This is a genomic window from Oceanobacillus arenosus (assembly GCF_003369575.1).
Lineage (GTDB): Bacteria > Bacillota > Bacilli > Bacillales > Amphibacillaceae > Oceanobacillus > Oceanobacillus arenosus.
This window is the reverse complement of the sequence record NZ_PIOC01000017.1, coordinates 173,014-287,884: the sequence shown is the minus strand read 5'-3', so window position 1 is coordinate 287,884 and position 114,871 is coordinate 173,014. Positions and strand designations below refer to the sequence as shown.

128 protein-coding genes, 1 tRNA gene, 1 pseudogene and 1 other annotated feature (2 of these 131 running past the window's edge) are annotated in these 114,871 nt (G+C 36.7%); of the genes and pseudogenes, 52 read left to right on the top strand and 78 right to left on the bottom strand.

What is annotated here, in order from left to right; all coding sequences use genetic code 11:
* Both CWR48_RS12140 and CWR48_RS12135 read right to left on the bottom strand, forming a co-directional pair.
* On the bottom strand, window positions 1–465 hold the 5' portion of the coding sequence (locus CWR48_RS12140; RefSeq protein ID WP_115773495.1) for a pseudouridine synthase. The gene continues 249 nt to the left of window position 1, outside the view; 465 of the gene's 714 nt are visible here — the first part of the coding sequence; it begins with the start codon at window positions 463–465; its stop codon lies off the left edge, out of view.
* 441 nt (window positions 466–906) lie between these two features.
* Window positions 907–2,553: a putative polysaccharide biosynthesis protein gene (locus CWR48_RS12135; RefSeq protein ID WP_115773494.1), complete on the bottom strand. Its 1,647-nt coding sequence runs from the start codon at window positions 2,551–2,553 to the stop codon at window positions 907–909.
* A 278-nt stretch (window positions 2,554–2,831) separates the two neighbouring features.
* On the opposite strand from CWR48_RS12135, the gene CWR48_RS12130 reads away from it, so the two are divergent.
* Complete coding sequence (locus CWR48_RS12130) at window positions 2,832–4,100, top strand: BaiN/RdsA family NAD(P)/FAD-dependent oxidoreductase (RefSeq protein WP_115773493.1); 1,269 nt, start codon at window positions 2,832–2,834, stop codon at window positions 4,098–4,100.
* Window positions 4,101–4,184: 84 nt separating this feature from the next.
* Window positions 4,185–4,385, top strand: coding sequence for a hypothetical protein (locus CWR48_RS12125; RefSeq protein ID WP_115773492.1), 201 nt, complete (start codon window positions 4,185–4,187; stop codon window positions 4,383–4,385).
* A 111-nt stretch (window positions 4,386–4,496) separates the two neighbouring features.
* On the opposite strand, the gene CWR48_RS12120 is transcribed toward CWR48_RS12125, so the two are convergent.
* Both CWR48_RS12120 and CWR48_RS12115 read right to left on the bottom strand, forming a co-directional pair.
* A complete protein-coding gene (locus CWR48_RS12120; RefSeq protein WP_484213797.1) occupies window positions 4,497–5,642 on the bottom strand; it encodes a glycosyltransferase family 4 protein in 1,146 nt (381 codons plus the stop codon).
* Between the two features lie 93 nt (window positions 5,643–5,735).
* Complete coding sequence (locus CWR48_RS12115; protein ID WP_115773491.1) at window positions 5,736–6,263, bottom strand: phosphatase PAP2 family protein; 528 nt, start codon at window positions 6,261–6,263, stop codon at window positions 5,736–5,738.
* Between the two features lie 323 nt (window positions 6,264–6,586).
* On the opposite strand from CWR48_RS12115, the gene qoxA reads away from it, so the two are divergent.
* The 4 genes from qoxA to qoxD are packed head-to-tail and all read left to right on the top strand — an operon-like array spanning window position 6,587 to window position 10,378.
* Window positions 6,587–7,504: a cytochrome aa3 quinol oxidase subunit II gene (gene qoxA / locus CWR48_RS12110; RefSeq protein ID WP_115773490.1), complete on the top strand. Its 918-nt coding sequence runs from the start codon at window positions 6,587–6,589 to the stop codon at window positions 7,502–7,504.
* A gap of 45 nt (window positions 7,505–7,549) precedes the next feature.
* Complete coding sequence (gene qoxB / locus CWR48_RS12105; RefSeq protein WP_115773489.1) at window positions 7,550–9,496, top strand: cytochrome aa3 quinol oxidase subunit I; 1,947 nt, start codon at window positions 7,550–7,552, stop codon at window positions 9,494–9,496.
* Window positions 9,496–10,092: a cytochrome aa3 quinol oxidase subunit III gene (gene qoxC / locus CWR48_RS12100; protein ID WP_115773488.1), complete on the top strand. Its 597-nt coding sequence runs from the start codon at window positions 9,496–9,498 to the stop codon at window positions 10,090–10,092. The genes qoxB and qoxC overlap by 1 nt, the downstream gene beginning before the upstream one ends.
* Window position 10,093: 1 nt before the next feature.
* Window positions 10,094–10,378, top strand: a complete 285-nt coding sequence (gene qoxD, locus CWR48_RS12095) for a cytochrome aa3 quinol oxidase subunit IV (protein ID WP_115773487.1) — start codon at window positions 10,094–10,096, stop codon at window positions 10,376–10,378.
* 79 nt (window positions 10,379–10,457) lie between these two features.
* Here qoxD and CWR48_RS12090 read toward each other — a convergent pair whose 3' ends face one another.
* Window positions 10,458–10,685 (bottom strand): hypothetical protein, encoded by a 228-nt coding sequence (locus tag CWR48_RS12090; protein ID WP_115773691.1) that lies wholly within the window; start codon window positions 10,683–10,685, stop codon window positions 10,458–10,460.
* A 345-nt stretch (window positions 10,686–11,030) separates the two neighbouring features.
* Between CWR48_RS12090 and CWR48_RS12085 the strand changes: the two genes are divergently transcribed.
* Window positions 11,031–11,564 (top strand): NfeD family membrane protein, encoded by a 534-nt coding sequence (locus CWR48_RS12085; RefSeq protein WP_115773486.1) that lies wholly within the window; start codon window positions 11,031–11,033, stop codon window positions 11,562–11,564.
* 51 nt (window positions 11,565–11,615) lie between these two features.
* Window positions 11,616–13,154, top strand: a complete 1,539-nt coding sequence (locus CWR48_RS12080) for a flotillin lipid rafts scaffold protein FloT (RefSeq protein WP_115773485.1) — start codon at window positions 11,616–11,618, stop codon at window positions 13,152–13,154.
* Window positions 13,155–13,263: 109 nt separating this feature from the next.
* Here CWR48_RS12080 and CWR48_RS12075 read toward each other — a convergent pair whose 3' ends face one another.
* Together CWR48_RS12075 and CWR48_RS12070 are read right to left on the bottom strand one after the other, a co-directional pair.
* A complete protein-coding gene (locus CWR48_RS12075; protein WP_342772459.1) occupies window positions 13,264–13,941 on the bottom strand; it encodes a DUF421 domain-containing protein in 678 nt (225 codons plus the stop codon).
* 115 nt (window positions 13,942–14,056) lie between these two features.
* On the bottom strand, window positions 14,057–14,917 hold the full coding sequence (locus CWR48_RS12070; RefSeq protein WP_115773483.1) for a DUF421 domain-containing protein: 861 nt from the start codon (window positions 14,915–14,917) through the stop codon (window positions 14,057–14,059).
* A gap of 97 nt (window positions 14,918–15,014) precedes the next feature.
* Here CWR48_RS12070 and CWR48_RS12065 point away from each other — a divergent pair, with 97 nt between their 5' ends.
* Complete coding sequence (locus CWR48_RS12065) at window positions 15,015–15,359, top strand: DUF4363 family protein (protein WP_115773482.1); 345 nt, start codon at window positions 15,015–15,017, stop codon at window positions 15,357–15,359.
* Between the two features lie 76 nt (window positions 15,360–15,435).
* Here the strand turns inward: CWR48_RS12065 and CWR48_RS12060 are convergent, their stop codons facing one another.
* From CWR48_RS12060 to tnpB, 5 genes are all read right to left on the bottom strand, one after another.
* On the bottom strand, window positions 15,436–16,056 hold the full coding sequence (locus CWR48_RS12060; protein WP_115773481.1) for a hypothetical protein: 621 nt from the start codon (window positions 16,054–16,056) through the stop codon (window positions 15,436–15,438).
* Between the two features lie 122 nt (window positions 16,057–16,178).
* A complete protein-coding gene (locus tag CWR48_RS12055) occupies window positions 16,179–16,745 on the bottom strand; it encodes a helix-turn-helix domain-containing protein (RefSeq protein WP_115773690.1) in 567 nt (188 codons plus the stop codon).
* A 180-nt stretch (window positions 16,746–16,925) separates the two neighbouring features.
* Entirely contained in the window at window positions 16,926–17,831 is a 906-nt protein-coding gene (locus CWR48_RS12050) for a hydroxymethylglutaryl-CoA lyase (RefSeq protein WP_115773480.1), read from the bottom strand.
* Window positions 17,832–18,234: 403 nt separating this feature from the next.
* Entirely contained in the window at window positions 18,235–18,750 is a 516-nt protein-coding gene (locus CWR48_RS12045; protein WP_115773479.1) for a YbaK/EbsC family protein, read from the bottom strand.
* A gap of 124 nt (window positions 18,751–18,874) precedes the next feature.
* Window positions 18,875–20,029 carry an IS200/IS605 family element RNA-guided endonuclease TnpB gene (tnpB, locus tag CWR48_RS12040; RefSeq protein ID WP_115773478.1) on the bottom strand — a complete coding sequence of 385 codons (1,155 nt, stop codon included), beginning with the start codon at window positions 20,027–20,029 and terminating at the stop codon, window positions 18,875–18,877.
* A 308-nt stretch (window positions 20,030–20,337) separates the two neighbouring features.
* Here tnpB and CWR48_RS12035 point away from each other — a divergent pair, with 308 nt between their 5' ends.
* The gene (locus tag CWR48_RS12035) at window positions 20,338–20,562 is read left to right on the top strand and encodes a hypothetical protein (protein ID WP_115773477.1); all 225 of its coding nucleotides are present in this window, start codon (window positions 20,338–20,340) and stop codon (window positions 20,560–20,562) included.
* Window positions 20,563–20,634: 72 nt separating this feature from the next.
* Here CWR48_RS12035 and CWR48_RS12030 read toward each other — a convergent pair whose 3' ends face one another.
* From CWR48_RS12030 to CWR48_RS20425, 3 genes are all read right to left on the bottom strand, one after another.
* Window positions 20,635–21,261 carry a metal-dependent hydrolase gene (locus CWR48_RS12030; protein ID WP_115773476.1) on the bottom strand — a complete coding sequence of 209 codons (627 nt, stop codon included), beginning with the start codon at window positions 21,259–21,261 and terminating at the stop codon, window positions 20,635–20,637.
* Window positions 21,262–21,390: 129 nt separating this feature from the next.
* A complete protein-coding gene (locus CWR48_RS12025; RefSeq protein WP_281270278.1) occupies window positions 21,391–21,669 on the bottom strand; it encodes a DnaA N-terminal domain-containing protein in 279 nt (92 codons plus the stop codon).
* A gap of 59 nt (window positions 21,670–21,728) precedes the next feature.
* A complete protein-coding gene (locus tag CWR48_RS20425; protein ID WP_170140743.1) occupies window positions 21,729–21,875 on the bottom strand; it encodes a hypothetical protein in 147 nt (48 codons plus the stop codon).
* Between the two features lie 311 nt (window positions 21,876–22,186).
* Between CWR48_RS20425 and CWR48_RS12020 the strand changes: the two genes are divergently transcribed.
* On the top strand, window positions 22,187–22,762 hold the full coding sequence (locus CWR48_RS12020) for a Maf family protein (protein ID WP_115773475.1): 576 nt from the start codon (window positions 22,187–22,189) through the stop codon (window positions 22,760–22,762).
* Between the two features lie 659 nt (window positions 22,763–23,421).
* Here the strand turns inward: CWR48_RS12020 and CWR48_RS12015 are convergent.
* Window positions 23,422–23,493, bottom strand: a tRNA-Val gene (locus tag CWR48_RS12015).
* Between the two features lie 249 nt (window positions 23,494–23,742).
* On the opposite strand from CWR48_RS12015, the gene CWR48_RS12010 reads away from it, so the two are divergent.
* From CWR48_RS12010 to CWR48_RS11985, 6 genes are all read left to right on the top strand, one after another.
* Window positions 23,743–25,473: an ABC transporter ATP-binding protein gene (locus tag CWR48_RS12010; RefSeq protein WP_115773474.1), complete on the top strand. Its 1,731-nt coding sequence runs from the start codon at window positions 23,743–23,745 to the stop codon at window positions 25,471–25,473.
* On the top strand, window positions 25,463–27,298 hold the full coding sequence (locus CWR48_RS12005) for an ABC transporter ATP-binding protein (protein WP_115773473.1): 1,836 nt from the start codon (window positions 25,463–25,465) through the stop codon (window positions 27,296–27,298). Before CWR48_RS12010 ends, CWR48_RS12005 begins: the two co-directional genes overlap by 11 nt.
* 55 nt (window positions 27,299–27,353) lie before the next feature.
* Window positions 27,354–28,079 carry an alpha/beta hydrolase gene (locus CWR48_RS12000; RefSeq protein ID WP_115773472.1) on the top strand — a complete coding sequence of 242 codons (726 nt, stop codon included), beginning with the start codon at window positions 27,354–27,356 and terminating at the stop codon, window positions 28,077–28,079.
* A gap of 121 nt (window positions 28,080–28,200) precedes the next feature.
* Window positions 28,201–28,719, top strand: a complete 519-nt coding sequence (locus CWR48_RS11995) for a YjcG family protein (protein ID WP_115773471.1) — start codon at window positions 28,201–28,203, stop codon at window positions 28,717–28,719.
* Complete coding sequence (locus tag CWR48_RS11990; RefSeq protein ID WP_115773470.1) at window positions 28,716–29,138, top strand: GNAT family N-acetyltransferase; 423 nt, start codon at window positions 28,716–28,718, stop codon at window positions 29,136–29,138. The genes CWR48_RS11995 and CWR48_RS11990 overlap by 4 nt, the downstream gene beginning before the upstream one ends.
* Window positions 29,139–29,341: 203 nt before the next feature.
* A complete protein-coding gene (locus tag CWR48_RS11985; RefSeq protein ID WP_115773469.1) occupies window positions 29,342–30,049 on the top strand; it encodes a DUF421 domain-containing protein in 708 nt (235 codons plus the stop codon).
* A 33-nt stretch (window positions 30,050–30,082) separates the two neighbouring features.
* On the opposite strand, the gene CWR48_RS11980 is transcribed toward CWR48_RS11985, so the two are convergent.
* The 3 genes from CWR48_RS11980 to CWR48_RS11970 all read right to left on the bottom strand — a co-directional run bounded on the left by CWR48_RS11980 (window position 30,083) and on the right by CWR48_RS11970 (window position 31,047).
* Window positions 30,083–30,322 carry a hypothetical protein gene (locus CWR48_RS11980; protein ID WP_115773468.1) on the bottom strand — a complete coding sequence of 80 codons (240 nt, stop codon included), beginning with the start codon at window positions 30,320–30,322 and terminating at the stop codon, window positions 30,083–30,085.
* A 113-nt stretch (window positions 30,323–30,435) separates the two neighbouring features.
* The gene (locus tag CWR48_RS11975) at window positions 30,436–30,639 is read right to left on the bottom strand and encodes a hypothetical protein (RefSeq protein WP_115773467.1); all 204 of its coding nucleotides are present in this window, start codon (window positions 30,637–30,639) and stop codon (window positions 30,436–30,438) included.
* Between the two features lie 177 nt (window positions 30,640–30,816).
* Window positions 30,817–31,047 (bottom strand): hypothetical protein, encoded by a 231-nt coding sequence (locus CWR48_RS11970; protein ID WP_115773466.1) that lies wholly within the window; start codon window positions 31,045–31,047, stop codon window positions 30,817–30,819.
* A gap of 196 nt (window positions 31,048–31,243) precedes the next feature.
* Between CWR48_RS11970 and CWR48_RS11965 the strand changes: the two genes are divergently transcribed.
* Window positions 31,244–31,711 carry a CotY/CotZ family spore coat protein gene (locus tag CWR48_RS11965; protein ID WP_115773465.1) on the top strand — a complete coding sequence of 156 codons (468 nt, stop codon included), beginning with the start codon at window positions 31,244–31,246 and terminating at the stop codon, window positions 31,709–31,711.
* A 178-nt stretch (window positions 31,712–31,889) separates the two neighbouring features.
* On the opposite strand, the gene CWR48_RS11960 is transcribed toward CWR48_RS11965, so the two are convergent.
* A complete protein-coding gene (locus tag CWR48_RS11960; RefSeq protein ID WP_115773464.1) occupies window positions 31,890–32,420 on the bottom strand; it encodes a CotO family spore coat protein in 531 nt (176 codons plus the stop codon).
* Window positions 32,421–32,496: 76 nt separating this feature from the next.
* Entirely contained in the window at window positions 32,497–33,882 is a 1,386-nt protein-coding gene (mgtE, locus tag CWR48_RS11955; RefSeq protein ID WP_115773463.1) for a magnesium transporter, read from the bottom strand.
* Window positions 33,883–34,235: 353 nt separating this feature from the next.
* Here mgtE and prpE point away from each other — a divergent pair, with 353 nt between their 5' ends.
* Complete coding sequence (prpE, locus tag CWR48_RS11950) at window positions 34,236–34,976, top strand: bis(5'-nucleosyl)-tetraphosphatase PrpE (protein WP_115773462.1); 741 nt, start codon at window positions 34,236–34,238, stop codon at window positions 34,974–34,976.
* Here prpE and CWR48_RS11945 read toward each other — a convergent pair.
* The 3 genes from CWR48_RS11945 to yjbM are packed head-to-tail and all read right to left on the bottom strand — an operon-like array spanning window position 34,969 to window position 37,324.
* A complete protein-coding gene (locus CWR48_RS11945) occupies window positions 34,969–35,859 on the bottom strand; it encodes an RluA family pseudouridine synthase (protein ID WP_115773461.1) in 891 nt (296 codons plus the stop codon). The genes prpE and CWR48_RS11945 overlap by 8 nt on opposite strands.
* 12 nt (window positions 35,860–35,871) lie before the next feature.
* Window positions 35,872–36,684, bottom strand: coding sequence for an NAD kinase (locus CWR48_RS11940; protein ID WP_115773460.1), 813 nt, complete (start codon window positions 36,682–36,684; stop codon window positions 35,872–35,874).
* A 31-nt stretch (window positions 36,685–36,715) separates the two neighbouring features.
* Window positions 36,716–37,324 (bottom strand): GTP diphosphokinase, encoded by a 609-nt coding sequence (gene yjbM, locus CWR48_RS11935; RefSeq protein WP_115773459.1) that lies wholly within the window; start codon window positions 37,322–37,324, stop codon window positions 36,716–36,718.
* A 147-nt stretch (window positions 37,325–37,471) separates the two neighbouring features.
* Here yjbM and CWR48_RS11930 point away from each other — a divergent pair, with 147 nt between their 5' ends.
* The 3 genes from CWR48_RS11930 to CWR48_RS11920 all read left to right on the top strand — a co-directional run bounded on the left by CWR48_RS11930 (window position 37,472) and on the right by CWR48_RS11920 (window position 39,428).
* A complete protein-coding gene (locus CWR48_RS11930; protein WP_115773458.1) occupies window positions 37,472–38,044 on the top strand; it encodes a CYTH domain-containing protein in 573 nt (190 codons plus the stop codon).
* A gap of 85 nt (window positions 38,045–38,129) precedes the next feature.
* On the top strand, window positions 38,130–38,516 hold the full coding sequence (locus CWR48_RS11925) for a globin domain-containing protein (protein WP_115773457.1): 387 nt from the start codon (window positions 38,130–38,132) through the stop codon (window positions 38,514–38,516).
* Between the two features lie 18 nt (window positions 38,517–38,534).
* Window positions 38,535–39,428 (top strand): ClpXP adapter SpxH family protein, encoded by an 894-nt coding sequence (locus CWR48_RS11920; protein ID WP_115773456.1) that lies wholly within the window; start codon window positions 38,535–38,537, stop codon window positions 39,426–39,428.
* Between the two features lie 867 nt (window positions 39,429–40,295).
* Here CWR48_RS11920 and pepF read toward each other — a convergent pair.
* The 6 genes from pepF to CWR48_RS11890 all read right to left on the bottom strand — a co-directional run bounded on the left by pepF (window position 40,296) and on the right by CWR48_RS11890 (window position 47,177).
* Complete coding sequence (pepF, locus tag CWR48_RS11915) at window positions 40,296–42,107, bottom strand: oligoendopeptidase F (RefSeq protein ID WP_115773455.1); 1,812 nt, start codon at window positions 42,105–42,107, stop codon at window positions 40,296–40,298.
* Window positions 42,108–42,257: 150 nt separating this feature from the next.
* Window positions 42,258–43,436: a competence protein CoiA gene (locus tag CWR48_RS11910; protein ID WP_115773454.1), complete on the bottom strand. Its 1,179-nt coding sequence runs from the start codon at window positions 43,434–43,436 to the stop codon at window positions 42,258–42,260.
* Between the two features lie 93 nt (window positions 43,437–43,529).
* Window positions 43,530–44,204: an adaptor protein MecA gene (gene mecA / locus CWR48_RS11905; protein WP_115773453.1), complete on the bottom strand. Its 675-nt coding sequence runs from the start codon at window positions 44,202–44,204 to the stop codon at window positions 43,530–43,532.
* A gap of 440 nt (window positions 44,205–44,644) precedes the next feature.
* Entirely contained in the window at window positions 44,645–45,040 is a 396-nt protein-coding gene (spxA, locus tag CWR48_RS11900; RefSeq protein ID WP_115773452.1) for a transcriptional regulator SpxA, read from the bottom strand.
* Window positions 45,041–45,346: 306 nt separating this feature from the next.
* Window positions 45,347–45,922, bottom strand: coding sequence for a GNAT family N-acetyltransferase (locus CWR48_RS11895; RefSeq protein ID WP_342772458.1), 576 nt, complete (start codon window positions 45,920–45,922; stop codon window positions 45,347–45,349).
* A 43-nt stretch (window positions 45,923–45,965) separates the two neighbouring features.
* Complete coding sequence (locus CWR48_RS11890; RefSeq protein ID WP_115773450.1) at window positions 45,966–47,177, bottom strand: putative glycoside hydrolase; 1,212 nt, start codon at window positions 47,175–47,177, stop codon at window positions 45,966–45,968.
* Between the two features lie 467 nt (window positions 47,178–47,644).
* On the opposite strand from CWR48_RS11890, the gene CWR48_RS11885 reads away from it, so the two are divergent.
* From CWR48_RS11885 to trpS, 5 genes are all read left to right on the top strand, one after another.
* Entirely contained in the window at window positions 47,645–47,902 is a 258-nt protein-coding gene (locus CWR48_RS11885; protein WP_115773449.1) for a DUF3243 domain-containing protein, read from the top strand.
* A 251-nt stretch (window positions 47,903–48,153) separates the two neighbouring features.
* On the top strand, window positions 48,154–48,462 hold the full coding sequence (locus tag CWR48_RS11880; protein ID WP_115773448.1) for a DUF378 domain-containing protein: 309 nt from the start codon (window positions 48,154–48,156) through the stop codon (window positions 48,460–48,462).
* Window positions 48,463–48,781: 319 nt separating this feature from the next.
* Window positions 48,782–49,204, top strand: coding sequence for a pyridoxamine 5'-phosphate oxidase family protein (locus CWR48_RS11875; RefSeq protein ID WP_115773447.1), 423 nt, complete (start codon window positions 48,782–48,784; stop codon window positions 49,202–49,204).
* 110 nt (window positions 49,205–49,314) lie between these two features.
* Complete coding sequence (locus CWR48_RS11870) at window positions 49,315–50,265, top strand: AEC family transporter (RefSeq protein ID WP_115773446.1); 951 nt, start codon at window positions 49,315–49,317, stop codon at window positions 50,263–50,265.
* A gap of 288 nt (window positions 50,266–50,553) precedes the next feature.
* Window positions 50,554–50,731: a binding site (T-box leader), on the top strand.
* 57 nt (window positions 50,732–50,788) lie between these two features.
* Complete coding sequence (gene trpS / locus CWR48_RS11865; protein ID WP_115773445.1) at window positions 50,789–51,775, top strand: tryptophan--tRNA ligase; 987 nt, start codon at window positions 50,789–50,791, stop codon at window positions 51,773–51,775.
* A 206-nt stretch (window positions 51,776–51,981) separates the two neighbouring features.
* On the opposite strand, the gene CWR48_RS11860 is transcribed toward trpS, so the two are convergent.
* From CWR48_RS11860 to CWR48_RS11840, 5 genes are all read right to left on the bottom strand, one after another.
* Window positions 51,982–52,743, bottom strand: coding sequence for a YjbA family protein (locus tag CWR48_RS11860; RefSeq protein WP_115773444.1), 762 nt, complete (start codon window positions 52,741–52,743; stop codon window positions 51,982–51,984).
* A gap of 258 nt (window positions 52,744–53,001) precedes the next feature.
* Window positions 53,002–53,208 (bottom strand): YuzI family membrane protein, encoded by a 207-nt coding sequence (locus CWR48_RS11855; RefSeq protein WP_115773689.1) that lies wholly within the window; start codon window positions 53,206–53,208, stop codon window positions 53,002–53,004.
* A 497-nt stretch (window positions 53,209–53,705) separates the two neighbouring features.
* On the bottom strand, window positions 53,706–54,947 hold the full coding sequence (fabF, locus tag CWR48_RS11850) for a beta-ketoacyl-ACP synthase II (protein ID WP_115773443.1): 1,242 nt from the start codon (window positions 54,945–54,947) through the stop codon (window positions 53,706–53,708).
* Window positions 54,948–54,976: 29 nt separating this feature from the next.
* Entirely contained in the window at window positions 54,977–55,915 is a 939-nt protein-coding gene (locus CWR48_RS11845; protein ID WP_115773442.1) for a beta-ketoacyl-ACP synthase III, read from the bottom strand.
* Between the two features lie 217 nt (window positions 55,916–56,132).
* Complete coding sequence (locus CWR48_RS11840; RefSeq protein WP_115773441.1) at window positions 56,133–56,744, bottom strand: hypothetical protein; 612 nt, start codon at window positions 56,742–56,744, stop codon at window positions 56,133–56,135.
* Window positions 56,745–56,844: 100 nt separating this feature from the next.
* Between CWR48_RS11840 and CWR48_RS11835 the strand changes: the two genes are divergently transcribed.
* Window positions 56,845–57,018 carry a DUF2929 family protein gene (locus CWR48_RS11835; RefSeq protein WP_115773440.1) on the top strand — a complete coding sequence of 58 codons (174 nt, stop codon included), beginning with the start codon at window positions 56,845–56,847 and terminating at the stop codon, window positions 57,016–57,018.
* A gap of 55 nt (window positions 57,019–57,073) precedes the next feature.
* On the opposite strand, the gene CWR48_RS11830 is transcribed toward CWR48_RS11835, so the two are convergent.
* The 6 genes from CWR48_RS11830 to CWR48_RS11805 form a co-directional block, all read right to left on the bottom strand.
* Window positions 57,074–57,391, bottom strand: a complete 318-nt coding sequence (locus tag CWR48_RS11830; RefSeq protein WP_115773439.1) for a hypothetical protein — start codon at window positions 57,389–57,391, stop codon at window positions 57,074–57,076.
* Window positions 57,392–57,512: 121 nt separating this feature from the next.
* Window positions 57,513–57,824, bottom strand: coding sequence for a metal-sulfur cluster assembly factor (locus tag CWR48_RS11825; protein ID WP_115773438.1), 312 nt, complete (start codon window positions 57,822–57,824; stop codon window positions 57,513–57,515).
* Between the two features lie 79 nt (window positions 57,825–57,903).
* Window positions 57,904–58,665, bottom strand: a complete 762-nt coding sequence (gene yjfP, locus CWR48_RS11820; RefSeq protein WP_115773437.1) for an esterase — start codon at window positions 58,663–58,665, stop codon at window positions 57,904–57,906.
* A gap of 221 nt (window positions 58,666–58,886) precedes the next feature.
* A complete protein-coding gene (gene copZ, locus CWR48_RS11815) occupies window positions 58,887–59,099 on the bottom strand; it encodes a copper chaperone CopZ (protein WP_115773436.1) in 213 nt (70 codons plus the stop codon).
* Window positions 59,100–59,130: 31 nt separating this feature from the next.
* The gene (locus tag CWR48_RS11810; RefSeq protein ID WP_115773435.1) at window positions 59,131–61,515 is read right to left on the bottom strand and encodes a heavy metal translocating P-type ATPase; all 2,385 of its coding nucleotides are present in this window, start codon (window positions 61,513–61,515) and stop codon (window positions 59,131–59,133) included.
* 14 nt (window positions 61,516–61,529) lie between these two features.
* Window positions 61,530–61,832, bottom strand: a complete 303-nt coding sequence (locus CWR48_RS11805; protein WP_115773434.1) for a metal-sensing transcriptional repressor — start codon at window positions 61,830–61,832, stop codon at window positions 61,530–61,532.
* A 211-nt stretch (window positions 61,833–62,043) separates the two neighbouring features.
* Here CWR48_RS11805 and CWR48_RS11800 point away from each other — a divergent pair, with 211 nt between their 5' ends.
* The 3 genes from CWR48_RS11800 (at window position 62,044) to CWR48_RS11795 (ending at window position 63,576) form a co-directional block, all read left to right on the top strand.
* Window positions 62,044–62,874, top strand: coding sequence for a Cof-type HAD-IIB family hydrolase (locus CWR48_RS11800; RefSeq protein WP_115773433.1), 831 nt, complete (start codon window positions 62,044–62,046; stop codon window positions 62,872–62,874).
* Window positions 62,875–63,053: 179 nt separating this feature from the next.
* Complete coding sequence (locus tag CWR48_RS21005) at window positions 63,054–63,176, top strand: hypothetical protein (protein WP_281270276.1); 123 nt, start codon at window positions 63,054–63,056, stop codon at window positions 63,174–63,176.
* A gap of 136 nt (window positions 63,177–63,312) precedes the next feature.
* Window positions 63,313–63,576 carry a NifU N-terminal domain-containing protein gene (locus tag CWR48_RS11795; protein ID WP_115773432.1) on the top strand — a complete coding sequence of 88 codons (264 nt, stop codon included), beginning with the start codon at window positions 63,313–63,315 and terminating at the stop codon, window positions 63,574–63,576.
* A gap of 68 nt (window positions 63,577–63,644) precedes the next feature.
* On the opposite strand, the gene CWR48_RS11790 is transcribed toward CWR48_RS11795, so the two are convergent.
* Window positions 63,645–64,487, bottom strand: coding sequence for a YitT family protein (locus CWR48_RS11790; protein WP_115773431.1), 843 nt, complete (start codon window positions 64,485–64,487; stop codon window positions 63,645–63,647).
* Between the two features lie 104 nt (window positions 64,488–64,591).
* Between CWR48_RS11790 and CWR48_RS11785 the strand changes: the two genes are divergently transcribed.
* The 3 genes from CWR48_RS11785 (at window position 64,592) to CWR48_RS11775 (ending at window position 66,714) form a co-directional block, all read left to right on the top strand.
* The gene (locus tag CWR48_RS11785; protein ID WP_115773688.1) at window positions 64,592–65,458 is read left to right on the top strand and encodes a DegV family protein; all 867 of its coding nucleotides are present in this window, start codon (window positions 64,592–64,594) and stop codon (window positions 65,456–65,458) included.
* Window positions 65,459–65,563: 105 nt separating this feature from the next.
* Window positions 65,564–65,767, top strand: a complete 204-nt coding sequence (yppF, locus tag CWR48_RS11780) for a YppF family protein (protein WP_115773430.1) — start codon at window positions 65,564–65,566, stop codon at window positions 65,765–65,767.
* A 74-nt stretch (window positions 65,768–65,841) separates the two neighbouring features.
* The gene (locus tag CWR48_RS11775; protein ID WP_115773429.1) at window positions 65,842–66,714 is read left to right on the top strand and encodes an SDR family oxidoreductase; all 873 of its coding nucleotides are present in this window, start codon (window positions 65,842–65,844) and stop codon (window positions 66,712–66,714) included.
* A gap of 144 nt (window positions 66,715–66,858) precedes the next feature.
* Here CWR48_RS11775 and CWR48_RS11770 read toward each other — a convergent pair whose 3' ends face one another.
* Together CWR48_RS11770 and CWR48_RS11765 are read right to left on the bottom strand one after the other, a co-directional pair.
* On the bottom strand, window positions 66,859–68,343 hold the full coding sequence (locus CWR48_RS11770) for an alpha-amylase family glycosyl hydrolase (RefSeq protein WP_115773428.1): 1,485 nt from the start codon (window positions 68,341–68,343) through the stop codon (window positions 66,859–66,861).
* Between the two features lie 245 nt (window positions 68,344–68,588).
* Complete coding sequence (locus CWR48_RS11765) at window positions 68,589–68,957, bottom strand: YisL family protein (RefSeq protein ID WP_115773427.1); 369 nt, start codon at window positions 68,955–68,957, stop codon at window positions 68,589–68,591.
* Window positions 68,958–69,196: 239 nt separating this feature from the next.
* Between CWR48_RS11765 and CWR48_RS11760 the strand changes: the two genes are divergently transcribed.
* Entirely contained in the window at window positions 69,197–70,393 is a 1,197-nt protein-coding gene (locus CWR48_RS11760) for an ornithine--oxo-acid transaminase (RefSeq protein ID WP_115773426.1), read from the top strand.
* Window positions 70,394–70,532: 139 nt separating this feature from the next.
* Here the strand turns inward: CWR48_RS11760 and CWR48_RS11755 are convergent, their stop codons facing one another.
* Entirely contained in the window at window positions 70,533–71,747 is a 1,215-nt protein-coding gene (locus CWR48_RS11755) for a DUF418 domain-containing protein (protein ID WP_115773425.1), read from the bottom strand.
* A gap of 214 nt (window positions 71,748–71,961) precedes the next feature.
* Between CWR48_RS11755 and CWR48_RS11750 the strand changes: the two genes are divergently transcribed.
* From CWR48_RS11750 to CWR48_RS11715, 8 genes are all read left to right on the top strand, one after another.
* The gene (locus CWR48_RS11750; protein WP_115773424.1) at window positions 71,962–72,174 is read left to right on the top strand and encodes a spore germination protein; all 213 of its coding nucleotides are present in this window, start codon (window positions 71,962–71,964) and stop codon (window positions 72,172–72,174) included.
* A gap of 17 nt (window positions 72,175–72,191) precedes the next feature.
* Window positions 72,192–72,407, top strand: a complete 216-nt coding sequence (locus CWR48_RS11745) for a spore germination protein GerPB (RefSeq protein ID WP_115773423.1) — start codon at window positions 72,192–72,194, stop codon at window positions 72,405–72,407.
* 117 nt (window positions 72,408–72,524) lie between these two features.
* The gene (gerPC, locus tag CWR48_RS11740; RefSeq protein WP_115773422.1) at window positions 72,525–73,106 is read left to right on the top strand and encodes a spore germination protein GerPC; all 582 of its coding nucleotides are present in this window, start codon (window positions 72,525–72,527) and stop codon (window positions 73,104–73,106) included.
* Complete coding sequence (locus CWR48_RS11735) at window positions 73,106–73,279, top strand: spore gernimation protein GerPD (RefSeq protein WP_115773421.1); 174 nt, start codon at window positions 73,106–73,108, stop codon at window positions 73,277–73,279. Before gerPC ends, CWR48_RS11735 begins: the two co-directional genes overlap by 1 nt.
* A 22-nt stretch (window positions 73,280–73,301) precedes the next feature.
* Window positions 73,302–73,676, top strand: a complete 375-nt coding sequence (locus CWR48_RS11730) for a spore germination protein GerPE (RefSeq protein ID WP_115773420.1) — start codon at window positions 73,302–73,304, stop codon at window positions 73,674–73,676.
* Window positions 73,677–73,736: 60 nt separating this feature from the next.
* Window positions 73,737–73,955: a spore germination protein gene (locus CWR48_RS11725; protein ID WP_115773419.1), complete on the top strand. Its 219-nt coding sequence runs from the start codon at window positions 73,737–73,739 to the stop codon at window positions 73,953–73,955.
* Between the two features lie 503 nt (window positions 73,956–74,458).
* On the top strand, window positions 74,459–74,944 hold the full coding sequence (locus CWR48_RS11720; RefSeq protein ID WP_115773418.1) for a DUF2975 domain-containing protein: 486 nt from the start codon (window positions 74,459–74,461) through the stop codon (window positions 74,942–74,944).
* A gap of 10 nt (window positions 74,945–74,954) precedes the next feature.
* A complete protein-coding gene (locus tag CWR48_RS11715; RefSeq protein ID WP_115773417.1) occupies window positions 74,955–75,173 on the top strand; it encodes a helix-turn-helix domain-containing protein in 219 nt (72 codons plus the stop codon).
* A gap of 203 nt (window positions 75,174–75,376) precedes the next feature.
* On the opposite strand, the gene addA is transcribed toward CWR48_RS11715, so the two are convergent.
* The 4 genes from addA to CWR48_RS11695 all read right to left on the bottom strand — a co-directional run bounded on the left by addA (window position 75,377) and on the right by CWR48_RS11695 (window position 84,019).
* Entirely contained in the window at window positions 75,377–79,117 is a 3,741-nt protein-coding gene (addA, locus tag CWR48_RS11710) for a helicase-exonuclease AddAB subunit AddA (protein ID WP_115773416.1), read from the bottom strand.
* Window positions 79,110–82,604, bottom strand: coding sequence for a helicase-exonuclease AddAB subunit AddB (addB, locus tag CWR48_RS11705; RefSeq protein ID WP_115773415.1), 3,495 nt, complete (start codon window positions 82,602–82,604; stop codon window positions 79,110–79,112). Before addB ends, addA begins: the two co-directional genes overlap by 8 nt.
* Before the next feature lie 123 nt (window positions 82,605–82,727).
* Window positions 82,728–83,279, bottom strand: a complete 552-nt coding sequence (lepB, locus tag CWR48_RS11700; RefSeq protein WP_115773414.1) for a signal peptidase I — start codon at window positions 83,277–83,279, stop codon at window positions 82,728–82,730.
* Between the two features lie 65 nt (window positions 83,280–83,344).
* Window positions 83,345–84,019 carry a TVP38/TMEM64 family protein gene (locus CWR48_RS11695; RefSeq protein WP_115773413.1) on the bottom strand — a complete coding sequence of 225 codons (675 nt, stop codon included), beginning with the start codon at window positions 84,017–84,019 and terminating at the stop codon, window positions 83,345–83,347.
* 224 nt (window positions 84,020–84,243) lie between these two features.
* On the opposite strand from CWR48_RS11695, the gene CWR48_RS11690 reads away from it, so the two are divergent.
* A complete protein-coding gene (locus CWR48_RS11690; protein WP_115773412.1) occupies window positions 84,244–84,633 on the top strand; it encodes a YhjD family protein in 390 nt (129 codons plus the stop codon).
* On the opposite strand, the gene CWR48_RS11685 is transcribed toward CWR48_RS11690, so the two are convergent.
* The 3 genes from CWR48_RS11685 to CWR48_RS11675 form a co-directional block, all read right to left on the bottom strand.
* Entirely contained in the window at window positions 84,581–85,102 is a 522-nt protein-coding gene (locus tag CWR48_RS11685) for a competence protein ComK (protein WP_115773687.1), read from the bottom strand. The genes CWR48_RS11690 and CWR48_RS11685 overlap by 53 nt on opposite strands.
* A 642-nt stretch (window positions 85,103–85,744) precedes the next feature.
* On the bottom strand, window positions 85,745–86,740 hold the full coding sequence (gene lplA, locus CWR48_RS11680; RefSeq protein ID WP_115773411.1) for a lipoate--protein ligase: 996 nt from the start codon (window positions 86,738–86,740) through the stop codon (window positions 85,745–85,747).
* Window positions 86,741–86,834: 94 nt separating this feature from the next.
* Window positions 86,835–87,569 (bottom strand): MBL fold metallo-hydrolase, encoded by a 735-nt coding sequence (locus CWR48_RS11675; protein ID WP_115773410.1) that lies wholly within the window; start codon window positions 87,567–87,569, stop codon window positions 86,835–86,837.
* 369 nt (window positions 87,570–87,938) lie between these two features.
* Between CWR48_RS11675 and yhfH the strand changes: the two genes are divergently transcribed.
* A complete protein-coding gene (yhfH, locus tag CWR48_RS11670) occupies window positions 87,939–88,067 on the top strand; it encodes a protein YhfH (protein ID WP_114916036.1) in 129 nt (42 codons plus the stop codon).
* Window positions 88,068–88,152: 85 nt separating this feature from the next.
* On the opposite strand, the gene hemY is transcribed toward yhfH, so the two are convergent.
* From hemY to CWR48_RS11650, 4 genes are all read right to left on the bottom strand, one after another.
* Window positions 88,153–89,553: a protoporphyrinogen oxidase gene (gene hemY / locus CWR48_RS11665; protein ID WP_115773409.1), complete on the bottom strand. Its 1,401-nt coding sequence runs from the start codon at window positions 89,551–89,553 to the stop codon at window positions 88,153–88,155.
* Entirely contained in the window at window positions 89,550–90,485 is a 936-nt protein-coding gene (gene hemH / locus CWR48_RS11660) for a ferrochelatase (protein ID WP_115773408.1), read from the bottom strand. Before hemH ends, hemY begins: the two co-directional genes overlap by 4 nt.
* Before the next feature lie 103 nt (window positions 90,486–90,588).
* Complete coding sequence (gene hemE / locus CWR48_RS11655) at window positions 90,589–91,623, bottom strand: uroporphyrinogen decarboxylase (RefSeq protein ID WP_115773407.1); 1,035 nt, start codon at window positions 91,621–91,623, stop codon at window positions 90,589–90,591.
* A gap of 194 nt (window positions 91,624–91,817) precedes the next feature.
* Window positions 91,818–93,992, bottom strand: coding sequence for a transglycosylase domain-containing protein (locus CWR48_RS11650; RefSeq protein ID WP_115773406.1), 2,175 nt, complete (start codon window positions 93,990–93,992; stop codon window positions 91,818–91,820).
* A 160-nt stretch (window positions 93,993–94,152) separates the two neighbouring features.
* Here CWR48_RS11650 and CWR48_RS11645 point away from each other — a divergent pair, with 160 nt between their 5' ends.
* A complete protein-coding gene (locus CWR48_RS11645; RefSeq protein ID WP_115773405.1) occupies window positions 94,153–94,656 on the top strand; it encodes an antibiotic biosynthesis monooxygenase family protein in 504 nt (167 codons plus the stop codon).
* Window positions 94,657–94,672: 16 nt separating this feature from the next.
* Here the strand turns inward: CWR48_RS11645 and CWR48_RS11640 are convergent, their stop codons facing one another.
* From CWR48_RS11640 to CWR48_RS11595, 10 genes and pseudogenes are all read right to left on the bottom strand, one after another.
* Entirely contained in the window at window positions 94,673–94,927 is a 255-nt protein-coding gene (locus CWR48_RS11640; RefSeq protein WP_115773404.1) for a zinc ribbon domain-containing protein, read from the bottom strand.
* A 102-nt stretch (window positions 94,928–95,029) separates the two neighbouring features.
* Window positions 95,030–95,935 carry an aminoglycoside phosphotransferase family protein gene (locus CWR48_RS11635; RefSeq protein WP_115773403.1) on the bottom strand — a complete coding sequence of 302 codons (906 nt, stop codon included), beginning with the start codon at window positions 95,933–95,935 and terminating at the stop codon, window positions 95,030–95,032.
* Window positions 95,936–95,979: 44 nt separating this feature from the next.
* On the bottom strand, window positions 95,980–96,510 hold the full coding sequence (locus CWR48_RS11630; RefSeq protein ID WP_115773402.1) for a cysteine hydrolase family protein: 531 nt from the start codon (window positions 96,508–96,510) through the stop codon (window positions 95,980–95,982).
* Window positions 96,511–96,645: 135 nt separating this feature from the next.
* Entirely contained in the window at window positions 96,646–97,128 is a 483-nt protein-coding gene (locus CWR48_RS11625) for a GNAT family N-acetyltransferase (protein WP_115773401.1), read from the bottom strand.
* 132 nt (window positions 97,129–97,260) lie between these two features.
* Entirely contained in the window at window positions 97,261–97,821 is a 561-nt protein-coding gene (locus tag CWR48_RS11620; protein WP_115773400.1) for a histidine phosphatase family protein, read from the bottom strand.
* A gap of 80 nt (window positions 97,822–97,901) precedes the next feature.
* Window positions 97,902–98,053: pseudogene (locus CWR48_RS21205) on the bottom strand (HIT family protein); the annotation flags it as partial.
* A 51-nt stretch (window positions 98,054–98,104) separates the two neighbouring features.
* Complete coding sequence (locus CWR48_RS11610) at window positions 98,105–98,668, bottom strand: GDSL-type esterase/lipase family protein (RefSeq protein WP_115773399.1); 564 nt, start codon at window positions 98,666–98,668, stop codon at window positions 98,105–98,107.
* 321 nt (window positions 98,669–98,989) lie between these two features.
* The gene (locus CWR48_RS11605) at window positions 98,990–99,280 is read right to left on the bottom strand and encodes a retropepsin-like aspartic protease (protein ID WP_115773398.1); all 291 of its coding nucleotides are present in this window, start codon (window positions 99,278–99,280) and stop codon (window positions 98,990–98,992) included.
* A 654-nt stretch (window positions 99,281–99,934) separates the two neighbouring features.
* Window positions 99,935–100,651: a dihydropteridine reductase gene (locus CWR48_RS11600; protein ID WP_115773397.1), complete on the bottom strand. Its 717-nt coding sequence runs from the start codon at window positions 100,649–100,651 to the stop codon at window positions 99,935–99,937.
* Window positions 100,652–100,981: 330 nt separating this feature from the next.
* Window positions 100,982–101,710 carry a hypothetical protein gene (locus CWR48_RS11595; RefSeq protein WP_115773396.1) on the bottom strand — a complete coding sequence of 243 codons (729 nt, stop codon included), beginning with the start codon at window positions 101,708–101,710 and terminating at the stop codon, window positions 100,982–100,984.
* Window positions 101,711–101,971: 261 nt separating this feature from the next.
* Here CWR48_RS11595 and CWR48_RS11590 point away from each other — a divergent pair, with 261 nt between their 5' ends.
* Both CWR48_RS11590 and CWR48_RS11585 read left to right on the top strand, forming a co-directional pair.
* Window positions 101,972–103,015: an ArsR/SmtB family transcription factor gene (locus CWR48_RS11590; protein WP_115773395.1), complete on the top strand. Its 1,044-nt coding sequence runs from the start codon at window positions 101,972–101,974 to the stop codon at window positions 103,013–103,015.
* Window positions 103,016–103,037: 22 nt separating this feature from the next.
* A complete protein-coding gene (locus CWR48_RS11585; RefSeq protein WP_115773394.1) occupies window positions 103,038–104,270 on the top strand; it encodes an MFS transporter in 1,233 nt (410 codons plus the stop codon).
* Window positions 104,271–104,844: 574 nt separating this feature from the next.
* Here the strand turns inward: CWR48_RS11585 and CWR48_RS11575 are convergent.
* The 7 genes from CWR48_RS11575 to CWR48_RS11545 all read right to left on the bottom strand — a co-directional run bounded on the left by CWR48_RS11575 (window position 104,845) and on the right by CWR48_RS11545 (window position 108,638).
* The gene (locus tag CWR48_RS11575; protein ID WP_115773393.1) at window positions 104,845–105,390 is read right to left on the bottom strand and encodes a hypothetical protein; all 546 of its coding nucleotides are present in this window, start codon (window positions 105,388–105,390) and stop codon (window positions 104,845–104,847) included.
* 75 nt (window positions 105,391–105,465) lie between these two features.
* Window positions 105,466–105,825, bottom strand: coding sequence for a hypothetical protein (locus CWR48_RS11570; RefSeq protein ID WP_115773392.1), 360 nt, complete (start codon window positions 105,823–105,825; stop codon window positions 105,466–105,468).
* 61 nt (window positions 105,826–105,886) lie between these two features.
* Window positions 105,887–106,288, bottom strand: coding sequence for a DUF2268 domain-containing putative Zn-dependent protease (locus CWR48_RS11565; protein WP_115773391.1), 402 nt, complete (start codon window positions 106,286–106,288; stop codon window positions 105,887–105,889).
* 6 nt (window positions 106,289–106,294) lie between these two features.
* The gene (locus CWR48_RS11560) at window positions 106,295–106,801 is read right to left on the bottom strand and encodes a hypothetical protein (protein WP_115773390.1); all 507 of its coding nucleotides are present in this window, start codon (window positions 106,799–106,801) and stop codon (window positions 106,295–106,297) included.
* A gap of 84 nt (window positions 106,802–106,885) precedes the next feature.
* On the bottom strand, window positions 106,886–107,317 hold the full coding sequence (locus CWR48_RS11555) for a VOC family protein (protein WP_115773389.1): 432 nt from the start codon (window positions 107,315–107,317) through the stop codon (window positions 106,886–106,888).
* A gap of 139 nt (window positions 107,318–107,456) precedes the next feature.
* On the bottom strand, window positions 107,457–107,771 hold the full coding sequence (locus CWR48_RS11550; protein WP_115773388.1) for a hypothetical protein: 315 nt from the start codon (window positions 107,769–107,771) through the stop codon (window positions 107,457–107,459).
* Window positions 107,772–107,861: 90 nt separating this feature from the next.
* A complete protein-coding gene (locus CWR48_RS11545) occupies window positions 107,862–108,638 on the bottom strand; it encodes a class I SAM-dependent methyltransferase (RefSeq protein ID WP_115773387.1) in 777 nt (258 codons plus the stop codon).
* Window positions 108,639–108,882: 244 nt separating this feature from the next.
* Here CWR48_RS11545 and CWR48_RS11540 point away from each other — a divergent pair, with 244 nt between their 5' ends.
* The 3 genes from CWR48_RS11540 (at window position 108,883) to CWR48_RS11530 (ending at window position 110,616) form a co-directional block, all read left to right on the top strand.
* Window positions 108,883–109,167, top strand: a complete 285-nt coding sequence (locus tag CWR48_RS11540; protein ID WP_245976790.1) for a stage II sporulation protein P — start codon at window positions 108,883–108,885, stop codon at window positions 109,165–109,167.
* A 303-nt stretch (window positions 109,168–109,470) separates the two neighbouring features.
* Window positions 109,471–109,866 (top strand): hypothetical protein, encoded by a 396-nt coding sequence (locus tag CWR48_RS11535; protein WP_115773385.1) that lies wholly within the window; start codon window positions 109,471–109,473, stop codon window positions 109,864–109,866.
* A complete protein-coding gene (locus tag CWR48_RS11530) occupies window positions 109,867–110,616 on the top strand; it encodes a hypothetical protein (protein WP_115773384.1) in 750 nt (249 codons plus the stop codon). It abuts the gene before it with no gap.
* Window positions 110,617–110,829: 213 nt separating this feature from the next.
* On the opposite strand, the gene CWR48_RS11525 is transcribed toward CWR48_RS11530, so the two are convergent.
* From CWR48_RS11525 to liaF, 5 genes are all read right to left on the bottom strand, one after another.
* Window positions 110,830–111,306 carry a thioredoxin family protein gene (locus CWR48_RS11525; protein ID WP_115773383.1) on the bottom strand — a complete coding sequence of 159 codons (477 nt, stop codon included), beginning with the start codon at window positions 111,304–111,306 and terminating at the stop codon, window positions 110,830–110,832.
* Entirely contained in the window at window positions 111,306–111,755 is a 450-nt protein-coding gene (locus CWR48_RS11520; protein WP_115773382.1) for a disulfide oxidoreductase, read from the bottom strand. Before CWR48_RS11520 ends, CWR48_RS11525 begins: the two co-directional genes overlap by 1 nt.
* A 133-nt stretch (window positions 111,756–111,888) precedes the next feature.
* Complete coding sequence (locus tag CWR48_RS11515; RefSeq protein WP_115773381.1) at window positions 111,889–112,515, bottom strand: response regulator; 627 nt, start codon at window positions 112,513–112,515, stop codon at window positions 111,889–111,891.
* 12 nt (window positions 112,516–112,527) lie between these two features.
* Entirely contained in the window at window positions 112,528–113,568 is a 1,041-nt protein-coding gene (locus tag CWR48_RS11510; RefSeq protein WP_115773380.1) for a sensor histidine kinase, read from the bottom strand.
* A gap of 15 nt (window positions 113,569–113,583) precedes the next feature.
* Complete coding sequence (gene liaF, locus CWR48_RS11505; protein ID WP_245976789.1) at window positions 113,584–114,345, bottom strand: cell wall-active antibiotics response protein LiaF; 762 nt, start codon at window positions 114,343–114,345, stop codon at window positions 113,584–113,586.
* A gap of 215 nt (window positions 114,346–114,560) precedes the next feature.
* On the opposite strand from liaF, the gene CWR48_RS11500 reads away from it, so the two are divergent.
* A protein-coding gene (locus CWR48_RS11500) for a ferritin-like domain-containing protein (protein ID WP_115773378.1) crosses the window boundary here: on the top strand, window positions 114,561–114,871 show its 5' portion. The gene runs 124 nt beyond the window's last position; the window shows 311 of its 435 coding nt (coding positions 1–311); it begins with the start codon at window positions 114,561–114,563; the stop codon falls past the right edge of the window.

Sequence of the window (114,871 nt, the reverse complement as noted above, 5' to 3'; positions counted from 1 at the left end):
AAGTATGACGCCATTCCGAAATTCCACGACATCTTCTTCTGTTACCTTGCCTTGGATTTTTGCAAAATAGGTTTTACCTACATTTTTATTTGGGGAGACCAATTGATGTGCAAGTTCACCATCATTGGTAATTAACAATAATCCTTCTGTATCTTTATCCAATCTGCCAACTGGAAATGGGTTAAAGTGCTTTATTTCATCCGCCAATAGGTCGATTACCGTTCTATCTCTTGTATCTTTCGTTGCCGAGATAACGCCTTGTGGTTTATTCATCATTAAATAAATATATTTTTTGTATGTTACTGTGTTTTCATTCACCTTTACAATATCAATTTCTGGTTCGACGTGGAGACTGCCATCCTTAGCAATGGCATCATTTACAGTGACAAGCTTTTTCTTCATTAATGCTTTTACATCTTTTCGACTTCCATAGCCCATATTGGCTAATAATTTATCAAGGCGCATCAATAATCCCCCCTTCTATTGATTGGCTCATTTGTATAATGTGATTCTATATAGATAAACTGTGCACTTGTTTAGTGCTTAGGGTTCTCAGGCTATTCGCTCCAGAAATACCATTCGCGCACCTTAGGAGAGCTGGTGAGCCTACTTGTGCTGTCGCACTTCGTAGTCTCATCTAAGCTCTTCTTCCCGCAGGGGTCTTCGGGTATTTCTTCTTCTGGAGTTTTAAAAAGTCACATATAAAAGAGTCACTTACCACTGAGAAACGACGTTAATTAATGTGAAAGAATGGAAACTCACGTAAGCAACTACCGTCTAGATTTTATACCAACTTTACTTCTAATCCACACTTTATATCAACTGAGAATTATCTTACATCATTTGAATTAACAAAAGTTTTTGGCTGTGATCAGTAACTATAGTCCAAATTTATTAGAAAACAGCTTATTTAGACCTATTTCGTAATTTATTCATCCTTGCTTTTATTGTACCAATAAGCGGAACACGGCCACCAAATACTCTTTCTAGTAAAGTTGAGGAATAGGCAAGCCATAAATAAGCTCCACCACCAAATCCAACTCCAAGAATTAGGACAATGATTGTTCCTAAGCGCGATTCTTCGTAAGGGATAAACATACCGAATACTACTTTCACAAGCCAGATAACGAGACACATAATAGCGGAGAATATCCCTATAAGCATCGTTCGCCTTCTAATTTTTCGGTATGAAAAATCAACCGCTACTTTAATACGCCATAAATTCAATACTACTGCAATCCCAACTGCTAATGCTGTTCCAATGATGGACCCCTTCGCACCAAACATATGGATAAACTGTATATTTAACAACACTTTTGCAAGTAGTCCACCTAATAAACTTAACACCGTATAATTTTGTTCGTCTATACCTTGTAAAATCGATGCTGTTACGGTAAATAATGCAAAAAGTAAGCCCACAGGTGCATACCATGCCATTAATGTACCAGTTATCTCAATATTTTCTAAACCGTATAATGCCCCGTAAGCTTCATTTGCTAATGCTGCAAGTCCAACAACAGCTGGTATAACAAGTACGAGAACAATTTGCAATGCCTGATTAATTTGCTGGTGCACCATAACCATGTTTTTCTGTGCAAAAGTTTTCGTCATCGCTGGTAAAATAGCTAAAGAAAGTCCCGTTGCAATTGTTCCAGGCAGAATTACCAATTTATGACCATACGTATTAATTGAGCCAAGTGCAATTTCCCAGATATCCTCAAAGCCTGCAGCAATCATTGCACGTTGAAATGTAAAGGAATCGACCAATTGATACAAGGATGTGGCTAAAGCTACGATAATAAAGGGACCAGCATAACTAAATAGTTCCTTAAATAAATCCTTTGTCGCGCGATTACTTGAGAATCTTTGTTGTTGTAATTGACGATCAAGGTACGGTTTACGATACCGCCAATATAGAATCAGTATAAAGGCTGAACCAATTGCGCCAATAAATGCGCCGAACGTTGCGAACCCCACCGCTGTAGCAATCGTACCACCCAAGACTTTAATCACAATATATACAGAAATTAAGACAAACAATATTCGAGCAAGCTGCTCAACAACTTGCGAAATAGCTGTTGGGCCCATTGATTCATAACCTTGAAAAAAGCCGCGAACAATACTCATTGCAGGAATAACAATTAAAGCAAAGCTCACCATTCGAATTACCATCGTTACATCCGCAACAGTAATCGTACTATTCGAATTATCTTCTATAAAGCTATGTGCTAAGATTTCCGCACCAAAAAACAAAATTAAAAAAGATACTACTCCTGTAAATAACATTAGGTTCGTTCCATATTTGAACATCCGTCTTCCTGTTTCATAGTCACCTAATGCATTATATTTCGCCACTATTTTCGACATTGCCAGTGGTAAACCTACTGTTGATATACTTAACATGATTGTATACGGTACATATGCAAAGGAGTATAATGCCCCACCTTCTGCACCAACCAGTGCATTAAACGGGATAAGATAGATCATTCCTAGAAATTTCGATAAAAATGTTGCGCCGGTAAGCAACATTGAACTTCTTACAACATTCGACATTTTTTCACCTTTATTTCATTCACATTATTAGATTCAAACGTTATTTTACCATAGAAAGGATAAAGATAGATAATGATTGTGCACGATATTTATTAAATACATTTGCTAATGGCGAGGTTGGTCTTAATTGTTAATGATCGTGAAATTAGATCAATGGATGGGCACATTCAGTGATTGAGCAATTCTTTCATTTAATGTAAGATAGAACAAAAGCGCTAGAACTGGACGTGGCCTTTTCAGGAAGAAATTTAGGTGTAGTAAGGAAGGAATGAATCGAATTGATATATGACGTAATCGTAATTGGTGGTGGACCTTCTGGGTTAATGGCTGCAATTGCAGCTGCAGAGCACGGTGCAAAAACCCTTCTTCTAGAAAAGGGAAACAAATTAGGAAAGAAATTAGCAATCTCTGGTGGAGGCAGATGTAATGTAACCAATCGCTTGCCACAAGAAGAAGTTATCAAGCATATCCCAGGTAATGGGAAATTTTTATATAGTGCTTTCTCCGTATTTAATAACTATGATATCATTGATTTTTTTGAAAATATGGGTGTTGGATTAAAGGAAGAAGATCACGGTCGGATGTTTCCTGTTTCCAATTCCGCAAAAACAGTAGTAAATGCACTAATAAATAAATTAGATGAATTACATGTCAATGTAAAGCAAAACACTCCGGTGGAGGCAATCCATTACAGTGAACAAGAGCATACGATTATATTAAAGGACGGAGAACATGTCAAAACAAAGGCGCTCGTTATTGCTGTGGGCGGAAAAGCTGTTCCATATACTGGATCAACTGGGGATGGTTATGCATGGGCAAGGAAAGCTGGTCATAACATTACAACGCTTTATCCGACGGAGGTAGCATTAACTTCGGATGAAATCTTTATCAAGGACAAGAGTTTGCAAGGTCTATCATTGCGTGATGCAGCTGTAACGGTATTAAACAAAAGAAATAAACCGATTATTACGCATCAAATGGATATGATTTTTACACATTTTGGTGTATCAGGCCCTGCTGTACTGCGTTGCTCACAATTTGTTGTAAAAGAACTCATGAAGGGACAACCCAAGATACCAATGGTTATTGATGCAATCCCAGCTGTGAAGGAACATACGTTAATACGAGACATCCTTAAAGCCATTGAAGAAAACCCGAAGAAAGCATTTAAGAATATCGTGAAAGGAATTGTCCCAGAACGATTCCTTACCTATATATTGGAACAGAATCATGTGGGCGATGAACAAAAATGCGCGAATATTTCAAAGGAAACAATTCGGTCCATTGTTCATACAATCAAGAATTTCACGTTCTATGTAAATGGATCCTTGCCAATGGAAAAAGCATTTGTAACAGGTGGTGGTGTTTCGATTAAAGAAATTGTCCCAAACACAATGCAATCAAAAATCATGCACGGCTTATATTTCTGTGGAGAAATATTAGACATTCACGGTTATACAGGTGGATATAATATTACGTCCGCACTTGTCACAGGAAGACTCGCCGGGATGAATGCTGCAAAGGAATCTTTGGTAATCACTTCCTAATTGGAAAATGATACCTAGCATAGAACATTCATATTCAGCCATTCTAAGTATGTCTGGAAGCAACTTTGAAGGAGTGGATAAAGGATGGATAAAAATGGAATGTGGCTACCATTAATTGCTTCAGTTGGCGTTGGAGCAGCAACCTTTTATACGATGACAAAGAATGACCAGGGGTTAGGACAAGCCGTTCAGAGCATGCTACCATTCATGTCGAATATGGGTGGTAACTCGCATAAGAGTAACAATAATAAATCTGGAAATTTAGGCACCTACGGGATGAGCTAACAGACAATGAAAAGCGCACCTTAATTGGTGCGCTTTTCATATTTTACCGAAAGGATTATAAAGATCAGATAGTCGGCAATCAACACGAAATTGATTGGAAAGTTAAGGTAGTTACGCCAACACTTTATAAACTTCCTCTACAAGAGCATCTTCATATTCTGTAAGTAGTCTGCTAAAAATCAAATCCCATGATTGACTTTGCGCGTATTTGACACCCTCCAGACTCATTGATCGTCTTTTTTCTTCCGATGATAGTAAACCTGTGATGGCATCAACAAACGCTTCTACATTTTTTTCCGGACATAGCTTTCCAGTTACATCATTCTCAATAATTGTCCGAACCCCTCCAGCATTTGCACCTATTACAGGTGTACCTGAAGCCATCGATTCTAATACTACATTCCCGAAGGTTTCTGTTACCGATGGAAAAACAAACAGGTCCGCAGCTGCATATGCCGCTGCTAACTCCTCTTTTTCCAAAAATCCAGCGAAAGACAGGTTATGAATCGTCGAATCCTCCAATTCTTTCTTGACCGGACCATCACCAACAATTAGCCAATGTACATTTTCTCGGACCTCATCAGGTAACTGTTTGTTGATTTCAGGCAACAGCATAACATCCTTTTCTGGAGATATTCGCCCAACATAAAGTAATAGATACTTCTCCGTAATATTAAATTTTTCTCGAATTATCTTAGTATCATAATTTGGGTTAAAAATGGAACAATCCACTCCCCGAGGCCAGATAGATAGGTTTGTAAATCCTTGCCGTTGCAATTGCTCTTTTGTATCAATCGAAGGGACAAATATTTTGCGGAGTGGCCGATGAAACCAATGCATATATTTCCAGAGTACTTTCGATAGAAATTGTAAATCATAATACTCCAAATACTTATCAAAATCGGTATGATACGAGCCGACAATTGGAATATCAAGTTTTTTTGCATAATGCAATCCACAAAGTCCAAGGTTAAATGGAGTTGCTACATGAATCATATCCGGTTGAAATTCTAATAATTCTTCTCTAATTTGGAGCATATTCGGTATCGCAAAGCTACATTCTTTATATAAGAATAATGGTAAACTCACAAAACGATAGACATCTTGTGAAAATAAATCTTTTTTTACCGCGCTTCTAGGTGCGAACACTCGATATTCAACATGATTATCTTCAAGATAAGATGTAAGCCGTTCAAGTGTTTTCGCCACCCCATTCACATCCGGTGCGTACGTATCGGTAAAAATAGCGATTTTCAATGCAATTCCCCCCATAAATGTAGGTAAACAACTCTGCCTTTCAAAAGATAAGTTGAATAACAGCAAACGAGCCCACCCTCTCTATTTAGAAGTCTAAAAAACGAACTGAAGAGAAATCATACCTGTACAACATCCTAATAGACATCCTGCCATAACATCAGTTGGATAGTGTAGACCTAAATAGATTCGCGACAAGCCGACAATACATCCGATTGGTAATAAAATAATTGCGAGTAACGGATAAAATAAAATAAACGGAGTTAGAATCGAAAATATCGCGGTGGTATGTCCTGATGGAAAAGAATGATCTTGTAATGGATTTTCACCTACATTAACCTGATTGAGTGCTAAATACGGTCGTTTTCTAGGAAATAACTTCTTTACAAGTGCAACAGGAATATGACTTATCGTTAGTGCGACCGCACTTGAAATTGCCGTTAACCTTAATGAACCACTTGTGAAAAGGATTGTTAACAAAACACTAGCAATCGAAAACCTCGCACCGCCTAAATGCGTAACAAATCTAAAAAAGGCATTTACATACTTTCTCTCAAAATATTGATTAATAAAAAGGATTACTTGGCATTCCAAATCGTAAACTTGATGCAATATTTTCGCCATTTTTCCATTCCTTCCCTAGTTCAATATCCCTTTCTTTAATTATATCTTGCAAATATGTAATTAATTATAGATTATTGTAAATTTAGTATTAAGAAGTGGCTCCCAATTATCCAACCAATCATTCAGAAAAATGAAATTACATGCAAAATAGTAAAAATTCCAGAAGCATACACAAATCGTACAAATTTAGATGAATTTTTTGTGAAATATTTAACAAAGTATTGTATTTTTCAGTACAAACTAATACTATATTGAGGTGGATTTAAAGCGAAATAGCTTAACACCAGATAACAGTTATTAATGAAGAAAGGGGTTCTTGTTAAATGAAAATCAAATTGGCCTTATTATTTGGATTACTTACTATCGCCACGATTTTAGCTGGCTGTGAGCCATTACTTGTATTCGATACAAAAGGTCCTCAAGCAGCAACCATATCGAATGTAATTTGGATATCGATTATCACAATGGCAGTTGTAGTTATTGTTGTTGTCGCACTCCTAATTAACATGTTAGTAAAATATCGCGCATCAAAACAACCGGAAGATTACGAGCCACCTCATATCGAAGGAAATCCTATCGTGGAAGCTATTATTGTTGGGGTTCCGGTACTTATTGTTGCATTCCTATCCGTTATTTCCGTTATGTCAACTTATTCCGTTGAAGCGGTACCTGAAGGATACGAGGATCAAGAACCATTAGTAATCTATGCTTCTTCCTCTGATTGGAAATGGCACTTTAGTTATCCAGAACAAGATATTGAAACAGTGAACTATGTATTTATTCCAACACATCGACCAGTAGAGTTTAGACTTTATTCTCATACTACAATCTCAAGCTTCTGGATTCCACAGCTTGCGGGTCAAAAATACGCAATGGCGGATATGGTGAACAAATTAAATGTTGTTGCTGACGTTCCTGCTGAAATGATTGGACGAAATTCAAACTTTAATGGAGAAGGCTTTGCTGAAAATACGTTTAACGTTACTTCTCTTGATCCCGATGAGTTTGACTCATGGATAGAAGATATTCATGCCACTGCTGAACCGTTAACAGAAGAAGAGTTTACTAAATTACTAGAACCAGGCCATCTTGGACAGATGACATTCACTGGTACTCATTTAGATTTCTTACCAGCTCCTGAAGGGGAACATGGTGGACATAATCATGGTTCATCAGAAACTGATCAAGACAGCGCAGGACATGAAGAAACGAACACAGAATCAGAACATGATCACCACTAATATTACTTTTTAGACAACAAGTTTCTCGAAAGGAGATAAATAAACATGGAATTTTTTGAAAGATTCGCCGTTCCCCATCCAAGTCCATTGATATACGCATCGATGGTTGCCATTGGGCTTACCGTTCTTGCTATCATCTTTGGTATTACGTATTTTAAAAAATGGGGCTACTTATGGAAAGAATGGTTAACGACAGTTGATCATAAACGAATCGGAATTATGTATATGATTTCTGCTTTACTTATGCTATTCCGTGGTGGTGCAGATGCAGTTATGATGCGTCTACAAACCTCTGTACCTGATAACACATTTTTAGAAGCACAACATTATAATGAAGTATTTACAACTCACGGGGTTGTCATGATCATCTTTATGGCAATGGCATTCATTATCGGTTTAATGAACTTTGTTGTTCCATTACAAATCGGTGCAAGAGATGTGGCCTTCCCTAGACTGAATGCACTAAGTTTTTGGTTATATTTTGCAGGTGCCATGCTATTTAACATTTCATTTGTTATTGGTGGATCACCTGATGCTGGTTGGACAAACTACTATCCACTAGCAAGTAACGATTTTAGTACCTCTGTCGGTGTTAACTATTATAACTGGGCACTACAGATTTCTGGTCTTGGTACATTAATGACTGGTATTAACTTTATTGTGACGATTATTAAGATGAGAGCTCCAGGCATGAAGCTAATGAAAATGCCAATGTTTACATGGTCTGCTCTTATTACAAATGCAATTATCGTTTTCGCATTCCCTGTTTTAACAATCGCTTTAATAATGGGAACTTTAGATCGTCAATTTGGTACTTCCCTATTTACATCAACAAGCGGTGGTATGGATATGCAATGGGCTAACCTATTCTGGATTTGGGGACATCCAGAGGTTTATATCTTAATCCTTCCTGCATTCGGTGTTTATAGCCAGATTATTTCAACCTTCTCAGGACGTAATCTATATGGTTATAAATCAATGGTTGGATCGATGGTTATCATCTCACTAATGTCCTTCCTAGTATGGGCGCATCACTTCTTTACAATGGGACATGACGCATTTACAAATAGTATTTTCTCCATTACGACAATGGCGATTGCTGTACCAACGGGGATTAAAATCTTTAACTGGCTGCTGACCATGTGGAAGGGTAAAATCAGGTTTACGGTACCAATGTTATACTCTGTAGCATTTATTCCACTATTTACAATCGGTGGGGTTACAGGGGTTATGCTTGGGGTTGCTAGTGCTGACTTCCAATACCATAATACAATGTTCCTGGTTGCTCACTTCCATAATGTTATTATTCCGGGTGTCGTGTTTGCGATGCTTGCTGGTATGACTTATTGGTGGCCGAAAATGTTTGGTTTCATGTTAAATGAAAAAATCGGTAAATGGGCGTTCTGGTTTGTTAGTATTGGATTCTGTTTCTCATTCTTCCCGATGTATATTACAGGATTAGACGGGCAAGCACGCCGTATGTACACTTATTCTGAATCAACTGGTTTTGGTCCATTAAATATGCTTTCATTCTTTGGAGCAGGTGTAATGGCGATCGGATTTATTATTATTGTATATAACGTGCTTTACAGTATTAAAAATTCACCAAGAAATATTGGTGATGATCCATGGGATGCACGTTCACTTGAATGGGCAACACAAACACCAGTACAAGAATACAACTTTGCAATTACACCAGAAGTAGAATCTTCCGATGCATATTGGGATCATAAGAAAAAAGGATATCAATTGTTCAAAGGCAATATCGAAAAAATTCACATGCCAAACAATAGCGGCTTACCGATAATTATGGCAGGAATTATGTTAGTCTTTGCATTCTCGTTCGTGTTCTATATTTGGGCTGGTGTTATCGTTGCAGCAATTGCTTTCTTAGCTTGTCTAATATATCGTTCATTTGAAAAAGATGACGGACATTATATTCCTGTAAGTGAGATTAAAGAAACGGAAAATAAAAATGGAGGTGCAAACTAATGAAAATCGATAACACGCAACCTCTTGAATATAGTACAGATCAAAATCAAATGAATATTCTAGGTTTCTGGATTTTCCTTGGTGCGGAAATTATGCTTTTCGCAACCCTCTTCGCTACCTACTTCATCTATGCAGATCGTACAGGTAGCGGTCCAACAGGTAGTGATATCTTTGAAATCACACCTGTATTAATTGAAACATTCTTACTCTTAACAAGTAGTTTTACAATTGGTCTTGCAATTAATGCAATGCGTTTAGGGCGTAAAAATGCGACGCTTACGTTCCTAGCAATTACCCTTTTGTTAGGTGCAGGATTTATTGGTTTTGAAATTTTTGAGTTTGTTCATTATTATCATGTAGGTGCTGGGTTACAAACAAGTGCGTTCACTGGTATGTTACTCACAACTCTTGGAACACATGGTGCACACGTTACATTTGGCTTCTTCTGGGGACTTTTCATACTCATTCAAATTAAGAGGGATGGATTTAATCCGAGAACAGCTAATAAATCATTCATTTTCTCATTGTATTGGCATTTCCTAGATGTAATGTGGATCTTCATCTTCAGTTTCATCTACTTGAAAGGAATGATGTAAAATGAAGGAACTATTTCCCGCAAAACAAGTGAATGGATTTGTCTTCTCATTAGTACTTACAGTAATCGCAATTAGTGTTTACTTTGTCGACATGTCATATGAGATAGGCTTAACTATTCTTCTTGTAACAGCATTCATTCAAGCAGGCGTACAGTTAATCATCTTTATGCATGCTGGTGAAAGTAAAGATAAAGGTAGCATTTATACAAGCTTATTCTACGCTATATTTATTGCATTAGTTACTATCTTTGGTAGCTTGCTCGCAATGGTATGGGGTTATATGTAAGAGCCCAAGGAATCTGCTGAAGGAACATAGAAGAGGACGTCATATTGACGTCCTCTTTTTATTATTATATTTATTAGCTTTAAGACAATTTTCTTTGTTTGTTTTTCTCGATCATCTCTTCAGTGGCAACAAGGAATACGCCCATGATAAAGATAAACGCGGCCCCCATAACTGCACCGGCTCCAACACCAGCAACGTTTCGGTAACCGTTTTCAAAATATCCGTATATAAAGAGCGCAGTTCCTATGATGATCAATATTCCACAAATAAGTGAAGTGATTTTTAATATTTGTTTATGTGCATTCATATTTAACAGCTCCTTTACTTTATTATCATCCCTGTTCACAGTTTTGTCAATTAAATTATGAACATATTTCGAACATTTTAAACCCCCTATTGACAACTGAATCACCCATTTTAGTTAAGAGTACATTTTTATTCGTGCATTTTAAATTTACTGTCTTTTTTAGCTGCTAAAGACAATTTCAATTTTATGTTGATACATTCGATTATTTCGAATATAGTTAACTTGGATGGGTACATTATGCTGGGATTATTTCCCTTCAAATATTTTTGATTTTTTTGAAACCAATTCATATATCAATCCGTATACATACTATCAGCAAAAATACATATCAAAGGAGTGAATTCCATGGTCCTTTTTGGTACTCCAATCGAAACGATCTATCTTACAACGCTTATTATTGCTGGCGTCTTAACCCTTCTCTTCCTTTTATTCGGGGATATATTTGAAGGTATTGGCGATGTTTTTGGATTTATAAACCCGATCCTCATTTTAGCATTTCTCACATTCGGATCTGCTTCAGGGTTCATTTTTGAAAGTTTGACGATGTTAGACAGCATATTAATCTTAATTATTTCCATTTTAATCGGACTTTTATTAGTCAGCCTGGTAAATGTCTTCCTTCTCATTCCAATGTCTACTGCTGAGGAATCACTTGGGTATACAGAAGAATCCCTAAAAGGTCGAGTCGGAAAAGTAATTATTTCTATTCCCGAGGATGGGTTTGGTGAGGTTCTCATTGAAAGTAAAGTTGGGAAAATTTCAAAACCAGCAGCAGGCTATGAAAATCAAGCAATTCAAGAAGGAAAACAAGTTCTAATTCTTAATGTAGACAAAGGCGTATTATTCGTCGAAGCATATGAAGTGAAAGATTTTGGTTAATCATACCTACTCTAGGTATTTTTATTAATATTATTCTAAGGAGGAAAATATATGTTTGCAGGTATTCCAACAATTATTTGGATTGTTATTGCAATTGTCGTCTTTGTATTAATAGCACTTATCGCTGTATTTGTGACAAAATATCGTACTGCCGGACCAGATGAAGCATTAATCGTAACCGGTAGCTATCTCGGCGGGAAAAATGTACATGTCGATGAGTCAGGGAATAAAATTAAAATTATCCGAGGTGGTGGTACGTTCGTCCTACCTGTATTTCAGCAAGCAGAACCACTAAGCTTACTGTCTAGTAAGCTCGAAGTATCCACTCCAGAAGTTTATACGGAACAAGGTGTGCCCGTTATGGCTGATGGAACAGCAATCATCAAAATAGGTGGATCAATTAGTGAAATCGCAACAGCTGCAGAACAATTCCTTGGCAAATCGAGAGAGGATCGAGAAAATGAAGCAAAAGAAGTGCTAGAAGGTCATCTTCGTTCCATTCTAGGTTCGATGACCGTTGAAGAGATTTATAAGAATCGCGATAAATTCTCTCAAGAAGTGCAACGCGTTGCTTCTCAAGATTTAGCAAAAATGGGATTAGTTATCGTATCCTTTACGATTAAAGAAGTAAGAGATAAAAATGGTTATCTGGATTCATTAGGTAAACCACGAATTGCGCAAGTAAAACGGGATGCAGATATTGCCACAGCTGAAGCAGATAAAGAAACACGAATTAAACGTGCAGAAGCTGCAAAAGAAGCACAAAAGGCTGAACTGGAACGTTCTACTGAAATTGCCGAAGCGGAAAAAGAGAACCAATTGAAGACAGCAGAGTTCCGTCGCGAGCAAGATATCGCAAAAGCCCGTGCCGACCAAGCATATGATTTTGAAACAGCACGTGCAAAACAGCAAGTTACGGAGCAACAGATGCAAATCAAGATCATTGAGCGCCAAAAACAAATTGAACTAGAAGAAAAGGAAATTCTTCGTCGAGAGAAGCAATATGACTCTGAAGTGAAGAAAAAAGCAGATGCTGATCGATATTCTGTGGAACAAGCAGCGATCGCAGATAAGGCAAAACAAATTGCTGCGGCAGATGCTAATCAATATCGCATTGAATCTCAGGCGAAAGCAGAAGCGGAACGTGTTCGGGTTGACGGTCTGGCTAAGGCAGATGCTGAACGTGCTCAAGGGGAAGCGGAAGCAGAAATTATCCGTCTGAAAGGGATTGCCGAAGCAGAAGCGAAGCAAAAAATCGCAGAAGCTTTCGAACAGTTCGGGCAAGCAGCTGTGCTTGATATGGTAATGAAGATGCTTCCTGAATATGCAAAAGAAGTGGCAAGTCCACTTGCTAATATTGATAAGATTACAGTTGTTGATACAGGCGGCAGCGGTGTAGATGGCGGCGCGAACAAAGTTACTGGTTATGCGACAAATCTGATGTCAACATTACAGGAATCACTAAAAGCATCCTCCGGTATCGATGTGAAGGAATTGCTTGAGAATTTAACAGGAAAGAATAACGTCGCAAACGATCTTGATCTTGGCAGAATTCGTTATGAGGCAGAAAAAGCTGAAACGAATAATTAATCTAGAAACTGAATAGCCCATTAAACCTAAGCGATGACGAATAAAAGGTCCTCTGCTTAGGTTTTTTGTTTTAAGATAACTTAGTGTAAGCTGTTTTCCCTATAATAGTTCACTCTTTTTGGGTATCATCACGCTTATCGATATAAAGTGAACCATCTTGTTGCAATTCTACATAAAAAACATTTTCACGGTTAAGGTTCAATATTTTTAGTTGATTACCTAGCCATGCTTCCGTAATACCTACTTCTCTTAGATTCTTTTCTACAACTTTCCCATCAACAATAAGCTCCATTGGCATATACTTAGGCTTAACAGTAAATCCATGCTGTTCTTTGTTTGTAAGTGGCTGAAATTCATGCTTTAACATTATACTTAATTTACCATTTGGTTCAAATACTGCATGGTAAATCTCATTTATTGAAAATATATTCTTCTCTCTAAATAACATGCTTAAATCATCCATGTTTAAATGTAACTTCCTTAGCTCCCTTTCAAGAATTTTTCCTTCTTTAATAATAATAACTGGTTCCCCATCCGTAATGACTCTTACTTTAGAAAATTTTAACCCCAAATAATTAATTAGGATGGTTAGTAGTGACCACCAAATAATACTTACGAGACCATTTAGCATTGAAGTATGAGACTTTCCGGCAATTTCACCCGCAATAGAACCAATGGTTATCCCAGTTATGTAGTGGAAGAAAGTTAATTGACTCAATTGTTTTCTTCCCAGTATTCTTGCCATCAGTAGGAGAACAAAGAAAACAGTGGTTGACCGAAAAAGCATTTCGATTAAGTCAAAGTTAGGTATCATAATTTTTCCTTATGCATCAATATTTTTAGTATAAACTTGTACTAACTACTTGCATTAGGCAATACACACATCTCGAATAAAGAAACAATCATTTTAAATATGGCAAGATTTTGTCAAGTACATCTTGTAGCCTTGCTGCTTGGGCCGAATACATTTCCTTGGCTTCTAAATTATCGGTTTCCAATGAGAATATTTCAAAATCCGCTTGTAATTTTTTTAACTCAGCCGCTAGCAATGGTTTCTGCTCTACAGGAGTAAGCTTGGCTTTTTCAACGTAGAAATCAACATAGATTCCCCCTTTTGAATCAATTTGTGCGAGAAAGACATTTTCAAAATCAATTGCACCCTGCTTTTGTATTTCTCCCAATAACCATTCTTGCGAATAGCCAAGTATAGCAAGGTTTTCAGCTAATACCTTCCCATCGGCAATTAGAATCGTTGGACTATGCTCCTGCTCAAGGGCCATCCCTAATATACGTGGTGTAATTGGTTGCTCATCCGTTTTTTTCATTACACTTAGTTGGCCATTTGTTTCTAATACCGCAAGTTCGACATCTGCAACCTTAAACGATCCTTTATCCCTTAATAGCATCAACAATTCATCAATAGATAGTTGATTTTTTTTCATACTTTCCTCTAATACTTCACCATTTTTAATAATAATCGCTGGTTTCCCATCGGTAACCTTTGCAAATTTTCTAGATTTCAGCCCAAAATATGCCAACACAATTGGAAAGAGCCCCCATATAATCAATGATATTAATCCATTCATGATCTTAATGTTTTGGTCGACAGACATACTTGCAGCAATGGAACCAATTGTGATCCCCACACAATAATCAAAAAATGTTAACTGTGCAATTTGTTTTTTCCCCATCGCTCGAGCCATAATAAACAATATGATAAAAGAGCCTATCGAACGGATTAATATTAAAGCAAATTCTGGCACCGTTATTCCTCCTATTAATTCATCTTTGTTATGAAAGCTTTTCTTATTATTGGACAATCTAAGCATAAACATTCAATATTTAGGAGGTTTCATAACGTTGATAAAGAAATTGCTTATTAGCTTGTTCTTGGTAGCCATTCTTTCAGGGTGTACCAATCCTGTCGGTGGAGATTACTTTTTCGAACAGATTGACATAATAGAGCAGGCAATGAATGAACGACAAATAGATTGGCAACAAATAGAAGTCCAATCAAAGGAATTGAAAAAACTATATAAAGAAAACAAATGGAGAACACAATTAATTGGCGATGAAAGAGAATATGAAGGATTAAGTGAAAGTATTGCCATCTTAATTGCGGCTGTCGATGAAAAGGACGCAACACAAGCTAAAGTAGAATTGGCTACTATTAAATCAATTATTGAAGATATTTATTCTTTATGAATTATTTTCCTTTTGCTGCAGCATTCAAAGTAGTCGCTGCAGCTATTTTCCCATGTTCATATTCTATTAGAAATATTCAGTAAAACAGTTCCCTGTCCCCTCCTTCTTCCTTAATTACATCCTCAGTTATTTTTAATTCAGCTACATTATGTTCACTGAGAATGGTACGCAATTTCCCCATCATCTCTTCCGAAGTAATGACACAACGGAAGGTTTCGAATCTTGTCTTGATTATGATTTCATGTTGGTTATTTACTTCCGTTGAATAGCCATAGAATCGATGATTTACCTCAATTAGCACAAATTCAAATGATTTCATTTTTCTCCAAGCGATAAATCGAGCACCACATATGATGCCTTCATCTGTAATCGCAAACATATTAAGGAGTTTGGAAAACTGTAACATTGGCAGCATGAGTAATAGGTACAATGTCCAGTAAAATTCCAAATAAAACTGCCCGAGACTAAACATCGTAATTACGTATACAAGAATAACAACATAGGTGATGATTCCACCTTTTTGTTCTGAATAAGTAGGTGCTTTGATAATTTTCTGGGGGAATTTCCGAATAACCGCTAATTCATTATCTGAAGCTGGTAACACAATCTTCTGCTTCATCTTAACCAAAATATGAATAAAACGATACACACTGAATAATATAATTGCCGCAAAGGATATTTCAAAGAACAATTCCAAGTCATCCCCACCTTTTGCTAATCTTCTTGCTTTTATTATCTGATTAATCAATATTAAAAGCAAGAGGTTCTTACCAGTTTTGAAATCTCACGATGTATTAGTATCACTTAATTCCGCCCTTACTACGATCGTTCAATAAAAAGCGTGAATACCTTCGCTTCCTCATCATCTACCGGGATGAAAAGATGTGGCTTTGATCCTTGAAAATAAGCGCTATCCCCTTTTTCCATAAAATGTTTATCCCCATTATAAGACAAGAAAATCGAACCCTCTAAAATATAAATAAATTCATCTTGGGAATGTGTATATGATTCTTTGCGTTGATTGATGTTTTTTGGGGTAACATGGACGATTGTTGGTTCAATTCCACTAACCTGGGAGCGATTTGCAAGTAGTTCATAGGAATACCCCATGTTCACATCCCCCACTTTTGACTCGCGATTTGATTTTTTTTGAAGCACAAAATCTTCTTCCGTTTTATCATCTAAAATCCACGCAAGCGGAACATTCAATACTTCACTTATTTTTGAAAGTGTAGCAACAGCTGAAGCAGTTTGCCCATTTTCAATTTTTGAAAGCATGCTCTTTGAAATATCACATTGATCAGCAACCTGTTGCTGTGTCATTTTCTTCCGTAATCGTATTTCCTTTAATTTGGAGCCCATAGTATGAAGATTGATGACTCTCATTCCTTTCAAAATATACCAACTTTACATTGATTTTATCATAGAATAGCTATTAAAATGCGTCAAGAATATAATAGTGGTCTGTGTAGTCTATCTGAACACAATAAATAGAAATACCGGAATTTTAAGTGCTTAAACATACTTAAAATTACGGCACTTTATTCATATCCCCATTAATTATTATCATATTGCACTTTTAATATATGCTAATGATCTACTTGGTAATGCTTTTCCCAATTTTTCCTGAATATACAATGATGCTTCTTGGATCTTTTGTTCATCAATACCCGTATGAATACCTAGTCCGTGGAGAAGATACAGTACATCATTTGTCGCAACATTTCCCGCAGCACCTTGGGCATAAGGACACCCACCAAGTCCACCAATCGAACTGTCGAAGCGATTGATGCCATATTGCATCGCGGTCATAATATTAGCGATTGCCATCCCCCTTGTATCATGAAAATGCATGATGATTTTCTCTTTTTGATAATGACGGAGAACTCCTTCTAGGAGCTGCTCGACCTGTGATGGAACTGCAGAGCCAATCGTATCACCTAGTGAAATATCATCTACACCGAACTCCAATAGCTTCTCACATACTCGGAGTACCTCACTTGGTGCAATTTTCCCTTCATGCGGGCAATCAAAAACGGTGGAGACATAGCCTGTTACAAGTTTTCCTGCCTGTTTTGCTTCTTCGATTACTTGTTTTAAAATAGGATAGGTCTCAGCAATTGATTTATTAATATTATTCAAATTATGTGTTTCACTTGCGGACATAAATACGGAAGCTCGATCAATACCAACTTCCAGTGCAAAGTCCAAGCCTTTTAAATTTGGTACGAGGGCTGAATAAGAAACGTTCGGATTTCGCTTAATTTGCTTTCCAACTATACGAGCATCCGCAAGCGCCGGAATCCATTTGGGATTAACGAACGAGGAATACTCTATTTCCTTTACCCCTGATTCGGACAACATATTAATCCAAGCAATTTTATCGACAGTTTCTATCCATGATTTTTCATTCTGTAAGCCATCACGAGGTCCAACTTCTTTAATCTGCACGTACTTTGGCAAATTCGACATACATTCCCCTCCATGCTTTATTGTTTTATCAATTAAAACAGGTAACTTTAATATAGATTATGAGCAAACGCACGCTCCCGTGCGAGCAATCTATTCAGCGGAAATATCATATGAATGCGGTTTCATTACACATTAAAATTTCTATCAAATTGGCGTTATTACTTCAGTTTATTCAATTAGGTTTATTATGATTCAACATTGTTGAATCAAGTGTATAACAAATATTCTAACAATGTCAACAGCATTGCATATGAGTTGGTAATTCGGTAAGCAATTTCGATTTGATATCGGTCTTCTTTAAGATAAATATTTTTTTCTAGTTGACAGCCTTATTTGCATCTATGCAGTGATAAAATGTTTCCTTCAAACAAAAAAACGCTTGAAATCAAGCGTTTTCTACTATTCATGCCCTATCGGCGGCTTCCACAGTTTCCTTACTTCCTACTGGCTCCCATCCTTTGCAAACATCTACCCAATCCATTGCCTGCGAAAATTGGTATAATTCATCAATTGACAATTGAATTGCTGAATTCGTACTGCCACATGCTGGATATAGGGTTGTAAAACGTTTCATGGAGACGTCCAAGTAAACAGCTAAATCATTTGCAAGGCCAAACGGGCATACTCCACCAATCGCATGACCTGTTTGTTTTAACACTTCTTCAGGAGATAACATCCTTGCTTTAATAGCAAATGTATGTAGGAATTTCTTATTATCAATTTTCGCGTCCCCCGCTGTGACAATCAATATTGCCTTATCCACTTCTCCTCTAAATGATAATGTTTTAGCAATTCGAGCAGGAATGATCCCTATAGTTTCCGCTGCTTGATCAACTGTAGCACTCGACGTCTCAAATTCCATGATATCTGCTTCTCGATTCCATTTTTTAAAATGAGCCCTTACACTTTTAATTGACATGTTTATTCATCCTTTACGGTTTAGTAATAAATGAATAATAACATATTTCAATTGGACGACCCCCACTTTCACTTCGTTTGGAAGTGGGGGATTCCTACGAACACCAAAGTATCCTCCAGTTATCTTAGTAGGCTAGCCCCGTAGTTCCTACGGTTAGAAGTCTAATTGCTTCTTTCTTAAGATTTTGTCCTGCGTTAATGTCTCTATCGTGATGTATGCCACAAGCTGGGCAATCCCATTCACGGAGACTTAGATTCTTAACGTCTTTATTTCGATAGCCGCAATTCGAACATAATTGAGAGCTAGCGAAGGTTTTTGACACAACAACGACTTCTTTCCCATACCATTCCGCTTTGTACGCAAACATTGTTCGAAATTGTGACCAGGATGCTTCACTGATGGCTTTTGCTAGTTTGTGATTTTTCAGCATATTGGACACCTGCAAATCTTCTATTCCGATTACATCGTGGTTTTTGATGATCGCTGTAGAAAGCTTTTGCAAATAGTCTTGTCTTGCGTTCACGATTTTTTCATGTATGCGGGCTACTTTACGTTTTTGTTTTTGAACATTCTTCGCTTCATCCAGTTTACATTTTCGTTTTAAAGCTGCCTGTTGCCTTCTGGAAAGAACACGCTGTGCAACAGCTAATTTCTTTTCCAATGTCCGAAACCATCTAGGATTGCCAAATACTTCACCAGTTGAAAGAATGGCAAAGTCCTTTATTCCAACATCCACACCAACAGTTGAACCTGTTTTCGGTAGCTTCTGTACCTCTGCTTCTGCAAGAATAGAAATGAAATATTTTCCACTGGGATTCCGTCTGATTGTCGCATTCAATATACGTCCTTCTACTTCACGGCTTTTTGCAAACTTGACTAATCCAAGTCTTGGCAGCCTGATTTTGTTTCCTCTAATCGCAATATTACCGTTCGTATGCTTGGTTGTGTATGATTGTACGTTATTCTTTTTTGACTTAAATCGTGGCGCTTTGTTTTGTTTCTTGAAGAATCGAATATATGAATCAGCAAGGTTTTTGAGGGAGGATTGAATCGCAATGCTGTCTACTTCTTTTAACCAAACCAATTCTTTCTTTAGTTGTGTTAATTGAGAAGAACAGGTGTTATAAGTTAACCCATTACCTGTCTCAACATACGCATTTTTCCATTTTACTAAAAAATGATTGAATACAAAACGGGAACAACCAATTGTTTTTGCAATCAAAATAGCTTGTTCTTTGTTTGGGTAGATACGAAACTTGTAAGCTTTGTTCACAAGCACCTCATTCACCTCGCATTATACAAACGTTTGTTCTCATTATACCATAAGGCGCAAACTTTTTGCTACCACCAACCGACATTCATCCCCCACCTACTCATTCACATTCCTTGAGGAGGGAGTCTTCTGTCGGGTAATGATAAAAGGACAGAACAAGCTGATTTATAACGGACACCTTCATTATTTTATTTGGATATCTATACTTACATAAAGGTTAGCTATGCAATATGAAATAATTGGAACGAGTATTAACTAATAAAAATTTAAAATCAGCAAATAATATAGTTACTATGTGAGAAAAGGGGGAAACCATGGTGACACAACAACAAATTGATGTAAATCAACTGTCACAAGCAAAGGCAAATGTAACATTAACACAGGATTTATTGACGCAAGCGATTGAGAAATCGACTTCTGATCAAATACTTGCCCAAGAAGCAATCAAGCAAGCATCAAATGAAATCTCGCAAGCATTAACAGCGGTTAGCCAAGTAGAGCGCGCAATCCAGACACAACAACAACCAGCCTCAGAGTAACACTTTCACTAAGAAATTCGTTTTAGAGAAAAACCTCCGAGTTACTTTAATTGTGAAGTAACTCAGAGGTTTTTATATTTCTTTTGATGATAGTGGCAAGAATAGCTTTATGCCCCGCTTATTGAACGGTAGAAATTTACTATCGGCAACCAAATGGCTTATGTATCCGGAAAGGCAAGTATAGTAAATACCTTCTATTCCAAGCGAACCCTCTAAATTGGAAGCAATAATCCCAAAGAAAATTACACCAAGTATCGAGTGGGTATAGCTTCGATGCGCTACAAACGATGCGATTAGGATATATATCCCAAGCAGTACCAACCACAATTCCTGATGTGAGATACCACCTACTAACACACCAACTCCAGTGATTGTGAGCATATGCTTTTGCTTAATAAACGACGATCCTATTATCATTGCCAATCCAATTGCAATACCAAGCAGACGCTTATTTGCTACACCTTCAAAAATGCTGTATACAATCATCAACATTCCTATTAACAGTGCTGCAGCCTGAATTACTTTATGGGATAGTGTGATTTTATTCCGTAGCTTACCATCGATATCAAGGTCAGGAATCAATCCAGAAATTCCTCCTACTCCAACTAATAACATTGTAATAGCTGGTGAAGACTGATAATGATTTGCGACAATAAATCCCGCAGCCGCACCAATTGCAACGTGTGCTGTTCCATTCATAATAAAATACCACCTTCGAACTATATTTTGTGGTATTTTCGTAAAACACCAGGCTTTATTTTACTACAAAATACGTATGCTGTGGGGAATAGATGTGAGTTGATTATTATTTGTCTATTTTATTAACTTTTATACTTTATCATTGAGCCCTTTTTTCCTTAATATATCAAATAATCTCTCGCGTTCCTTAGGTGATAAATTATTGATATCGTTCAATATATCAGCTACTCTATCGAATGGTAAAGAGATTTTCCCTTTCTTCCCCACACAAGTTAACTTTATTTCAGGTACTTCTTTTGTAAGCTCCGAAAACGTTTCTTTAATCAAAGTCGTATAGTTCATTTCTAGCCAATCTCTCACAAATTCATTTTCCACAATGATTAGCAAGGTATCTCCATCTTTTACCATCTTAGTTAGTTTGAATCAAGTGTCAAAGCTTGATTTAGATATACGCTCGCTTATTTTCTCTAACACAGCATTCCATAATTCCCGATCGTTTTCCATAATACTCCCCCCTCTTTCAACATGAATATCCACTCGTTAACCTGTGTATCCATCGTCACTTTACCTAATATTTTACTTTTCAAGAGAGGATTTTCATTGAGCCCCATCACATTTGACCCTCCTCATCTTAGGTTAATTATGAATAAATTTCAAAAAAAGCATATGTTGGAGCAGATTACTTTTTTCATATTATTAAAAACTTAGAGTTAACCAAGCCTTTACGTGACAGCCTTAGTTGAACCTATGTAGTAAATCTTACCAACTAAAAAAAGTGTGCGATACAGTCAATGGTGTTGGATTGGTAAATCTTTCAATAATAGTCCATTATCAAAAACACAGTTTAAATCATATCTATGATACGTGTATACTAAAGGCTACTACTAAAAATACACAAATACAACACCGACTGGAGGAATAACGTATGTCAAAGGAACTTATCCTAGCGTCATCGTCACCGAGAAGGCAAGAACTTTTAAAGCAAGTAAAAATTCCCTTCACACTACGAAAACAAGGCATAGATGAATCACAGATCAACACGTCTGATCCAGAAGAAAAAGTGAAGAAATTAGCTAAGCTAAAAGGACGTTATACTCCCATCCTACATAAAGATGAAATTATTCTATCTGCAGACACCATTGTTTCTTACAATCATAAAATATTTGAAAAGCCAAGGAACAAAGATGATGCATTCCAAATGATTTCTGCATTAAGCGGGGACAAACATGAGGTATTTACTGGCGTCATGATAAGGTCCTCTGACGATGAAATTATATTTATAGAACGAACAACGGTTGAATTTTGGCCGTTATCCACAGAGGAAATCTATTGGTATACATCTACAAATGAGCCATATGATAAGGCAGGCGCCTACGGAATTCAAAGTCTGGGAGCAATGCTTGTTAAGCAAATTATTGGAGACTACTACAATGCCGTTGGGTTACCAATTTCCCGTGTAGTTAGGGAGCTTAAACAATTTGGAGTGTATCCGAAAGAATAATTATAGAAAAGGGATTTTATGTTTAGGGATGCAAGCTAAGAACGAGCATCCCTCCAAAATTTTACACCTGCGAGCTTTCAAATACTTCATTTACTTCATTAGCAAAGTATTCAAAGCTAGAAAGCACAACAACATTATATTTATATACCGATAAAGTGAAACTGTAATCTGTAGGGATCTTACTGCCAGTTCATGTGGGATAAAAATCTTCTTATCATCTAAAATGATAATTAATAGCTTTATTATTGACTTCTCTTAAAATTATTACAAATAGCTAAAATTGAAAAGTAAGCGTATAAATAGACCGAAAAGCATTATTTTGTTCTAGGGGATAATTGTAATTTGACTTGATCGTGGTGATCGGAAATAAGATTTTTGGGAAATTGTCATCATTTTTCCATTAAAACCCAAATTATAAATCCGATTTGTATTTCATGCCTATACATTTCCAAGTGTCTTCACATAACAAACACATTCATGCATCCGACTGAATTTATTTTTAATCGTTTCTTTATCATCACTTACATGTTTTCAAATGGCGTAAATAACCTTTTATGCAGCACGAAGCAAAGATGGGCAAATTCTCATACGTTATCACAATAGAATGAAGACAACAAAAAAAGACACACACCATAATTATGGAATGTGCCTGAAACTGATGATCTGAGAGGGATTCGAACCCCCGACCCCTTCCCTGTCAAGGAAGTATTCTCCCGCTGAACTATCAGATCGTAATATGTAATTTCCCCCGGTTCTTTACTAAAATACGAAAACATATGTAACAAGAAGTAACTATTACTATAATAGCTTCCACCCATTCTGTCAACAACAAAATACCGATGATTTATTAATTCCTCAACCCAAATGTTGCTCCAACCATTCCCACAATTTACTTCGTCCCTCGAAATACAAACTAGCGAAAATCCCTCCAACCCATTATAATAGTAACAAAATTGCATTATTTGTGATGGAGGGTCAATGTGAGAAATGTTCTATCGTTTTTAAAGCCATATAAATTCCCCGCGGTTTTCGCTTTTTCCTTAATGCTTACCGAGTTAGCCATTGAACTACTTCTCCCATTTTTCCTTGGAAAGATGATCAATGATGGGGTACTTAATCAAGATATAAATAATATTACAATGTGGGGCAGCATTATGCTTGGCCTGGCAATCCTCTCGCTCGCCATTGGCATAACGAATTCATTCTACTCATCCCATGTAAGTTTTGCATTTGGGTATGATCTAAGACAGAAATTATTTGAAAAAATCCAATCCTTTTCTTATAAAAATATGAATCAATACCCAACATCCGCACTTGTCACACGTTTTACGAACGATGTGCGCCAAATTCAAAATACGGTATTTATGTCGCTTAGAATCATGGCTAAGGCACCATTAACCGTTATCGGCGGCGTAACGATGGCATTTATTGTAAACGCTAGACTAGCACTCATATTTCTTGTAACAGTACCTCTTCTAATCCTTTTCCTATTATGGATTATGAAGTATGCAAGTAAAATGTTTATGAAGGTGCAGCAAAATGTTGATAATGTCAATCGCGTGATGCAAGAAAATCTGGTTGGCATGCGATTAATCAAAGCATTTATGCGACGGGATTACGAGGAATCACGATTTGATGAAGTAAATGAAAGCTTAGCAAATACAACAAAAACAACATTTCGAATGATCGAAGCCTCTATGCCGGTGCTGCTTTTTGTTATGAATGTAAGCCTAATCATTATTCTATGGTTTGGAAATATACAGATTGGTACAGGGCAAACGGATGTTGGTCAGGTTGTAACCATCGTTAATTATGCATTACGTGTGACAATGTCAATATCCATGTTTTCCTTTATTATTATGACTCTTTCCCGTACGAAGGCATCTGCCGAACGAATCGATGAGGTTTTCCGTGTTGAAGTCGATTTAAGCGATAAACCAGAAGCAAAACCGAATTTATCTATTACTAAAGGAAAAGTAGAATACAGTGTGGTTTCTTTTTCCTATCCTGATGCAGATAAATTGGTACTAGATAATATTTCATTCACTTTAAATTCTGGTGAGTCATTAGCCATTATTGGTGCTACAGGCTCTGGAAAGACCTCTTTATTCCAGCTTATTCCTAGACTTTATGACCCGGCAGAAGGTAAAATATTTATCGATGATCAACCAATTAACACTTATCAGTTAAATCAACTTCGTAATGGTATTGGTTATGTTCCGCAAAGCCCCTTATTATTTACTGGTTCAATCAAAGATAATATCACCTGGGGTAAAACGAACGCAACAATGGAGGAAATAATTCAAGCTGCAAAGGATGCACAAATCCATGAAACGATTATGGCACTGCCAGATCGATATGATACGAAAGTTGGTCAAAAAGGGGTAAATCTCTCTGGTGGACAGAAACAAAGAATATCGATTGCCCGTGCATTTGTCCGTAAACCGAAAATATTAATGCTCGATGACAGTACAAGTGCACTTGATTTAGCAACAGAAGCAAAGCTCCTTAACGCAATCAAAATATACCAATGTACGACATTAATTATTACTCAAAAGATTTCAACTGCTAGTACTGCCGATCGCATTTTACTGCTCGATGCAGGTAAAATCCTCGCCATTGGCACACATGAGGAATTATTAAGTAGCTCCTCACTTTATCAGCAAATTGTTGAATCTCAATTTGGAAAGGAGTTTACATATGTCGAATAGCGAATTAAAGGCACCCTTTCAATACAAGAAGATTCCAATAAATCAAGAATCCACTAAAGGCCAGAAAAGAGCCAAAAACATGGCGGAAACCCTAATCAGAATTTGGTCTTATTTGGCTAAAGAAAAAGGGAAACTATCTCTTGTCATTCTAATGGTCGCTATTAGCTCTGGACTAAGTTTATTAGGCCCGTACCTGGTAGGAACGGCAATTGATAAATTCATTGTAACACGGGAGATTTCTGGGTTTGGTTACTTGTTAATTAGCCTGCTTTTCGTTTATCTTTTTCATTCATTGTCATTATTTTTACAAAGCTTCTGGATGATTAGGATTGCACAGAATACGGTTTTCGATATGCGTAAGGACTTATTTAACCAATTTCATCGACTTCCAATCGCATATTTCGATAAACGACAACATGGAAATTTGATGAGTCGCTTAACAAATGATATTGACAACGTAAATAACGTACTTAATTCATCGGTTATTCAAGTTTTCTCCAGTATCCTAACATTAGTAGGGACGGTAGTTGTTATGTTGCTGCTAAGCCCTATTTTAACACTTGTTACGATGATTATTATCCCGTTGATGTATTTTGCTACAAGATGGATTACAAAGCGAACAGGACCGCTTTACAAAATGCAGCAAAATGATTTGGGCGATATCAATGGTTATATTGAAGAAGTCTTATCAGGGCAGCATGTTGTTCAGACCTATTCCCAGGAGAAAAGAGTAATCAAACAATTCGAGCAGAAAAATAATCGGTTGAAACAGACAGGATTTTGGGCACAAAACATTGCAGGGTTTATCCCAAAATTTATGAACACATTGAACTTCTTAAGCTTCGGATTAATTGCTCTAGTTGGTGGAATCCTGTCGATTAACACCTCGCTCGTAACAGTTGGAATGATTGTCATTTTCATTGAATATTCACGGCAATTCACTAGACCATTAAATGAGCTTTCCAACCAATTTAATTTGCTACTTTCAGCTGTTGCAGGTGCTGAACGGGTATTTAATATCATGGACGAAACACCCGAGGAGAATGATGAACAAGATGCAGCAGAGATTGCATCGACCACTGGTCATATTATTTTTGACAACGTTTCTTTCGCATATGAAGCGGCGCCAATATTGAAGAATATTAGCTTTGAAGCAAAACCAGGGGAAACGATTGCTTTCGTTGGCCATACTGGCGCAGGAAAAACGACGATTGTCAATCTTATCTCACGTTTTTACAACTATGATGATGGGAGTATTACGCTTGATGGAAATGAATTAAATAAAATTAAACGTTCCAGCCTTCGTAAGCATATGGCATTTGTCCTGCAGGAATCTTTCCTCTTCCAAGGAACCATTCGAGATAATATTCGCTATGGTCGCCTAGATGCAACCGATTCAGAAGTCGAACAAGCTGCAATGGATGCGAATGCACATGAATTCATTAAACAGCTGCCAAACGGTTATGAAACAATTCTCGATCAAGAAGGAAGTGGGATTAGTCAGGGACAGAAACAACTATTAACAATTGCTCGCGCACTAATCGCTGAACCATCCATTCTGATTTTTGATGAAGCGACAAGTAATATCGATACTATCACCGAAATAAAAATTCAAGATGCCCTACAGCGCCTAATGTATGGAAGAACAAGCTTCGTGATTGCCCATCGGTTGAATACGATTCAAGATGCTGATCAGATTATTATGCTGGAACATGGGGAAATCGTCGAGAAAGGAAACCATGAAATCCTTATTGAACAAAAAGGGCAATATTATCAACTATATAAGGGTCAGTTAGTGAATGAAGGAAATGAATCATTAGAGTAAACCGATAAATCATGATAAACTATTGCTAAAGTAATCTATTTTCGAGGTGTATACGATGGAGAGAAAAGGATCCTTTATTGAGAAAGAAATCCAAAGTAGTTATTTAAATGAAACCAAGGCTGTAAAGATATATTTGCCTGAATCATTCTCCCCACTTAATAAATACAATCTATGTATCATGCAGGATGGGAATGATTATTTTCAAATGGGCAGGATTGCAACACTTAGTGATCGCCTGCACGCAGAAGGCGAGATTGAGAATACAGTGTTTGCGGGCATACATTATAAAAATAAAGCAGATCGCCGCAAGAAATATCATCTCGAAGGCGAAGAGCACGAGGCATATACGAACTTCATTGTTCGCGAAGTAATCCCGATGCTTGATGAAATCATCCCTAACCTGCAAATGGGTAGGTCTCGTGCATTAATTGGCGATTCACTTGCCGGATCGTTCGCCCTTTCAACAGCGATTCGTTATCCTAATACGTTTGGAAAAGTAATCATGCAATCACCTTATGTCGATGCAGCATTACTTCAAAAGGTTAAAAATGCAGCAAATCTTGATATGCTTGATATTTATCATACAATTGGTACTGCTGAGATAGAGGCTGCGCTATCTGATGGGAAAACGGAAGACTTACTAACGCCGAACCGCGAACTAAACAAGCTATTACAAGAGAAGAATTCCAATTATTTTTATTATGAACTAGAAAATGGCGACCACACTTGGAAGTATTGGCAACGGGATATGGAACGTGTATTAATTACAATGTTCAACTAATGCTTTAATTAAAGGTTAGAAAATACTCCAAACTCTGCTATAATAAATAATAATACACTTGATTCTAGAAATGTTCCGAAAATAAAGATTACAACTATATCTTGATTGAGGAGGCTTTAATATGAAATATGGTATTACAATTTTTCCATCAAAACCAATCCAAGACGTGGCAAACTCTTATCGTAAAAGGTATGACCCGCATTATTCACTTATACCACCACATCTCACATTAGGTGAACCGTTTGAATTTGATGAACAATCGGTCGATGGATTAATTCATGATTTAAAGGTTATTGCTAACGAAACCAACCCGTTTACCATCAATATTAATAAAGTTAGTACATTTACACCTGTTTCAAATACCATTTATTTTAAAGTAGAACCTATTAAAGAACTACTAGAATTAGAAAGTAAAATCCATCAAAGTAAATTCAAGATTGAAAGAGAGCATACCTTTGTACCGCATATTACAATTGCCCAAAAGCTTACAAATGATGAATATTCGGATGTTTTTGGTCGACTTAATATGGATAAGTTCCAATTTGAAGATAAAATTGATCGTTTTCAATTACTCTACCAATTGGATAATGGATCATGGACCGTGTACGAAACGTTTGTTTTTGGAAAGGAATTAGTATGATTGTCAGAGTAATCGAATCAGATAACGAATTACAGCAAGCGTTCAATGTTCGAATGGAAGTTTTTGTACTTGAACAGAAAGTATCAGAGGACATTGAAATTGATGAACTAGAAGAAGAAGCAACCCATTTTATTGGTTACGAAGACATGACTCCCATTGCAGCTAGCCGTCTTCGCTTCGTTGAGGAGTATGGTAAACTGGAACGGATTTGCATCTTGAAAGACTATCGTGGAAAATCGCATGGAAAAGAATTGATTGAAGCGATGGAGGCTACCATCAGCGCCAAAGGATACAAGAAAGCTAAATTAAATGCACAAACACATGCAGAAGGCTTTTATCAAAAATTGGGGTATACCACAGTGTCTGGAGAGTTCTTAGATGCTGGAATCCCTCATGTTACGATGATTAAAGAGCTATAATTAAGAAGGCATTCCAATCTAACTGGAATGCCTTCTTTCTATATGCCCATTACGAATGATTTCTTCCTGAACGGGTTAAGCTAAGGTAGAAACTTTAGAAAACTTAGGTTTAACCCAAGCCATTCGGTGAAAGCCTTAGTTGCACTTATGTAGTAAGAAATATTTTATACTTTCTTAACTACCAAATAAGGGGTATATCTTCTATGTTGAATTATTTTCAAATGTTTACCGATACGATTTTCGGCTTTATCGCATTGTTTGTTTTAACGAAGTTGCTTGGCAAAACACAGATCTCACAGATCACAACATTTGATTTTATTTCCTCTTTGTTGTTAGGAGAGCTTGTAGGAAATGGATTATTTGACCCGGATATCGGGATACTGCAAATCGGCTTTGTTGTTTTCCTCTGGGGAGCTTTAATGTATGTTACTGAAATTATTACTCAGAAGTTCAAAGGGACTCGTGCATTCATTGAAGGCAGCCCATCAATTATTATCTATAAAGGAAAATTAATACGCGATATAATGAAAAAAAATAAGCTTGATATCAATCAGCTTCAGCATTTACTAAGAGCAAAGGATGTATTCTCCATTCAGGAAGTTGAATATGCAATTTTAGAGACAAATGGGACATTATCAGTTTTGAAAAAATCATCCTTCCAGACACCTAGTCGAAAGGATATGAAATTAGCCGAACAGGATGTCACGTTATCGACAATGCTAATTAATGATGGAGAGATTATTTATGATAATCTCTTGGAAAAGAATCTCTCAAAAGAATGGCTCCTTCAAGAATTAAAAGAGCAGGATTTTGAACGTGTAGAGGATGTATTTTATGCTGAATATATAAAGGGCGAAAAGCTGTTTCTCTTTCCGATTATCAATCGAAATCATAACAGATTCGATGGATAATAATATGTTTACCACAACTTTTTTTATCCGATATTATACCCATCCGCTAAAGTATCTGCCCTTTCCGGTAAGTATTTCATCAGATATTATTTGCTCGGGGGTCTGATAGGTACTTCTAGATGTTCGCGCAAATTGATTAGCGAACTCCTGATGTTTCTTTTCTAATACAACCTTAAATGGACTGTCGATTGAACTTACTTTTCTTCTTTCAGTTGAAATTCGATTTTGATAATCGTTGTATTGGTAAGTTTCAATTGGTAGTATATATCCCATTTTCTCACACCCCCGTAGATGTTACTTATTATACGCTTCGTTCGAAAGCGCTTTTATTTGTCCGTTTTTTGTTTAATTTATTAATATTTACTCTAATAAGCCAAAGATGATGCCTATTCTTCCATCATTTTTTCTAATTCCTTCATGACTCCCTCGATGGCGTTTATTCCCTCAATAAAATCCTTATCCCAATTTGTAGCATTTTTTTCAAATGTATGCATCTTCTTTTCTGGATGCTGGAACCATTTCTCATTTTTCTCCAAATGCTTTTCAATGTCTGCTAGATGTTTTAGCCACGGAATATTCGGTTCTTCCATTTATGCTCCTCCTTTCCGAATCATAGAGTGATACTTTATTTAAGGGTAAAGCCATACACCCCATTACATGTTGGGATAAAAACAGAGAGCAGCTCAATTCAGCTGCTCTGATCAATTATACTTACACCCATTCGCTGCCATTATTTATGATAGGGAAGCTCAATAGTTACTTCTTTATTAAAACCAAAAAGGTCTTCTTTCCCTTCTAGCTTCACTTTCTTCCTCGCGATGATGGTTATTTGACTCGTGATGTTCCTGTTGTTCATTGTGTTCTGATACTCTCTCTTCATTCCGACGCTCTCTATGATTTCCAAATAAAGGGTCCCGTCGATGCGAATTCTCAATAATGACATTATCAGCTTTTATCACTAAATCTTTCACATGAATCACTTGCTTATTATCAGACATATCCCCACACTCCTTCCATTAGTCGATATTAGTTTATGATACTTATCCCAAATAGATATAGTCATCCGCCCTTTAATGAAAATCTTTCGCATATGGGTATTTTCTGCTGAAATATATGTAGATGCCCACACCATCCATGTCGTCCCACATATTGTATTAAAGAAAGTCAATACATTTTTGAAAGGAGTAATTACACATGGGTTGTGGAAAAGATTTCGATACAGGGAGCTGTGTCGCTGATATTCTTAAAGAGATAGTCGAAGCTCAAAATGACATCGTAGAAAATTGCTGTGATACTGGTTGTGAACAGTCAATTAATGATTTACTAGGTGAGTCAGAAAAAGGAAATGGATTAGATACCGTTCCAATTATTCTATATAATAGAGACGGCTCGCCATTTAAAGGATTTGGTGCACCGAAAGACCATCACAAAATTGGTGAAATTGTAGCCAGCTTCATTTTCCGAGTGAAAAAAGTATTTGACGACAATTGTGCCGTTCTTGAATTATTATTATCAGATGGTGAAACTTGCGGGCATGACCATTTGAAAGATCCAACAGATCAAAGCACAAAAGACCTAGAAGCTACTGGCATTTGCATTACGGTTGATTTAAACTGCTTCTGCCACGTCACATGCCTACCAGCAATTAACGCATTCAACTAATTAAATATATATAAAAACACCATGAATTGGGTTAGCCCATATCATGGTGTTTTTTTACTAGGTAGGTGCAACTAAGGCTGTCACCTAAAGGCTTGGTTAAACCTTAGTTTTCTAATAGTATCGGGAAGAATAAACATTTCTTAAGTCAATTCCAGCGCTTGAGCTTTTATTGTTCCATTTAAAAGCTAATCATTCGAATTTCTGTAATATCTGCAAATGGGATAGAGGTTAACGTTGTTCTTCTACCTACTTGCATAAATACCGTATCATCTTTAAAATCCGTTACGATTCCTCGATGTGACTGTTCATTTGTTTTAACTTCGCATTTTACTTTTGGTGCAAAGGTTGGCGAGTCAGCTAAATACAACGCTTTTTCTTGAAGTGTCATCTCTTTAAATTGCTTTTTTCGATTCTGTGTGGCTTGCTCTTTTACTTCGTCAACCTTTTCCTGAACCGGCTCTTGATCGATTGTTTCTTCAAGATTGTCAACCGTTTTCCCCATCAATTGTTGCTGGAAAGTATTATGTTTAACCCTTTTGCGTGGTGCAGCAGCAGATTTCAATTGTGTATCTGCAGTTGATTCCGAACTGATTACATCTTTGCGTCGTTTTGGTGATGTGTATTGATGCTGCATCGGTGCAGCCGGTCTACTAATACTTGGTTGCTGAATATAAAGCATTGGCTCGTTTGCAAATTTCTTATCACTCATGGTTCATTTCTCCTTTCTCATCCACTAAACTAGTATATGAACCCAGTTTTTATTTGTGAGCAGGAAAGGCGAGTGCCTAAATCAAATATGCCATAAACGTTGTTGCTAAGCCAAAATAGATTAAAATGGAAATAATATCATTAATCGTTGTAATAAATGGTCCAGATGCCACTGCTGGATCAATCTTAAACGAGTCCATAATCATTGGTACAAGTGTTCCTGCAAGGGTTGCAACGGTCAAGGATACCATAATCGAAACACCTACAAGCATTCCTAAGAAAAGATCGCCTTTCCAAAAATAAATAATAAACATAATAACAATGCCACTTACTGTTCCCGTAATTAACCCTGTTCCACCCTCACGTAATATTAATTTCATTTTCCCTTGTTTTTCGTATTCTCCCGTAGCAAGTCCACGAATAGCTACTGCTAATGCTTGTGTTCCTGCATTTCCCGCTGTACCACCAATTAATGGAATGAAAATTGCTAATACAGCAACTTTTTCTAATGTCGCTTCAAATTGACCAATTAATGTTGCAGTAAACATTCCTAAAAATAGCAGAATAATTAACCAAGGCAATCGTTTTCTAGCGGAGGAAAAAGCTGTATCACTAGGTTGATCTTTATCTGATATAGCCGCGAGTTTGGAATAATCCTCACTTGCCTCTTCTTCCATAACGTCCAAAATATCATCGACCGTAATGATTCCTAATAGATGATTCTGGAAATCTACAACTGGTAGTGCAAGGAAATCGTAATCTCTAAACATTTGTGCAACTTCTTCTTGGTCCTTACCGACAGAAACTGCGACAATTTTTTCACTCATAATTTCCTCTATCATTGTACTTTCATTTGCAATAATTAAATCACGTAAAGATAGAACACCAACCAACTGTTTGTCATCATTCAGTACATATAAATAATAAATCGTTTCTGCGCCAGGTGCTTCTTTCTTCAAATGCTTCATTGCCTGTTCTGCTGTTTGCGCCTTGAATACTGCAACATATTCCGTCGTCATAATACTTCCGGCGGTTTTCTCCTCATAATGGAGTAACTGTTTAATTTCATCTGCCGCTTCTTTGTCCATTATTGTTAAGAAGCTTGCAACTTCCTCTTTATTCATTTCATTTAATATATCTACTGAATCATCTGCAGGCATATCAGAGAAAACCATTGCAGCGAATCTTGGATCCATCTCGATGAAATACTGTTTTGTATCTTCCAATTCGATATTTATCATAATTTCTGCAATTTCTTCCGGAGATAAATAGGAATAAATAATCAATCTATTTTCCTTTGATTGCTCGATGAAGAACATCGCTTGATCGTATGGATGTATTACTAAAAACTGTTCTCTAAATTCATCTAATTGTTCATTCTCTAGTGCTGTTTCAATCTTCATCCAATGCTCTTGATATTTTTCCTCATATTGATCCTCATAGTTCTTGTGTGTATCCTCCATGTGATCACTTCCTTTTCTACTGCTAAGTGCAACATGCTCTCTCCTATTTCAGCCTTGCATAGGTAATCGCGTTACTGCTAAAACAACAACTAATGATATTCCCATTTTATGCCTTTATCAAACATCTCCCAAGCATTCATGAGGAGTAATAATCGATTATTTGGTGTATAATTACTATAAATATAGACATTATTTCAATCCTAACTCGATTTAAGCTACGTGCAATATATTAAGCTAATTCGATTTGCATTGCAATCGTTTTTTTGATAGGTAAGTATACAATATAATTGCAACTGAGGCGATAGCAAATGACTTTCCGCCAGCCTAGTTTTAAAAAGAAGAGGTGAATACTAATGAAAATTGACATAATTGGCGATGTACATGGCTGTATGGAGGAACTTTGCTCTCTATTCGATAAGCTAGGTTACGATCTGAAGAATGATATCTTTGTTCATCCAGATGGTAGGATACCCATTTTCGTTGGTGATATTACCGACCGTGGTCCAGATTCAATTTCTGTTATTAAGCTCGTATACAAAATGGTTGTTGTCCATCATAAGGCAAACTATGTACCTGGAAATCATTGCAATAAATTATATCGTTTTTTCCTCGGGAATAATGTACTTCATCGTTATGGTCTAGAAACAACGGTTGCCGAATATGTCGCTTTACCAAGAAACGAGCAACAGAATATAATGGAAATGTTTATGACTCTCTATGACCAGGCCCCGTTGTATCTGCAAGTCCCAGAAGCAAATGCGATTATAGCTCACGCTGGTATCAAAGAAGAGTTGATTGGGCGAACTGACAAAAGGGTGAAGACCTTTGTCCTTTATGGTGATATCTCTGGACAGTTTGATGCAGATGGTCGTCCGATTCGCCGCGATTGGGCAAAGCATTATCATGGAACCCAGTGGATAATCTATGGACATACTCCAGTGAAAAAACCGAGAATAGTAAATAAGACGATTAATATTGATACTGGTTGTGTTTTCGGTAATGCATTGACGGCTTTCCGCTTGCCTGAGGAAGCAATTGTCTCTGTTCCGTCAAAACAGCCATTGATGGAAGATAAATTCAGTTACTTTACTTAGCGTTTTCTAAGTTCCCGATTATATCAAGCATATCATCGGGAGGGGTGGACCTAAGCCTGATTATTTCCTTTGTAAATGGATGCTCGCAACTGACTTCAACACAGTGTAATGCCTGACGCTTTATTCTATCGATGCTTCCTCCATATAAATCATCCCCCAGCAGAGGATGATTTATATGGGATAAATGCACCCGGATTTGATGGGTTCGTCCTGTTTCAAGTTCCATTTCAACTAGACTTGCATCCACGTACTCTTTCAGTACGCTATAGTGTGTGACCGCCCTTTTTCCAGTTTCAATTACCGCACGTTCAATTATGGAACCTTCTTTTCGTTCAATTGGTGCATCAATTGTTCCATTCTTTTGTTCCAAGTGACCGCTGACAATTGCTTGATATTTGCGCTTGACTTTTCCTTGCTTTTGCGATGTAGAAAGCAAGGAATGACTGTATCGATCCTTCGCTATTAATAATAGTCCTGACGTATCTCTATCCAGTCTCGTAACCACATGAATTGTATATGGGATTTTATTTTTAGCATAATATGCTAATACTCCATTTGCAATCGTTCCAGTTGGATGATGTCGAGATGGAATTGTAGCAATGCCTGCTGGTTTATTTAGGACGATTAAGGCGTCATCCTCATAGACGATTTCTAGCTCCATTTCCTCTGGAACCATATTGTCTCCAATCGTTTCCTTTGGTAAATGAACCTCTAAATAGTCCCCTTCCGTCAAACAAAAGCGAACCGTTTGCGGTGTCCCATTAACTAGTATCCGTTCATCCTTCTTTACTGTTGTGAGCATTCTTCTTGAAAATGCTTGATTCATTTGCAGAAAATCACGGATAATCATTCCATGATGTTCCTTTGTGATTACCCAATTCATCCCGACTCAACCTCATTCAATTAAATTCTTATCCTCTGCTACAAATGAATCCCTAACCCGATTCCAAAACGGAAATTGTCTAAACCGCGCAAAGCGAACCTTCTCTTTTGCTACATGACAATGTATCGAATGGACATTTGTAAAATTCTTTGTAAAATGGTCGATTGCGATGATAAAACTACTATCAACCATTGGTTTTAATTTACATGGATGGTGCTTTGGTAAAACAAGTGGAGAGCCAATGGTACGGAATACACGATTATTAATCGATGCCATTTCTGTTAATTGGATTACTTCTAACGAAGGATGTAAAATCGCACCACCTAACGCTTTATTATACGCTGTACTTCCTGTAGGTGTTGATACACATATCCCATCACCACGGAAGGTTTCAAAATGCTCACCCTTGATCTCTACATCAAGTACTACCGATCCTTCAATTGTCTTAATCATCGCTTCATTTAATGCAAGAAAACGATCTTCTTTCTCCCCTGTTTTAGAACGAATCGTCACTTCTAAAAGTGGGTATTCTACAACCTGGAAAGGTGTTTTCGCGATTTCAATGACTAATTTCTCGATTTCATTTGGTAAATAATCCGCATAAAACCCTAAGTGTCCTGTATGTACGCCGATAAAAGCAGTAGATTCTAAACGATGGACATATCGGTGGAACGCCTCTAAAAACGTACCATCACCGCCAACTGATATGACAAGATCTGGCTCCTCCTTGTCGTAAACTAAATTAAAATCTGTTAAATATTGCTTCATCGTCTCTTTAATTCTATTGGATCGGTTATCACCTTTTGAAATAATCTTGAATTTCAAGTAAGTCATCCCCTAAGTTTAGCTTATTTTTTTATTTCCTGTGAAAAATCCATTGCGCCTCTTGAATTTCATGTTTGATTTTCGACATTTCTTCATCTAATTTAAATGCTGCTTCTGCAGCATTTTGCAATCGCTCTTTAATGTCAGTCGGAATTCTTCCGTCGTATTTATAGTTTAATGAGTGTTCATTTGTCGCCCAGAAATTCATTGCTAAGGTGCGAATTTGAATTTCGGCTAGTACCATCTTTCTTCCATGAATCATTTCTACCGGGTATTCTATAATCATATGATAGGAGCGGTAGCCACTTTTTTTCTTTTTCGTAACATAATCCCGCTCTTCAACAATGGTAAAATCGTTTCTTGTTCGTAGCATATCAACAACAGTATATATATCATCAACAAATTGACATACGACACGTAGACCAGCAATATCTTGGAGCTCCTTTTCGATATTTTCTGGAGAAATCTCTCTCGTCTTCGCTTTTTCAACAATGCTTGGTATCGGTTTCACCCTACCAGTTACAAATTCAATAGGCGAGTGACTGGACTCAAATTCGAATTGCGGACGCATTCCTTTTAATTTTACTTTTAATTCTTCAACAACTTGTTTGTATGGGGCTAGAAATTCTACCCAATTCATTCGCTTACACCTCTTATATCCATTCAAATTATAGCTTATATTATTTTAACATACTACTATTAGAATGGTTATTCATTGCATATTTTATTATTTTTAGCCATAATCAATAGTACCTAATTTTATTAATACTGGAGGCCGTAACAAAACATGGCACAGGAAATTGAAATTGAATATAAAAACTTGCTAACGATGGATGAATTTCAACGATTGTTGGATAATTTACCATTCCCTGAATATAGTGAAGTACAAACCAATTATTATTTTGAAACAAAAAATTTCCAACTAAAAGAGAATGGCTGTGCCCTCCGAATCAGGGAGAAGAATGGTAAGTATCGTCTGACATTAAAGGAACCACATGAACTTGGTCTGCTTGAAACCCATGATGAATTAACGAAACAAGAAGCAACTGATTGGCTAAACGGCAAGATCATATCAAAAGAGCATATCTCGAAGCAATTACTCAAAAAAGGAATCGCATTTGAATCCTTAAGCTTTTATGGAAGCCTAACAACAGAACGGCGCGAAGCACAGTATAAAGACGTTTTAATTGTATTAGATATTAGTAATTATAATGGAAAAACAGATTATGAATTTGAATTAGAAGCGCAAAATAAGGATGTTGGTTTAGAAACATTTCTAAATATCTTAGCCGAATATAATATTTCAAAAAAACAAACTCCAAATAAGATTGAACGCTTTTTTAATTCTTTACCAAAATAGGAAGTATTGACTAGATCCCAATCAGATTTGTTGCTCATCTATAGTTCGATTGATACAATATAATCAATGTGAGGTGAACTGTACTATGACAACAGCTAATGATGGAACTATATATGAAGCAATCGGTGGATATGATGCAGTTGATCAATTAAATACTGCTTTTTATGAGCGTGTTGCCCAACATTCCGACTTAACGCCAATTTTCCCTGAAGATTTAACAGAAACGGCAAGAATACAATTACTATTTTTCGTACAATTCTTTGGTGGACCTAGGCTATATGAGGAAGAACGTGGCCATCCAATGTTAAGAAGACGGCATCTTCCATTTGAAATAACACCAACAAGAAGAAATGCTTGGTTAGAATGCTTGGAAGGTGCACTACATGACGTCGAGATTGCCGAAACATATCGTACTGCAATACTCGAAAGAATCACCCTTACCGCTAACCACATGATGAATACATCAGAATAAAAGAAAGGAGAATTCGATGTGAGTTGGAATCAATCTGAGCTTAATGGCTCAAATAATACAAGCACATCGGCAAACTATAGCTATTTAAATCTAGTACAAAAACCGATTGAAATGTATGTTTTCATTGACCCCCTTTGTCCTGAATGCTGGTCATTGGAACCATATTTACGGAAGCTTGCAATGGAATATGGACGCTTCTTTACAGTACGTCCAATTGTCACAGGATTATTAAATTCAATGTCAAAGGATACCTTTGGACAGCCAAGGAAACTAAAGGAAATCTGGGAACGTACAGCAATGCGTACAGGTATGAGCTGTGATGGAGATTTATGGTTAGAGAACCCTGTATATTTTCCAACCATCGCCTCCTTAGCGATTAAGGCAGCGGAGTTACAAGGTAAGAGAGCTGGTAGGGTTTTTCTGCGGAGATTGCAAGAAAGCCTGTTTTTAATGAAACAAAATATTTCAGATAAAGAAGTTCTCATCAAAATCGCCAAGGAAGCAAAGCTTGATATAGATGAATTTGAAGTGGATCTTTATTCTACCTCAGCAAAGAAAGCATTACAGGATGATATTAAATTAACGCAGGAAATGGAAGTTGACTATATCCCGACCATTGTTTTATTTAATCAAGCAGTGGATGAACAAGGTATTAAAGTATCTGGACTTTATCCTTATGAAATTTATGAATTAGTACTACAAGAAATGTTACAGCGAAGCCCGATTCCATCTGAGAAACCGCCATTAGAAGAATTTATTAAGCATTATGAGGTTGTTGGTAGTAAAGAAATTTCTATCGTCTATAACTGGACGATGGTAAAAACTGAAAAAGAAATGAAAAAACTGCAATTTTCCCGTAAAGTAGAAAGAATCCCTGTAAAATATGGATCCTTCTGGAAATATATCAGTTAAGAAACCCAGCCTTGAATTATTAAGGCTTTTTTTTATAGCTTAAGAAATAAAAAAAGGATATACGGGGCAGCGTATATCCTTTTATCCGTTCTTTGTATAAATACAAAGGGGGATGGGAGAAAGTTTCATGATCAAACAAAAGGGGTTTTTGTTTGTAATTAACTTACAAACTTATTATATCAAGTTCTATGATAAAACACAATAAATATGTGCATATTTTCACAAAATGTTCACTTCTATTCCACTTTTATATTTCATATACTGACAACAGGAGGGTGATTTTATGGAAAGCCTGTATCCTTTTCTTTTTCTTTTTTTAACATTGTTTTCCTTTGCTTTAAATATTTTAGGTCTTATGCAGCTTATTCCTCTTTATTTCACATTGCCATTATTATTTATTTCGATTTATTTAACCGTATATTCTTTTACACATCGAAATATTTATCGTAGGATGAGATGATGAATGATATGCCAGATATAACGTTGAGGCATTGCTCACTGAGGTGCTTCTAAAAGTTGAAATAAAAAAAGGGTATACGGGGCAGCGTATATCCTTTTTTCCGTTCTTTGTATATAACAAAGGGGGATGGGAGAAAGTTTCATGATCAAACAAAAGGGGTTTTTGTTTGTAATTAACTTACAAACTTATTATATCAAGTTCTATCATATAACACAATAAATATGTGCATATTTTCACAAAAAGTTCACTTTTTTTCAGTTGTTTTGATCACAATATAAAGTGCAACTTCATAAAGCGGGGGTCCTACAGCCAGTTAATTCGGATAAAAGGTATTTGTATGTAAATGAGGGGCTGACATAATGTCAGCCCCTCATTTACTAAGTCTACTTCAATTTTAGAAAACAGGGTTATCCAATTAATAATTTTTCCATTTCATTAAGCTTTTCTTCAAATACATCGAGAGCATCTAAAATCGGTTGCTTCGATGTCATATCAACACCTGCTTTTTTCAGTACTTCTATTGGAAAATCACTGCTTCCAGCTTTTAAGAAGTTAAGATAGCGTTCAACCGCACTCTCCCCTTCTGTTAATATTTGGTTTGCTAGTGATGTTGCAGCAGAATAACCTGTCGCATATTGATACACATAATAGTTATAGTAAAAATGTGGAATACGTGCCCATTCCAAACCGATTTCTTCATCAGAGACAACTGCTTCCCCATAATATTTTTTATTTAGCTCATAATAAATTTCCGTTAATTTGTCTGCCGTCAATGCTTCACCATTTTGTGCCCGAACATGGATATCATGTTCAAATTCAGCAAACATTGTTTGACGGAATACTGTTCCACGGAAGCCTTCTAAGAAGTGATTTAGAATATATAGCTTTTGTTTTTCGTCTTCAAGATTATTGATTAAATATTCATTGAGCAATGCCTCGTTACATGTAGATGCTACCTCTGCAACAAAGATAGAATAATTACCATAACGGAATGGCTGTGATTTTCTAGTATAATAACTATGAACCGAATGTCCTAGCTCATGTGCTAATGTGAACGTATTGTTTACATCATCTTGCCAGTTTAGCAAGATATATGGGTTTGTACCATATGCACCTGAAGAATATGCTCCACTACGTTTCCCTTTATTCTCCTCGACATCAATCCAACGACTGTCGAAAGCTTCTTTAAGGATTTCACTATATTCGCTACCAAGTGGTGCTAACCCTTTCAGTACGTGTTCTTTTGCTTCATCATAGGAAACCTTCATATCTAGATCCTGAACAAGTGATGTGTATAGATCATACATATGCAATTCGTCTAATTCTAATACTTTCTTACGTAACTTCGTGTAGCGATGTAACAGTGGTAATTTTTCATTTACTGCCTCAACTAAGTTATCGTAAACAGATTCAGGTATATTATTATCATCTAATGCTGCTTGTCTTGCAGAATCATAATTGCGTACCTTTGCAGAGAAGTTGTGGACCTTGACATTCCCACTAAGTGTGGATGCGAACGTATTCTTGAAATTTCCATATGTACGATACATCGCTGTAAAGGCATCCTTACGTACTTGGCGATTTTTCGACTCTAAGAATTTACTGTATCTACCATGCGTTAAATCAACCTCTTCCCCATCTTCATTTTTAATTGATGGGAACGTTAGATCAGCATTATTTAACATACTAAACGTCTGCGATGCAGATCCAAGTGGCTCAGACACTTCGGCGAGTAATACTTCCTCACGTTCACTTAACACATGTGGACGCTGTCTAGTAATTTCGTCTAACACTTTCTTATATAAGTTTAATTCTTGTTTTTCCTTTAAGAAAGTATCGATTTTCCCTTCGTCCATCGCAAGTATCTCCGGTACAACGAAGCTCATTGTACTTGATGCTAAAGTAAGAACGGTTTCTGCTTGTGCATTCATGCCTTGATAAAATGAATTTGTTGTGTCCTGATCATATCGCATATGCGAATATGTATATAGCTTCCCTAGTCTTTCAGAGAGCGCATCTTGAAGCTTCAATAATTCAAATAGCATGTCCGCAGATTCAGCCAATTTTCCTTGATATTTCGATACTTCAGGAATTGCTGTTTGCAAACTCTTTAACTCCTCAGACCATTGATCATCACTCGCAAATATATCTTCTAATTTCCATGTTAATGCTTCAGATATTTCACTTCGCTTTGGTAACTCTTTTGTCGATTTTGCCATTACAGTTCCTCCTTATTTTGCTCTACCAATATTAATTCGAGATTTATTTCAAAAATCCTTTAAAATCCCCCATTTAGTTAGTATATCGAAGTATATTCGTTTCATGCTCGTTTTTTGCTCATTCTTATCGTTTATATTGGCTGGATTTTATTATTTATGGATAAGTGCTAATTGGTTAATCACCTCTAAATCACCAATTAGCGCTAATTCAACATGTTCATGAAAGGTAAGCGAAGTTAATTTCTGATACGTTAGCCCAGAAACTTTTCTTATGATGCTCAATTGCTCAAGAAGATTAAAATACTGTTTGATTGGATGGTCATTCGAATAGATTAACGGGTAATTTCTTAATGATTGAAGTTGTTTTCTTAGAAGAAATTCACAGGAACGGAGTGAGAATGTGCTGCCGATTGGGATTCGTTCTAGAAGATCAATGCAAATTCTACTTTGCCAGTTCCAGGTCGGGGATAACATTCGATATTGGGAGGCAATTGGTAAGTGGATAATTGATGGCAACTTTTCAAGGTGGGTTCCTTTTAAATATAACCACTGGTACCACGCTAATTCCTGCCCATATATTTTTTTCCGCTGCATTGTTCGAAATTTTATCTTTTCTTTCTTCCAATGCTGATACAACTCATAGTGGGTGAAGGTATCAATAATAAAAAGATCCTTTATATTGAGCTTCGTTAAGGGCATTACTTTAAATTTCCCTATTGCTTGACCTATCCTAGTCTGAAATGGATTTTGAATCATGATGAATGATAAAGTGATTGGACAGAAGTAGTAGATAATTAGTGGTAAATTCGAAGTAAATTGATGTGTTAGTTGTAGTGTAAGCTGATCTAGTTTGAAATAATTTGCCGTTTGCCGATTCAAGCGGTTCTCCCCTAATATCCAAATCGGGATAATTCCGATTTCCTTATACCCATCGTTCCGCTTCTTTACCTGCTCGATTGGAATTTTTGAGCATTGGTATTCAATTGCAATTCTTCGATTATTTATGGTTAACAGAAGATCTGGCCGTTGATTAATTTCCGGAAGATACACTTCTAATTCAACATGTAGCATTTGGCTTTTCAACCATTTATATAATAATAATTTTCCTTGTTCATGATACTTCCCTTCCCCACCTTCACTTGCAGGACAATCATTAATGGATCGATGTGCAAAATGCGGAATAACCTTGGATCCAACCTTCATTACTACTTGTCCTTTGCAAATAGGACAATAGAAGTTTAGCTGCTGCTCCTTTAATTTTCTCAATTCTGCTCGTGACAACATTGCCAATGTAATAGCATTTCCTTCTGCTGTATTAGCTTGTAGCACAGACTCACCTCCGTTAATAATATAATTCGACAGAGATAGACAAATTCCTGCAAGAAGAACAAAAAAATAGACACCCTTAGTTTTTAAGTGTGTCTATGCCTGTAGTGGGAAATAAGAGCGAACCTGTGCAAATGTATTTGATTCGAATATGGTCTTCCCATATTCCTCGAGATAGTGAATTGACATATCAGAGTCGTTGGCAAATTCCAAAACTTGACTGATGATATTCTCCTGCTCATTGTCATCGAGTAAATCCTGAGAGAAACCAATATATAAATAATATTTATCATTATAATGGTAAAGTGCATCATCTGCTTCTTCTGTAAAGTCTTGGAAATAATGACTCAATTGAATCACATCTTCAAAATCATTAAAATCAACAATGATCCATAATGTTTCTTCCGACATGTCTTCCTCATCATCATCGTCATCAATATGCTCCACATTTTTACCAAATTTATCTTCCAGTATTGTTTCAATCATTTCCTCATCAAAGGAATCATCGGCATGGATCTCTCCATTCTTACTAAGTTTAGCTTTAGTAACAACGATTTCCAACCCTTTTTCCATTGCTTGAACTTGAATCCATAACGGACCCTCAACACTGAAATCTTCCTTATAATTCACTTCATCCATCATTTGCCAGAAGAGCTGCTCACTTCGTTCCCGATTATACCAAATCTCTTCCCTTTCAAATCCAAGATCTTCAATATCGATATAAGAAATATAGAACTTTATTGTATTCTCATTTATTCTTTCAATCTCCATTATTCTTTCTCTCCCTTCACGTAGAAAAATTTCCTGCGCTTTTGTTCTTCCTAAACTTTTTATGTTAACTTACTGAAGCAATAAACAGTTAGGTGGAAGAGACAACTTCACCATTTTCTAATTATTCTATTGAACGATACCCGCTACACCATATAATTAATCATTCATATATTTCTATACTTAATGTTATTGTATGTTAGTGTGCTGTATTTTGGAAATTAATATGCCTATATAGAATTTTAAAATTATACATGTATGAACACGAATAAATCAATGTGCAACCATTAATACTATATTAAAGCTCCATTTTAAACTATTACCATCTGTTTGTCACGAGATTTAACTGTAATAATCGAGCGAGATACAACAAAACACAGATCCTAAAAGGATCTGTGTTTTGTATTCTTCCAATATATCAATGCGTTTACAAAAAATCAAATCTAATTAACCATTCTTTGTGCTTCACGTAATTGAAAAGTACGAACAGTTCTTGGTAAAAATCGACGAATCTCATCTTCGTTATAGCCTACTTGCAGACGTTTTTCATCAAGAATGATTGGTCTTCTTAATAAGCCAGGATTTTGCTGAATTAAACTGAATAGATTTTTCATCGGTAATTGATCAATATTTACATCCAATTTTTGAAATACCTTCGAACGTGTTGAAATGATCTCATCAGTTCCATCTTCAGTCATGCGTAATATTTCCTTAATCTCATCTAAAGAAAGGGCTTCAGAAAAAATATTACGTTCCTTAAATGGGATATCATGTTCTTCTAACCATGCTTTTGCTTTTCTGCAAGATGTACAACTTGGTGAGGTATAAAGTGTTACCATTAAAACTTCACTCCTCATTCTAAAGTATATATGTTACTTCAATAAAACATGGGTTAACTTATTCCATTCTTAAATTAAAATAAGTTTAAATAACCTATATCTTATAGTATACTACATTTGTCAAGTAAAAGGTAGGTTTTACTCAATAAATATTAGATTTTTTCCAAAATCCTTCGTATTGGTTGGCAAATGTCTCTTCATACTAAGTAACTTACCCTAAAGTATTTTCATTTAAACACCGAAATTGAAATTAATTGAGAAAGACTTTTAGTACTGCCTCTTTTTGGTAAGGTTTGTTTATTAAAATTATACCGTTAATAGGTCTCTAGTATTTCGATTTTCATCTAGCTGTAAAACCTCATCAACATCGCCGAATTCCCGGCCATAAATCTCTAATGATTTATAAATATGGACAGATTGGTAAATTTTCTTCATCTGTTCAAAAATAAAGCCCTGTTTCTCATCTTCAAGCGACCAATACAATATTTCCAGTGGAGCAATTTCTTTTGTTTGAAAAGAATGATTTAGGAAAATAATTGACTTTGCATGTTTAAATCCTTCTCTTTGGTAGAAATTAAGTCTTCTATTCGTATCTATTACATTCGGATCAATTGGCTCTACTTCCAGTAAAATTGGCTTCATCTTTTGCTTTAGCTTATCCATCAATTTATGGCCGGTTCCATGTCCTCTTGATTCCGCTGCCACCCACAAATAATCAACAAAGATACAAGTATCGAACTCCGCATATATCATCACATGTTCTGAACCCTCATCCTTTTGATAAAAGCCATTCGGATCTTCTAACAGCAACTCCATATGCTTCTTTGATTTCATTTCTTCAATTGGAAAATATTCATTCAGCTTCTCATACCAGTTCATCATAAATCTCCTAACATACCGTATTCATAATACGTATAACGATATTTTACTTGCCAATTAGATAATCCACATTTTCTGTATACTTATTTCCTGCATTCCATAGTAGAAATTCATCGATTCCACTCTCATACAACGCCTTTATCTGAGCCTCGACTTCTGCTTTACCATATTGTTTTGTTGCTCCACTATATAACCACGGGGCTTCAAAATCTTGTAGCCAAGGTCTTGATACTGGTGGGATTTCTAATGCACCAAGAACTTCATTCTCAACGTTGGAATACTCTTTAACAAGACGATACGGCTCTTCATCTGGAAGTCCTAGACCAAAATAACCGGTCGTCCAGTGGCTCGGGTAGATCATCGATGATATGACGTCAACATTCTCCGCGATTCTTGAGAAATTTTGTCCTATTCCCGGTGCCTCTTCTATGGTCGCAGCATAACCAAAGATATCAACTGAAACGTCAACATCATAGTTCTTCAACTCTTCCTTTGCAAATGCGACAAAGTTAGATACTGCTTCCACCCGTTTTTTTACGTTCGTTAAATTTACATCTGCATACTCACCTTGCGAATACTGTAACTCCCCATCCTTCTTTTCAAAGCCTTCTGGGAAGCGCACATAATCAAATTGAACTTCCTCGAAACCCATTTTAGCTGCCATTTTGGCGATTTCTACATTATACTCCCAAACTTCTTGCTCAAAGGGATTAACAAATGCTTCCCCTCGATTATTCACCCAAACCTTGCCATTTTCAGTAAAGGATAGGTCTGGTCTTTTCTTGGCAAGCACAGAATCCTTGAAAACTACAATTCTAGCAATTGGATAAATCTGCTTTTCCTCCAGGATTTTCATCATTGCTTCTGGATCTGAAATATAATTCATAGCTATATCTGCAAATGGTGAGCCTTCTTCTGGTTTAAATGTTAAATTACCATGATCTTCTTTAATATCAATGACCATCGCATTTAATGCTGTCCTATCAACTAAACCTACTAATGATTCAAACCGACTGCCACCTGCTGAATTGCCGGTTACATAAATTCCACGTACCGCATCAGGATATTCAAAGTCATAGCCTGAATCAAAAGTAAAACGTTTCATTGATTGTTCTGCGTCCAATAATTTGATATTTGTCTGTCTCTCTCCGTGCTCACTAACAACTTCTACCTCATCACCATGGCTCGTAATTGGCAGAAGCATACCGAAAAGTAAAATTATCATGTATGTACAAATCTTACGCTGCCTTTTACCCATTTTTATCAATCTCCTCTGCTTATGTATGAATCTAGTATATCGGAAAATTGAACGAATTTGAATGGTATATATAGCTTAGATTAGAGAAAAGGGTATTAATAAAGTGAAACTTCAATCATGTTTAATTTGTGGTTGGTGAATAATTCTAGTACGTTCCGCTTATCGTCCGTCTGAAATGTTTGGCATTATTAATAATCTTTTCGTTAAACCAATAGTTGTTCATCTTAATACATCACTTAGGTCATAATAATATTTGAATTTTTCCCTTTTTATGCTCAATTAACGGTTTAACCTTTAAAAGAATTGATAAATGATAACACACGTATAATTATGTAAAATATCTACACAATAAGAATCAAGAGCTGATTTTTATCCACTTGCGATTCAAAAATAATATTTCTTCCATAGGGAGGATTTTGTTTCGTAACAAGATATAAGCGCTCCTAAATTACTAAGGAGGAAAAGCTATGTCAGTACTTGATAATTTTGAGTCGTGGAAAGATTTTCTAGGTAACCGCCTTCAACAGGCAGAAGAAAATGGAATGAACGAAGGAGTAATGAGTACAGTAGCAGCTGAAATTGGAGACTACTTGGCAGCTAATGTAGAACCAAAAAACGGTGAGCAAAGACTACTAGCTGATCTATGGCATTCGGCAGATGAGAATGAAAAGCAAGTTTTGGCCAATACAATGATAAACCTAGTTAAAAACAGGAAAGCACATTAATACAAAACGGGATGTGGTTCATAGTTGCATCCCATTTATTATTATTATGAAGTTTGATTGATATCCATCATTTCACCTAATTTCTTTAAATTAACTCTCCGAGATAAGCTATCTGATTAGAGTAATTATCTAGGTATAAGTAATTCATTATGGCAAAAGATAATAAAGAGTCTTTATGGGAGAGGTGCTATTAATGGCAAAAGTACAGGAAGATTCACTTTATTAATTAAAATTTTTGGGAGGTAAAAAGAATGAATCCATTAAAACGTATTGCCCTCGCATTAGTTATCATAGGTGCAATAAACTGGGGACTAATTGGATTTTTCCAATTTGATTTGGTTGCATCGATTTTTGGTGGTCAACATGCTGCACTATCAAGAATTGTATACGGCCTAGTTGGATTAAGTGGTTTATATTGCTTAACTATATTATTTGATCCAATGGAGGAAAAAAGTACCAACAGGGATGATTTAGGTAAAAAAGGTAGATTAAATTATGGTACTGAGTTTGGAGAAGAAACAGACTTGTCAGGCGTAAGAAAACATGACCGAGACCTCTAAGAACTAAAAAATGAATAAGCCATACACACTATTCTTAGTATGGCTTATTCATTTAATCAACGATGGGTAGCTATTTTCTGTAGTAAACCAGTGGATATAATTCTTTTTCTATTACATATTTCGTTCCCATATAATCTAAATTTGATTATATAACCGATTTGCAATTCCCTTTGGCTTAGCCGTTTTCATTATTGGAATTGTTCGCCTTTTTTATCGAGGCCTGTTAGAGTAATCTTTTCCTTTCATTACCTGAGCCGAAAAATGAATTATTTATTTACAGCAAAGAAATAATATAAAAAACTTAAAGGAGTGCAGCTATATGAGTCAGCCAGAAGTTAAAGCAACGGTTGAAAATATTTTGGATAACAGTTCTGTTGGGACGATGGCAACCGTTCAACAAAATAAACCACACACAAGATACATGACATTTTCTCGTAATGGACTAAACCTTTATACAGCAACAAGTAAGGAGACCCACAAAGTGGAAGAAATAATAGAGAATCCTTTTACGCATATTCTCTTAGGATATGAAGGAGACGGATTTGGCGATGAATATGTGGAGTATGAAGGTAAAGTCCAGATTTCCGATTCTAAGGAACTGAAAAACGAATTGTGGAATCCATATATGGAGAATTGGTTTGACGGACCAAATGATCCTAATTATACTGTATTGGAAGTTACACCTGTTCAAATAAGTTTGATGAATAAAAAGGGCATGGAACCAAAAATATTAGAATTGTGATAATAGACCGAGCTTGATTGCTCGGTTTTTTCTTTATTCTCTTCGCTAGTAAATTCATTCCATTAACAAACTGGGTAATTGTTTCATAAAGTGAACTAGGGGGGATATTCATGGTTCTTGCTGTAGAAGCATTTATACAGGAAATGTTAATGCTTTATGGAACTGTACTGTTGGGGTTTACCGCAAGAAAAATAGGAATTCTAAATGAAAATGCAACCGATGTTTTGACCCAGCTAATTCTATATATCACCTTGCCCGCACTTATTTTGTTCTCTCTGGATATCTCCTTTTCCATTACCTTAGCAAAAGAATTTATGTGGCTTATTACGATGTCACTATATATACTTATAATTTCCTGTTTTTTAGCATATCGGATGAGACAACGTTCACAGCTTTCAAAAAAACAAAAAACTGTCTATGAAGGTCTGATAATTTTTGGTAACCAAGGATTTATTGGTTATGCCGTCAGTTTTATTCTTTTAGGAGAACAAGGAATTATTTATTTAACGATGTTCAACCTATGTTACTTACTTCTTATATGGACGTACGGAATATATTTGTTTAGTAAAGATACAAATACGATCGACTGGAAAAATTTATTCTTAAATCCAGGCATTCTTTCCACTCTAACAGGAATCCTAATTTTTCTATTGCCAGTAAGCTTTCCCGTTATTATTTCAGATAGTCTGGAGAATGTTGGAAAAATAACCATTCCACTTTCCATGATGCTGATTGGAAGCTTAATTGCAAATGTAAAATATAAAGAATTATTATTTTTGATAAAAAATATCTATATATGGAAGTTAGCGGTAACTAGACTTATTCTAATTCCTTTATTCCTACTCCCTTTTGCGGCTTTACCTGTACCATATCCCCTACTTGTTATTGGCGTTGTTGTTTCTGGAATGCCCTCTGCACCAACTATTTCACTTTATTCACAAAAATATGGGGCCGACACTTTTTTTGCATCATTAGGAGTACTATTAACTACATTATTATGTATCATTACAATCCCATTCCTTTATTTCATTGTAAGCCTTTTGAGTAATTTAAAATGGTGAATTCTTAATTCCAAGCGCTTCAATAAAAGGTTATTGGAAAAAACTGGAACCCATTTTTTATTGTAGCGGTTTTCCATGGAATTACACCTAGTATTGATGATAGACTCTCCTTTTTAATTTAAGGCGTTTTTCTCAAAGATTGTTACTCTTTGCTTGCCTAACTGCCCGAAAGCAACAAAATTTACGAAAACGGCCTAGTTTAAAAATCAAATTTGCATCTTTGAAAATATTTATACCGTTTTTTTCTTGTATTTTCCCAACAAACTATATATAATAGTAAAAAGAATATTATTAGCAATGAAAAAGGCGTAGTACATTTTACCCCCTGAATTTTAGAGAGCTTGTGGCTGGTGGGAACAAGCATCAAGGTAAATCGGAATTGGACTTTGGAGCTAATTAATGAAATTAAGCGATCTTAGAAATGTTAAGATAATCAGGGTGGCACCGCGGTTCATTCGTCCCTATTTATAAGGGATAAATGGGCTTTTTTTGTTTAGAAAAAATAAAATGGAGCGTGAGTTAGATGGAAACAATCTTTTCAGGTATTCAACCAAGTGGGACATTAACACTTGGAAATTATTTAGGGGCACTGAAGCAATTTGTCGAATTACAGGATGATTATGAATGTTATTTCTGTATCGTGGATGAACATGCGATTACGGTTCCACAGGAGCGATTGAAACTCAGACAAAATATCCGTTCCTTGGCAGCACTATATTTAGCATCAGGAATTATCCCTGATAAAGCAACTTTATTCATTCAGTCAGAAGTACCTGCACATACTCAGTTAGGCTGGATGCTACAGTCCATCGGCTATGTTGGCGAATTAGAACGGATGACACAGTATAAAGACAAATCGCAAGGGAAAGAAGCTGTTTCAACTGCATTACTAACCTACCCTGCATTGATGGCCGCAGATATCTTGCTTTATCAAACCAATCTTGTACCAGTTGGTGATGATCAGAAACAACATATGGAATTAACGAGGGATTTAGCTGGGCGTTTTAATAATCGATTTAATGATATTTTTACGATCCCAGAAATTCGAATTCCTAAGGTTGGGGCACGTATCATGTCTTTACAGGATCCAATGAAGAAAATGAGTAAATCAGATGAGAATGAAAAAGGCTTCATCTCAATGCTTGATGAGCCAAAGAAAATTGAGAAGAAGATTAAAAGTGCTGTTACTGATTCAGAGGGCATTGTTAAATACGATAAGGAAAACAAACCAGGTGTTTCTAATCTATTAACAATTTATTCTAGCTGTACTGGTGAATCCATTGAGACACTTGAAGCAAAATATGAAGGGAAGGGATATGGCGATTTCAAACAAGGTGTTGCTGACGCTGTTATCGCCGTATTAAAACCGATTCAAGATCGCTATCAAGAATTAATTGACTCTGACATACTAGATGAAATCCTTGATAAGGGCGCAGCAAAAGCTAACATAACTGCAAATAAAACAGTTGCAAAAGCAAAGAAAGCGATGGGTCTTGGTAGAGTAAAGTAAATAGGAATGAGAAGAAGCGCTAGAGCATCGTTCTAGCGCTTCTTTGTTTTGTTTTTGAGGTATGATGCGTTTGTGGATGGTTTTCTCCGAGCGGTAGCTGAGTCCTCATGTTGATATTTGACGCCCGCTTCATCTTATTGCCAATATTCATCATTCCGAGCGCTCAAGATCTTAATTGGAGCCATCCAAAACCCCCCTCAACCTAGCTATTTCTGCTGTGACGTGCTCTGTTCTTCGCCATTTTCAACTTCCCACATTTTTTCTAAAAAATGTTGCCCACGAATTAATTTTTCACATAATTCTTCATGCGCTAGGCTCCAACCTTCTTTCACACCGTTGTACAGTGCTTCCCAGACCTTATCTTCATCCATAAATCTGATAAATGGATATTTCTTCGGATCCCATTCTGTTAACCAGTAACGTAATTCTTCTAAGTTGTTTGTTGTGCGCAATTGATCTAGGCCAATCATAAGCAATTGCTTGAGCTGCCTTTCCCTTCTTGTTAATCCGAAGACTAGTTCAGGAGGCATGGAAAGCATATGATATTCTTTCTGATAGTTTGTGTCATCGAAACGAAAGGCTTGCGGCTTTGTTTTTTGAATCATATCAAATACAAGCTGCTCTTGCCTTGGGATCAGTCTACTTTTACGAATCGGAATTTCATAGCCGATTGTATCAATAGCTAGAATATCATTGCCATCTGTAACAATACATGCATAATCAAGTATCGAGCGTTCATGACCTTTACGAATATAGGCGCGTTTATAAATGGCGTCCAGTAGGGATTTAGGTAGATCGTGCATATCATTTTCGATGTAGTTGTATAATACTTCTGTTATGTACAGCAGAGGTACTTGATCCAATAATTCGATTCCATCCTCTTTGCGCCACTCGTGGAAATGACAAACATTATACCCGTTCTCTTCTCCTTCAAACCAATTCACCCAAACATCATGTAAATATAACATAAAACAACCCTCGCTTTTTTAGAAAACTCAACTATCACCAACCCTATAGGCAATAGTCCTTGTTGTACCTATCCATGTAGAAAACTAAGGTTTAACCAAGCCTTTCGGTGACAGCCTTAGGTCTCACTTACCTACTAAAAAGAATTGTCCCTTCATAGCATGAAAAGTGAAGACATTCCTTTTAAAAATTCCATTTGGAGATACAACTTACTTTACATTATGACCAAGAAAGAGGATAAATATTCTTCTATGTTATCATTACAATCTGTTTGGAAAACGGTAGATTACAATCGCCATAATTAACATTCCAATTGGTAAAAAATAGCATTCGATCCTTCCTTGAATAAAGATGAAATAGTCCACCCACGATAACCCAGCAGGTAAAAAGTTTAAATATGCAATCATCGTTACCCCACCCGTGACAGCTAGTCCAAATCCGATTAGAAATGCGAAGATGTACCCCATTGTTTTCCCACCGCCTATGCTTGTCCCTACCTTTTTCATTAGTTTATGCTTGTACAATTCAATACATGAATGAACTGTAATTTATCCCCCACTTACTTTTCTTGATTTTTCTCGAATTCTTGAAGAGGGGACTTACAGCCAGTTAATTCGGGATAAAGCTTGTTTATCACCATGTCTTACTGGGACAGCCATAATTGCACTTATTCGGTAAGAATGTTGTTATCCTTTTCTACTTACAAAAGAAGCGCCCGTTTGAGCTGTGTACGAACTTCTCCTTGCCTTTTGAGATAAAGGAAACTCTTTTGAGAGCGTAAGCGGTTGACTTAGATTACGGAGGTGAGGGAAGTCGCGCTAGTCGATGGGCGCTAGAGCTGGACGTGGCTATTCTCGGTAATTAAGTGTTCCACTGCATCCAATTTTGTAGTTTCCTAAGCAACAAAAAAATGCTGACCAGCTCCTCACTGTTCAGCATTTTTAATACATGTGAAACCATTTAATTAAGCTTCATATTTTTTAAATACTAATGTAACATTATGACCGCCAAATCCGAATGAATTACTTATAACAACATTCACATCTTGCTCTCTTGCATGATTTGGTACGTAATCCAAATCACAATCTGGATCTGGAGTTTCATAATTAATTGTTGCTGGAATGACACTATTTTCAATTGATTTGATTGCAATTACAGCCTCAACTGCACCTGCTGCACCAAGCATATGACCTGTCATTGATTTCGTAGACGATACAGCAATTTCCTTTGCCTTTTCACCGAATACATTTTTAATTGCAGCCGTTTCATATTTATCATTTAATGCAGTACTTGTACCATGTGCATTAATATAGTCAACATTTTCAGGTGAAATTCCAGCATCATCTAATGCCATTTGCATTGCTCGTGCTGCTCCTTCACCATTCTCTGCTGGAGCAGTGATATGATATGCGTCACCCGTTGCACCATAACCAACAATTTCTCCATAAATATGTGCGCCACGTTCTAAAGCCGTTTCCAGTGATTCCAGAATTAGAATTCCAGCACCTTCTCCAATGACAAATCCATCACGATTCTTATCAAATGGGCGTGAAGCAGTGCTTGGATCATCGTTCGTCGATAGTGCCTTTGCAGATGAGAAGCCAGCGAATGCCATGTTTGAGATTGGTGCTTCCGTTCCACCAGCAATCATGTAATCAACATCGCCACGTTGGATTGCTTTAAAAGCATCACCAATTGAGTTGGCACCAGATGCACATGCAGTTACGGAACATGAGTTAATTCCTTTTGCACCTAATTGAATTGAAACCTGACCTGCAGCCATGTCTGGAATCATCATTGGTACAAAAAACGGACTAACACGGCCCGGACCTTTTTCAAGTAGTTTACGATGTTGATCTTCCCAAGTTTGCATGCCACCAATTCCAGAACCAACCCATACCCCAACACGAGTATTATTGGTTTCATCAATGATAAGCTTTGCATCTTCTACAGCCATCTTTGCTGCTGCAACTGCATATTGTGTAAATGGATCCATTTTTCGTGCATCTTTTTTCTCCATAAATGCAGTTGGATCAAAGTCTTTTACTTCTGCAGCTACTTTTGCAGGGTAATCATCTTTGTTTACCTTTGTTACAAAGTCTACTCCAGATTTTCCTGCAATTAAATTTTCCCAAAACGTATGAACATCATTGCCTAATGGAGTAACAGCTCCAAGACCTGTTACAACTACTCTTTTATTTTCCATAAGTTAATCCTCCTCATAGGAAATCTTGCTTATTTTCCCCAACGCATTGCAACCGCACCCCAAGTAAGACCTCCTCCGAAGCCTACCAATACGGTTAAATCACTGTCTTTTATTTTACCATCTTTAACCGATTCGGATAAAGCCATAGGAATCGATGCAGATGAATTATTTCCGAATTTCTTAATTGTTGTTGCCATTTTGTCCTCAGAGATACCTAATCGCTCGCGTGCTGCATTCATAATTCTAATATTTGCTTGATGTGGTACTAAATAATCCACATCATCTTTACTTAGTCCTAGTTTTTCAATGACATTTATAGTCGATTGCGGCATTTGTCTAACAGCAAATTTAAAAACCTCTCGTCCGTTCATTACTAGTTGATCAAGCTCATTTTGATAGAGTTCTTTCCCGCCAGCACCGTTTGCACCGAGTTCAAAAGATAAGATCCCTTTGCCCTCTGAAACTTCACCGACTACAACTGCTCCAGCGCCGTCGCCCATCAGTACACATGTAGACCGGTCTTCCCAGTTAAGGATTTTTGATAGTTTGTCCGCACCTACTACTAATATTTTCTTGTATGTTTTCGTTTCAATAAATTGTTTAGCAGTTATTAATCCATACATAAATCCTGAACATGCAGCACCTATATCCATTGCTGCAGCGTTTGTAGCACCTAATTTGTCCTGAATCATACATGAAACAGATGGAAATGGCGTGTCAGGTGTTACAGTCGCAACTAGAATAAGATCGATTTCCTCTGCAGTTACACCTGCTTCTTCCAATGCGCCAAGTGCAGCATGATAAGACATATCGGATGTATCGATATCATCTTCAGCAAATCTTCTTTCTTCAATTCCAGTTCTTGTCCGGATCCATTCATCATTCGTATCAACAATCTTCTCTAAATCATGGTTTGTTACCACTCTTGTCGGAAGATAATGGCCAGTACCTAAAATACCTACACCCATATTTACAACCCCTTATATATAAAGTAACTATTATCTAATATTATGACTTGGTACTAATTTTAATGGAAAAAACCGTAATTGGCAAGTAAAAAAATACAAAGATACTTGGCTTCCCCTCTCATACTTAAAGGGGACTCATTTCTATTTATGTCCTCGTTAACTCATTTCTGTGTCCTATTTCTTATTTGTACTGCAACTTTAACTATTTGAATCTCTCCTATCGCCTGTTCTTATTGGATACATAATGTTGTTGCAATGCTGTGACCCTTTTTTCCAATGGGAGACTCGCACTAATGTAAATACCATTCCCGCTTGCATCATTTTCTCTTCCATCCTTATGCTCTGATTTAATTTCGAGTTTATCAGAAATTTTAGAGGACCCTAGCCACTGAATCAACCCGTCGGTAAAATCCCCGATATATATCGCATTTTCTTTAAAATCATTCGAATCAAACGTAATAAACGCCTGCTGATCATAATAACCCTTTTTATTCATTGGCATCCATTCGCCAAATAAATGGGAAGCAAGTATCGTTGTTGTATTTTCCAAGTTCATTCGTCCACTGGATTCCTGTGGATTAATAAAAAAGATACGGTTTGCCTTAACTGCCTCCATTTTCCCATAATCACCTACACAAATACACGTGTCATACTGTTTTCTTTGCCTCTGATTGTAAAATGAAAATAAGCTATTTCTACCAAAGAACATGGATAAATCATCCGACTCCATCTCATTCTCTATTCCATCAACCAAATAATCATGGTTAAGCAATGCATTGACAACATGATAGCCAATCCAATGATTACAATTGATTACTAAGATTGACATGGCAATCCCCCTATTCAAATTAAAAAGATACAAAAAATGTATGTAAGCGAATGAAAACGTGCTATACTATGGGTAGATATAAAATTGCGAGGTGTTATTTTTGCGTTACATAATGACAATTATTTGGTCTGTAGTTATTAGCTTAGCCATTGCTTTTGTTTTAACTAGTATGGGTGGTGAGCCATTTGTGGCAACAGACGCATTATTGCTTGCTGCACTATTAACAGTAGCCATTATCATATTGGGCGACGGTATTTTAAGAGAAAAGAAATAAATAGAGATTTAATAATAAACCCTTGCCTAATATAAGATATGGCAAGGGTTTATTATTAATACCAAGGCAATAAACTTATTGCGGCTAAGGCTGTTAGTGGTAAGATTAATCGTTCAAATCTTCTTCTTGGAGGTCCAAAACCAAAGCCTGGATATCCATAGTTTGGAAAGCCAAATCCAAATTGACGATTATGTTCCCGATATTGTTCTTGCTGATTGTGTTCAAGTGGCACTGCTAAATATACGTATTCTTCATCTAACCCCGTAACAATCCCATCAACCGCTGTACCGTCCTGTAACTCTGCATAAACATAAGCATGCACATGGTCTCTACATAAATCATACATATGTTTGGATTCATTATTGTTTTTCATCACTCAATCCTCCTCACCATCTAGCCTATTCATATGCTAAATGAATGGTGAATTGTCCGGATTGAGCTATTATTGAAGAAAGTCATACATTGATTCATAATTTCGAAAATCTATTCCACAATCAATCTGGAATGCCTAACGCGATTTTAGCATAACGTGACATGTTATCCTTACTCCATGGTGGACTCCAAACAATGTTAACTTTTAATTCTTTAATCTCTGGAATATCCGCTAGTGCAAATTGTACATCACGCTCAATATGCGCTGAAAGTGGGCACCCCATTGCCGTAAGAGTCATGGATACGGTGCATAATCCTTCATCATCTAATTCCACATCATAGATTAGTCCTAAGTTTACAATATCGATGCCGAGCTCAGGGTCGATTACATTCTCGAGCGCACCCATAATATTCTCTTTTAAATCTGCATCCATTACGATACCTCCTCCTTACCTTCTTGCTTCTATTTAACCATATATTCGTATTTTAATAAACGATTTGAATTCTTTCAGACTACAAGTGTTGTTCAAACCATTTGATCGTTTCCAAAATTGCATGTCTACTTACTTTATGATCGCGATTGGTTTCTTTGATAAATTGTATATTTGCTTGATTGTCGTACTGTTTTCTTGCCTCTTCATAGAAGGAGTATGAATGGTCAAACGGTACGACCTGGTCTTTATCTCCATGCCAGAATAAAACTGGACGTTGATCCAGCTTCTCAATTTGTGTGGATAAATCATAATGCTCAAGCTGAACATATAAATTCTCAATCATCTCGTCCGTAACTGGAAGATCCATTACCTTTTTGTAATTATTAATTAATTGCTTAGCAAACGTTGTTATCCTTGGAGAACCCATTAATACGGCTGCCGTTTTGATCCAAGGATATTGTGTTAATGCTGCAGAGGTTGTAATCCCACCCATACTTGTTCCAGCCACACCAAATCTACCATCTAAGATTAACCCCTGCTGTTCGAAATGATCATGGATTTCCCACAACTCCTTCACATTTTGCATCACAATATCCCAGAAACCAATTGTCTTTTGAATAATTGAAGTCGTCGTATCCCTTTCACCATGCATGTTACTATCTGGAAGAACAACCCGAAAACCTTTTTCAGCTAGTAGAAATGCAATATCTAAATTATGTTCCTTCGCACTCGTAAATCCATGAAAATAAGTAATCATTGGTAATGATTCATTTGCTTTATCCGTGTCAACGACAACCAAACTTGGAATTGAATTTAAGTGTTCCTTATTTATCCCTATCACTATGCTTCTCTCCTTAAGTTATGTATAATCCTATTTTAAATGGTAAGTTACAGAAGATGCAATGTTAAGTAAAAATTATTATTGTCGATATGTAAGCAATAAAGTGAAACTTCAATAAGTGGGGGTAATATCCGCCCCCACTTACAATTCTTGATTTTTCTCGAATTCTTGAAGAGGGGTTTTACAGCCAGCTAATTCGGGATAAAAGCTGATTTTCATTCTTATATTTTAGCTTCCACATCATAGCCTTGCTCCTCAATAACTTCTTTCATTGTATCCACATTTACTTTTGAGTCATCAAAAGTAACAGCTACACTGCCGGCTTCTAAATTAACTTCAGCTGCTGATACACCAGCTAATTTTTGTAATGCACCTTCAACAGACATTTTGCAATGATTACATGACATGCCTTGTACATTTAACGTTTTCTCCATAATCTTTTCACCTCCTTTAAATGGCTCTTTTTTATAATTTCACTCGTTTTAAGCGAAGGGAATTAGAAACAACACTTACCGAACTTAAAGCCATTGCTGCACCAGCAACCCATGGTGCAAGTAAGCCGATTGCTGCAACTGGTATTCCAGCTGTGTTATAGCCAAATGCCCAGAAGAGATTTTGCCTTATATTTTTAATCGTTGCATGACTGATTTTAATTGCTTTCGGGATAAGCAGTAGCTCACCGCCAAGGATTGTTACATCAGCAGCTTCAATTGCTACTTCTGTGCCTGTCCCAATTGCAATTCCAATATCGGCGATTGCTAATGCAGGAGCATCATTTACCCCATCACCAACCATTGCGACCTTTTTACCTTTCAGCTGAATTTCCTTCACTTTATCTGCTTTCTCTTCAGGTAATACTTGGGCGATTACTTGATCGATACCAACTTGTTTTGCGATAGCTTTTGCAGTACGCTCGTTATCCCCTGTTAACATAATAACCTCGAGACCTTGTTCTTTTAGCTCTTTAATCGCTTGTGGTGCTGTCTCTCTAATTGTATCTGCAACAGCAACGATTCCACGATAAATTCCATTAACTGCAACTAGCATCGCAGTTTTGCCATCGACTTCATAATCAACCAATTCGATTTCCGCTCCGCCAACATCAATTTGGTTTTCTTGCATTAATTTTCGATTGCCAACAAGAATGTTATTACCTGAAATTATAGCTTCAATACCATGCCCAGGTATGGATTTAAAATCATCTACTTCAGCTAAATCAATCGCTTGTTCTGTTGCATAGGCTACGATTGCTTCTGCAAGTGGATGCTCAGAGCCTCTCTCGGCACTTGCGAGTAATTGTAATGCTTCTTCATCACCTGTAAAATCCGTTACTTCAGGTTTTCCTTTTGTGATTGTTCCTGTTTTATCAAGAACAATTGCTTCCAGCTGATGTGTTCTTTCAAGGTGTTCGCCACCTTTAAAAAGAATCCCATTCTCTGCGGCTTTTCCTGTACCAACCATGATCGATGTTGGTGTTGCAAGCCCTAATGCACAGGGACAGGCAATAACGAGTACGGCAATTGCAGCCACTAAAGCAGGTTCAAATTGACCTGGCTCTACAAAAGCTATCCATACGATAAATGTTAGAAGTGCAACCCCTACAACGATCGGTACGAAATATCCAGAAATGACATCGGCTAATCGTTGAATTGGTGCTTTTGATCCTTGTGCATCCTCGACCATTTTCACAATCGATGCAAGGGCAGTATCTTTACCTACTTTTGTTGCTTCCATTTGAATAGAACCATTTTTGTTTATCGTTGAGCCAATGACAGTTGCGTCAACATCCTTTTCGATTGGGATGGATTCCCCAGTAATCATCGATTCATCGACAGATGTTCTTCCCTTTACAATGATCCCGTCAACGGGTATTTTCTCACCTGGTTTTACAATTAACCGATCACCGACGACAACTTCCTCGATTGAAATCTGCATTTCTTCACCATTTTTTATTATCCGAGCTTCTTTTGCCTGTAAATTAAGTAAAGAGGATAATGCATTCGTTGTCTGGCTTTTTGCTCTTGCTTCCAAATACTTACCAAATAAAACCAACGTGATTAATACAGCACTTGTTTCAAAGTAGAGATGCGGCATGTATTCAGGATTACCAATCGTCTTAAATACTTCATATAAACTATAGAAATAAGCTGCGCTTGTACCTAATGCGACAAGCACATCCATGTTCGCTCCACCATTTTTCAAGTTTTTATATGCACCAACATAGAATTGCCAGCCGATGATAAATTGAACGGGCGTTGCTAAAGAAAATTGGAACCACGGATTCATGAAAATATCCGGTATCGCCATATTAGATAAATGAACCAACATGGTTATTAATAGTGGCGCGGATAACACTGCTGAAATAATCAGTTTCGTCTTCATTTTTTTTATTTCTATTTCTTTATGTGTTTTCTTTTCTGCTGCTTCTGCCTTAGGTTTCGCATCATATCCCACATTTTTTATTTTATCAATTATTGCTTTCGTATCTGTGAGTCCTGGGTTATATTCGATGGATGCAGTTTCTGTTGTTAAGTTTACAGTTGCGTACTTTACCCCTTTTTGCTTATTCAATACCTTTTCAATCCGGGTCGAACATGCAGCACAGGTCATCCCGAACACATCTAATTCTGATTTCTCCATTAATACACTATAGCCGACATTTTCAATTTTCTTCGTAATATCTTCTATCGATGTTTTCTCTGAATCATAGTCTAAGGTTGCTTTCTCTGTAGTAAAATTAACTTGTGCTTCTACTCCATCCATTTTATTTAAAGTTTTTTCAATATGGTTGGAGCATGTAGCACAGGTCATTCCTGTTATTCCAAGTGTTGCATGGTTTGTTTCACTCATAATAGCTCCCCTCCTTATTTAGAAAACTGCTTCATAACACTCATTAATTCATCAATTGTTTCATTACCTTCTCCTGATTTAATAGCATCACTAACACAATGTTTGATATGTCGTTCGGTAATAGAGAATCCAACATTTTTTAGTGCAGCTTGAATTGCACTAATTTGGACTAATATATCTACGCAATAGCGGTCTTCATCAACCATCTTCTGAATTCCACGAACTTGACCTTCTATTCGTTTTAATCGGTTAATGACTGCTTGTTGTTCATCTTTCGTTCTGGGAGTACTTGGGTGATTATGTAAAAATTCATCCATATGATTCACATCCTCATATATTATATTTATACTATACCCCCCTAATGTATACAAGGCAAATAATATGGCTTATTTTAATTATCAATAGGAGACTCTTCCTTTGGTTTACAGGCCAGAGCTCTTAGATACTTGCCAATATACCCATGTAAAATTAATATTACTTTACAACTGACCATTAGACTTATAAACTTAGGGCTATGAGGTGAATAGAATGACAAACAGACATTTAATTGCTTTAGACTTAGATGGTACACTATTAACGGATAATAAAGTAATCAGTACTCAAACAAAACAGACTGTACTGACCGCGATGGAAGAAGGTCATATTGTTGTCATAGCAACAGGGAGACCGCATCGTTCGAGTATTAACTATTACCATGAACTTGGATTAAAAACACCGATGGTTAATTTTAATGGTGCACTTATTCACCATCCAACAAATAAGAATTGGGATGCACTCCATAACCCAATGCCGATTCGAACAGCACATGCAATCATTGATGCATGTTTTGATTTAAGTGTAAATAATATTCTTGCTGAAGTAATGGATGATGTTTATCTTGCACAATACGATGAAAAGCTCATCGAAATTTACCAAGAAGCTCCAAATGATCCACCATTTAAGATTGGAAATATTAAACAGGCATTAAAAGATGACCCTACCTCTATTTTAGTTCTACCAAAGGATGAGCAGGTACAAGCACTTAGAAGGCATTTAGATGACTACCATGCAGAATTTATTGAACACCGAAATTGGGGAGCACCATGGAATATCATTGAAATCATTAAAAAAGGCATAAATAAAGCTGTTGGTCTGCAAAAAATCGCCCATTATTATGACATTCCCAAGGAAAGAATTATTGCCTTCGGTGATGAGGATAATGATTTAGAGATGATCGATTATGCTGGCGTTGGAGTTGCAATGGGGAACGCTATTCCACAGCTGAAACAACTTGCAAAGCATATTACAAAAACCAACGAACAGGATGGAATTTCGGTTTTCCTTGAGGAATATTTGAAACTAAATGTCAAAACAAGCTAATTAATTCCCTTATTTTCCATGCTTATAAATAATCATAATAAACCATACTAGTAGTGAACGGGATTATCCGTTCACTCTTTTCTTTTCAAACTATCGTCTCCGCGATTTCTAATGGACATGAGCGAATAATACTGTTTTTTTCATTTCGAATGATGGATTTTTCAGAAGGAGGAATCATCATGGGAAAAGGAAGTAAATCAAGGCGATTTACGCAGCAAGGTGCTGATTCTGTTAAAAAGCATGCCGAACGATTTCCATATCGTTCCACTTTAGCAGAGGCAGAGACTAAGCAAGAACAGTAAACGAGCGAAACACCGTAGAAATCATGTTTTACTAAAGCTGACATCCTACTAATATTAGTAGGGTGTCACTTTAATACTTTTTAAAATAAGTTATTTCTGCTACTATAGAGATAAGTATGATTAGGAGGGATTTAACATGGGCGTTCGTATTGAACCTACACCAAATCCAAATGCAATGAAATTTTCAACTGATAGTGTGATTTTTGAAGGTACAAATAGTGTATCTGTCATGGCTGGTGACACTAGTGAACATGCAATTTTAAATGATTTAATGAAACTTGAAGGTGTTGACAATGTGTTCGGTTACCAAAACTTTATTACAGTAAATAAGAAATTTGATGTCGAATGGGAAAGCATTACATCAAGTATTCAAGAAGTAATTGCCAAGTACGGCTATTAAAAAGTACATAAAAAGCAAAAGCGAGAGCGATCATTTCAGGTTGATTGCTCTCGCTTTATTATTTTTGATTAATCTTTTCTGAATACACCATAAATGCCTGCAGTTTCTATAATATTCGTGAATGCATTTGGATCTACTTCTTGGATTATTTTTTCTAAATCGTATAATTCATATCTTGTAATAACAAGATATAGCATGCTTTTCTCCGACTTCGTGTATGCCCCTTTCGCAGGCAAAATCGTAATTCCTCGCACCATAGTTTTATGGATTTCCTGCTGTAGCTCATCCGGCTTATGGGTAACGATCATGGCAGTAACCTTCTCATAGCGTGTGTGAATCGCATCAATGACACGTGTTGTTACATAGAGTGCAACCATTGTATATAATGCGTTTTCCGGTTCATATAAAATCCCTGAAAGGATAACAATAACTGCGTTGATGACTAAAATAAAGCTGCCAATGGGCTTATCCTTCTTCCGTGATAAAACCATTGCGACAATATCTAACCCACCGGTAGAAGCACCATGCTTCAATGTAATTCCAACACCAGCCCCAGCAATGACTCCACCAAATACGGCATTAAGAATGATATCATCTGACAATTCAAAAACCGGTAGGAATTGCAAAAACAGTGATGAAAACAATACAGATACAATACTATATAATGTGAAGCCCTTCCCTACTTTATACCAGCCTAGTATTAAAACTGGGATGTTTAACACAAACAATAATATCCCCGTACTTAAGCCAATCCCTAAGAAGTCTTGGAAAATACTAGAGATAAGTTGAGCGGCACCAGTAAATCCGCTAGCATAAACATTTGCTTCAATAAAGAAGAAGTTTAGTGAAACAGCATTTAATAATGCACCAATAATAACGATAATAATTCGTTCTGCTTCAATCATGAACATTTTATGTCTCCTCCTATTATGATGACTATACTTTGACTATATCCTTTTATAGCTATAAACTAAAAGATAAACAATTACAATTTAAAAAGAAAGTTGGTGTAATAATGGCGGTTAAAATTCTTGCCGATTCTGCAAGTGATTTAAGAAAGGAGCATTACAACGAATTTGCCATTGAAATGGTACCATTAACAGTTCATTTAGATGATAAAGACTATCAAGATGGAATCACAATTGAGCCATTAACGGTCTACAATGCGATGCGCGAAGGTAAGACCCCGAAAACATCTCAAGTATCTCCTTTAACATTTAAAACAATCTTTACATCTTATGCTGAGAAGAATCAGCCCTTAGTATACATTGCGTTTTCATCACAGCTTTCCGGTACATATCAAACCGCAACGATGATGCTGCAAGAAGTACTGGAAGCCTATCCTAATGCGCCCATTCAAATCGTTGATTCGAAATGTGCATCACTAGGTTATGGTCTTGTCGTCCTACATGCAGCAAAGCTCGCAAGTACTGGTGCAACGATTCAGGAAGTTGTTGCAGATGCTACTTATCAAGCTGAACATATGGTACATCTCTTCACCGTCGATGATTTAGAATATTTATACCGTGGTGGTCGTGTAAGTAAAACAGCAGCATTTGTTGGGTCCTTATTAAAAATCAAACCGCTCCTACATGTCGATGATGGGAAGCTAATTCCACTTGAGAAAATCAGAGGCTCAAAAAAAGTATTTGGTCGAATGTTGGATATGATGGAAGAACGAGGTACTAATTTTACAAATCAATCAGTCGGCATTTGCCATAGTGATGACCTTGAACGTGCGAAGCAGCTTGCTAGTAGTATTAGCGAGCGATTTGGTATTAATGTAGACGATATCGAAATCGTCATGATTGGTGCTGTAATTGGTGCACATGTTGGTCCTGGTACAATCGGCATATTCTTCTTAGATAAGCCCAGTAATTAGCGGACTTAAACAAATATCTTTAATGGTAATAAATAAGCATGCTTCCTTAACCTTGTACATATAGTTTATCAAAGGCTATATATGTAAAATTGGAGGAGGTTAGCCATGCTAATCCATGAACTAGTCCACGCATTTGCAAGCGAACGAAATTATACACCGGATTCAGTCAATCAGCTATTAGATTTTTACCAACATAAATATATCTTAGAAGAAATTGATATAAAAAATTACCGTAGAATATTTGACTGTCTACATAAACAAGGTGCCATCTCTGCCCATGAATACGAACAATTGGAAAAGTCCTTATAGGGCTTTTCTTTTTTGCTCAAGTATCCATTTTTGGGGATGATAAATATAAAGAAAGCAAAGGAGTGGATCAACCGATGAAAATGGAGAACAACAATGGTGTTATTACCCCACCAGCACAGGAGCAGCACCAACAGCCAGGAATTGAATCAGAAATGGACCCTAGACCAGAATATATTCGTGAAGACTATATGGGAAGCGATAAATTAAAGGACAAAGTCGCTGTTATTACTGGTGGTGATAGTGGAATTGGCCGTGCAATCGCTGTCCATTTTGCAAGAGAAGGTGCAAATGTTGCGATTATTTATTTAGAAGAACATGGGGATGCGAATGAAACGAAAAGACTCGTTGAACAGGAAGGACAGAAATGTTTATTAATTAATGGTGATATAGGGGATCAAGTATTTTGTGATGCTGCTATTAATACAACATTGAGTAGTTTTAAAAAAATCGATATTCTTGTGAATAACGCAGCGGAACAGCATCCACAAGCAAACTTTTTAAATATTAAAAGCGAACAATTAGAAAGGACCTTTCAAACGAACATCTTTAGTATGTTCTACTTAACCCAAGCTGTCATTCCAAATATGAAAAATGGCGGCTCCATCATTAATACATCATCGATTACCGCCTATCAAGGCAATATTGACTTAATCGACTACTCTGCGACAAAGGGCGCCATTACATCCTTCACAAGGTCGTTGTCTGGCGCACTTGTAGGCCAAGGGATTCGCGTAAACGGTGTCGCCCCAGGACCGATTTGGACACCATTAATCCCTTCCACCTTTGATAAGCAAAAAGTGGACTCATTCGGTGGCAATACACCTATGAAACGCCCTGGACAGCCGAAAGAATTAGCACCTGCTTACGTTTATTTAGCGAGTGATGATGCGAGCTATGTTACAGGACAAATGCTCCATGTGAATGGTGGAACGATCGTTAATGGCTAATGCTTGGGATGGGTATTATTTGTGATGATGATACGAAACGAAGGCAAAGCTGAATAGCTGATCTCCATAGTGGTAAACACTTTGCTATGTGGCTATATAGAAGAAGGCATACGAGTATTTCCATATGCCTTCTCCTTCATTCGTTTATTTTCTCCTTTTCCCTCTCCAGCTTAAGTAAATGATACTAGCTACAAAGAGTAAGAATATCCCTATTACAAAACTAATAAATGCCCAGTTAACCCCTGTATCTGGTCCTATTGAATAAACTTCTGCAGATTCACGAGCAAGACCGATTCGATATTCCCCATTTTCACTTTCCCGTACAAGATTATCACCAAGGTATCCTGTAAGCTGCATCCCAGGATCAATCCCAGCTATATCAACATATGCAGATTCACTACCGTTATTAATGGCGATATACATCGTTACATCATCCAATGTCCGTTTAAATACACTCATGGAATCACTTGATCCTACTAAAGAGAAATCTCCATATTGTAATACCGGGAATTGACTGCGTAAAGAAGAAATTCGATCATGAAATTCCTTTAATTTCGAATCTCCACTATTAAAAGGAACCAGTCGTTGCGATTCCGCTGCATTCGCACCGTACATTGGCAATTCTGTACCTTGCAGTAGGGTAGGCGTTCCTGGTGTTGTATACATGTATGTTAATGCTAACTTCCATGCCGTTAATGCATTCCGTCCATTTGCCGCGAATTTTTGGGTAAATCTTTCCTCATAAAAATCATCTATATACAATAGCCCATCTTGCTTGCCATTACTTTCCCATCTATTGTAAATGTCCTCAACAGACTGATCTTGCTGAGCAAATACATCTGACATTGCATCGTGAAGTACTTGATTCTCGATGGCATCTAGCTCTGTTTTTCCCATCATTTGCGAGTTGTTTTCATCTGTAAATAAAATATCTCCTAGCAGATAAAAATCCGGACGCATTGCTTTCAATTGTGTTGTAAATTGTTCCAAAAAACTGATTGGTGCTTGGTCAACCGCTTGAAGCTTAAACCCGTCTAACTCCGTTTCTTCCATCCAGTATTCTGCTAGATCAACTAAATATGCAACTACATCTGGATTCTCTAAGTTTAATACAGCTACATCTGCCATCCAATCAGGCGATATCTCTGTTGATTCAGTCATCCAGTCCTTTTTACCAGCATCTTCGAGAAACGGATGGCTACTCGCCACATAATTTGTAACAAATTCTAATACAACCTTTATGCCATGATCATGCGCCTCTTTTATTAACTGATTTAAATCATCCATCGTCCCGAATTGCTCCTCTATGGAGTAGAAATCTTCTATCCAGTAACCATGATAACCACCTTCTGCATTTGCCATGAGCGGTGAAAGTGAAATCATCGTCACCCCAATTTCCTCCAGCACGTCAAGCTTGGCAATTATTCCCTGTAAATCCCCACCATGATAGCTTGTTGGATTATCGATATCAACCTGTTCATCACGCTGATAGTCCCCATTATTATAGCGGTCAACTAATATATTATAAATAATTTCTTCTTGAATCTGCATTTCATCAGCGAATACAACGGTTTCATTGTTAATAAGTAGAAATAATACTATGATACCTAATCCTAAAACCTTCTTCATCCATTTCTCCCTCACCATCTATGTAATCTACCTTGTTCTATTATTAATGATAGTCACGAATAGTCAATGAAATTTGCAATATTGTTGAAAATACTTCACTTTTCAAGTTGGTATTACCTTTTAAGTCCTGGCTACTACAATTGTTGCACTTATATCAGAGTAGAGATTAATTACAACTCCCACTACGATATGGGCAAATTGAAAAAGGCTGCCCCATTTTGAGACAACCTTTTCTTATAGTTTATTTACATCAAGCCCAGTGGTAAACGGAAGAATCCTAACACGAGTACGAGTATTAATGCGATAACAAATTGTACCCATGCACTAGTTGTTGATTTTCCTTTAGACATTTTAATCAGAATCATTTCCATTGCAGCAATAATCCAAATACCTGCAAGTCCTTTTACGATTGCTTCTGCAAACATTGGCATTTGAATGTTTGAGAAGTACATTGCAAGCAAATCTCCACCCGTATACAAAATAAATAAGTAATCAAGGCGTAAAATCATATGTACTATTTTTGCTGGCTTTGCCTTCCCTTGCTTTTGTAAAACAATCGCGATAATAAGTAAAATAAATCCTAGTACCCATGACGTAATATGCATATGTGTCATCTTATTTCCTCCCTTATTAGTAGAAAATTCATTTACCATCTTCGTAAACATTCTTAACATTATTACTTCACTATTTTAACATTAATCGATTCTTTTTTCACACTCAACGCAAAATGTTAAAGTAAAGTTAAAGAAAAACTGGTATACTTACCTTAGTTAAGAATTTTTTGAAAAGTAGGGCATAATCCGATCCTAAATGTATTGCCTTACTCCCAAAATGTAAATAATGGAGGGGTAGTATGCTACAAACATCAAAAAATATCATTGAATTAACAGAGGAGCATGGCGCAAATAATTATCATCCATTACCAGTTGTCATTGAGAAAGCGGAAGGTGTTTGGGTAGAAGATCCTGAAGGAAATCGCTATATGGATATGCTGAGCGCATATTCCGCTGTTAATCAAGGACATCGCCATCCGAAAATCATTGCAGCTTTAAAAGCGCAAGCCGACAAAGTTACATTAACTTCACGAGCATTCCATAATGAACTGCTTGGTCCGTGGTACGAAAAAATTAGTGAGTTAACAAAAAAAGAAATGGTTCTACCTATGAATACAGGTGCAGAGGCTGTGGAAACGGCTGTTAAGGCCGCAAGAAGATGGGCGTATGATGTAAAAGGCGTTGAAGAGAATAAGGCAGAAATTATTGCTTGTATAGGAAACTTTCATGGCAGAACAATGACAGCGGTTTCCTTGTCATCAGAAGAAGAATATAAACGCGGTTTTGGACCGATGCTTCCTGGTATTAAACGAATTCCTTTTGGTGATATTGATGCGCTCAGAGAAGCAATTACCGAAAATACAGCCGGCTTCTTATTTGAACCAATCCAAGGTGAAGCTGGAATTATCATCCCACCTGATGGTTTTCTTCAAGAAGCATTTGAGATTTGCCGGGAAAATAATGTCCTCTATATTGCCGATGAAATACAGAGCGGACTCGGACGTTCTGGTAAATTATTTGCCTGTGATTGGGAAAACGTAACTCCTGATATTCTCATTCTCGGTAAAGCACTTGGTGGAGGAGTATTTCCAATTTCCTGTGTCGTTGCCAATAAAGATATTCTTGGCGTATTTAATCCTGGGTCACATGGCTCCACATTTGGCGGCAATCCGTTAGCATGTGCTGTCTCAATCGCATCACTTGAAGTTTTAGAAGATGAGAAGCTTACTGATCGTTCCTTAAAATTAGGCAACTACATGGTTGCCGAACTACAAAAGCTAAATCATCCAATCATAAAGGATGTACGTGGAAGAGGATTATTTATCGGTGTTGAATTGTCAGTTAGTGCCCGCCCGTACTGTGAGAAACTAATGGATAAAGGAATACTGTGCAAAGAAACCCATGATAACGTTATTCGCTTTGCACCTCCCCTCGTAATTAAAAAGAATGATCTAGACTGGGCTTTGGAGAAGATTAAAGAAGTTCTAGATACATAAAATACTGGGAGGCTCGAATTAGGAGCCTCCCAGTATTTCTCATTGCTTAGGAAACTATAAAATTTGGACGTTGTGGATAACTTAATTACCGAGAATAACCACGTCCAGCTCCAGCGCTAAAGCTGTAGCGCGACTTCCCTCACCTCCGTACGTTGCTAAAACTAGCTTTAAGCTTTTGTTCTAACTTTTTGCGAAATGGCTGCCATTTTAAGTACATCAAACTTCGCCAAATCCATTCCAATGGACCAAATAAGAAGTGACGGAACCACCATTTGCTTATCATAATTTCGATGATAAATACAACTACCACAATTAGTATCGATGTAGTTGGGTTAGCATGTCCATATAAACCAAAGCCGACACCGTAAAACAGGATAAAGCAGAATAACGACTGTAAAATATAGTTTGTTAATGACATTCTACCGACAGCGATAAAGGGCTGAATTAGTTTTGCTCCAAGATTGTTCTGCGCAAGTAATGTAATCGATACAATATTAAAGATTGCAGAAGCCGTACCACCGATATTATCCTGAATATAAGAAAACCATAATGGATTGCCAACAAAATATGGCCCCATTTTTAGGCCGATGAAAAGTACTAAACTGATTACCCACATTGGAAACAATCTCGTTCTATATTGCTGTGGCGCATGCAGCCACCTTTTCTGTGCAAGATACATCCCAAATAGGAACAGGGGCAGTAAAGTAGTAGCTAATAATAGGTAGCCTATTCCCTCATTGCCGAAGAGCCAATCCTGATAGTTTTGCGACCATATTGTAACTAAACTCCCACTTGTATAATTCGCTAATGCTTGGGTAATCGCATTGTCATTCACACTACCTAGGGATTCTCTTGCCACAAATAGACCAAAGGAAATCAGACCTACACACCCTACTAATAAACCTATTCCCCATCTCAGTAGTGTTTTTGGCTTTACTTCTAAAAACAACAATAATAGTAAGCCAATCACTCCATAGGTTAGTAGAATATCTCCATGCCAGATAGCAAATGCATGAATGAGACCAAAACCGATTAAAATAACAAGTCGTCGAAATATAAATGGTGTTGGTTTTACATCACGATTCCTGAGTCGTTCTGTTAAAATCTGAAACCCAAAACCAAATAATATCGAAAATAATGTGTAAAAGCTTGCTTGGAAGAAGACATCAATTACCCATTGCGCCATTTGATCAATCGAGGATGTCCAAACAAGCTCCCCTCCTCCATGGATGAAATACGGAGCACCAAACCCACCAATATTAACGATAAATATCCCAAATATAGCGAATCCTCTTGCGGCATCAATCCAAATTAAACGTTTGGATTCTTGTACTGGAGATACATCCTTTTCCATTCATCAACCATCCCTTCCATCAATGCAATATCTTTACTATAACGTGTTTTTTTGACTATTTGGTTCATTTATAATTATGAAATTCTAGATTTTCCTTTCATATATTGATAAGGCTATATGCTGATACCGTCTAAAACGGTTCACGCTGTCAAATGCTAAATCTCTGTTTCAACATTTAGCAGAAATAACATAAACTACTCTAGGGGTGATACCAATGCCAGCTAAAGTCGGTGCGGTAAAAATAATTAATATTTCTTCTTCGAGTATTTTTAATATCGGTGATGTCTATTCAATGTCCCCACGAAGCACAGCCAAAACTTATGCTGGTGGCGGCTCTTTTAATACCGGAAACGGAATTCGTATCAGTCTTAACAATTCAAATACGTACGTAAATGATTCAGATAAAATAGATCAGACTATTACTTAATAATTGGAGTGAAGCGTATGAGCATCATTATCCACCAATCTATCAGTATTTATTTAATAAAAATCGGTGCGATTACAAATTCCTCGGTTCTCCAGATCGGCAGCACTGGAAGTATTCAAGCTCAATCCGATATTTATAATACTGGCGGCTATACCGAGCCTGTTCAAGTAGCGGAAGCAGAAGCAGCTACAGAAACAACAGAAGCACCTCCATTAGTGCCGCTTGCACCTTAAAAGAAAAAGCCTTCCTCTATTTTTAGAAACACAAATACATTTATCATTGCATAAACTATTCTAGGCATTTGACCAGATTGATTATTCTCTATCCTTCTTTAGAAAGGGGAAGTGTTTATGTATGGCAATGAATGGAATAACTACCTACATGAGCTGCAATATCAAATGCAGCAACAGGATGAAAAAATTAAAGCACTTGAGGATAGAATCAATACCCTGGAAAAAGAGGCAGCAGAAAACAAAACACCAAACATCGGAAAAATTGAATATAAATTTGACCAGCTAAAAATTGAACATCTAGCAGGAACTCTCCATATCGGCCTTTCCCCGAGTGATTTAGAAAATATAGAAGATCTGGCAATTCAGCAAACATGTCCACCAAATTATCCAATGCCATTGAAACAGGAATTAACAGGTGAACTGCAACAATACTTAAGAGAAACAGGACCATCGATAATCAGCAATTTATCTGCAACCTATCATAAGCCAATTGACGAATCATTTCAGGCTATTCTTTTTGAAGATATCAATAAACAGCTGCCCAGCAGAATTTCTTTTTATGAGCAAGAAGCATTGAAACAGAACTACGCTCGTGAGTCTGATCAATTCCATACGTTTATTACAGAAAAAGTTAAGCATGAAATCAATCAGTCCTTGCAAAATTATATGCAAAGTTCAGGGAAAACAGGTGATGATTAATGAATATTGAAGTACACAATTGGGGAATTAATGTCGGAAATATTCAAGTAGAAGTTGTTGGTTCTTCTTCCGTATTATTAATCGGCGACAATGAACAAATATGTCTATCCTCCTTTTTCGATACACCACCAGAAAGCTTTACCTTTGGAAACATTATACCGTTAGCACCTTAAAGCTTTAAGCGAGGGATAATCGATGAAGAAACGAACGGCAATCGTCAACACAATTTATACAACTTCTATTGCAAATAGCTCGATTTTCAGCATTGGCGACACTCATACAATTAATCAAAAATCGAAAGCAATCGCATTACAGAAAGAAGGAGAAAAATTTAAACAAACCGATAATCTTTACTTTAAAGATTATGATATTTTTAAACAAAAGGCGGTTTGGCTAAATAGTCCATCGGTTGTGAACCAATATAAAGTATGCAACCATGCAAATACCATTCATGTTCATCAAGTCAATGTAACTGCAGTAAGTTTATCATCTGTTTTCCAAGTAGGAAATGCAGATGAGATATCAGCAGACTCAAGGTTGAAGCATTTCCGTATTTTACAAGAGGATTAACAGAATCTGCAATTTGTTCATACGATAAAGGAAGAAGTTACGTTCAAGAAGGTGAACAGAATGCCATCTATCGTCGGACCAATTAAAATAAATAGTGTTAGTGGTGGAGTCGTTAACTTTGGCGATTCATTCTATTTATCACCAAAAACCAATTCAAAGACCAATACCGGCTCTGGTTCCTTTAATACAGGTGATTTCATTACTGCAAATAATGGAATCAGTTCGACAAATCCATTTGATCCCGATGTAAACGATCAAAACAATACTGCAAATGCTTAGAAAAGAGAAAGCACCCTGTGTATATAACGGGTTCTCCTTAGAAGTGCAAAAATCAATTTCACAATATATTTTTAACGTGAATTCACACATGAATTCACGTTTTTTCTTTCCTTGAAATTACTACACTCTTTGATGTTTTTATTAAAATTCAAGCAGGATTTCGCACACCAATTCTCGAATATGGAAATAATTATTGCACAGTGTTAATTTAACTGTGAATTATGAAGGAGGAATAGATATAGAGTTTTTTAAATCTAAGAAAACCCAAAGTAGTGGAAATTTGCAGAAGAAACTATTTGGAAGTTTTGTAGAACAAGTTGTAAATTTAACATTTTAAAGTAAGAGCATTTCTTTGTAATGAGAAATGCTTTTTATTTTTGTCAAAATTAAAAGGATATTTCAATAACACAATAATAATATAATAAGAAACAATATTAATTTATTGTTAATCGATAAATAATATGATAAAATCATGTTGTCATTAAATAAGTGAGGTGTTTTAAATGAATGTTAAACGAGGCTCAACCACTTTCTTAAAGGTAATTATTTTTCTGGTTGGAATTGCAGTGCTTGCTTTATGTATATTTTTGGTGCCCCATATGGCCAATTTCGCAGCAAAAATGTATCCAAATATCGCCCCAATGAAATATCTCGTTTTCATCGTGATGTATGGAGCAGCTGTGCCTTTTTACTTTGCTCTCTATCAGGCTTTCAATCTTTTACGGTATATTGACGAGAACACAGCGTTCTCGGAATTATCTGTAAAGGCTTTAAAGAACATAAAGTGCTGTGCGATTACAATCAGTGGTTTGTATGTATTAGGTTCGCCACTCTTTCGTTTTATAGCGAAGAAAGTTGACCCTCCTATTGGATTAATATCACTCATCATCATTTTCGCTTCGTTGGTTATCGCCGTTTTTGCTGCTATCCTCCAACGGCTTCTACAAGAAGCGATTAACATAAAATCAGAAAATGATTTGACGGTCTGAGGTGGAGGATATGGCAATTATTATTAATATTGATGTAATGTTAGCAAAACGAAAAATGAGCGTAACGGAGCTTTCGGAGAGGGTTGGAATTACTATGGCGAATATTTCCATTCTGAAAAATGGGAAAGCAAAAGCGGTTCGTTTTTCGACATTAGAAGCGATATGTAAGAATTTGGATTGTCAGCCAGGTGATATTTTGGAGTACAAAAGCGACGAAGACACTCAATAAAAACAGACAACAAATTTATTTAACGGGAGTCGTTAGAGAATTTAAGGGACAGCCATTAGGCTATCCCCTCTTTGCGTTTATTGATGTTACTCAGAGAATTCCACTAAGAATTGCATTAATATTAGTGACAAAAAATATGATGTGATTTGCAATGTTTGCACCCAAAAAGGGAACCCATTACTGTGTATTGAGTGCTTTCTCTTTTATTCATCTTCCACTTTAATAAGCAATTGCTTGGAAAAGAAATACAAATAAGTTTCTTTTACAGGCTGCTTCCAAATCTGCTCAATCGCATGTCTGTATAATTTCAATTGGACTTTATAGCGATTTGTTAAATTTTCTCTTACTTTATCCGTGACATCTTCATTGATTGCATCTGTTTTATAATCCAGAATGATCCATCCATCATCTTTCGGGACAAGACAGTCTATGATACCTTGAACCAATACTTTCTCATCCATTTCGCTTGTCCAGGAAGCATATACTTCACTTGCAGGCAATGTTAAGCTAAATGGTACTTCACGATAATTAGTAGATACCTCATTCATAATATATTGCGCAATTTCCGTATCAAAAAATTGCGCAATTGCAGCAATATCGATAACCTCTGCTTCCATTCTTGTCAATATTTCTCTTTCAACAAGAACTTCCAAAAATTGCTCAATTTCAATGCCACTTAATCGCTTCTTCATTGGCAAATGCTGCATAACCGTATGCATAGCTGTTCCTATTTCAGCAGCGGTAATTATTTTTTCCTTTTGCATAAAGTTTGGTCGCTTGACAATTGGTGCCTGGAACTTTCTTGTAATAATGTCACCACTATAGTTATCCATTATTTCTTGTTGTCGTTTAATTTCAGTAACTGATTGTTTCGCACGCGTTTTTACCGCTTGCTCATATGGATAGTGATAAGATAAACGTTCCTTTACTTCTGCTTCCAATGCTTCATCGATTATTTCAACTGGTTGCCAGTTCTTAATTTTTTCCCTTAGCTGTAAATCCGATTCAATGTCTTGTTCTTCCAGGTTCGTTAATTCACTTGCATGGACGACGGTAACCTGCCATTGTGACTGATCCGATTGGATTGCTTCTGCCACATTTTCACCGATTTCCTCTGTTCTTAAACTCGTGCTCGATTCATGGCGAATTAATGCAGGTCCAACCCAATCCAAATATGTCTTTGAATCTTTTCGATAATAAGTTGGCAATACCCAGTCATCGTGATGGACTATCTTCTGCCATTTTTCTTGCTTCGCCTCAAATGAAGCGACACTACCAATCATCACCAACTTTTCCTTCGCCCTAGTTAGTGCAACATATAATACTCGCATTTCCTCTGCCAATAGCTCCCGCTTCTTCTCTTCCTTTAGCGCGTGATAGAACAAGGTTGGGTACGTAATTCGTTTAACAGGATCGATGTATTTACTCGCAAACCCTAAGTCCTTATGCAACAGATATTTTTGACTTAGGTCCCTGAAGTTAAACTCCTTGTCCATTGCACCAACAATGACGACAGGAAATTCTAACCCTTTACTTTTATGAATCGTCATCATCCGCACAACATCTTCCTGTTCACTTAATGCTCGTGCTGCCCCAAGATCATCTCCACGTTCTTCCATCCGTTCGATGAATCTTAAGAAACGGAATAGCCCACGGAAGGACGTCGCTTCATAACCTCTCGCCCTATCGTAAAGTGCGCGTAAATTTGCTTGCCGTTGACGTCCGCCTGGAATCCCACCAACAAAATCATAGTATCCGGTCTGCCGATAAATATCCCAAATTAGCTCAGATAATGCTCCTTGTCTTGAGGCCATTCGAAATGCATGTAATTGATCGAGAAAATTCGTTACCTTGTCTGCTATTTCATTTGTATTCTGTTGTTTATATTTATTCAAGGCATCATAATACGTATTTGCACGGTCTGTCAGCCTTATCTTCGTAAGCTCATCCTCATTCAAACCAACGATTGGCGATTTTAATACCGATGCAAGTGGAATATCTTGTCTCGGATTATCAATCGCCTTTAGCAAGCTAATCATGACTTTTACTTCAATAGCTTCAAAATATCCCGCCTGTAGCTCTGCATAAACGGGAATTCCTTGTTTCTTGAGTTCCTCAACAATCGTCGGTGCCCATGTCATCGATCGCATCAAGATAACAATATCACGATATTGAATGTCACGCTGCGTGCCAGTACCCTTATCGAAGACTTGTAAAGGTGTATTTTCGTCTGTTAGCCCAATCCATATTTTAATCTTTTCAGCATATGCCCGAGCCTCTAACTGTGCCCGCTCCAGATCTTTAAAATTCTCTTCGTCCTCTAAGATATCCTCTTTTTCTTCCTGATCCTCACGATCAATAATTAAGAGCTCTGGGGCCGGCTCCGCAAACGCTAATGCATCATACATTTTATTGCCATAGATTAATTCTGCGTTCTGATCATAATCAATATCGCCTAATTCCTCATTCAATATCTGTCTAAAAATATAATTTGCACCTGTTAATACCTGTTCCCTGCTTCGGAAATTACTTGCTAGGTCAATTCGCTTCCCATCACTATCATCTGTAGCAAATCGTTTATATTTCTGGATGAACAAGGATGGCTCGGCATGGCGAAAACGATAAATACTTTGCTTCACATCCCCTACCATAAACCGATTTCCCGGTCCTTCTTGATCACTAATTAATGATAAAATCGTTTCTTGAACAAGGTTCGTATCCTGGTATTCATCGATTAATATTTCGCTAAACTGTTTTTTATATTGAATAGCAACATTGGATGGAAGAGGATTTTCAAGGCTTGATGAATCTGCTGTACTCGTTAATAACTGTAAACAAAAATGCTCCAGATCGGAAAAGTCAACAATCGCCTTTTCCTTTTTTAATTCCTGAAACTTCTCCCTAAATTGCTTCACTAACTCTGTTAACTGACGAATAACAGGAGCAAGCTCACGCATATCCACCACATGGCTAGTAAGATTGCGGTTAAACCAGTTATCCTTCATATTATTCCAGCGCTTCTTATAGCTGTCCCGAATCTTCTTCACTTTTTCTTTCTTCGTCTCGTCACATTCTTGTTTCTTCCTTGATAATGCAACAAACTTACTTGAGGTAATAAATGCTTGTAAATCATCCCAGGAATCTACGACATTCATTGCCGCATATAATTGATTAAGATCGGCTTCAATCGCTTCGGTATATTGATATGGACCATCTACTTCAAGTGTTAACGTTAATGCCTGATGCATCTCTTCTTTAATTGCTTCTATTTGATTCCCTACCTCACGTTTGATTAGATTTAACCAGGTTAATTCGGTTTCCACCCAATCTTCCGGAATCTCATATGTAGACGCTAGCCCCTCAAGCCACACCTCTGGCCAGGGATTTTGAACCGAAAAGGTATAGAGATCAAGTATTACTTTTTCAACGTCCAAGTCACTTCGATCATTCGAAAAACGGTCGACAACAGCGAAGAAGCGCTCCTGCTCTTCGCCTTCTTGGCCATACCAGTCCTCAAATAAATCATCAATAACCTCTTGCTTAATTAGATCTATTTCCATATCATTTGCAATCCGGAAAGCCGGATCAATATCTATTAAATAGGCATATTGCCGAATTACCTCTAAGCAAAAGGAATGCAAAGTTGAGATCGATGCACGTTGTAATAATGATAGCTGTTTTTTTAAATGATTAGAGGTTGGATTCAGTGCAAGCGCCTCTTCTAATGCGATTCCAACACGATTACGCATTTCCTGTGCTGCTGCATTTGTGAACGTCACAACAAGCAGGGAATCAATATCGACTGGGTTACCCTTCTTTAACAGCTTCTGGATGATTCGCTCTACTAAAACAGCTGTTTTTCCTGAACCAGCTGCAGCCGCGACGAGAATATCCCTTCCTTCCGAATAAATTGCCTCTTCCTGCTCTTTTGTCCAATTAACCATCCGCTTCAACCTCCTTGCTTAATTTCTCTAAAATCTCATCATCCTTCATGTCCTGCAACTTCCGGTAGTTATTCTCTTCTAAAAGAGGATCAAACTGACAAACAGAATGAAACGGACAATGCGTACAAGCAATCTGCTGTTTATGCTGATAAGGATTTAAGTGAACCCCACCAGTTGTCATATCGACTCCTGCTTGCATCATTAACTGGTGAATATGGGTCTGCAGGCTTGAAAAGGTTTCTTTACTAGCAACCTTTGAATGATGATTAAATGTACCGTCTTTCTTGAATCCAGCAGGTATAACCTGACTTGTTCCAGTCGAAAGCGACGTATCCATCATTTGTACGACTTCTTCATTAGACAATAAGAGGCCTTTCATTTTATAATCCTTAAAAATCTCTTGTTCAATCATTTCTTCGCTCATTTTCTGCGAGCCTAGAATCATCGGATTATGGACATGAAAGTAAAGCACGCCAGCTGGTGTTGCCTTTACACCAAGCCATTTTTCCGAATGTGATAACACAACATCTAGGTATGCAAGCATCTGTAATGCAAGTCCATAATATACTTCCACTAAATTTAGACCTTTAGAGCTTGATTTATAATCAATGATTCGTAAATAAAGCTGGTCATGATTCAACCCTTTATCGACACGGTCAATTCTTCCTCGCAGCAGCAGTTCAAACCCGTTTGGCAGTTGCATCGTTAATGGTGGAAGTATTTCACCATCACCAAATCCAAGTTCTAAGCCGACTGGTGAGAAATTACTTTGCCTTGCCTGTTCACTTAAAATATAGGCGGCTCGCGCAATAATTTCCTGAAGCTTCTTGCCGATATATTTATAACGGTTGGAGCTATGCAGGATTTGATGCTGCAAAATTGGTGCTAATGTTACTACTGCTCTTTCGGCATATTGATCCGTGTCTTGCTTCCTCAATTGCGCAAAATCTTTACCATCCGCTTTAATCCATTCCGTAATAATTTTAATTGCCTCATGGAAAAGCATCCCAATATCTGGGGCATCTAATTTATATGTTTGTCTTTCGTTTAAGTTTAAGCTATATTTTGCAAAATGTTGATATGAACAGCGATAATAGGTTTCTAACCTACTAACACTCGCCTTCACTTGCTTCGGATAGAGCTCTTTTACCGTATCTACTTCTAAATCGATTGGCATATTTTGATAATATAGACTCTGTAAAATTTGGTTTGTTGTACTATCTTTCTTATGGTTTGCGACATACCAATTGTATACATGCCACCAGATTGCTTTTACTGGATAGCCTTTTCGATTACGCGCTAGCTGAGCTGTTAATGCTGCTCTCGTTTTTACTGGTGTCGTAATAAAACGGTCTGCCTCGTACAATTCATCTGGATCCTGCAATAATAGATGGCCCTTGCAACTCGGAAACAGATTATCTAATCTGCCAATTAATTGCGATGGCATCTTCGCCTTACCTTCCTCATCACTTAAAGGATAGCTGACCCATAAATGATCTTCCGCGGTAGTGAAGGCAAGATACATGTAAAACCAATCATCGAGTAATTGCCGCTTACTACTATCCGCAAGCTTTATACCTTGTTCTGCTAATAATTCTCTTTCCACTTCATTAATCATTCCATCAGCAGGCGGCTTCATTGGCCAGACACTGTCATTTACCCCAAGTAAGAAGGCACATTTTACCCCACTCATCCTAGAACGATCAATCGTACCAACAATAACATGATCAATACTTGGCGGTACATGTGAGAACTTCAATGTTTCAAATCCTGCATCCAATGTCTTGCGGAAGGTTGCAAGCGTCATCTTCTCTTCGCCAGCCATCTCAACCATTTCGTCAAATAATTGGATAACAGCATTCCAAACCTGCTCCTGCTCCCGCCCTTTTTCGATTTCGCCTTCCTCATCAAATTGCTGTCTCAGCTTCTCTAACCGATTAGGAACGCCGAGTGCTTCCAGTAACAGATATATCGTTTCGCATAATTCTCTTACCGTTTCCACCTGTCTAATTTGCTCATCAAAGGATTGTAAGGCGCGAACGACTTGATAACGATATTGATTGATTCGGTTTTGTGTATTTTTTTCAGATGTTGTTTGTGTTGCTTGATCAAAACCTCTGAATCGTTGGAATCTCCACTGCTGTTCGCCATTCCAGCGCTCCCTGGAACGAATGCCATATTCCAGTACATAATTTTCCAACTCGTCAATCGCATCATTCGTTAATGGATATTCTTTATCTGAAGAAGGGATAAAGCCCGTTTTCAATACCCTGAATATCGCATCATAACGCCAATTTCCCTCTACAATATCTAGTATAGAGCGGATAAATTCAATTAAGGAATGGTTTAACATCGTTCGCTTTTCATCAATAAAGACCGGGATACCATGGTCCCTGAAAATTGTCCGAATCAGATCATGATACATATCGGTTTGCCTGATCAGCACCGCAATATCTTGATATCGATAATTTTCCTCGCGAACTAGCCGAATCACTTCCTGTGCCACACCTTCAACCTCTGCCCTTGGGTGAACGGCTTCAGCAATCGTTATAGGCACTTTTCCATTAAAGGCTGGTGATGGTCTTGTATCAAAATACTCCTCCAAATGATAGAAATAAGGTCGCTCACGAAACTTTCCTTTCGCTGTCCCCATCACAATTGGCTCTTCAATAATAATTTGGTTCTCAGCAGCAATTTGCCGTAATGTTTCGTATGTTTCAGTTGTTTGATAGAATAAATCAAGCTCTGTTACTTCTGCTTGTGGTAAATCCAATGTTAAGGCAATATTTACCGATTTACACTTCTTCATTAATGCTTCAACAACCATTAGCTCTTGTGGTGTGAAGCGATGGAATCCATCAAAATATATTTCAGCGCCATCCAAGATTGTCGTTTCTGGAATTTTATTTGCTAATAATTGCAGCTGGTCTTCACTATCAATATATTTATCTTGTAATGCGTACACTAACTTTTCATAGATATACACTAAATCTTTTAATTTGCGGGTTAAGGCTTCTTCCCCTGCCTCTTTATGTACGAATTTAGCCATCTGTTCAATTTGCATATGGATTAATTCTGGCGTTACTTGATATCGTTTGAACTCAGTAATCATTGTCTCCAACTGCTTAAGAAATCCTTGTTTCTCCATTGCCTTTTGGAAGGTCAACCATTCCCCTTGCCGTTCCTCGATAATCTTCCGCAACATCATTTGAATTCCAACCGAACTAATGAATTGTTTCGTCCCGCCACCAGTCTCCTGCAAAATCCGCCAAGCAAGTCGGGAAAAACTCACAACCTGTCCACGAATACTCCCTTGTAATTCCTTATCGAGAAAAAGCGTATATTCTTGTTGGAAGGTCATTTGATCTGGCACGATATAAAATATCGGTCTGCCAACAGGATCTTGGATTAATTTCTCTTTTATTTCATCTAACATTCTGCCACTTTTTCCAGTACCAGATTTTCCAATAATAAATTGGAGTCCCATGAATGATTCCCCCATTCTTACTTATTATAAAGTGAAACTCCATTCAATGGAGGGTTTATCCTTCCCCAAAGAATGAAGTTCTTTGCTTTCTTATCTGCTTACAAACATCCATGTTACTTCTTATCATTTACCGAGACTTAATGACATTTGTGAAATTGGCCAATACATGGCATCGACTTTTCCTACCAATTGCTCTGACGAAATAAAGCCAAAGGAACGACTATCTAGACTGTCCTTTCGATTATCCCCCATTACAAATAATTTCCCTTCAGGCACAATCGTTTCTCCTGTCAACTCTTTTAGTGTGAAATTATCGGTAAATGGTTTTGTATCGCTCGCCTGAACATACGTATCAAGAAATCCCTCTTCTATATACTTGCCGTTCACATATAGTTTATCACTTTTATACGTAATTTTGTCTCCTGGCAATCCAATGACACGCTTCACGTAATCCTCTTGTTTATTAGCATGGAAGACAACCACATCAAAGCGATCAGCTTGGGCCAAGTTATAAATCACTTTATTTACCATCAGTAGATTTCCATCATGGAGCGTTGGTTCCATTGATCTTCCATCGACAATATAGCTTGCAAATAGTACTGGTCGCAGTGAAAACGCAGCAAGCAAGACGAGTACGAAGATAAGTGTGACTTTCCAAAATTTATTCTTCTTCACATTAATCTCTTCCTCCAGGTTATGATCATCTATACAATTATCATAATACCCAATTAGAGATTATTTTAATCTTTATCTTTATCTTCATGTTTATCCAGATTGAGATAAGACTTGTCAACTACCTTTCGTTGGAGTCTCTGTTCCAGGTATTTTCCTAACATCCAGAACAATATAACGCAAACGATAACGATAATTGTCTTTAATGGATTTTGGGCAAATTCCATAAAACTTGACCCAACATATGCAATCGAAAAGACCATGACAGCTTTTCCCATGAAGACTGCTAGTATGAATTGCTGGGTGCTAACTCGAGATAGCCCAGCCACCACATTAATAACGGCTGAAGGAGAAAATGGAAAACATAATAATAAAAATAGTGGACCAAATCCACGACGTTCTACCCAAGATGTTATCCTAGTTACCTGCTTATTTTCACGAACTTTAGAGAGCAGTTTGGTATGTCCTAATTTACGAAGAACTAAGAAGACACCAATCGACCCAATGCTAGTGCCAAGCCAAGATAATAGGAACCCTTCCAATAATCCATATGCAGCAGCATTTCCAAGTACAAATACCATCAATGGTAAAAACGGCAGAAATGACTCAATAAACGGCAATAAAATTCCCGGAAGTGGTCCTAGCCCCTCATACTGGCTTAATAATTGCAAAATAAATGCTTCTATTCCTTTATCTTCAAGTACAGTTTTCCAATTCGAAAAGGTAATATTCATCAAATACATGTAGTTAAGGCTCCTTATTACGTAACGTTCCTTTTACTTTATCTATTATATAGTCTTACACATATATTTTAAGTTAAACAAGTAAATATGCATAGTTTTATTACCAAAATCAGCCACTTTCTTTTCATTTTAATAAATGTTTGATTATTTTGGTGTATTTTTATTTCATTTTATCATATAATAGAATTAAACAGAACAAACGTTCCAATTAAAAGGAGATTATTATGCGATATCTTAAAGATGAGGAACTGCAAATAGCGACCCGGTATTTATTCCTTTCTATGGCTATCGTTGTTATTAAACAGGATATTCGCCATGTTCAGGAAGGCGCATTTAAAATTAAAGAACCTTATATTGAATTGTTAGAGAAAATGGTAAATGAAGCGGTGAAGGAACGTAGAGATTTGCGTAAGCGTATGGCAGAGCAACATATTCGGGTTATTCGCTTAAATAAGAACGATTCCTTTACTTCGTATTTATTCCAATGTCAGGGTAAACAACAGAAGCAGAATTTCTTTAATCCGTCGATACGTAAGAAAGTAGAGGCAATTATCCATGAACTCATTGTGGTGGCTCTTCCATCTTCTCAGCATTTTTCCGCTGTAAATATTTAATTCGATTATCGAGCAAATAGCGGTATTGTGCGGTTCGTTGCACTTGGTTTAACATAGATCCATAAGATACCTGAAGCTTAATTTTCTTTCCGTTTTTAAAAACGAATTCAGTACTATTCTCTCCAGCTTTATTTATTTGATCAATATGTGAATGTGCAATCCATGAGCATTTGAGGTTCTTCGGAGATGTTGTAGGGAAAAAGTACATTCCACTTATAGGGTCAACTGAGACTGGTGCTTTATGAGTAATTCCACAAATGTCAAGGGTTCCTTCTTGTCTACCTTTGAGGCTCGACCCAAAAAACTTACAAGCATAATCGATTACTTTACTAGGAGAAAAGTCAACAACATACTCTACCTCTTCTTCTAACACTCTTGTAATTGTTTCCCCATTTCGACCCTTTTCGGCAACAACTGCCAACGTTAGCGGTGTTACTTCATAATACGGAGTGTAAAAATCTTTCATCATCAATATTGAACATCCTCCCATATAAAATGAAAAGAACGTGGCTTTATTAATAAGTTATCATAATTTGCTAAAATTAGAAAGTAAAAAAAACAAAATTTTACAAATAGTTTTGTTTTTTTGTTGTTATTGGTATAAACTACAGTAAAGATACTTGATAATATATGAAAATTAACATAGGTTATCACTCCTTTTTTGATAGAATCATCATTATCCGGACAATGAACAAAAGCTTAAAGCAAGTTTGAGCTGTGTACGGACTGCGCCCCACAGGACGTGGGGTGGTTCGACGTTGCCACACGAAGTGGCGAACTTAGTCGAACTTCTCCTTGCCTTTTGAGATAAAGGAAACACGAGGAGCGTAAGCGGTTGACTTAGATTACGGAGGTGAGGGAAGTCTCGCTAACGCTTAAGCGCTAGAGCTGGACGTGGCTATTCTCGGTAATTAAGTTATCCACAACGTTCAAATTTTATAGTTTCCTAAGCAAATAAAAAATAGCCTTACCATTTGATATGGTAAAGCTATCGCTGATTTTAATTTCTATATGTCATTTAGTTTGTCAATTCGAATCTCAATTAGGCAACTTTTTATATATGCCCATCAAAACGAGACCCTTTACAATCTTAACTGAGTTGTTTTTGTTATTAATAAAGTAAGTTAATGAAATCTTCTTTTGTGATTTTTCCTAGATAATGGGATACATCGAAATCTTCTAGCGCTTTTTCAATTGCTTGGCGTTCATGACGCACACCAGTAATTCTTGCTTCCAGATCAGCTATATTACCGATACCAAAGAAGTCACCATAGATTTTACAATTTTCAATGATACCCTTTTGCACATCCAAACGTACATCAACTAGACCAGCAGGGAATTTTGTTGATTCCTGGACGTTATAGGATGGCGATTTGCCATAATTCCATTCCCATTGTTGATAACGATTTTTAGAAATTTCATTGATATTTTTCCAATCTTCTTCCGTTAATACGTATTGCGGGACATCATTGATATTGTCTACTTCAAAGACATGTTTTAGGATTAATTCCTTAAATTGATCGACAGTAATCTTTTCTTCAAGAAATTCAGAGATGGTAGCAACACGACTTCTTACAGATTTGATTCCTTTAGATTCGATTTTAAGTTTATTTACTTTTAATGCCTTCGAAAGTTCTTCAATCTTAGAGTCAAGCATTAATGTACCATGACTGAACATACGACCTCTTGTTGAGAACATTGCATTTCCCGAGATTTTTCGTCCCTCGACAGCAAGATCATTACGGCCTTGCATTTCTGCTGGAACACCTAAGCTCTTCAATGCATCAATCATTGGTTGCGTAAATTTAGCGAAGTTTTGGAAGCTTTCCCCATCATCCTTTGTAATAAAACTAAAATTTAGGTTTTGTTCATCATGATAAACTGCACCACCGCCAGAAAGACGACGAACAACTTTAATTCCTTTTTCCTCGACATAATCTGTGTTAATCTCTTCAATCGTATTTTGATTTCTGCCAATAATGATCGATGGTTTATTAACATAGAATAGTAAATACGTGTCTTTTTCACCAAAGTTTTCTAATATGTATTCCTCAATTGCCAAGTTTACCATTGGGTCAAGAATGCCTTTATTATCGATAAATTTCATTACCAAATACCTCCTAATATTCTATATATAGTAGTTTAATACTAAATTCTGCTTTAATCAAAGATCAGATCTTTGGATTAAGTCGGATATGAAATTACAATGACTTCCAAATAAATCCTTTCGCAGCTAAATTAATTTCCCCTTTATATATCTGTTTTGCCTCTTCCATTAATTGGTTAATGTCGCCAAACTGCGGGAGGTGACTAAGCAATAAAGCTTTGACATTTGCATCACTCGCAATTCTTGCCCCTTCCTCGCTTGTCATATGACCTGCCTTTGATCCATCAAGCCCTGCATAATAATTACAATCGGTAATAAGCAAATCCGCATCCTTCGAAAATGGGATAAGGTCAGACGTGTAACTCGAATCTGCTGTATATACTAGGGTATTTTCACCGTCCGTTACTCGCATTGCATAACATGGAACAGGATGTTTCGTCTTGAAAAAGGTGATCGTGAATGGTCCCACCTCTAATGATTGCTTTGGATCATAGGCAATCCCTTTCGTATAGTCATGTGATAATGACGCAAAGCCATGCTCATCCTCCAAATGCCCATAAATCGGTAGCACTTTTTCCCCGCCTGTTACATTATTCTGTACTAGTCTGGCATATTGTAATACACCAACATCTGCAATATGATCGTGATGATAATGAGAAACGATAACAGCATCAAGCTCAGATACCGCTTTATATTTTTGCAATGCTGATAAAGACCCGCTTCCCACATCAATTAACAAGGAAAAATCATCCTTTTCCAATAAGTAGGATGATGTTGCACCTTCAGCTGCAGGGTAGCCACCCCAATAACCGATTACCGTTAATTTCATTAAAATCACTCCAATTTTTTTATAGTAACAAGGATAAAAATCCCTATCCTAATTTCTCGCGAGCGTTGGCCACGTCCAGCTCCAGCGCTTAAGCGTTAGCGCGACTTCCCTCACCTCCGTAATCTAAGTCAACCGCTTACGCACATTGTGTTTCCTTTATCTCAAAAGGCAAGGAGAAGTTCGACTAAGTTCGCCACTTCGTGTGGCAACGTCGAACCACCCCACGTCCTGTGGGGCGCAGTCCGTACACAGCTCAAACGGGCGCTTCCGCTATTGTAAATTTGTTGTAACACAGCATTGACAAAATGATCGTTGTTGTAATACAATACTAGTAATCAATTAACTAATGATTCGAAAAGGGGGATGAAGATGGAAAACGTTATCGAATTCTTTAAAAATCTACCTAACCGAAAATGCGACGTATGTGGGCAAGACATCGTCGAAAAAGCGGATTGCTATGGTCATGTATGTGACGAATGTGATCATCCTGCAAGATAAGCTTTAATCTGAATTAGAGCAATTCTTCCTACAGCTAGCCTTTTAGCTGTAGTTTTTTTGTAGATAAGAGGGTATACCCTCTTATCTACAAAAAGTCTAATACCTCTGTTGCTGCCTGCTCACCTTGGCTAATGCAATCCGGTATTCCCATTCCATCATAGGAGCTACCAGTTAAATAAACACCTGGTAAGGTTTGCTCAAGTTGACTTCTTACATCTCTTATCCGGTCTAGATGACCAACATTATATTGTGCCCTTCCATCATGCCAACGTGTAATAACTGTAAAATCTGGTTTTGCTGTAATTCCCATTATCTTCTCTAAATCTTTCAAGACGAGATTCGTCAGTTCCACATCCGTTAGATTAACGAATGATTGATCATTTGCGCGACCAACATAACAGCGCAGCATCACTTTTCCTTCTGGTGTCGTTGTCGGCCATTTTTTATTCGTCCATGTGCATGCTGTAATATTATTGTTTTCAACAGCTGGTACTTGGAATCCCGTTCCATCTATATCATTGCTAATTGCTGATTTATCAAATGTCATCACAACATTTGCGGTCGATGTACTTGGAATCTCATCTAAGGTTTTAAAGAAGTCATACGCATCAAACATCCCTGAAACCGTTTGATGTGGCGTTGCTACAATAATTGCATCCGCTTGGTATACATCTCCACTGTCTAACAACAGACTATACCCTTGCTTTTCTTTTTTAATCTGTTGGACAGCAGTATTTACCATTACCGTATTTTCTGCTAATTTAGCTGTAAGTCGATGTACTAAGGTTTCCAAGCCATCACGAAAGGAGAAGAATATTCCTTGGTTCTTCATTTCCTTATTTTCGGGAGGTGTCGGTATCGTCTCTTGTAAGCCTTTGATAATACTTCCATTCGTTTGCTCCAATTGAAGAAGATTTGGATATGTTGCAAGAAGACTCATTTTATCAATATCAGCAGAATGAATACCTGCTAAAAGTGGAGACAATTGTTTGTCCACTAACTCATCACCAAAACGACGGCGGAGGAATAAACCTAAAGACTGATCCTCCTCTGCTTTACTTCTTGGTAATGTAAGATCTTCTAATGCACGATTCTTGCCTACTTCCGAAATTAAAGTGGAAGATAAGAGTGATGCTTCACTTTTCGGTATCCCCATGTAGGTTCCTTGTGGCAGTCGGTGGAATTCATTATCCACAATAATATATGATTTCCCTGTAGAATTACGGATTATTTCATCTTCAAGTCCTAGCTCTTCCACTAATTTAACTGCAACAGGCTTCCTTGATAATAGGGAGTCCGGCCCTTGTTCTATCGTATAGCCATCTTTTTTTAGCGTTTTTATTTTCCCACCAAGTCGTCCACTTGCTTCGATTAATTTCAATTCAATCGCAAGTCCTTGACTGTCGATTTCCTTTTGTAATTTGTAGGCGGCGGATAACCCAGTTATCCCGCCGCCTACAATCACGATTTTCTTCATTTTTTTCATACTTCACTCTTCACTTTTTTTAAGACAACATTTGCTAATGTTTCAATAAATAGTGGGGCAACGTTTGGCATTTCTGGACGATAATATTTTGCACCTAATTCATCGCAAACAACTTTACATTCATAATCATTGTCATATAAGACTTCTAAGTGATCGGCAATAAAACCTACTGGTGCATATACAAACGAACGATATCCTTCTTTATCATATAATTCACGCGTCAAATCCTGTACATCTGGTCCAAGCCATGGATCTGGTGTATTTCCTTCACTTTGCCAGCCTTGTGCATAATTCGCAACACCTGTAGCATCGGCAATAAGCTCAGCGGTTTCCTTTAATTGGTTCGGATATGGGTCGCCATTTTGTAAGATTTTTTCCGGAAGACTGTGTGCAGATACGATTAATACAGCCTTTTTGCGTTCGTCTTCTGACATATTATCAAAAATCGCTTTAATGCCATCTGCCCAGAATTTAATAAATCCAGCTTCCTTATACCAACTCTCGACTGCTTCAATCGTTATTCCGTGTTTTACCGCTTCATTCGCTGCACGGTCGTTATACGATTTCACACTAAATGTAGAATAATGTGGTGCGAGAACAAGTGAAACAGCTTCTGTTACGCCATCATTTGCCATTTCAGCAACAGCCTCTTCAATAAATGGTGCAATATGTTTTAACCCAATGTATGCTTTGTATTCATATTTATCTTGCGCTGCATTTAATTGTGCCTCTAAAGCACTCGCTTGCTGTTCGGTGATCTTCGCTAATGGTGAAACACCACCGATTGCTTTATAACGGTCTTTTAAATCTTGTAGTGCAGCTGCCTCCGGTTTTCTGCCATGGCGAATATGTGTATAATAAGGTTCAATTTCTTCCTCTTTCATTGGTGTGCCATAAGCCATTACTAATAATCCCATTTTCTTTTTTTCCATGTTTTACACCTCTACTTTATAGATTTATCCCGTAAATATCCGATTCTGTTCAACATACAATAAATGGGGATAAAGAAGAACCCCCACGAATCGAAGTTTCTCTTTAAGCTTTTGTATAAGCATGAATATACTCTGTTAATTTCTTCAGTCTTGCTGGATCTATTTCAGGTGTTACCCCGTGTCCAAGGTTAAATACATACTTTCCTTGTTCTAAACCTTCATCCAATATTATCTTCACACGATCTTCAACCGTTTCCCATTTGGAAAGTAAGATTGCTGGATCTAAGTTACCCTGAACGACCTTCGTTACGCCCATTTCTCTTGCTTCCTTAATCGATGTGCGCCAATCAAGGCCAATAACATCGACAGGCAAATCATTCCATTCAAGTAATAGGTGCCTTGCACCGACACCGAAGATAATTAATGGCACTTGATGTTGACGTAATTCAGAGAAAATTCTCGTCATTACTGGTTTAATAAAGATCCGGTAATCGGAAGCATTTAATGAGCCAACCCATGAATCAAAGATTTGTACTGCTTTTACCCCTGCTTCTATTTGTGCTTCTACATATGTAATAATCATATCTGCAAGCTTATCCATCAATGCGAACCATGTTGCAGGCTCACGATACATCAGTGCTTTTGTTTTCGTATAGTTTTTGGAAGGGCCACCTTCAATCATATAGCTTGCAAGTGTAAATGGTGCACCACTAAAACCAATTAACGGTACATCTAATTGCTCTTCCGTTAGTAAACGGATTGTATCAAGTACGTATGGAACATCTGCACTAGGATTTATTTCCCCTAATTTTTCAACGTCCTGAAACGAAGTAATTGGATTATGAATCACTGGACCAATACCAGATTTGATTTCTACATCTACGCCGATCGGCTGAAGTGGTGTCATTATATCTTTATAAAGTATCGCAGCATCCACTCCATAGTTTTCAACAGGCAGGCGTGTTACATACGCACATAACTCTGGCTGATGTGTAATTTCAAACAAAGAATATTTTTTCTTGATTTCTCGGTATTCGGGCTGTGATCTACCTGCTTGGCGCATATACCATGCAGGAATATAATCGGTATCTTCCCCTCTGTATGCGTTTAGGATTGTAGTATTGATTTTTCTCGACATATAAATTCATCCTTTGTAGGTACTTTAAATAGTATATATCTTTATTCAAATAGGGGGTAAGCCCCATAATTTGAGCTTCCATTCTAAACTATAGCCATTTTTATCATAAAAGTGTAGCAATGTGCCACGATTGTCATGAATTTGTCTTATTTAGTAATCATTCTAAACTAGAAAATTTGCATATTAATTGACAATTACCATGATAATTCGATCGTTTCTGATCTTGTGCCTTCTAGCTTCGTAAGTGGATCGTAAGGAACAATATAATACCGATTTGATTTGAATAGGACATTACTAATAATAAACTCGGTTTCTCCAACTACTTCGCCAACTCTTGTATCAATGCCATCTTCCTCACGATAAATTCGGTAAATGACACGTTTATCCTCTGATCCCTGCCATAATAGCTTTCCTTTAACAATAGAAAATCCACCAAATTCATAGCTTGCTTGTAAATTCATAATTAAAGGGAGTGTAATTGGTTTTGGCAAGTCCTTTACCGAATCTGGCTTCGTGAAGCTTTCAACAAGCGGTTCCGTATTATCGATTTCCGTTAATATCGCCTTCGTTAAGCTTGTTGGATAGCTACTTCCACCAGTCAAATAATGTTCCTTATCTGATTTATCATACCCCATCCATAGCGCCATTACATATTGTGGTGTATAACCAACAAACCATGCATCCTTCGTTTGTCCCTCTACTAATGGATGCTCTGTAGAACCTGTTTTTCCTGCTAAAGCCTTATCGAATTCACCTGCATCAGCTGTACCAGTTTCTACCGCTTCTGATAAAATTTCTGTCATATTCCAAGCGACTTGCGGACTAAATATTTCTGTTTCTAATGGTTCTGCTTGATAGAACATTTCTCCACTTTGATTGTAAATCCGGTCAATCGTATGCGAATTGGTTATTTTCCCTGCATTTGCAAATGTCCGGTAGCTCTCCATCATTTGCAATGGGGTAATTCCTTCAGATAATCCGCCTAAAGCGATTGCTAAACCCTCGTCCTGTATATCGATTCCCATCTTTTGTAAATATTCCTTGGAGTAATCAATCCCAATTTCGTCTAAAAGCCAAACAGTCGCAGCGTTATTTGAATACTTCAGGGCATCATAAATCGTGATTGAATTTGAATAAACATTATCTGCATTCGAAACGACATATCCATTATGATCTGTTGCATAGTCGGGCAAAAGTGTATAAGGCTGATACTTATCGGGTTGCATCATGGCAGGCCCATAAACAGCGATTGGTTTAATCGTCGAACCAGGTTGTCTTTTAACTGTCACTCGGTTCAAATCGCCTAGCTGATAATTCCGGCCACCTAGAGCCGCAATAATGTTACCTGAATCCTGATCCATCATAGTAAATGCCCCCTCAATACCAGCTGTATTGCCTGGGAAATAGGACGCTTCTTGGAATTTCTCATAAGCTATTTGCTGTATATCGTCATCCATGTTAACTACGATGCGATACCCACCTCGTTTTAACTCATCAATTGAAAGCTGATGTTCTTCACTTGCTTCCTTCATTACCAGATCGATATAGCTATCTGCCCATGGATTAGCTTCCAGTATTTGTAATGCTAAATCAATCGGTTTCCCCTCTTCAACTAATCTTGTTTCCGTTGAAATCATCCCTGCATCTTCCATTGAATGTAACACGGTATTTCTTCGGTTTAATGCTTTATCAGGATGATTAATTGGCGAGTAGCCATTGGGTGCTTTTGCAAGCCCTGCAAGCAATGCTCCTTCTGCAATCGATAAATCATGAACCGATTTCGAGAAAAAGTAATTCGATGCTGTTTCGATTCCATATACTCCATTACCAAAGTAAATTTCATTTAAATATAATTCCAGTATTTCATCCTTCGAGAATTTCTGTTCGAGATAAATTGCAGCCATTACCTCTTTTGCTTTACGTGACCATGTTTTATCATTGTATAGGAATAAATTCTTTGCTAATTGCTGGGTTATAGTACTTGCACCTTCAACCTTGCTCATTGCTAATATATCCTTATAAACAGCGCGGAAGACTGATTTGACATCTACACCAGCATGCTCATAAAAGCGACGATCTTCTATTGCGATAAAGGCATTTTTCACATGATCTGGTACTTGGTCAATCGATATCATTGTTCGATTTTCATTATATAATTTACCAATGACCTTACCGTCAGTAGTTTCAAGTGTTGTTGTCGTATCTAAAATTAACGCTTCTTCATTGACAACAAGTCGACCACCATATAATACAGCAGCGAAACCAATCACGGCGAGCACAAACAAAATCCCAATAACTGTGAAGAAAACTTTCCAACGCTTTGGCAGTTTAATGCGTCGCTTTTCTTCCTTTTTCTTTCTACTTCTCATTTGTTCACCTCTGTACATACTCCATTATACGGTATTTTTCGACAGGAGCAAACAAGGAAAACCGCTCATCTATCACCTATTATTGTATGAAGATTAGTGTCGCAATCCAGTTTCTGTTGCGTTATGATACAAGTAGATTGTAAAGAGAGGGGTTTCAGCTATGAAGGCATATATGACAAATGGCACAATTGACTTTTTACTAAAACTTAAAGAGAAGCATCAAGATATCCAGCTCTACTTAATGACCAACAGCGAAAACGGCGCTGCATACTATGAAAATTCCAACAAAAAAATATTCAGTGCTGGGCGTGAATATGAAATAGTTATCGAAACTGGTGTATGGAAGGACGAAGGTTATATCGTGATGAATAATATTCCTGTGCAGGAGGAGGAACAGCCTGCATTCGAATATCGCTTTAAAAACAGAAAGAACGCTGCAGATGCGATGCCTGGGTTCACGGCATTTCGCTTGCTACGTCCTATAAAGGGAAATACGTATGTCGTCCTTACACAATGGCATTCATCCAAGGACTTCAGCAACTGGAAGAACTCCGAACAATTTAAGCAAGCACATAAAAACCAAGCAGCAAAACCATCTGCCTATTTTCCAGAGCGACCGTTTATTACGGAATATCAGATGTATGTGGAGGAGGATAGAGCCTGATATCAGGCTCTATCCTCTATTTCCAGCGTTCCAATTTATGAAGTTTTTTTACATACATGCTTGCCAAGAATTGTGGAAAACCCATTTCGACGCATTTGATTTTAACAAATTGTCTCATTTCATCTACCGAAATGTTCTTTTGCGTGAATACTCCTTCCTGATAACAATGCTTACAATACATCGAGCTTTTTACTAAACTCTTTTCCGTACCACGATCTTCCATTTTCTTAAGTGGCATGGAACAGCTTTGGCATTTTTTATAATTTTTCATACTAAGTATCTCCTCTTTCGATATGCTCAAGGCATAATATATAATAAAGCGATGTACCAACTCAGATTTAATCAGCGATTCAGTGTGCCACTCATCTAAAATTTATTTATACCATTTAGGTTTTAATCGTTCAAAGTAATCATGATCATCTAAAAAGAGGTAAACCTTATCTAACATGTCATCCATATTGTCTGGAATTGCTTTTAATGTCCATACTACGGTCGAAAAAACAGACATTGCCAGATAAAGTGAATAAAGCCTCCAAAAATATTCATCTGGTTCAGTGTTATTAAAATAACCTTTGATTTGACCAATTGAGAAGGGAATGCTTACTTCTCTGCTGAATATGCCAATTTTGAGAAACTCATGAATAGGATCTCCCCAATCATTCCTGTCAAAATCAATGATTCCAGCAAAATTATTATTATTCACGATAATGTTTCTGACATGGTAATCATCATGCTGAAGCAGGTTCGGCCGTTCTTTCATAAGATAACGATTATCATTAATGAAATTTATTATTTGCTGATCATTCTTCACTTTTATCCCACAGGATAAATATGATTCCACATATTTCAGGTGTATTTCCTCTTTTCTTACATGCCAAGCAGTAATATAATTTGGAGCAGTACACTGATGAATTTTCCTTAATTCCTTTCCTGCTTCAAATCCAATACGAAATTGTTCCTGGTCTGATATTTTTTGTAACTCATCTGCAGCATCTTTACCTTCTATATACGTTGTGATCATATAACCTCTGCCACCTGCTTCACCAATAGCAAGTGGCCTTGAACATGCAACATCATAATCCTGCATCTTTGCGAGAATTAAATATTCTTTCCTTTTACATTCCAATTCTTCCAAATTGAACGTTCGAAGCAGCAGTTTATTATTTTCCTCATCCATGTGCACGAGGTATTTCTCATCTGAGGAGAACCCCTTATTAATTGGGATAACATCTTTATAATTACGAATGAATGGGACCTGTTTGGCAAGCAGTTCAATCATATTCTTCCCTCCTTATCAAGGTTTGCTGCATTAGATGTAGTCTATCAATTACCATACTTTTCCACATACTCTTCGTGGTCCAATACCTCAATAACTTCCGACCAGTGCAGAACAGTTCCAACAAAGTCACGAATATCTAAACCTTTCATTTCATACGTTTCTTCATCATTTGTTGTACCAGTGGCATCCTCAATGAATGTCACATTATAGCCCCGGTCAAATGCTGCAATAGCTGTGAACATGCAGCAAAATTCCGTATTAAATCCCGTAATAAAAAGATGATCTACACCTAAATTTTCTAACGTATCTGCTAAACTAGTCTGATAGAAGGAACTTTGCGTTTGTTTTTCAATCACAAAATCAGCATAGTCCTTTAATGCATGATGTAATTCCGAACTAGCTTTATTTTTATTAAATGGACTATCCTCAGCTGTTTCTACATGGCGAATAAATATCACTGGTGTATTATTTCCTTTAAAGTCTTGGATAATCTGCTCCATACGAGCAAGCTCCTCTGAGAAATCTTTATACTCAATAATTGCATTTTGTACATCAATGACTAATAACGCTTTCATGATTACCCTCCACGTATTGTTTTTCTTTCCTTTTTTCTAACACTGGGTACTATGAAAAGGACTAGTTTGTTATCAAAATGACTTTCTGCAAATCGATTCAATAAAATTCACTTATTTCTCTGGTAATATTTCCCCTTAGAGAATTACTTGTTCTAACTCCTTTTCCAAACTAATAAATACCTGACCTTCATATGTTCTTTCATCAAATTTAATGAAACCAAGTGAAGTCCAAAAATGAAGCGCCTTCTTATTTGTAGAATGAACCGCTATTTGAATCACATTTACTTGTTTGTTTCGCATTAGTCTTTCATAAAGCTTAAATATTTCCTTTGCATATCCTAAGTTTTGATATTTTTTATGTACAGCAAGTAAGCTTAACCAAGGTTTATTATGTCGAGGGCTGGACATTCCAAAATCAAGAATTCCGATAAATTCATTGTCTTTTTTAATGAAGTATCTTTCTATCTGTAATTCTTCAGATTCCTTGATTATTTCCAGAATATCGTCGTTCTCCAACACTTCTTTTCCGTATGCAATTAGATTATATTCGATATTAGAATTCATAAACTCCTTTTCAATGTCAATCATATCAATATCATTTTTAACCAAAATAAGCATACTTCCATTACTCCTCTACGTAAAAACCCAAATCAAAATTAGTATTAAAGCAATCACTGCCCAGATAACAACTTGCCTATTTTTCTTCAATTTCAATCCCCTCACATAAAAAAATTCAAATCTCAGAATCAGTTATTCTCTGTCCCAAACTCTCGTCACAGTCTGCAAAACCTTCTTATCAAATGTCAGTTTGTAAATATCTGGCATATCAAGGTTTTTCCAGAAATGAAAATCATATTTCTCATCAAAGCAATTCATAATAAGAACTATTGTATTTCCATGAGTACCGACTGCAATATTTTTTTCCGCATATTTATCTAATAACTTGAAGATTGCTGAAACTCCCCGTTTCTGAGCATCGATATTGGATTCCCCGCCCTTCCAGGAAAAAGAGGGATTCTGCCAAACTTTTAGGATGGCTGAATCAAAATCATCTACTGGGTTTTCAGCTAATTTTCGTTCCTTAAAGCCATTTTCAATGATAATCTTTTTACCAATAACCTGGGAAATTCCTTCCACCGTTTGAACAGCTCTCTTGTATTGGCTGGAATTAACAACATCAATTTTCTCGTTCTCTAGAACTTTACTAATCCTTTTTGCATCTATAAAACCCTGTGCAGATAAAGGTCTTCCTAATTCATCAGGTGTATATGCAGAATGTGCATGTCTTACTAAGTATAGATTTGTTTGCAAGATAATTCTCTCCTATGTATAATCATCTAGAAATATGCTTCCATTATTTAATTGCTTCGTCAAGGGCCGAATGACTTACATAGTCCTTTAATCGGGTATGCAATATGTTGATGGACATGGAAATATTCGGATTCAAAAACCACTCCACCATCCGGATCAATTTGTCCACTCGTTATCGCACAGCTTAGGCATTCTACTTCTGGCTCTTTTCTTTACCATTTGCTAAAGTAATCCTTCTAACATCCCAACCCCTAGTCTCTTTTTGAAATGATAATCTGCTTTATTAAATAATCTCATTAATCTTGCAAACTATTAAACGAACAAGAAAATCATAGCCTTCTTCCCCAAAATGAAGGCCATCATTCTTTATTCCTTTAAGCTTTTTAGGATAATCCTTCAGAGCAATCATCTCAGCAAAGAAATCAATAGATTGACTTCCCGTATCTTCTGCAACTTGTTTTACAGTGGAAGCATAATGAGAGAGCACTTCATTTGTTCTTGCAAATTGTACCTTTTCATCCACAGGTGCAGGAGATATTAGAATCGTGCTTTTAGGATTTAACAAAGCTACAATTTTATACAGGTTTGATTTGTAGATTTCCAGATCAATCAACTTATGGAATGCAGCATCATTTGCACCAAACAATACAGTGACTAGATCTGGATGGTGCTTCATCACATCTGATTCAATTCTGGATAATGCATCATTCGTGTTATTTCCTGAAACACCTGCATTAATTATTGTCACATTATCGAGCTGATTTTCTAGTTTCGCAGTGAGCATTGGATTTGAAAAGCCTTCTTTTCTAGCGGTAATACTGTCGCCAAAACATACTATTTTAACCATTCTACCCTCCTATTTCTCATTTCCAAGTTTTCTTGCCACCCATTTCAATCAAGACCATGGATAATATAAAATTGTTTGATCATTACGGTAACTTCCTCTTTCCTTATAGATGTAATCGTGTTCCTGATATGAACAATACATCACCATCTTTAAAAATTTACAAAACAAATTCTCTACTGTAAGTGACAGTCCTTTTTCTGTAACCTGCTCCATTAATTAATTCAACAAAAAAGAGTGAATATCCTTTTTTTAGGAAAGTATCCTATTGTTCAAGAATCTATAAAAAAGGCAAGTATAGATAAACTCCTAATATACTTGCCATTAACTATTTGACTTTAATGTTAATTCCTCGATATTAATAATCGTTTTCAATTGTTGTAACAAGTCCAAACCAATAATACCATCTATAGCAAAACCATAATTCATTGCACCAATTTCTAAAGTGAAATCCTTTGTTTCCATACCTCCGACTTTCACATAGTCAACAGTCTTGGAGTATACAATCTCTGATCTCCCAACACCGCTATTACGATATATCATATCATTCTCTTCTGCTACAATCCCTATTGATTCAGCTAGGTCTGTTGATACAACTGTACTCCCTGATCCAATATCTACTAATACAAGTTGTAAATAAAGTGATTAACCCTCAAAAATTAATTTCATGTCCGCAAGTAATAAACCATCTTCAATAATGAGTTTTTTCACTATCTCCTAACACCTACCCATTTTTTCTCAATGATATTAGGCTTCTTTCGGCTAGTATGAAGAACATATAATTCTCTATTAGGCTCTCCTCGATGAATTTCTTGATATGCTTTCATCGCCTCTGGAGAACTAGGAAACTATTCCAATGGGGCAATTTTCTCTAAAATACGCTCACTTTGCTCATTTGTATGTGCTTGAATTGCTTCTATCAAAATCCACTGATTTGGAAACGCTTGGCGAACATCTTTCCACTCCACTAGGGTCATCTCCAGAATATTTACTTATATAATATCATGTTACAGTTCCGTTTTAACATGTTCCTGTGTTAGTAAATAATAATTTATTAAAAATTGGGAACTTATTTTCTTTATCTATGATTTGAAAAAGATGAGGCCTTTTTTAACTACTAACGCCATATAGTTTATAATCTCTTCTACACCTTTTTATAACTCTAATCCGTGAATTGTGTTACTCGCAGAATCTGATTAATATAAAAAAAGACGCCTTCCTATAAAAGAAAAGCGCCCAATAATGGAACATTTATTTAGTATTTCTTTCTTAAATTGACAAATCAAATGATAAAAATTCAGGCAGTTGGTGCTCATGCTTGTCGATCATAATCTGTTCTGGCTTTATGCCCTGCTCACGCAGTACTGCAATGTTCTGCACGAGGAACTCATCGCTGCCGACAATATAGAAGAGTCCATCCTTGTCTGCAGCAAGTTTTTTCACTTCTTCATAGTAGTCTTTACGGTTATCAACGAACTGTGATGTGAACTTCTTGTCAGGTGCGGTTTCAAAAATATTGGTGAATAAGAAATCTTTTGATGAATCGATGTTCAGGGAATGAATTTGATTGACGTTGTCAGCACGTTCGAAATAATCAAGTACAAGCGGTCTGAAAGTTGCCAGACCAACACCTGAAGACAGCAGGTAAACATTTTTGTCTTCTCTTTTAAGCGGTACATTCGAATGAGTTTTAAATACTGCAACTTCACTGCCGACTTCAAGATTTCTTAAAATCGTTTTAAACTCAGAGCACTGCTCTCTGATGCGTGTTGTGATACCAATTGAATTTTCGTTCGGTAATGTGGAGATTGACATATGGCGAACCAGACTTTTGTTTGGTTTATCTCCGGCATTGAAACCTTCCAGTCCAAAATGAATGTGGGAACCTTCTTCCCATGTAAAGTCTTCCGGACAGTCAAGCAGGTAAGTTTTAACCTCAGGCGATTCTTCAATAATTTCATTTATTTTAGTCCAGTATATTTGCATTATATATTCTCCTCACTCAGATGATATGTATCGTTACTACGTATTATACATCAAGTGATAACGATTCTCAATTAATCACATTGATAATTTCAGATAATTCATATTATATCGTTGCATCTTCAGTTTTCACGAAAATAATCTCTAAAATTCAACCAAGCTAACCTAATGAGAGATGCTATTCCTGCATCTTTTACTAGATGACATGGCGCCTGCGTATACTAAATTTGTACTAAACACACGAATTTGTAAATCAAACGATTGAATTGGATAAATAACACTAAAAATGGATTGTCCGTTTATAGGACAATCCATTTTGTTGCACACTACTACCTATTGATTATCAGTCTGATCTACTGCTATTTGTAATACTTCAATCGGATCAGATGTTTTTTGGTCAATTTCATAAACAGTCGTTCCCTGCTGCCAGCGAATCCAGGTTTCAGCACTATCACTAAATCCGTTTATTTTTATGATACCTCGCTGATCAGGAGGTCGAAGCATATGGTCTTCCAGGTAATTTACTATTGCTTTCGCCATCGATTTTCCGTCTTCATAATCGCTTACCGCATACTGGGGATCTGAAGGAAAGTCGATTTCAATCAACCAGTTCCCTTCATTCCAAGACACATATTGGTGTCCTGCAGCTCCTTCAACAAATCCTTTGATCTCATGCCCCAAGTCAACATTGGTTTGTTCAATTTCATGGTATCCTTCGATTGCGTTGATTGCTTCTTCTTCACTTGAATAACTCTCTTCCTTGACAGGATTTGTACCTTGCCCAATGGGCTCGCTCGTGGAAGCATCAGATTCGTCATCCACATCCACTTTACTTGAACTTTCACTATCTTCACTTATAGAGCTATCATTCGAACTGCTCGTGTCTTCATTAGCTGGTTCTTCGCCTGTGTCGACTGTTTGATCCTCTGAATCAACTTCTTCTGTATTTGACTGATTCGATTGATCATTATTTGCTTTTGATTCTGTCTGGTCATCCTTCTGACAAGCGGCTAACATAATTACTAAGAGAATTACCATAATAAAAGTGATTTTCTTAGACATTTTATTTTTACCTCCTTTAAATTACGACTAGTCCTCCCAATTATGTATCTACTTCTAACTGTTCCACCAAAATAAACCGCTAAAACATTTTCATGAAGTTAAAAATTCTGTCCGATCAAAATTATTAACATTTGACGATTATTTCGTATGTTGAAATTATTGTTTTGATGTTCATCAATAATTATTTTTTCAAAACTTATATTCTATTTACATTGAATGTTATATTCTAATATTATAGAATATAACAAAGGAGGAGATTTTATGGGTTTATTAAACACGGGGGTAAAGCAAAAAAGGGAAAAATATACCGTTGAAATTAAATGCTCGCTTTTATGGGAATCTGCTTTAGGAATAGCTGCCATCACTAACGAATCATTAATTAATACACTGGAACTTTCTGACAAAGATCAAGCAGGAATTTTCGAATCATTATCAGTGGAAATGAAGGAACAAATTGAATACGTTCAAAAAAACAATACTTGGAAAACACTGCTTCAGATTCTGCATCAAAAAGATTTTACAGATTTAACTTCTTTTAACAAATATATCGAAAATTTATCTTCCAGGGACTTAAAGCAGATTGCAATCCCATATCTCGGTAATGCAGAAGAATTAAAGAATGATCTATTAAATGGATCAGAAGAAGCGCTTAAGAAATTACAATACATAACACAAGAACATTCTTTCCTTCCATCTTACCTTGAATTTATGACTAAAGTGCCCAGCGAGGAACTAAGAGGCCACCTGATTGAAGTTATGTCTGGTTGGTATGAAGCTGTAATTGAGCAGAATAAGGAAAAGCTGGAAACTATCCTGTTAAGGGATAAGGCTTCAAAAGAACGTATGATGAAAAATTTAGAAGCCGATCAATTTGTTGAATGGGCAACAGATGGTGTGAAATATCCCCCTGAGCCAAGTGTACATAAAGTTTTGCTCATTCCTCAATATATTTATCGTCCTTGGAATATCGAGGCGGATTTAGAAGGTGTGAAAGTCTTTTATTATTCAGTAGCAAATGAAAGTATTTCAGGGGAAAGTAAATATGTTCCAAATAAGCTTTTAGTACAACAATTGAAGGCATTAGGCGATGAGAATCGCTTAAAGATATTGAAAATGATAAAAGAGGAAAATTTATCACTGCAAGCCCTGACAAATAAATTAGGGCTAGGTAAAACAACCGTTCACCATCATTTAAAAATATTGAAATCGGCAAGGTTGATTTCTCAGAAAGCAAATGAATACAGTATGAACAATACAACTATAGAAAAACTGCCAGAGGATCTTAAGTTCTATTTAAAAAAGTGAATAATAAAGGAGGACAGGCTTCATGGAGGCTTCTGGTTCACAAGTTGAGTCAATAGAAAAAATTCCTGATTTCAAAAATAATTATCCTGTATTTCGATTTATTGGTGGAAATTTAATTTCTTTCTTTGGTGATCAAATATATTTAATTGCCCTCCCGCTAATTGTATTGGCTATTACCGATTCACCATTAAGCATGGGGATAGTTGCGGCACTTGAAAGATTACCAATTATTATTCAGCCATTTACTGGGGTGCTGGCAGATAATTTTAATCGAAAGAAATTATTAATCATATGTGACCTGGGAAGGTTTCTAATTATCGGAGCCTTAGGCATATTATATATTATGGATAGTTTAAATTTGTGGGAAATATATGCAGCAGCATTCATTGTTGGTGTGTTAAACCAGATATATAGCACATCTCAATTTGCTTCAATTCCTATGTTGGTACAGAAGAAGGATCTGCATTTGGTCAATTCGATTCATACAGGAATATTCCAAACGGCTGTATTTGTTGCTCCCGGACTAGGTGGCATTCTTATTAGCTTTTTTAATCCAGGAATCGGTTTAATTATTTACAGTTTATCCTTCTTTATTGGATTTCTAACAGTATTAAGTATTCATATTGAAAGCAGCTCACAAAAGGAAAAGTTTATCAGTTCAAAAGTTTTCACTGATATAAAAGAGGGGTTTCAATTTGTTATTCATCAAAAGCCTATTTTATACACAAATTTAGCGATGCTTTTTTCCGTATTTGGCACGACACTCTTTTTAACAATGCTCATAACTCATTTAAAAATCACGGTTGGACTAGATGCAATTCGTATCGGCTACATACTTTCGATTGGCGGGATTGCGGCAATCATCGGTGCATTAGCTACAAACTTATTGAAAAGATATTATTCTTACAGAAGAATTTTATTTACTGCTGGTATTGTAGGTGGATGTTCGATAATAGCTTTTGGATTATCTGATTCATTTGTTTGGCTAGCAGTAATGAATGCAATCGGTACAATCAGTTCTGCTATCATGAATCCCTGTATCGTAACAATTAGACAAAAGCTTTGTCCTGATTATTTATTAGGTCGTGTTCAAGCTACAAGTCGATTCATGACTTGGCTGTTGATGCCTGTTTCTGCTCTTGTTGCCGGGATTATCGGCGAGCATTATGGTACTTCTCCAACTTTACTGATTGGTGGAACAATTGCTGCATTAGCATCCTTTTTGTATTTGCATCCATCTGTTAATGAAGCTTAGAGTTACCAGCTCAATTGGTAAAAGTAAATCATTTCATGAATGTATAGGTGTGTCTATGTAAACAATGGAAGTTAGAAAAGGATAATATCCAACTTCGTTAATCCTTAATGTTGTAGTGATTATCAAGGAAATCCTTGGATTTAAACCCATTTTTGGTTAGATGGCTTACAAATCCTCGCTTATCAACATTTTCTTCCTAATTATATATCCAATTTTTTCCTTTATAAAGTGAGAAGGAACCTTGACAATGAAATAATCTTTTGTCCACATTTCCGTTTGTTAGAGTTTCCTATTTTACTGTTCTATTACGATATACAATCAAAGTAACTACATTTAATTTGATTGTATAGGTAGAGTAAATCTGGAAGTATAACGAAATGGTACAAGCACTGACACTAATAACGGTAAAAGCAAACCAATTTCTATTGTTGGGCTTTTCATATTTTGATAAATTAATACCAGGAAAGACCCAAACAATCAGTCCAAATATGAGACTGCCAAGATTAAGTAAACCAATTAAATCTATTCCTAATTTACTCCAATGTTTTTCAACTAAATGCTTTTTTATAAGGTATTAATCATACCCACCTTTTGATGGTGGAAGTTCTTTATATTCATCCTTGCTTTTAATAATATCGAATACATAATTTCGTAAATCCATTAATTCCTCAGCATCGTTGGTTGGTTCACAGTATTCTTCTGAAAAAGAATATATTATTGTTTCACCTTTGATGATAATTTCCCATATATCCTCTCCGTGCGGCTGTTGTACGCAAACCATTCCATCTATCGGTTCAGGTATGAATGTTTTCGTTTCGATTATATTCACTTCTTTCATTTTCTCATAAATATCGTTCAATTCTAAGTCTGTTAATATAATTTCTGTAGTTGCTGTCCCATCCGAAATCAGATCCTTAGTCACTGTTCCTTTGAAAGTGTTAATCTCATTCTTTTTTCCCACACCAAACTGAACAGAAAAATTAAAATCATCCGGTATTTTTTCTGGCATACTTTTTGTAGTTGAACTGATGCTATCTGAATCAGATTCATCAGAGTTTTGTTCTGGTTGGCTGCAGGAACCAAGACATAGAGCGATTATGATAATGATTAGTTTTTTCACATGATCTCTCCTCGTTTAATGCGCTTTTTCCTTACAACTTATTGTGTTAATAATTTATTAAACGGTAGACGCTGCTTAGAATAATGAGCCCATGGCAAGCACTATCCAAAATACAGCAGCGCATACCAATATCCAGCATATTTCTAGACGTACGAAGGTATGTATTTGACTAGATTGTTTCATATCCGCAATAATTTTAGCTACTTTTAAATTGATCGGCATAAATAACATAGAAAATAGAAATCCGGTGGAAAGTAAAGTACATAGAAGAATAACTGCAAAATTATTAGTTAAATTTTCAAGCATCGCACTAATAATAAAACCAGGAAAACCAGCCCATATAAAAAAGGTCAAAAACGCTAACACTATTGCCATTATAAGTAACATATAGTTACTTTTTAATACTTTTAAATATATTTGGATATACAAAATCATCAATACCCCCTTATATTTCGCTCTCATTTATACAGACCATTTAATCGACTATCCTTTTTCATCAATAGTTAGAAAGATAATCTCCTTCTTCAAAGATCACATCTTCACTAATGCCAAGCCATTCTTCCGGTGTTAGATTCGGATGTTTATTTAGATAGGATTCTACCATTTTGTATCCTTCGCTATAGCCATACAAATAAGGCAAATTACCAGCTCCAGTTATTATTTCAAGTGAACGCTCCAAGTCCGCTTTGTACAAATCATCCTCAATCATTTCCCAGAATGTTAAAATATGCGATCGATTAATTGGAATATATGAGTAATCTGGATAGACGAGCTTCTCAAACATTACTGCTTTTCCTTCAAAAATTAAATTATCAAGAACAGTTACCGGCTCTTCAGGGTCAAAATATTCTTCTGTCCATACACTATGGTGATATTCATGCGCAATACTTACTTTCATAATCTCTTAATTGTAATTTTCATTATAGAGCACAATAATTTTTCCCGCCCCAGAGTTGACCATGACTGGAACATTTTCATCTACGGTAGGAAATATGCAGACAGTTGTTTTATTTTCTGCTGGCAATAAATTAGAGGAATGAATTAACGCATCTCTGATTGCTTCATTGATAGACTCGGCTTCAATTTCACCGATTAACTCCACTATGGCAGTATAATCTGTTGGGACTTCATTTATTAGAAATTCTACCATATGCAAATACTCACTATCTGCGACACATGCTTTATCATAGGGTTCGATAATCATCGAATTATATAATTCAGGAATATCTTCTTGATTTGCTTGGGATGCTTCTTCAAAAAAATCAGTGTACAGTTTATAAACATGAACAATTTGAAATTGCTGCATCGTATCTGGATGATTAATTGAAACAACAATCTCGTCCTCTTTACAACCAGCTAAAAGGAATAGGGCAGTAAACACTATATAGAACAAAGATTTTTTGAACATCACAATCTACTGCATGCTCCTTTATTTAAAGATTTCTTTCAATACTAGCCAAATGCTGTCCATTTTATTATTAACATAATGTTCAAACTAGTCATTTGACCTATTATTAGGAATTAAATTATTTTTGAAAATTGGACTTAGTTCACTCCATACATCAAATTTATTGCCATCTAAATCATAAAAGACAAAATTTCTCCCAGTGTGTCCCCTATCTTCAATTTCTCCTACACTAATTCCATTTTCTGCAAAGTCTCTATGGATTGCTATTAATGCACTCAGCCCGTTAACTTCGAATGTTATCGAAAATTGTTCATCACCATAAATATCAAGAAAGTTGGCGGTTTGATTTTCATTTGACTTTACAAGAAAGAAGCTTTGATTCGCAAAATTTATTATAGATTTGTCCTGATCCTTGTAACTTAGCTCTGCTCCCAATTTTCTTACATACCATTCAGTAGAAAGCTCAACATTTCTTACCGGTATATATATTGTTCCTACCCTTAATAATTTCTCCTTCATTTTTTATCCCCTTTCAATACTTAATTACAAATTCTCTTTACCTAGAAAACAGCCTACTGGGAAATACCAGTGTTCACTTTCATCTCTACAGCCCCTCCCAAAAATTAACTAAGGTTATATTTATAGTTGTAATGAATTCCTATTTCGTCAATCTCTTACGATATAAAACCAGAGTAACTGCATTCAATAAAATGGTAAAAATAAGAAGTATCGCGGATACAGTTGCTGTAGCTTCCATTGTGTCCATTAATGCAGACCAATCCTCGCTCTTCACTCGGTCATATGTAGAGTATATCTGAAAACATAACGAAATGGCACAAGCACTAATACTCATGATAGAAAGGAAAACCCAATATCTATTGTTAGATTTTTCATATCTTGCCAAATTAATTACAGGTAGTGCCCAAGCAATTAACCCCAAGATGAGGCTGCCAAGATTAAGTAAAGCAATCAAATGTATTCCTCCTTATTTTGCAACTATTAGATGATATAAATCCTTTTATTCTTATTTAAGGCAATTAGCCGGGACATAACGATGCCCCAACTATTTCACTGCCTTCCATACTGTCCAGCGATCTTTCTCAACTAGTTTCGTATTTATTGATATTGCATTATCAATTTGATCTATTAGCGACTTTAGCTCTTCATCGTTTAAATCATGTAAAATACTTCTTCCAGTCCTCTTGCTTAAATCTTCAAGCAGTTGATCTTTATCGTCATATATTCTTCTAGTTTCCCACAGTTTTATTTCTTCAATATTATTAAATCCAGCTTCTTTCAGCATTTCAATGACAAATTTACTCTCATGCCTGCGACTCGTTTCTTTTTCAATTAACTTTGGAAAATACTCAAAGAAATACCCTCTAATATGGCTGTCATCGCCTTTTAACAAACAATCCTCGTGGGTGCGATCCTGAATAATATAATATCCCCCCTTCTTTAACACTCTATAACCCTCGCTAAAACAAGAACGCAAATCTTTAATATGATGTATCAATGCTCTTTCAAGTAATAAATCATAGCTGTCATTATCCAACCCTGTCTCCACTGCGTTACCATGTTTGAAGTGAATATTCTCATATTCCTTACAGTTCTCTTTTGCGGCTTCAAGAATATTCTTTGAAAAATCGATAGCCATAACATTAGGTATGCCCATATCCGCTAATGCCTTAGAATAGATACCGCCACCACATCCAACATCTAATGCATACTGGATATTTTTGATAGGCACAAGCTCCTTAACTGCTTCAATCCACGAATTATCAGCATGCCGAGCTGCATAAGTGTTGCTGTTATTTTGATTATGAAAATCAATACCCATAAAAGAACACCATCCAATCGATTTTAAATTTTATTATCCGTCTTCATCTTGCATTAATTTTTCAGATAAGTAAAATGCTGTTTTTTATAATAATTGATAATTAATTATTATAATCTCTTGCTCCGTAATGCTTTATACTAGTATTATAAGCCAATTCATAATTATTCGAAATATCCATACATAAATTGTAACCTTTTTCCTTGCTCATTCGATTAATAAGTAACCGCAAAAAGGAGGAATGGCTTTGGCAGAAACAAATGAGTTAGATATTGAACAAATCTATGAGCTACATTATTTGGACGTGTATAAATTTTTGATTTATTTTTTAGGAAATCGTACCGAATCTGAAATTTTCCACGAAATATTAAAAAATAAATATCCAGGTGTTTCAAGTGGTATCAGAATGACTGAAGGTCCAGATAGAGGTATATACAATCAGGATTTATTCCCAAACACATTGTTAATTCAAATTGGCGGTGTCGATAATACTTTAGAAGAAGAATATAAAGGAGCCAAAGATACTCTCTGACGTCATTGGAGATGTCCTCGATGAAATGGAATAAATATTGCATTTAAGAAACATGGACAAGACGATTGTTTGTATAATCGTCTTCTTTTCTTATGTATAGTTAATGGTAATAATTTTCCTCATTATTCATCCAAGAAAGTAGTTGTTTCGGAAAACACCTCATAAAAGTCGTTTTAAAAGATTTAGAACGTCAACGTTATAACTGTAAAGATTGCTGTACAAGAGAGTATGAAGGTATTTAGGAATAATTGTCGAATATTCCATATATGATGTTCTTGAAAGATTGTAAATTGGAGGTGTGTTATGAAAAAGCTTTTGTTAGCTACCGGATTGATAATCATCTTTGTTGGGGTCTTCATATTCTACAACAAACTCTACTATCCTTCCCTGCCAAAAGTAAATATGAGCAAAAAAGAAGTAATAGAAATAGTGAATAATTCTGATAAGGAAATCGCTAAATTATCGAGCGAAAACGGTAACGAATGGTATATTATACACGAACGAAATACTGCCGCAGCTGATAAAATTATAAAGGAAATGCTTAATCAAAACGATTGGGTTTTCAAACAAAAAGATGGAAGTGGACTCTTCTTTGAAAAACAAGGAGAGAATTTGATTGTATCGACACAAAAGTGGACTGCTGACTATATGTTAGTTAAAATTCTTACCAACTCGTTTACAAAGGAGCTGCACTCATAATTGAAACAAATATATGCATTTGAGCAAAAAGAAGATTTTATCAAATATGAAGAGATCATCGAGCAGTTTAGTAATAAGCTGAAGAATTACCAAAAAATATTGGAAGAGCAATATGAATTGAAAGATTTACCTAAAGGTGTAGTCTGGACTACACCAGAACTGGCAACTACTACTTTTTCTAATATTCAAATACCGGCATACACAAATAAAGATTTAATTTATATATCACCAGATGTAACCTCTTGGCGAAAACTTTTCCTGCAGCAATTAGAAGGAAAGCAGCTGCCAAATGTACAACACTTTTACGAGCATTATTCTGAAAATGAAGTATTTATCATCTTAGCACATGAATTAACCCATCATTCTGACCTGTTTTTAGACGAATTTGACGATAGGCGTGAAGATGGTATCTGGTTTGAGGAAGGAATGTGCTTTTATTTACCAAGAAAATTGCTACTTAGTGAGGAGGAATTTGCCGAGATAACAGCTGTAGAAATGGAATTAGTGAATGCTTTCAAAGACAAGTACGGAAATCATTCTCTAGAAGACTTTGGCAGCAACTCTTATGTGGGCAGTCTATCCAGTATTATGTTTGATTATTGGCGCAGTTATCTGGCTGTAAAGCATTTAGTCGAGGTACGGGCTAACAATAATGTAATGTCTGTGTTTGAGCAATATCGTAAATGGGATCAGGAAGGTAGAATAGTGCCGTTGTTGGATTATTTTGAAGTTGAATCTTTGTTCGAATAACAGATAATGAACGCATAATAAAACCGTATGAAATTAAGGGATCATTACCCAAATTTCATACGGTTTGTTCATTCTAAAAGTGGTCTATTTCAGCGTCGGACTAGAAAATACAGATATATTCGGAAATACGTTGATATATTGGTAAAACTCACCAATATCCCGCTCGCTTTCATTCGACAAACTTCGAGAAGTGACAGGCACCTCTAAATCATCTTATTTCAACACAAACTCATCAAAGAATGCCTGGAACTCGCTCTCTGGCTGTTGTCCAACAATTCGAGAGACCTCTTGTCCACCTTCAAAGTAAACTAATGTAGGCGTAGATTCGATGACTACTGGTGACTTATCACCGAACTCCCATAAATTAAATTTCTTCATATCAACTCCATTGTCTTCTGCTAATGGTACTAAATATGGTGTTGTTTGCTGGCAATATACACATGTTGGGCTATAGAAATAAACCGTTACTGCATCGCCACTCGTAATCTTTTCATTTAATTCATCTGGAAGAATTTGATTTCCGTAGTTTGGATCATCAAGCTGATCGATTGTTTCCTGTTTTAAATCTGTCGTGCCATAAGGATTGTTGCTACCTTCTAATTTCTGATTGTTCTTATAATCTATTACGAAGAATAGTGCAACAAATAGTACAACGATTGCACCGATAAAAATGATCATTTTCTTACCCATTAATTGTTTCCTCCTCTGTTCTTTCTCTGTTCGCTTAGTAAAAGAAGATGTAAGACGAAAATTACGATAAATGCTACTCCAGCTAGGAATGGGATTGTAACGAAGCCAAAATAGTTCACATAAACAACATTACATGGAACGCCACCAACACAAGAGCCACCCACTTCTTGAAATGCTGGTACTTTTTGGATTAAGTAATGATATGTAGAAACAAGCATGCCTATTCCACTTAAAATAAGTCCTGGTAACGCAATATTGATTTCCTTTTTAATCGCTGCAAAGCCGTAAATTACAACCAATGGATACATTAGAATACGTTGATACCAGCAAAGTTCACAGGGAACATAGCCCATCACTTCTGAATAAAACAGGCTGCCTGCCATCGCAATAAAGGCTTGAGCCCAGATCAGCATTAATAGGTTTTCCGCTTTCTTACTTATTTTTCCCATGTATAAGTATCCTCTCTTCTTTATTTACATTTGTAATTATACAAACGCTGGAAAGGAAACACAAATAAGTTTACTCCAAATCGAAACTTGAATTTGACAATTTAGCGAACAAAGGCTACAAATTACATAAAATTTACAAAAGCTGGTTCCGATGAACATAAACTGCTGCCTGTGTCCGGTCATGTACATCAAGCTTTGAAAGTATATTACTGACATGTGTTTTCACTGTTTTAATACCGATATATAATTTCTCACTAATTTCTTGATTCGTCATTCCGTTACCAATGCACAGCAAGACTTCCAATTCACGTTCTGTTAATGTATCATGCGCCTTCTTATTTTCAGAACGAAAACTAGTCATCATTTTTCCTGCTACTTTTGGTTCAATCACATTTTCTCCGACTGCCGCTTTCTTAATCGCATCGGCAATTTCCGTCGCAGAAGAGGTTTTTAATAAATAACTGAATGCCCCTGCTTGAATCGCCGGAAAAACTTGCTCGTCATCATAATAGCTTGTCAAAATGATTATTTTACAAGATGGGAGCTGTTCCATTACCTGCTTTGTCGCTTCAATACCATTCCCATTCTCCATCATTAAATCCATTAAGACAACATCGGGCTTCAATTGTAATATAAGCTCCGCACCTTCATTGCCACTCGCCGCTTCCCCAACGATGTCAAATTCATCCTCTGTCTGTAAGTATGCGATAATTCCCTTTCGAACAATTTCATGATCATCAACTACGATAACACGAATCATTGACTTCTCCCCCTAACATGGAATTCTAATATCGATATATGTACCCTCATCATAACTCGACCGAACGATAAACGTACCACCTAGTTCTTCACTTCGTTCTTGCATTGTCTTTAACCCATATGATGTTTTCCTTGTTGAATCCTTTGTTACATCAAAGCCGTTGCCATTATCGCGAATATGAAGGAATAATTCCTTCGCCCGCTTCATTATAGTTAAGTCAACTATAGAAGCATTCGCATGTCGTAAAATATTGGACAGTGATTCTTGAATAATACGAAAAACATGCTCTTCGATTGTATCTGATAGGGTTAATTCATCTTCAATCGCTAGCCTAAAGTCGATCGGGCTTTTCCTCTCTAGCTCTACAACCAGCTTTTCAACCCCTTCTTTTAATGTATCACCAGATAAATGAACCGGACGTAAGTGTAATAATAGTGCACGCATTTCTGTTTGCGCTTGTAATGCTGCAACCGACACGTCCTCGATTTGCCTTTTTGCTAGTTCTGGTTTTTTATCAAACTGCTTCGTTGCTGCTTCTGCCATCATCGTTAATGCGAAAAGCTGCTGGCTCACAGCATCATGTAAATCCCTTGCAATTCGCTGCCTTTCTTCTATGACAGCTGCTTTATGTGCTGACTTTGCAAAATCGGCCTTTTCATCCGCCATCCGTTGTAAAGATCTTACTTGGTTCTGCAGCTTTGTCCCTAGCTCATTCAATTCATTAGCAATACGACTTAGCTCATCATTTTCCATAAAGTGAATGGTCGTTTCATAGTTGCCATTCGCATACTGGGCAATTAATACGGACATAGCATCCAGTCGCTGTTTCATCGTGCTACTTGATTTAAATCCAGTATAAAGTGAAATAATTGCTGCTAATACAATATATAGCGCCATGAAGAGAAAAATACTTTGGGCCGTAAGCCAGCTTGGACTAAACAAGACATGGACGGTTAATAGTATCGAGAGTAATGTTACCGTTGTTAGAAATAATCCATACAAATGCGAACGGATAAAACTATAGCGAACACTTGAAAATCTAGCTTTCCCCATCGATTATTAACCCCCTCACACTTGGTTTATTCGGACTGATCCAGCTTTAAGTCGAATATTAAAGTCTAATTTCTGAACCGCATTCTCATAATTTTCGGTTTCATACGTAAGCGATCGATTAATTCCATCAGCAGATTGATTGAGTATCATAATTTCTCCTGCACTCACCGTTGCATCCACTCGAAATGCTACATTTTCAGGTATAATAATATTCACATCCCCAGCCAATGAATGTATCGCAAAAGGGATTCTCTTCTCTGGGATGAATGCTTTCGAAAAATCAAAGTAATATTCCCCTGCAAGATTTTTTAAATTCATAGGTTCAACTTTCCAGTTTTGTTCATTAAATTCATGATTACCGATTGAGAAAGTAGAACCATGATAGGTCTTTTTCTTTTTGTGTTTGTTATCAGACTCATATTCAATTACGATGTTAGAACCGCGGCCGAACATCATAAAACCAATATAAACAATTAATAATGGCCATAATTTATACACATCCCAGAAGCTAAAGGTGATTACTTCAAATCGATCAAGTAATAACAATGTTCCGAAGATCAATAAGAATGATCCTCCAATCCAGGTACCACCTTTTTTCAAAAGATAGTCAACGAGCCATTTTAAGCCTATCACTACGAAAAAGGTTGGATACATATATTGCCAAGCAATTCCTATTTCAAAATCGACCATACCGATATTTGCTAAAACAAGCATTGCACCGAATATAATCAAAACGATTGCAATAAAATAACGAAATGCATTTTTCAATTCCTTCATCCTTTCGTGAGGAGATTTCTAGAGGTAAGTGATACCTATTATTAGTATAGCTTTCATTGCAATAGTCGAAAACCATCCATAGATTGCTTCTTCCTCCGCCTTCAGACCGAGTTTGAATTTAAATTATTATATTTCATCTAATTTATGGTTTTGAAATGGGGATTGACGGGTATTGTATAAGTATACTAAATATCACACTTAAGGCGGGATTATTAATGGAAAAAGATTTAGAAAAGCTGATAGAAGGACTTAATGTCGATTTAGCACATGAATATGGTGCAGCAATACAGTATACATATAGCGCATCTGTCGTATCTGGTCTGTATCGTTCCGCATTAAAACCGTTTTTTGAAGACGAAATTACAGATGAGCTTGGACACGCGCTATATTTATCCGAAAAAATTAAATCCCTTGGCGGGGTACCTACAACTGAATCAGCGAAGGTTCCTCAACCAATGGATGTAAAAGAGTTATTAGAAGCGGTGCTTGAGTCTGAATCAAGCACAATTAAACGCTATGAAGAACG

What these genes read in the sequence shown, in the direction of transcription:
- CWR48_RS12135 (WP_115773494.1), bottom strand. Translation starts at nt 2,553, where the DNA reads ATGTCGAATGTTGTAAGAAGTTCAATGTTGCTTACCGGCGCAACATTT.
- CWR48_RS12125 (WP_115773492.1), top strand. Translation starts at nt 4,185, where the DNA reads ATGGATAAAAATGGAATGTGGCTACCATTAATTGCTTCAGTTGGCGTT.
- CWR48_RS12115 (WP_115773491.1), bottom strand. Translation starts at nt 6,263, where the DNA reads ATGGCGAAAATATTGCATCAAGTTTACGATTTGGAATGCCAAGTAATC.
- qoxA (WP_115773490.1), top strand. Translation starts at nt 6,587, where the DNA reads ATGAAAATCAAATTGGCCTTATTATTTGGATTACTTACTATCGCCACG.
- qoxB (WP_115773489.1), top strand. Translation starts at nt 7,550, where the DNA reads ATGGAATTTTTTGAAAGATTCGCCGTTCCCCATCCAAGTCCATTGATA.
- qoxC (WP_115773488.1), top strand. Translation starts at nt 9,496, where the DNA reads ATGAAAATCGATAACACGCAACCTCTTGAATATAGTACAGATCAAAAT.
- qoxD (WP_115773487.1), top strand. Translation starts at nt 10,094, where the DNA reads ATGAAGGAACTATTTCCCGCAAAACAAGTGAATGGATTTGTCTTCTCA.
- CWR48_RS12090 (WP_115773691.1), bottom strand. Translation starts at nt 10,685, where the DNA reads ATGAATGCACATAAACAAATATTAAAAATCACTTCACTTATTTGTGGA.
- CWR48_RS12085 (WP_115773486.1), top strand. Translation starts at nt 11,031, where the DNA reads ATGGTCCTTTTTGGTACTCCAATCGAAACGATCTATCTTACAACGCTT.
- CWR48_RS12080 (WP_115773485.1), top strand. Translation starts at nt 11,616, where the DNA reads ATGTTTGCAGGTATTCCAACAATTATTTGGATTGTTATTGCAATTGTC.
- CWR48_RS12075 (WP_342772459.1), bottom strand. Translation starts at nt 13,941, where the DNA reads ATGCTTTTTCGGTCAACCACTGTTTTCTTTGTTCTCCTACTGATGGCA.
- CWR48_RS12055 (WP_115773690.1), bottom strand. Translation starts at nt 16,745, where the DNA reads ATGAGAGTCATCAATCTTCATACTATGGGCTCCAAATTAAAGGAAATA.
- CWR48_RS12050 (WP_115773480.1), bottom strand. Translation starts at nt 17,831, where the DNA reads ATGTCGAATTTGCCAAAGTACGTGCAGATTAAAGAAGTTGGACCTCGT.
- CWR48_RS12045 (WP_115773479.1), bottom strand. Translation starts at nt 18,750, where the DNA reads ATGTCAATTAAAAGTGTAAGGGCTCATTTTAAAAAATGGAATCGAGAA.
- CWR48_RS12035 (WP_115773477.1), top strand. Translation starts at nt 20,338, where the DNA reads ATGGTGACACAACAACAAATTGATGTAAATCAACTGTCACAAGCAAAG.
- CWR48_RS12030 (WP_115773476.1), bottom strand. Translation starts at nt 21,261, where the DNA reads ATGAATGGAACAGCACACGTTGCAATTGGTGCGGCTGCGGGATTTATT.
- CWR48_RS12025 (WP_281270278.1), bottom strand. Translation starts at nt 21,669, where the DNA reads ATGGTAAAAGATGGAGATACCTTGCTAATCATTGTGGAAAATGAATTT.
- CWR48_RS12020 (WP_115773475.1), top strand. Translation starts at nt 22,187, where the DNA reads ATGTCAAAGGAACTTATCCTAGCGTCATCGTCACCGAGAAGGCAAGAA.
- CWR48_RS12005 (WP_115773473.1), top strand. Translation starts at nt 25,463, where the DNA reads ATGTCGAATAGCGAATTAAAGGCACCCTTTCAATACAAGAAGATTCCA.
- CWR48_RS12000 (WP_115773472.1), top strand. Translation starts at nt 27,354, where the DNA reads ATGGAGAGAAAAGGATCCTTTATTGAGAAAGAAATCCAAAGTAGTTAT.
- CWR48_RS11995 (WP_115773471.1), top strand. Translation starts at nt 28,201, where the DNA reads ATGAAATATGGTATTACAATTTTTCCATCAAAACCAATCCAAGACGTG.
- CWR48_RS11990 (WP_115773470.1), top strand. Translation starts at nt 28,716, where the DNA reads ATGATTGTCAGAGTAATCGAATCAGATAACGAATTACAGCAAGCGTTC.
- CWR48_RS11985 (WP_115773469.1), top strand. Translation starts at nt 29,342, where the DNA reads ATGTTGAATTATTTTCAAATGTTTACCGATACGATTTTCGGCTTTATC.
- CWR48_RS11980 (WP_115773468.1), bottom strand. Translation starts at nt 30,322, where the DNA reads ATGGGATATATACTACCAATTGAAACTTACCAATACAACGATTATCAA.
- CWR48_RS11975 (WP_115773467.1), bottom strand. Translation starts at nt 30,639, where the DNA reads ATGGAAGAACCGAATATTCCGTGGCTAAAACATCTAGCAGACATTGAA.
- CWR48_RS11970 (WP_115773466.1), bottom strand. Translation starts at nt 31,047, where the DNA reads ATGTCTGATAATAAGCAAGTGATTCATGTGAAAGATTTAGTGATAAAA.
- CWR48_RS11965 (WP_115773465.1), top strand. Translation starts at nt 31,244, where the DNA reads ATGGGTTGTGGAAAAGATTTCGATACAGGGAGCTGTGTCGCTGATATT.
- CWR48_RS11960 (WP_115773464.1), bottom strand. Translation starts at nt 32,420, where the DNA reads ATGAGTGATAAGAAATTTGCAAACGAGCCAATGCTTTATATTCAGCAA.
- mgtE (WP_115773463.1), bottom strand. Translation starts at nt 33,882, where the DNA reads ATGGAGGATACACACAAGAACTATGAGGATCAATATGAGGAAAAATAT.
- prpE (WP_115773462.1), top strand. Translation starts at nt 34,236, where the DNA reads ATGAAAATTGACATAATTGGCGATGTACATGGCTGTATGGAGGAACTT.
- CWR48_RS11945 (WP_115773461.1), bottom strand. Translation starts at nt 35,859, where the DNA reads ATGAATTGGGTAATCACAAAGGAACATCATGGAATGATTATCCGTGAT.
- yjbM (WP_115773459.1), bottom strand. Translation starts at nt 37,324, where the DNA reads ATGAATTGGGTAGAATTTCTAGCCCCATACAAACAAGTTGTTGAAGAA.
- CWR48_RS11930 (WP_115773458.1), top strand. Translation starts at nt 37,472, where the DNA reads ATGGCACAGGAAATTGAAATTGAATATAAAAACTTGCTAACGATGGAT.
- CWR48_RS11925 (WP_115773457.1), top strand. Translation starts at nt 38,130, where the DNA reads ATGACAACAGCTAATGATGGAACTATATATGAAGCAATCGGTGGATAT.
- pepF (WP_115773455.1), bottom strand. Translation starts at nt 42,107, where the DNA reads ATGGCAAAATCGACAAAAGAGTTACCAAAGCGAAGTGAAATATCTGAA.
- mecA (WP_115773453.1), bottom strand. Translation starts at nt 44,204, where the DNA reads ATGGAGATTGAAAGAATAAATGAGAATACAATAAAGTTCTATATTTCT.
- spxA (WP_115773452.1), bottom strand. Translation starts at nt 45,040, where the DNA reads ATGGTAACACTTTATACCTCACCAAGTTGTACATCTTGCAGAAAAGCA.
- CWR48_RS11895 (WP_342772458.1), bottom strand. Translation starts at nt 45,922, where the DNA reads ATGATGAACTGGTATGAGAAGCTGAATGAATATTTTCCAATTGAAGAA.
- CWR48_RS11890 (WP_115773450.1), bottom strand. Translation starts at nt 47,177, where the DNA reads ATGGGTAAAAGGCAGCGTAAGATTTGTACATACATGATAATTTTACTT.
- CWR48_RS11885 (WP_115773449.1), top strand. Translation starts at nt 47,645, where the DNA reads ATGTCAGTACTTGATAATTTTGAGTCGTGGAAAGATTTTCTAGGTAAC.
- CWR48_RS11880 (WP_115773448.1), top strand. Translation starts at nt 48,154, where the DNA reads ATGAATCCATTAAAACGTATTGCCCTCGCATTAGTTATCATAGGTGCA.
- CWR48_RS11875 (WP_115773447.1), top strand. Translation starts at nt 48,782, where the DNA reads ATGAGTCAGCCAGAAGTTAAAGCAACGGTTGAAAATATTTTGGATAAC.
- CWR48_RS11870 (WP_115773446.1), top strand. Translation starts at nt 49,315, where the DNA reads ATGGTTCTTGCTGTAGAAGCATTTATACAGGAAATGTTAATGCTTTAT.
- trpS (WP_115773445.1), top strand. Translation starts at nt 50,789, where the DNA reads ATGGAAACAATCTTTTCAGGTATTCAACCAAGTGGGACATTAACACTT.
- CWR48_RS11860 (WP_115773444.1), bottom strand. Translation starts at nt 52,743, where the DNA reads ATGTTATATTTACATGATGTTTGGGTGAATTGGTTTGAAGGAGAAGAG.
- CWR48_RS11855 (WP_115773689.1), bottom strand. Translation starts at nt 53,208, where the DNA reads ATGGGGTACATCTTCGCATTTCTAATCGGATTTGGACTAGCTGTCACG.
- fabF (WP_115773443.1), bottom strand. Translation starts at nt 54,947, where the DNA reads ATGGAAAATAAAAGAGTAGTTGTAACAGGTCTTGGAGCTGTTACTCCA.
- CWR48_RS11845 (WP_115773442.1), bottom strand. Translation starts at nt 55,915, where the DNA reads ATGGGTGTAGGTATTTTAGGTACTGGCCATTATCTTCCGACAAGAGTG.
- CWR48_RS11840 (WP_115773441.1), bottom strand. Translation starts at nt 56,744, where the DNA reads ATGTCAATCTTAGTAATCAATTGTAATCATTGGATTGGCTATCATGTT.
- CWR48_RS11830 (WP_115773439.1), bottom strand. Translation starts at nt 57,391, where the DNA reads ATGAAAAACAATAATGAATCCAAACATATGTATGATTTATGTAGAGAC.
- CWR48_RS11825 (WP_115773438.1), bottom strand. Translation starts at nt 57,824, where the DNA reads ATGGATGCAGATTTAAAAGAGAATATTATGGGTGCGCTCGAGAATGTA.
- copZ (WP_115773436.1), bottom strand. Translation starts at nt 59,099, where the DNA reads ATGGAGAAAACGTTAAATGTACAAGGCATGTCATGTAATCATTGCAAA.
- CWR48_RS11810 (WP_115773435.1), bottom strand. Translation starts at nt 61,515, where the DNA reads ATGAGTGAAACAAACCATGCAACACTTGGAATAACAGGAATGACCTGT.
- CWR48_RS11805 (WP_115773434.1), bottom strand. Translation starts at nt 61,832, where the DNA reads ATGGATGAATTTTTACATAATCACCCAAGTACTCCCAGAACGAAAGAT.
- CWR48_RS11800 (WP_115773433.1), top strand. Translation starts at nt 62,044, where the DNA reads ATGACAAACAGACATTTAATTGCTTTAGACTTAGATGGTACACTATTA.
- CWR48_RS21005 (WP_281270276.1), top strand. Translation starts at nt 63,054, where the DNA reads ATGGGAAAAGGAAGTAAATCAAGGCGATTTACGCAGCAAGGTGCTGAT.
- CWR48_RS11795 (WP_115773432.1), top strand. Translation starts at nt 63,313, where the DNA reads ATGGGCGTTCGTATTGAACCTACACCAAATCCAAATGCAATGAAATTT.
- CWR48_RS11790 (WP_115773431.1), bottom strand. Translation starts at nt 64,487, where the DNA reads ATGTTCATGATTGAAGCAGAACGAATTATTATCGTTATTATTGGTGCA.
- CWR48_RS11785 (WP_115773688.1), top strand. Translation starts at nt 64,592, where the DNA reads ATGGCGGTTAAAATTCTTGCCGATTCTGCAAGTGATTTAAGAAAGGAG.
- yppF (WP_115773430.1), top strand. Translation starts at nt 65,564, where the DNA reads ATGCTAATCCATGAACTAGTCCACGCATTTGCAAGCGAACGAAATTAT.
- CWR48_RS11775 (WP_115773429.1), top strand. Translation starts at nt 65,842, where the DNA reads ATGAAAATGGAGAACAACAATGGTGTTATTACCCCACCAGCACAGGAG.
- CWR48_RS11770 (WP_115773428.1), bottom strand. Translation starts at nt 68,343, where the DNA reads ATGAAGAAGGTTTTAGGATTAGGTATCATAGTATTATTTCTACTTATT.
- CWR48_RS11765 (WP_115773427.1), bottom strand. Translation starts at nt 68,957, where the DNA reads ATGACACATATGCATATTACGTCATGGGTACTAGGATTTATTTTACTT.
- CWR48_RS11760 (WP_115773426.1), top strand. Translation starts at nt 69,197, where the DNA reads ATGCTACAAACATCAAAAAATATCATTGAATTAACAGAGGAGCATGGC.
- CWR48_RS11755 (WP_115773425.1), bottom strand. Translation starts at nt 71,747, where the DNA reads ATGGAAAAGGATGTATCTCCAGTACAAGAATCCAAACGTTTAATTTGG.
- CWR48_RS11750 (WP_115773424.1), top strand. Translation starts at nt 71,962, where the DNA reads ATGCCAGCTAAAGTCGGTGCGGTAAAAATAATTAATATTTCTTCTTCG.
- CWR48_RS11745 (WP_115773423.1), top strand. Translation starts at nt 72,192, where the DNA reads ATGAGCATCATTATCCACCAATCTATCAGTATTTATTTAATAAAAATC.
- gerPC (WP_115773422.1), top strand. Translation starts at nt 72,525, where the DNA reads ATGTATGGCAATGAATGGAATAACTACCTACATGAGCTGCAATATCAA.
- CWR48_RS11735 (WP_115773421.1), top strand. Translation starts at nt 73,106, where the DNA reads ATGAATATTGAAGTACACAATTGGGGAATTAATGTCGGAAATATTCAA.
- CWR48_RS11730 (WP_115773420.1), top strand. Translation starts at nt 73,302, where the DNA reads ATGAAGAAACGAACGGCAATCGTCAACACAATTTATACAACTTCTATT.
- CWR48_RS11725 (WP_115773419.1), top strand. Translation starts at nt 73,737, where the DNA reads ATGCCATCTATCGTCGGACCAATTAAAATAAATAGTGTTAGTGGTGGA.
- CWR48_RS11720 (WP_115773418.1), top strand. Translation starts at nt 74,459, where the DNA reads ATGAATGTTAAACGAGGCTCAACCACTTTCTTAAAGGTAATTATTTTT.
- CWR48_RS11715 (WP_115773417.1), top strand. Translation starts at nt 74,955, where the DNA reads ATGGCAATTATTATTAATATTGATGTAATGTTAGCAAAACGAAAAATG.
- addA (WP_115773416.1), bottom strand. Translation starts at nt 79,117, where the DNA reads ATGGTTAATTGGACAAAAGAGCAGGAAGAGGCAATTTATTCGGAAGGA.
- addB (WP_115773415.1), bottom strand. Translation starts at nt 82,604, where the DNA reads ATGGGACTCCAATTTATTATTGGAAAATCTGGTACTGGAAAAAGTGGC.
- CWR48_RS11695 (WP_115773413.1), bottom strand. Translation starts at nt 84,019, where the DNA reads ATGTATTTGATGAATATTACCTTTTCGAATTGGAAAACTGTACTTGAA.
- CWR48_RS11690 (WP_115773412.1), top strand. Translation starts at nt 84,244, where the DNA reads ATGCGATATCTTAAAGATGAGGAACTGCAAATAGCGACCCGGTATTTA.
- CWR48_RS11685 (WP_115773687.1), bottom strand. Translation starts at nt 85,102, where the DNA reads ATGATGAAAGATTTTTACACTCCGTATTATGAAGTAACACCGCTAACG.
- lplA (WP_115773411.1), bottom strand. Translation starts at nt 86,740, where the DNA reads ATGAAATTTATCGATAATAAAGGCATTCTTGACCCAATGGTAAACTTG.
- CWR48_RS11675 (WP_115773410.1), bottom strand. Translation starts at nt 87,569, where the DNA reads ATGAAATTAACGGTAATCGGTTATTGGGGTGGCTACCCTGCAGCTGAA.
- yhfH (WP_114916036.1), top strand. Translation starts at nt 87,939, where the DNA reads ATGGAAAACGTTATCGAATTCTTTAAAAATCTACCTAACCGAAAATGC.
- hemY (WP_115773409.1), bottom strand. Translation starts at nt 89,553, where the DNA reads ATGAAAAAAATGAAGAAAATCGTGATTGTAGGCGGCGGGATAACTGGG.
- hemH (WP_115773408.1), bottom strand. Translation starts at nt 90,485, where the DNA reads ATGGAAAAAAAGAAAATGGGATTATTAGTAATGGCTTATGGCACACCA.
- hemE (WP_115773407.1), bottom strand. Translation starts at nt 91,623, where the DNA reads ATGTCGAGAAAAATCAATACTACAATCCTAAACGCATACAGAGGGGAA.
- CWR48_RS11650 (WP_115773406.1), bottom strand. Translation starts at nt 93,992, where the DNA reads ATGAGAAGTAGAAAGAAAAAGGAAGAAAAGCGACGCATTAAACTGCCA.
- CWR48_RS11645 (WP_115773405.1), top strand. Translation starts at nt 94,153, where the DNA reads ATGAAGGCATATATGACAAATGGCACAATTGACTTTTTACTAAAACTT.
- CWR48_RS11640 (WP_115773404.1), bottom strand. Translation starts at nt 94,927, where the DNA reads ATGAAAAATTATAAAAAATGCCAAAGCTGTTCCATGCCACTTAAGAAA.
- CWR48_RS11635 (WP_115773403.1), bottom strand. Translation starts at nt 95,935, where the DNA reads ATGATTGAACTGCTTGCCAAACAGGTCCCATTCATTCGTAATTATAAA.
- CWR48_RS11630 (WP_115773402.1), bottom strand. Translation starts at nt 96,510, where the DNA reads ATGAAAGCGTTATTAGTCATTGATGTACAAAATGCAATTATTGAGTAT.
- CWR48_RS11625 (WP_115773401.1), bottom strand. Translation starts at nt 97,128, where the DNA reads ATGCTTATTTTGGTTAAAAATGATATTGATATGATTGACATTGAAAAG.
- CWR48_RS11610 (WP_115773399.1), bottom strand. Translation starts at nt 98,668, where the DNA reads ATGGTTAAAATAGTATGTTTTGGCGACAGTATTACCGCTAGAAAAGAA.
- CWR48_RS11600 (WP_115773397.1), bottom strand. Translation starts at nt 100,651, where the DNA reads ATGCAAATATACTGGACTAAAATAAATGAAATTATTGAAGAATCGCCT.
- CWR48_RS11595 (WP_115773396.1), bottom strand. Translation starts at nt 101,710, where the DNA reads ATGTCTAAGAAAATCACTTTTATTATGGTAATTCTCTTAGTAATTATG.
- CWR48_RS11590 (WP_115773395.1), top strand. Translation starts at nt 101,972, where the DNA reads ATGGGTTTATTAAACACGGGGGTAAAGCAAAAAAGGGAAAAATATACC.
- CWR48_RS11585 (WP_115773394.1), top strand. Translation starts at nt 103,038, where the DNA reads ATGGAGGCTTCTGGTTCACAAGTTGAGTCAATAGAAAAAATTCCTGAT.
- CWR48_RS11570 (WP_115773392.1), bottom strand. Translation starts at nt 105,825, where the DNA reads ATGATTTTGTATATCCAAATATATTTAAAAGTATTAAAAAGTAACTAT.
- CWR48_RS11565 (WP_115773391.1), bottom strand. Translation starts at nt 106,288, where the DNA reads ATGAAAGTAAGTATTGCGCATGAATATCACCATAGTGTATGGACAGAA.
- CWR48_RS11555 (WP_115773389.1), bottom strand. Translation starts at nt 107,317, where the DNA reads ATGAAGGAGAAATTATTAAGGGTAGGAACAATATATATACCGGTAAGA.
- CWR48_RS11545 (WP_115773387.1), bottom strand. Translation starts at nt 108,638, where the DNA reads ATGGGTATTGATTTTCATAATCAAAATAACAGCAACACTTATGCAGCT.
- CWR48_RS11535 (WP_115773385.1), top strand. Translation starts at nt 109,471, where the DNA reads ATGAAAAAGCTTTTGTTAGCTACCGGATTGATAATCATCTTTGTTGGG.
- CWR48_RS11525 (WP_115773383.1), bottom strand. Translation starts at nt 111,306, where the DNA reads ATGGGTAAGAAAATGATCATTTTTATCGGTGCAATCGTTGTACTATTT.
- CWR48_RS11520 (WP_115773382.1), bottom strand. Translation starts at nt 111,755, where the DNA reads ATGGGAAAAATAAGTAAGAAAGCGGAAAACCTATTAATGCTGATCTGG.
- CWR48_RS11515 (WP_115773381.1), bottom strand. Translation starts at nt 112,515, where the DNA reads ATGATTCGTGTTATCGTAGTTGATGATCATGAAATTGTTCGAAAGGGA.
- CWR48_RS11510 (WP_115773380.1), bottom strand. Translation starts at nt 113,568, where the DNA reads ATGGGGAAAGCTAGATTTTCAAGTGTTCGCTATAGTTTTATCCGTTCG.
- liaF (WP_245976789.1), bottom strand. Translation starts at nt 114,345, where the DNA reads ATGAAGGAATTGAAAAATGCATTTCGTTATTTTATTGCAATCGTTTTG.